Here is a 115,343-nt window from a genome sequence, read left to right on the forward strand (position 1 = left end):
GCCGTAAATCGTGCCTGCCTTAACGTTTAGATTTACTCCATCAACTGCGCGATTGTCACCAAACGTTTTGACAAGCCCACGCGCTTCGACGGCCCAATCTCCAGGGTTGGGCTCAATTATTTTTTTGCGTTCATTTACCATTACAATTCCTCCAACGTTTTAGTTTGTATTGTGATGGTAACTCCCTTTTATAAACTGAATTTAAACAACACAAAAAACCGGGGAGCGCGATCTCACGCCACCCGGTTTATCACTTCTCGTCTGAGTCAGACTCAACATATTCTTTAAGCGCAAACAATTTATTAGCCCAGTAACCTTCAAAAAAGGCAAGCCAATCTTGCAGCTCCAGCAAAGGTTCTGGCTGAAGCTTATACCGGGTCTCCCGTCCGACTTTCTGACTGCTAACAAGCTGCGCATCGGACAATACCTGTAAATGCTTATTAACAGCGGTTCGGCTGATCGGGTAGCAATCCGTAATAGATGCTATAGACATTTCCTTATTAGCGAGCAGCTTTAGCAGACTGCGGCGAGTAGGATCTGCTATCGCTTGAAATACATCATGTCCTGCTTCAGCAACCGACATATTATGCCTCGATATAAGCAGGAAGTTTTTCTTGGACGATTTTTTCCCAGCCGCTATTCATAAAGCCGCGTACGATTGGATGTGGTTGTCCAAATTCAGTAACTTTTTCAGGGTCCCATCCAGAATGAATCAAGGTAAATTCAGTTTTCCCTTCGATTTCTTTCAGTTCAAAAGCAAGATGCCAATCCTTCCCCCAATTAAAACCAACACGATTCGGAGGATCAACTTCGGTTACTTTACAAGGAGAATCTCCGAATTGTCCAGCATGCAGGATGAATTCATACCCAACAACAGGCTCAAATGTACTAGGCATCCACCAGGCTGCCATTCCTTCTGCCGTGGCAACAGCTTTCCAAACCTTTTCTATTGGCGCATTTAGTAAAATCGTTTGACGAATTTCTTGTAAGGGTTCTTGAGTTTGCATAATAAATAGCCTCCAGCATTCATTTAATATAACACCTTTTGGGTTCGCTTTTCATTATAACACCTATAGGTGTTATGTCAATTTACAGATTTCCCTAATTCTCCGTTTGTTATTCAACGTTTCAATCCCTCAATAGTATCCTTTAACTGCTATAAAAAGCCCCTCCCTCGGTCATCCCGAAGAAAGGGCCTTCCTATTACATCAGCTCTATGGTTAGTTTCTTGGCTTGACAGTTACTCTGATTTTCTCGCTAGATGTCTCACCTGATGCATTGACTAATACCGCGTAGTATTCATATACACCTGGTGTCTTATCTTTAAGTTTCGTAACTGTCAGCTGAGCCGCAGGGGTAGCCGTGCTTAGTGTCTGTGTGTCGATTACTTCTCCATTCTCATATAAACGGTACTCAGTACCATTGGTTCCCCACCACATATTCATCACAACGTCGTAAGTTCCATCCCCGCTCCAGTTGTCGTGGGATACTATAGGCTTTCCCGGTGTTGCATCGGTAACAGTAAGGATAAGCGGATCGCAGGTTGTCGAGCCGAAGCTGTTGACTAGTTCGCACGTGTACGTGTAGGTTCCATTTGATTTGCTCAAAATATCCGTACTCACGGCTTGTGCATTCGGTGAGCTGTCCGTCAGCATCTGGGTACTGATCAGTACGTCGTTTTCATAGAGCTTAAACTCGGTACCGTTGTTCCCCCACCAAAGATTCATCGTGACGGCATAGCTGCCATCTCGAAGCCCGGTGTCGTGCCCATTATTGTCAGATAACACTGGCTTTCCAGGGGCTCCACCAGCAAGCGGAGTTGTATTCTGGAGCCATTGTGACCAACGGACTAGAACCTCTGCCTGCTCAGAAGTGAACACCTGATTGCTCTGGAGATTCACTTCACTATTAAAAGCTTCCAGCAAGCTGTGAACTTCTGCGCCAGCATGCTGCTGAGCTTTTTCTTTGGCGATCGCCAGCTGCTGCTTAAGTGAATTGGTTACGTTTTCTAAATCTGGAGCACCCGTCTCAGCTGCAAAATTTTCGGTTAATGCCGACAAGCTGTCAAATGTCGCATATACACTATACGAATGCTCTGCCAGCCCGACATTGCCCGCCGCATCCTCGGCTTTCGCAGTTACACTATGAGTTCCCGCTTCCAGCGTATACGCTTTAACATCTGCGAGCGTTGAATCACATGGCGAATAAGTGATGCCTGATACAGTATCAGCTGCACTACAGGTGATGTTTAATGTCTGCTCTATGGTATAGGAACTCTCTCCTTTAATTACCAACTGTGGTGCGGTCCGATCAATCTTCACCACAGCAGTCTTCTGCGGCTGTTCCACATTACCCTCTCTATCAACGCTCCAATAAACTAACTTATGTGTTCCTTCATTGGACAAAATAACTGAATTCCCGGTTTGCTGCTCGCCACCGTTTACTGTGAAATAGGTTGCCGCAACACCAGAGCCCGCATCTGTAGCTGTGAAGGTTACCAACGTATCCTTGTTGGTCCAACCTTGTGGCGCATCATCCGTTGTCACCGGAGCTGTTGGGTCCGCCCCTTTCACTACGCCATAAAAGCGTAATTCCGCCATGTTTCCAAACCAATTACTACTATTATAGATCCGGATATAACGATAGGCTTCTGCGTTACTAATACTTAAGGTCTGCCAATCCATCGTTTTTCCTGCAGGAGAGGAGATTGTCGTCCAGCTTGTATTATCATTCGAACCCTGAACCACAGTCCCATTGATTCGTGTAAAATAATTATCTTGCCTGGAAAGCACCTCTGCCTTGAACAGCTGAACCCTATTCCCTTCTTTAAAATCAAACGTTATAAATCCTCCATATCCACTGCCATTTACCCGAAAATCCGTAATTGAGCCTGCATTTCCATCGAATAATAATCCCGCAACATTCCTGAGATCAGTTGGTGTTCTCCCACTGGAATCACTTAAATTAGTAATCGCAAGCACATTACTAATCAACTCGGTCTCATCGGGAATGTACAGAGATGAACCATCTGTAGTTGATGTTTTTTCCGGCCCCTCGATTCCCTCCTTTGACTTGTATTTAATACTAAAGTTCACAGGCCCAGGTTGTACGTTATTGCCCATGACCGCTTCAGCCGTCCAATTGATCTTATCGACAGTAGCAATGGTTGCGACTTGACCCTGAATATTGACATTCACTTGGTTAATTGCATCGCTTGCTTTAAAAGACAATTTCACCGTGTTCCCAGACACAATTCGTTTCTGGATACTTTGGTCGGAGCTAATGGATACCGCATCAAGCTTTGAATTGATTGTAACATCACCATACAAACGTAGTTCAGCCATGTTTCCATACCAGTTGTTTCCATTGGTGATGCGGATATAACGATAGGGTTCTGTGCTGTTAATCGTCAACGTCTGCCATTCCGGCGTATTTCCTGCTACATTAGAGATCGTAATCCACGTCACATTGTCGTTGGAGCCTTGCACCACTGTTCCATTAATTCTGCCCGTATAATTGTCTTGCCTTCCGATTACTTCTACCCTAGACAGCAATGCCTCACCGCCTTCTTTAAAGTCAAAGGTTAGATATGCACCATAACCACTGCCATTTAAACGAAAATCAGTGATGGAACCTAAATGATTATCAAATAAAACTTTTGCTGTTGCCAAAAGATCAGCCGGATTTCTTCCACTGGAATCGATTAGGTTTGCTATCTCAAGCACATTAGCGATAAGTCCCGTCTGATCTGCAATGAATAAAGTAGAACCATCTGTTGTAAAAATAGTCTCTACTGCATCCGCTCCAGCTGCCGTTTTATAAATGATCTTAAATTTCACAGTACCTGATGGAACATTTTCATTCACCACAAGCTTAGCTGTCCAGTTGATATTGTCCACAGAACTGACTGCAACAGGTTGACCCTGTATATGGGCCGTGGCATTATGGATCATTTCTGTAGACTTAAAGGATAATTGAATCGTATCCCCTGGTATAATTCGATTTCTTAAGCTTTGATCCGAGTGAATGGACACGGACTCTAATTGATTTACTGTCTCATACCGCTGGCCAAAGATTCTAAATTCAGCAATTTCCAGCATAGTACTCGAAGGCTTTATCATTTCCATTTTCAAAAATCGGAATTTTTCATGCTCCAGGCCTGCTTGAACCTCAAGTCTCTGCATCTCTTCAGTAACTGTTGTCAAACCGGGGGTTAAGCGGGTCCAATTTTCTTTGTCATTCGATCCGAACATTGCAACGCCGCCAATTCTCTCCGGAAAACTAGCTCTTACCTGAAGCTCAAAGCTTTCTGCTGATATTTGAAAATCCGGTCCTAAATCCATGTAATGCGCCCGATCCTGCGCTGTATAATACCCCACAAAACTATCATTTGTGTTGTCCAGCAGGTTCGGGACAGCGTTACCAAAGGTTGAGCTAACAAACATATTCGTAAAATTAACACTTCCATCTTTCATTAATGGCGTCAATTCTTTAAGACTTTGCACTGCGAGATTCAGGTCAAATAACTTCTGATAGAAGACCTCGTCAGTGGCAGTAGTAATTACATCCATTACCTCAGCGTGCACTTGCTTATAGTGAGCTAACGTTGCCGAAATGTAAGGCACATCAACATGATAAGGAGAAATGACGGCGTTGACGGCAGATTGCCGATCATTCGCTACTACAACACTAACATCCTTGGCTGTAACCGAAGTTCCATCTGCGGCACTCACTACAAAGGAGTAGGTTCCCGCATGTGCTCCAGACCAAGAGAAAACACCTGAAGTCTCATTGAACACTGCACCCTCAGGTAACTGATCCGCTTGATAGGTAACAACATCCGTTGCACCTGCGTCTGTCGCAGAGAAATCAAATTGAATTGCAGCTGTAGATCCCTCATAGGTAAATAAAGATACTGGTGCCTTTCCTGATGTAAATACTGGAGGGGTAAGCTGTGCCCCAGCTTTTAAATTAATATGGTCAATATCGACTGTTGTTCCATTTCCTTTTACATTAAAATAGACAAGATCGCTGAAGCCTTGGAACTCATTGAACTCATACTGAATATACCTCCATTGCCCCTTTGTATCGGGCAGCGTAACGGTATCGCCAAACACCTCCATGGTTGCTATGCCATTAGTCCGAATCTTAAAAGCAATGATTCGTTCGCCACTGCTTGCACCCACAAAAGCAATTTTACTGCCCTCATCTGTTGCGGTAATTTCAACGTAAGTAGTGTCTCCTTCTTGTTTTGTGGTGGAGTGACCATCAAGCTTCGTGTACCGGTCTTCTAGTTCTCTCAAATCTGGATTCGTTATCACCTTCGGCAAATTGAGCGTACCCTCGCCCTCTGCTTCTTTAGGAATGTACAGCCAATAATCCCCGCCTCCATCCGGAGACTCCCAATAGAAAGGCAATCGCTTAGCAAACATCTCGCTAAAATAAGGAGCTTCAACCTCCATATTTATTCCAGCTGTATATTTATAATAATAATAAAGGTCATAGACATTACCGCCAATTCTCCCCCTGTAACCGCCAGCCAAGTGTTTATAGATAATCGTTGGATTTCCATTTACATCTGTATGTGCCGCCACTGGAATCCAGGGTGTATCATGGCCAATCATATACTGAGCAAAGTAGTCGGCAGCTTTTAAAATCCGTTGATCTAGAAATTCATACGGACCCACCGCATTTGGCGCACTAGAAACAGTCCCCTCTACCGGATCTACCTTTGTTTCCTGAGCCAATAATAAACGTGATAAAATCTCTACATTCGTTATATCCCCAGCGCCATGCGCCTGATCTCTGCCCATTTCAACATGCTGAACTACGGGTGGATTAACTTTTTCCCCTGTTACAATATTTGTATCAACCCATCTGAATAAAGCTTTTATCGCGCCATTTTGCCCCTGATCGACAGCGGTTTTATTGACGGTAAACCATTCAACTCCCTCATTGTACCTCTCTGTATTTCCTGTAAAAATATAACCTGACATAGCTCCAAGCAGCGGATAAAGATGCTGGTTCATAAAACGATCATTTGTGTGTTGGAACGTTTCAATAACCGGATTAATAAGATTATTCGTAAAATCAGCGACATCTTTTTCCGTCCATTTCAGCTCTTCAGTTTGAGCACTTGTGTACCTTAAGATTTCCGCCGCAGTAACCATTCGATTAAGTGGAATTCCTGTATGAATATGTGCATCATTAAAATACACGTATTTCTCAGGGTCCATCTGTGACCAAATCCGGATAATATGCATGGCATTGGCTCTGTAAACCTCATCACCCGATATTACATACAATAGAGCTTGTGTATAAGCCTTCAAACCATCCGCTATAAATCTTGAATTAAAGCCCTGGCTATTAAAAGCATCGCTCGCTGGTTTCAACGGATCCGCACCACTTTGATTGTTGGAAGTGACCGTCCTTGAAGCTGCCGGAGAGAGAAGCATCTGATTATAATAAGTGATCCAGGGTTCTTTTTGCGCCCGTACCTGTGTCCTAATATTCTCAAGAATATCCTTGGTCAGGCCAACACCCGGATGTTTGAATCCGCTTTCATCTATAATCTCATTAATGGTAGGTTGGTAATCCGTAATTATCGACAGCTCTGTCGATTCTACTGCGGCTCCTTCTGCCGATATAGGCACTAGCGTTACCAACAAACTTAAGGAAACTGTGATCCTAACAATACGTTTAAGCGATTTTCCAAAGAGTAGCTCTTTAAATGAATTCATTGTTCTCCTCCATTCATTTACATCCTCTGATTTAATGCAAATAAATACCGCTGGCAAATTCATTCACTACAAAATGTTTGTTATTCAGGTCGACAATAACCTCTCCATTAATCTGAAGATTATAAAAATAAATATCCTTCACACCTCTTTCCTCGTCATAGCCGAATATCCGGGAAGGATTGATATTCTTCCCATTGTAGGTGATATCGCTAAACTCTATATTTTCGATACATCGTCCTGGCACCGGATTATAGGTTTTATTCCACAACACGCGGACATCAAACAGCTGCCCCAGTTCAAAATCCTCCACCCGGATATTTTTGAAAGTAACCTTACGAACGGTATTGTTGTCCCCTGCACAGATTGCCATAACCCCCCAATAATTTTCCTGCGGCTCGTGATGCTCAAGCACATCGATATTTTCAAACCAAATATTTTCTATAATATCGCCATTATGTTGGTGATCACCATGAATACCGACATGCATGGCATGAGCAACGTCCGCCCAGAGTATGGAATCTTTAACCGTGATATGGCGTGAGTCTCCATAATACTCTCCACGGCTGCCGTATATGGCAATGCAATCATCAGAAGTTCTCAAGAACACATCTTTAATATCCACATTTGAGCTAGCCATCATATCAATTCCATCACACCAGCCGCGTGTACTGAAAGCTTTGAAGTTATGAATGCGGATATGCTTAGACGCTCCGATATATATACTGTAATGCGGAGGATCAAGCGTGATGATCCCTTCGATCTCAATCTGTTCAGAATGCTGGATTTGAACGCCTCTTAAATAAGTGGTTTTCTCCATATCCGCTAAATACAGAACACCTCTGCCGCGAACAACAACATTCTCAGCATGGTCAATAATTATGGATCCGCAAAGGATCGCGCCTCCGGCAATATAAACTGTGGTCCCAGAAGGGATATGCAGCATTAGATTCTCGAATTGATGAAGCCCGGGCATAAAATATATCGTCTGACGCTCCCCATTAGCCCTTTCTGACAAATGCTGAACTTGTTCTGCGATAGCCGCAAATTGATGTATTCCTGGTTGGACAAGCACTACATTATCATCGTCAAGTTTAGGTGGGGCTGTCTCCAAGGGGTTGGCAAAAAGATGCAAGTTACTAAAACGTTCTCCATTGATTTCAATGGAAAGCTTACACGGGTGCTCCAATGTGAACAAAAGGGTATTCTCTTCGATTTGAATGGGGATATGGGTTGCCAAAGGGCGAATAACCGCTTGTTCAATCTGCCGGTTATTACAATGAACAGAGACCTCCACCGTGCCTTCCATATCAAAATAAACCATCGATGTCGATCGAACCTGATGCATATCCACCTTTGCTTCAAAAACAAACAGTGCTTGCCATCCCCCACCAGGCTCTCGTACACTCACTGTAAAATCGTCTTTCCCCAGGGCTTCATTCGGCTGCTCATAAATAATTAATCCGCTCATTTCTACCTCCGTTATCTTAAAATCAACTCTCTTAAGGGTTTAATAAATAGGCTGGAGCAAGCTTTTGCTCCAGCCTATCATCCAGTACTAATCAGCGAACGCTGCTATTTACGATCTGCCAGCACTTTATTTACCTCATCCGTTACTTCCTGACCTCCGGCCTTTAGCCAGCTATCCTTGAAATTATCAAAATCTTTACCCGTGTTCGCTTCTCCTGTAATTGCTTTGATAACAAACGTATCTTGCAACGTCTTCAGATTGCCCCAATACTTGGGTTTGCTTGTTAATACCGCTGGTCCCAGTACATCTAGCAATGGTGTAACACCTGGAGTGATCTTGTCTCTCAAATCTAGCAATTCTTGTTTTACCGTATGTTTTTCCATTGAAGTGTCTGTGGAGCTAAGTGGATTATAGAAATTACCTGCTCCCATCTTCGGAGCACTAACCTCTTCATCCGCTTTTGGAATGGCAAGGTCCCCTTCCATATCATAGCTCACACCCAATTGACCGAAACCTGTCAGCAGAAAACCTTCGGAATCCGTAGACACATATTCGAGAATTTCCATAATCTTATGACGTTTCTTCTCATCCTTTTCGAGTTGAACACCGAACAATACCGGTGCTTGTCTTGCACCATACGCGAAAGAATAAGCAACGCCATCTGGGGCTGTAAACGGCTTGCCAGGCACGAATATTTGACCTTTCTCTAGACCAGGTTTTGCGACAAACCCAGATTCTTTATAAAAATTGCCCCACTTCCCGTTATCAACCATACCCACTTTTTGATCAGCAAATTTAATATTGATTTCGTTATTATCACTAGTTATGAATTCAGGATCAATCAGACCTGCTTTGTACCATTTGCTCAATAACGCCAATGCTGATCGCGTCTCTTCTGTAATGCCTCCATAAACTACGTTCCCGGAAGCATCCTTCTTGAACTGATAAGGGGAAACAGCAAATGCTGAGAATACACTTGTGAACAATTGCTCTGGAAGCTTGCCGCGGCCGATTAAGCCGTAAGTATCCTTCTTCCCATTTTTGTCCGGATCTTCATTAACAAATTTGGTGAGTACATCCTCAAGCTCTTCCAGGGTCTTTGGAGGTTCTGAGTAGCCAATATTTTTCAGCCAGGTTTCATTATAGCCCGGAATAAATCCATCAAGACCACCTGGCCAAATTTTCGGGATCCCCCAGTTTTTTTCGTTGTATAAGCCTACGCCCCATGCCCCGGAATCAACCGAATCCAATGCTGCTGCATATTTCGGCATCAGGGATTCAATTTCAGCCTTATCAATCGTCGCAATAATCCCTTGATCTGCCCATTGCACCATATCCGTTTCGTTTGCATCGACCGGGAAGATATCAGGAATATCTCCAGAAGCTAGAAGCACTGAAAATTGTTCTTTCCAAGTTCCACGTTCCAATTTAATATTTTTGATTTTTACATTAAATTTCTTCTCGAGCTCGGTTTGCACATAGTTACCGTCTTCTTCTGGCGTATTAAAGTTGTTCGCCCAAATAATTTCAATCGGAGCTTCAGCTGCTGATGCCCCCCCTTGACCTTGATTCGTCGCCTTCGCTTCGTTAGTGCTATTATTCGCCGCATTCCCGCCGCAACCACTCATGACAAGTGAAGCCGATAGGGCTATCGCAGCAATTTCCAACCATTTCTTGGATGTATGCCTCATATTCTTTTATTTCCTCCCTTTTTTTGTTCATCTATATATTTAGACAGCCCGCGGATATAGCGGACTGTTTAAACCGTTCTAAGCCTTCTAACCCTTAAGTGATCCAACCATAATTCCTTTGACGAAGAAACGTTGCAGGAATGGATAGATCATTAATATAGGCAGCGCTGTAAACATAATAATAGCCGCTTTGACCATTTCAGGAGCCTGCTCATTGGTAGGAAGTGGTAACATCGGATCTCCTTCGGCTGAAATAACAAGCCGTCTTAAGAAAAGCTGCAGTACAATCTTTGATTGATCCTGCATATACAACATTGCATCAAACCAAGCGTTCCAGTGCCCTACTGCAGTCCATAGGGCTAATGTTGCTAGAACAGGCTTCGACAGCGGAATAACAATCGTAAATAAGATCCGCATATCATTAGCCCCATCTATTTTAGCTGAATCCTCCAGTTCCTCCGGTATACCCATAAAGAAATTTCGCAGGAGCAGAAGATTAAACGTGCTGAGCAGGCCGGGGACAATATAAACCCATAACGAATTTATAAGTCCCAGACTTTTGATTAGCAGATAGGTAGGGATAAGCCCGCCGCCAAAAAACATCGTTACGACAATGAACATTGTATAAAATCCCCGGTGCGGCAAATATTTACGAGATAGCGGATATGCTCCCAGTGACAGAAACACGAGTGTCAGAACTGTTCCTACAACTGTGCGGAAAACCGTATTCCCCATCGTTTGCCAGACCGTATCTGTTGTCAGTACACGCTTCCAAGCAAAGAAGGAAACTTCTTTGGGATAGAAATGAATTCCCGGCCGTAGTGCTTCCGCAGGGGTGCTAAACGATATAGAGAGCACATGCAAGAAGGGATAAATCATCGTAATACAAAGAATGATTACAAATAGGATTAGAAAGACTTGGAATACTTTTTCACCAGTGGATAGCTTCAATTGTAGTTACTCCTTCCTTACATTCATTCATTAATAAAGACCTTCCTGCCCCATTTTTTTCGTTATGAAGTTAGCAAATAACACCAGGATAAGACCCACCACATTTTTAAATAATCCAACAGCCGTCGTTAGACTGAACTGAAAGTTTTGCAGACCTATCCGGTACACATAAGTATCTAACGTATCCGTCACCCCATATACAGCTGGTGAATAAAGTGTTAAGACTTGATCGAAGCCAGCATCCAGCACACTCCCTACCCGAAGAATAAGCAGAATAGCAATCACCGGCAGGATCGAAGGAATGGTGATAAATAACGTTTGTTTCCAGCGATTGGCTCCGTCCAGAACTGCAGCTTCGTACATTTGGGAATCGATGCTTGCTAATGCTGCTAAGTATATAATCGTTCCCCAGCCGATTTCCTTCCATATTCCTGACATAACGAGCGTAAAGCGGAAATATTTCTCGCTGCCTAAAAAGTAAATGGGATCAAAGCCGAGCCACTGAATAATATAATTGACCACACCGGAATTCGGAGATAACAAAGCGATCAATATCCCCCCAATAACGATCCAGGATAAGAAATGGGGTAAATAGGATATCGTCTGTGCAACCTTCTTGAAGAAGGAAAACCTAAGTTCGTTAAATAACAGAGCCAATATGATCGGTGCAGGAAAACCAAAAATGATATGGTAAAAACTGATAATAAGCGTGTTCTTAATGATTTTCAAAAAGTCGGGTGAAGCTGTGAACAAATATTCGAAATGCTTTAAGCCGACCCAAGGACTTCCCCAAATTCCATCACGAATAAAATAATCTTTAAAAGCCAGTTGAATGCCATACATCGGGCCATAAGCAAATACGGTATACCAGATGATCACGGGAGCTAGTAATAAGAATAAATATTTGTTTTTTTTGTATTGGCGCCAAGTATGTGTCCACCTCGAGACTTTCGGCTTAAGATTCTCTCCCTGTTTTTGAATGCCAGCAGTGCTTGCCGGGTTCATAGTTGTTTTCTCCTTCCGAATACGATTTTGCGTTAAGACTGTGTCTGAACACCCCTTACGTTAGGGCATTGTAAGCGCTTTTTCTATTGTAAATTCATTAAAATCAGTAAATTATCTTCGTATTGGGGCTATAATTTTTCGAACAAAAGAAAAGACAATCGCGAGACGATTGCCTTTTCCACATGGATTGGAGAATTATGCACTTGAATGGTTCGAATGGTTTGCATTGCCTGCGTTCCTATACTGGACCGGTGTAACTCCGTAACGTGTTTTGAATTTGTTGTGAAAATATTGCGGGTTACGATAACCCACCTGAGCAGAAATCTCAGCCACCGACAGCTGCTTTTTTTCTCTTAATAAATCAGCCGCCTTCTCCAACCGCACTCGGGTTACATATTCAGTGAACGATTCATTCATAACGGTTCCGAACAAGGTAGAAATATACGATGGCGCCAACGAAGCAACCTCAGATAATTTATTTAGCGATAAATCCTCTTGAATATTATCATCGATAAAGATTTTTAATTTATGAATGATCTCTGTATGTGCGTGATTTCCTGACTCTTGAATATAAGCTGTAATTTGTGCCGATAAATCACGAATGGAATCAAGGGTTTCGGCCAACGTCTCCTTTTTGAACTCATCGAACAGACTGGAAGGCGAAACGATTTGTTGCAGATCAAGCTCAATAATGGTCTGATACAGGACCGTAACCAACTGAAGCAGGCCTAACTCAACCGTCTCCAATTGGACATCACCTTTCTCCATGACCCTTTGGAAATCGTCCATAAACCTGTTCATCGTAACGTCATTGCCCGCCTTTAAGGCATTTTTATAAAGATCAAAAGAGAATAAGTGTGGTGTAACATCGTTAAGCGGGATATTTGAATACCGCGCAATAGCTTCCGAACCATAGATAAACCGATATCGATAGGCATGTAAGGCATTTTGATACGAAAAGGGGATTTCTTCAGGTGCCTGAACCTTCGATCCAAGCGCTGCTCCAAAGTGTAGTTGCTCAGGCAACACATTTTTTATAAGCTCCAGTTCCTTCAATAATAAAAGCTCCAGCTCTTCGTGATCCTTATTCAACTCACTGAAATAGATAAGCGCCGCTTCCTGGGTATTTAAGCTGACGAATTTATAAAAGCTATAAGCAGCATGCTGTTCATAAAAAGCCCTGAATTCCTCGCAATCTCCCTTAGTTATACGAATATAGCTACTCATGTAATGACATTGCAAAGGTAAATAATCGTAGTAATCCGAGCCAACGCCTGCACCTAATACCAGATTTTTTAGTTCATTCACTTTAGCTTTAGATTCTAAGGTTTCGATTTTTTGACCTAGCTTTGAGATTGTACTACCAATAATAGCGAATTCATTTTGCGAATAGTTTACGGTGCCTGGATGATAAAAGCTGCGAACATTGTTAACAAGCTTCTTCATCGGAACATAGACACGTTTGGAAATCAAATAAGCGAATAGAAGCCCAATTAACAATACCAGGATACAGCTGACAAATATTTGGCTCTTCAGCTGCTTTGATGAGGATACAAATGAATTCATAGGCCGTATTAATACGTATTTCCATTGATTATTCGAGGTTTGGTCATTTTTAAAAGACAACACATATTTGTCGCGTTTATTATAATGAATTTCCTTATTATTCCCTGCTGACTCCATCCATTGCTTAGCAGTCTTAAACCCCTCTTCGACGTTCGAGCCCGTATGGATAATAGGGCTGCCCTTTTCATCAAAAGCATATAGCTTTTCCATCGGCGAGCTCATCGTGCTGGAAATCATTTTATTGATGTATTCTAAGCTAACGTCAATGTACATGGTGCCGGTTGATGTTTTTGATAAAGCACCATAGGGAAGGGCGATTGCGTAAGTCAACACCTCTTCTTCATCCGATAACGTTCTATATGTCCAGCGGTTTAAGGCTGGTGTCACTGAAGTTTTCAAGAAGGAAGCATCTGGAGAATTGTCCAGCTTCGAATAAAATTGGCTGTTATCGATGATATAATTTCCTTTCTCGAAGTATGTGGATATTTTGTAAACGCCTTCATTAGTAAGCTTGAAAATTTCGAGATCCTTGCGAAAAGCTAATATTCTGCTCGTATTGCCTTCCCATTCACTATCCAGTAAATAATTCAGCATAGATTGATTTTCTAACGACAAGGTAGACACTGCTCGGTTGCGGATACTGTTTTCGTATTTTTGCAGCAGCGTATTCTCCACAAAATCACTTGAAGTCATCAGTCGTTGCTTACTGTCTCTGGCAATCTCATCCACCATTAAGCGATTAGCCTGAACATACAGATAACTGCCCACAAGTCCGATTAAAACAACGGCTAATAATGTGAATGAAAAAATCAGATGGGTAAACCATGTGCCTCCATTTCTTACTCTGCCGCCGATCTTCATCACAAGCCCCCCTTTAGTTCATAACCCTATCTCTGTAACTTTCTAAATTGAAAGCATTTATAATTAAAGATACTAAAATACACCAACTTTAGCTATTATAAAATCTTCTGTTTAAAGATAACGCATCTTATAAAACCGAAAAAAAACAGGCTTCCCCGAAATTAATCGCTGGAAACCTGTTTATTAACCTATACAAAACATCTATCGCGACAAAGAAAGTAACTTCAATGCCCCCGCTCCCTTTTTGAATATTCCTTCACCCATGCAATCCATTCTAACCTGTGCGTATACACAAGGATCACAAAGCTCCCAAACCATACCCACAGGATAGGAGCAGACCACTTACTGATGCACAAATAGACAAAAAGGAGCAGCATTCCGCTAACCACTTGCACACCATCCGAGACAGGTGAATTCCCTCTGCTTTTGTACCCGCTGCCGAGCACTTTCAACACTGCCAGGATAACTGCTAACGCTAAAGAGGCCTTGAATCCTGTCAACGCGCTCCATACCCCAAAGGTTACGGCAATCGCCTTCCCTCCTTTTCCTTTAAGAAATGGAGAGAAGGCATGACCGGCAATAGGAGCTAAGGCTAGCGGAATAATGAAATAACCCTGACTATAATGACTTTCCATTACCCATAAAAGAGGCAGATATCCTTTTAAAAAATCCAACAACACCCCAAAAATTCCGAATTTATAGCCAGATGACTTCCATAGATTCAAAGCCCCCGGATTACCGTCGCCAATGTCTTTCAAGTTCTTTTTACGCGCAAGACCAAGCCAATAGGAAAACATAAGAGATCCCGACAAAAATAAACCCGCGACCCACAATATGATCATTAGTCCCTAGGGCCTCCCACCTGAATATGCCTTCCTTTCCAGCTTACATGCCTCAGAAAAACAACCTGATAAATCGAATACAGCATGATCAAGATAAAGAAAACAGTTGCCACCACGTGAAATACAGGAATAACGATGCCAAATACACCTACATATTTTATAAAATAAAAGAGCTGGAACATATAAAGGAGATAACCGATCAATAAAGGCATAAACCATGTAGTATTCGCAAAAATAAACACAGTTTCTGAGATGATGAGTCCGATCACCCAAAGCGCGATTGGAATAATTGTCCGCGGGCTTATCGTTGAGGTGCTTAAGACAGCCCCTTTACTGAAGCCTTCAATCTCACTTTTTATCCCCTTCGGATACATACGAAAAGATACTAAGCCATAACCGATAAAATTTCTAATGGGAACACCTGCAGCGATAAACTTCTCTCCTAAAGACAAATCATCCAGCACTTCAGATCTAATGCTTTGATGGCCATTAACTTTTTCATAATCCTGCCTTAAAGCTAGAATACACGAACCGTATAATCCTTTTTTAGCGTTATTCTTTTCAAAAACAGAGGTGAATGTGAAGATCCCCAGCATATTCATGATTAAGGCAAGTTTCTCAAACAGCTTTTCTGTATGATGAAAAGGAACTACCGAAATGACACCTTTCGATAGCTCCCTTGCTTTTAATAATGAGGCCAGAGCGTTAGGCTTTAACCGGATATCTGCATCCAAGAAAGCAAAAATATCGCCCGAGGCTTGTAAATATCCATTCCAGACTGCCCAGCTCTTGCCCGTCCATCCCTCAGGGAGACTGCTGTTGGCAATAACCTTAACTCCATAGCTTTCGGCAATTTCCTTGGTCCGATCCTCCGAGAAATCATCCACAACAATAATTTCATAGGGGGCAATGGTTTGGAGCTGGAGTGAGTCGAGCAGAAAACGCAAATTGTATTCTTCATTTCTTGCGGGGATAATGATGGACAATTTCTCCGGTCCTTGAACATGTTCGTGATCGGCGGCCAATATATTCTTTCTAAACAATATAAAACCGGAGAGACATCCAACACCTATAATAATTAACAACCACATTTACAGCTCCCCCCTCCTATAGCTATATATATGAAGGGTTAGTCCGTAATATATTCAATTCAAATTTAACCGACATTTACTTTTGCTGAGTATTGATTAAGCTTTTCTGTACACAAGAGCATAACGATGGCGAAAAAAACGATCATCGCAGGAAAAATACCCAGCGTGAATTTCGAAGCTAATAAGCCGATAAAAGGCGGCATCAGCGTGGTGCCGGTATAAGCTGTTGCCATCTGAAAGCCCATAATCGACTGAGCATGTTTCTTCCCGAATCGTACAGGGGTTTCATGTAGCATACACGGAAAAATAGGGGCTAACCCTAAACCTATAATCATAAATCCTACAAGTGAAACTATAGTTGGAAGCGGCAATACTAACAGCACCGTACCGATTAAAGCAATGAGCTGGCCATATCGAATTAGCTGTTTATTACTCATTTTAAAAGTAATGAAACCCGTCACCATTCTACCAAAGGTAATCCCTAGATAAAAAAATGATACCCATGTCGCTGCAGTTGATGCAGGAATGTCTTTAATGTTTACAAGAAAGCTGCTCCCCCATAAGCCCATACTCGTTTCGATGGCAGAATAAAATAAAAAGGTTAACATTGCTAGCTTTACCCCTCTTAATTTCCATGGTTTTGTGTTCTCTGCGGCATGCTCTAGCTCCGGATGATTGAACTCAGGATCACTTTCAGCATTCGGGTGGTTATTGCTCCCAGCCACTCTATCCCATAAAGGCAGTGTAACGAATAGAATAATGACTAAGCACAATTGTATGTAAGCAACCGTAAGATAACCTTGCCGCCATAGACCTTCTCCAGAGATAAAAGAGCCCATAATAATAGGACCCAGCGTGGCGCCCACTCCCCAGAAACAGTGTAACCAACTCATATGATGGGCTTTATAATGCGTAGCCACATAACTATTTAATCCGGCATCTACAGATCCCGCACCTAAACCAAGTGGAATTGCAGCAATAATTAACCAGACTAACGAAGGTGACCCTGCAAAACCAAGCAACGCTACAGCAGTCATGATACAGCTAATAAGAGTTACTTTCCCTGTACCAAAACGTTTAAGGATAACACCACTCATTAAACTGGACACAATTGTCCCTACTGCAATAACCATCGAAAGAATTCCAGCAGTACCTAATGAAGCATTTAAGTCCATTCTCATCACTGGCCAAGCGGAGCCAAGCAATGAATCCGGCAAGCCTAAACTAATAAATGCTAAATAAATAATAATAAGAAAAAAAGTTGCCATCGTTATCTCCTTAATTGTTCTCATCTATTTGTTGTGAAACTAATAAGCCTAATCCAAGACTTTGTAATCCATTCAGATAATCACGTTTCAAGTTACTTACCGCTAACGCTGGAAGATGCTCCTTCGGAACGTATGTTGCACTCCGTTCATAGATTTGATTAAGCATGGCTGGAGCTAATTCATCCTCACAAAAAATAATATAATGCGGATTCAAAATAGAAGTCATAGTAGCCACTAATCGACTAATCGCATCCACACTATGATTCGATTGCATATTTGATCCACCAGGATCTCCAGTTAATGCCTCTATGAAATTTTTATGATCATACTGTGGCAAAAATTGAACTTCTCCTGAAAAAAACGTCTTTCCTCGCACGATTTCACCATTGACCGCGATCCCAGCCCCCGGACCATTTTTCCCTAAATACAGATACATTAGAGATATATTCTCTTTCAAATTTCGTTGCGTCATATAGCCGATTACAGCGGCATTCATATCATTTTCCACGATTGTCGGAATAGATAGTTGATCTTCTATGTGTCTTTTCAAATCTAAATTCTGATATTTCTCATAACCCGGAATCAGAAAAATCTGCCCATGATTCACCGCACCTGGAACTCCAATAGCCACAGATTGGATTTTAGGATTGGCCTTTTTTTCATCTTCAATAAGCATGACCAGTTTACTAACATCTTCCTCAAGAATACTGGGCAAACTCCCTTCTTTGATTACCTCGCCAATGCAATTATAGATGGTAAAATTGGTTTCATTTTTTTCCAAAAAAACAGCCATCCCTAACCGATAATTCGGATTATAGGTGTATCTTATTGCCCTTCTTCCCCCACTTGACTCATCCAGACCGCTGACCGTTATTTCCCCTGCCTCTTCCATCTGCATTAGAAATTTACTTATCGTTGGGAAACTGTATTGCAATTTATGGCTTAACTCTGCCTTCGTTGCTTTTCCTAGTTCTAATAATGCTGTTCGAATATTTCGGATAATTTCAGATTTCATTTGCTGTGAAGGAAGTCGTTTCTCACTCGCCATGGCTCTCCCACCCTCCCACCTATAGTCATACCGACAAGTTAATTCTTGAATCAAGTTTCTTCCGTAGGTGCCAGAATGAAATAAGGAGGCGTATAGCCCCCCTAATCCCTAGCATTAATCATTATCAAAATCAAAGCCTTTGCAGGATTCGGTCCCACCTTCCAGGATGACTATCGTCTAAGTACACCGGCTGAAATCCTAATTTCAAATAAATACGGATGGCGGGCAATCTGAAATCATCGGTTTCTAAAGAGGCTGCCGCTCCACCTGATTCTCTTATTTTGTGCAAAACAGCAAGACTTACAGCATAACCGAGGCCTTTGCCAGAATATTCCGGAAGCACTCCAACCATATGCAAGTACCAGCGCTTAGGGTCTCCACTGCTTAATTCCCAGGCCGTAGCTGTCGCTACAGGCTGATCCCCGCGGCAAATGAACAACAAGCGATCCGAATACAAGGGTACATGATCACTGATTTTATCTACGAATTTAACTTCTCTCGTAAAAGAATGACGGATAAGATCCTCCCAATTTCGCTCGTCCTCCGGCTGGAAGGACGTAAGCCGATACCCAGCGGGGCAATGAAAAGCAGGCAAGTCGGACAGCATTTCTTTTTTCATTACAAGTTTGGAAAGCGCCTGTTCCACCGTCAAATTCTCACCATCGATCTAAAATCAGGAAAAGCTATAACTTTCCCACCCATCTCTACAGATTCCATAGATAATGTAAACACAGAGCTCCAAGTAACGGCATCATATACGTCCACCGAAGGGGTGCGATCCTCCTGAATCGCGGAAATGAATTCCTCAAGCACCATAAAATCACCTCCGCCATGTTTCGTCCCAGCAGCGTATTCGCCCCATTTTTTCCATGTTGGATGATCATAAAGTGGCTGATAGCTGCTTAACGGCTCCCACAATTCCTCTCCATTCTCTATATTTTTGGGCGAAAGATTCCTGAACCAGATCAAATCTTCCTCTTGCTGATGGCGGCCCGTAATATACGCCCCTTCAGTTCCTTGCAGCAAATAATGAGTTTTATTATGAGGTCGTACAGAGCTCCAGTCTACACGCAGCTCAATCAGTACACCCTTTTCCGTTTGGATGACCGCAACCGCACTGTCGCCTTGCCGCCAGAAACCTTCACGCGCTGCCGGATGATCTTTTCCATAATGCTCTCCAAAATAATATTGTAAGGATCTTGATTTAGAAACAAAAGTCGAGATGCTTTTTAATCGATCTCCATCAGGCTTTTTGAGATTAATCCATTGGGCAACTGGACCTATAGAATGCGTCGGATAATTGATCCCGTTATAATGCTGATGTAATTGCCCCCGCCAAGTCAGAGATCCATCCGGATGATGAGTCAAGTGACGTAAATCATGGATGTATCCGCCTTCCAGATAAGTAATTTCACCGAACATGCCTTGATCCGCCATATGTTTAATCGTCAGATTGGAGCGCGAGAAGCAGTAATTTTCAGACATCATATATTTAAGTCCAGTTTGTTCAACAGTTTCGATAAGCTCCCAAGCTTCCTCTAAAGATTGGATCGAAATCACTTCGCTTAGGACATGCTTACCCGCTTTTAAAGCATCAATAGATTGTCTGGCATGCAAATGCATGGGGCTTAAGATAAACACCGCATCAATTGCCGAATCTTTTAACATTTCATGATAATCCCGATACGTTCGGATGTCCGGAAATTTCTCTTTCCATTGATTAAGCACCCACTCATTCAAGTCACAAGTGGCGGTCAGATGTATCCGATCCGATAGAGAGTATAGTGCATTCATAAAACTGGCCCCGCGATTCCCGCCTACGATGGCTAATCTTACTGGCTGGCGATTCATTGCTGGTCCACCTGCTTTCTGTCCCTTTGAAGTCGATTGATGATTAGTTCCTGATCTCTCGCCTCCCCTTCAGCCTGCGGATATTTTTCATAATCAAAAATGCTGAGGGTAAATAATGAAGACCATTTACTTAATTGCTCGCTCGCCAGACTCACCATCTCTAACCGGATCTCATCTTCAAGCACAGTGAGAATTCGAGCAGCAGGAATATCCAGAATGGAGGCCGTTTGAATGAAATGCCAGTTTTCTTGTCTAACGATAGAATGCACATGATTATGCCCGTTGAAATAGAAACCCACACCTTGCCATTGCTTCAATATCGGCCAAATATCCAAGCTGGGATCCAGTGACATCATTGGCTCAGTTGATCTAGCCGTCGTATTATACAAGGGATGATGGCCAAAGACGAATAGTGGCTTATCTGTAGTCCGCTTCATTTGTGCTTCGAGCCAGGCTAACTGTTCATCATCAAGCGTTCCGCTCCAATCGTCACGATTTTCCCGTGCGGTATCCAGCAATATAATGATCGCATGGGTCTCTTCAATCACACTGTATCGCTGCTGCCGGGTGACGGAAAGGATTTCTTGCTTAGGATAAGTGTACGTATCATGATTGCCAAGAACATGTAGAAAACGCCTGGAATGCTTGCTGTCCTTAATCTTACCCATGATATAATTAAATTCGCTAAATTCTCCTGCATGCACCATATCTCCCACAGAAATATGATAATCGGCTGGGATGGACAAAAATAGATTCATAAATTGCTCGTAAAAAGCATCTCGTGCCTCTTTAATCAAAACCTTGTTGTTTAACAATTCGTCCGGATAATGTAAGTCTCCGATAATCGCCAGCCTCATAAATGCCTCCTCCTAACCTTTAATGCCAGAGCTCATAAAACTACCTATCACTTGCCGTTGGAACAATAAAAATCCAATCATTAAGGGTGCCGAGACAATCAGCGTAGCCGCGCAGACATCAGACCACTGTGCGCCTGATTCCGTGGCTTTTGCGAACATGGCCAATCCTACAGTTAACAAGCGATTTTCCTCTGAATTGGTTACAATTAACGGCCACAAGAAATCATTCCAATGAAAGCTGACCGACACGATGGCAAAGGACACATAAATCGGGCGTGACAGTGGGACATAGATTCTGGAAAGAATATGCAGCCGTGAGGCGCCTTCCACCCGGGCAGCTTCATCGAGCTCATAGGGTAATTGCTTAAAGGATTGTCTTAAGAGAAACACTCCAAAGGAGGAGGCAAAGTAAGGCAGCATAATCCCCAGCTTGGTATCCAGCAGACCCATTTCGTTCAACACCTGATAGTTGGAAAAGATAAGAACATCCGGCGGCACCATAATTTGCACTAAAAATAACAGGAATAGCAGCTCTTTTCCAAAGAAACGTACTCGTGCGAACGCATAAGCAGCCATTGTCATCGTAACGAGTTGCACAGCTAGCACAACACCGCACACCAGCAATGTATTCATTAAAAATCGTCCAAAAGGCGCTCCATTCCAGACATGAATCAAATTCTCGAACGTAAAGCCCCAAGACCAGCCCGAATCGATAGCGACGTCTTTAGGTAAAAAAGCCGTTCTGACCACCCATAGGAAGGGAATGATCCAGACCGCGGCAAAAGTAAATCCAACCGCATGCCATAGTATCTGCTGGATTCGGCGCTTCGTTCTTTCTGAGTTCAACATACACTCCTCTTCTAAAGCTTTACGTGTATTCTGCCTTAATACTAAGGGCAGCTTTAATGGATTATCCTCCATGGAATCCACCTCCTATTCATAATGGATTTTCCGATCCCAGCCAAAAAACTGCAAAGAGGAAATCAGGAGCAGCAACACGATCATGACCACCGTCATCGATGCGGCCATTCCTTGATCGTAGAAATTAAAAGTGGACTCGTAGATATAATAAAGCAGCAGGTTGCTTGCATTGTTCGGGCCGCCTTTTGTCATAATCCAGAGATGGTCAACCAGCTTAAAGGAATTCGTTATCGCCACAACAGCCACGAACAATGTTGTTGGCATCGTGAGTGGAATTGTGATTCTACGAATGGAAGTGAACGTACTGACTCCGCTTACTGCAGCCGCTTCATATAAATCCTTAGGAATCTGCTGCATTCCTGCTAAATAAAAAATCATAAAATATCCGGCTTCTTTCCAAATCATCATGATGACTAATGCGCCCATCACCGTATCAGGTGTTCCCAGCAAATTCACAGGCTGATCTGCGATCCAAGAAGCCAGTCTGGCGAAAAGCCCAAAATGAGGGGTATACAGAAACAACCAAATGTTCGCCACCGCGATCATTGGGATCATATTCGGATAGAAAAAGGAAAGACGTGCCAGTCCCCGCCCTTTTATCGCTTTGTCGGCAAACAGTGCCATCAAGAAAGCCAAAACTATTGAGGTTGGTACTGTGCCAAGAGCGAACCATATATTGTTACTGAACACCTTCAAAAAAACATGGTCATGCAATAGATTAGCGTAATTCTCAAATCCTACGAACAAAGGCTCAGGAGTTGCTAAGTTTTTCTCATAAAAGCTGAGCCAAAGCGATTTAAACATAGGGTAATAAGTAAACAAGCAAAGAAAAAGCAGCGAAGGTAACACAAGTCCCCAGCCGAATCCGTTTCGTCTAAGCCTCTCACTCCATCCGGCATTCATACCATTCAATCCTTCCCTGTTAAAGGTTTCTACGATTATTGAATAATGGAATGACGCCAGAACATGCTACCAAGGCTGTCCTGGCGTAACCCATACCTTAATAATTACTTATTGAAGGGAGCTAGTGCCTGATCTGCTTCTGCTTGCGCTTTTTTGAGCGCACCTGCGGCATCAATCTCTCCTGCCAATGCCGCTTGAATCTGATTCGTTATTGCCGTCGATACTTTACCATGATTATGAGTGGATAATTCCCGGAAAGCATATTCCAGCTGGTCTCTTGCAACCAATGCTTGCGGGAAATCCGCCGTATATTTCTTCATTGCATCTGTATCATAAGCGGACTTTCTTACGCCAACATAACCGGATGAGCTGCTGAAGAGGGCCGCCTGTTCCGAAGCCGTCATGTATTTGGCGAATTCCCAAGCTGCAGCTTGTTTTTCAGGAGATGTGTCCTTGAAAATATACAGATTGCCGCCACCAGTGGGTGATCCAAATTGCTTTTGTGCAGGTGGGAACGCTACACCGAATTCGAATTTCGCATTATTTTTTACATTGGTCAAGTTGCCGCTTGTATGCATCATCATGGCTGTTTTACCTTGAATGAAATCCGTTGGAACCGTAGCCCAATCAATAACACCTTCCGGCATCGCCTTATATTTATGGGATAAATCCAACCAGAATTGCAATGCCTCCACATTCTCCGGTGTATCAAACATCGCTTTTTTGCCATCGGAAGACATTATGTTTTGCTTCGGATCAGAAGCATTTTGCCGAGCAAGCATTTGAAACATCCAATACGAATCATCATTGCCCGGAATTTCCAGCCCAACGTGACCGTCTTTGTTCAGCTTCTTAGCATAGGTTACAAGCTCATCCCATGTAGTGGGTGGCTTCTCTGGATCAAGTCCTGCGGCTTTGAACATTTCTTTGTTGTAATACATAACAATCGTACTTCGCTGAAAGGGCAGGCTGTACGTTTTACCTTCAGACTGAGTATCCTCCACAAAGGCGGGATAAAAGTCTTCCATTTGAATGTCCTTGTCCTTCGCAATATAATCATCCAGCGGAACAATCGCATTCATATCGAGCATGCTGTATAGCTCTGTTGACATCATGACCGCGACATCCGGTGGCTGTTTGGCTTGTACACCCGCTTGGATTTTTACGGTATTATCACCGTAATTGCCTGTGTACACGGGATTAACCTTAATTTCCGGGTGCTGTTCCATGAATGCATTAGCCATCCCATCGATTACTTTAGTAAGAGGCCCCCCCACATTAACCGGATAATAAAAGGTAATCTCCACCGGCTTAGTAGCTGGAGTCTCTGTGGATTCAGGAGTTGCTGCGATTGCTGTAGGCTGAGCGTTATTAGTTTTCGCTTTGGCTTCAACTGTACTGTTATTGGCTTGACCGCAGCCCGCTACTGCTAGCATGGAAATGGATAATAGCGTTAGAATGGTTTTGGATTGCTTTAGCATTTCTGTTAGCCCCTTTTTTCGCTTGGATTTGAATTAGAATGCATAATGGCGAAAGTTCACACTAATACGATTTGAGCCTACATCAAGAATATGAAGCTGGGCACCATCAGCGGTGGGCAATACAGCAATTCCTTGAGCCTCTGTACCACTAGGCAGATTGCGATCAAAGGCCACAGATACGTTTCCAGTCTCCGGATCAATCTGGTAAACCGTTTGGGTCGCGTTATCCGTAGAGGCATATAGAATACCGTTGTACACTTCGGCACCTTGAATTCGATCAATGCTTTGGGAAAGTGGAACGGTTGTGATTACATGCATATCGTCGAGGCTAAGGACATTCAAGACGCTTGCATTACTCCACTGAGCTGTATAAACCTGACCGCGAGCGGCATCCACCGCTACCCATGGTACACCGCCAATATGCAAATTCAGCGGCAAAGCATAGGATGTGCCTGTATATTTCAAAGTGTTCACATCATAAAGGGCGATGTAAGGATGCTGATAGTTTTTACCGTCTTCAATAGGAGCGTATATTTTACCGTTATAGTAGGAAATATCACCGATATGGTCTCCACCTTGAGAGGCAATCTCCAGTGGAATAGCCAATTCATTCCTTGCTTTTACGGATTTTCCATCAAGTCCAGTCCGTAAGAGCCCATACGAGGAATTAAAGATCCATGAATTCCCGTCTGTAGCCACCCCTTGTCCTCTTTCAAGAGCATCTAGTAACCAAAAGGTTTGCTTGGATACTTCATGCCATCCAGCAGTGATCATTGAATCTGAAGTTGACTCTGCGCTGGACTCTACCACGGTGTTTACTAGGTTATCCGGTCCGACAGGTGTGGCAGATGCTACTAAAGATAAAGAACTGGTCGTAAGTACCCCCGCGCAAATCAGACTGAATAATCTTTTTAATCTCATGTTTTCTCTCCTCCTAATAAGGTTGTAGTTCGGCATTTGTACGCCTTACTTCAACCTTATTATAGGAGCTGGCTGCAGCTCTCTAATTGAACAAAACACTTCATTCCTTGAATAAAACTCTCATTTACAAGAATAAAATTAATAAACCATATGATTAGGCTTGGAGGCGCTTTGATTCGCATACAGCTTTGGGGTTAGGCCGGTTTCTCGTTTGAACAATCTAGTAAAATGTCCTTGATCGGCGAAACCCACCTGAGACGCAATTTCCTTCAACCCAATTTTCCCGGAACGAATAAGAAATTTAGAACGTTCGATTCGCAGCCGGATTAAATAGTTATGGGGGGTATATCCTGTCTGTTGTTTAAAAATCCGAATAAAATGTGATTGGCTCATATTAGCCATGGTTGCGAGATCAGTCAGTTGAATCTCATCTTCCAACCGCTCACGCATAAATTGAATGACCTGAAATATCTCTTGGTTGGCGGGCGTTTTACTGTTTGAGTGCTGGGGGATCACAGAAGAATAGTGTTGTAACAAATGAATAATTAACATATTTGATAAAGAGTCGCTGTATATTTTCCCTTTGGCACCGCCATTCTGCAATTCCTCCAGCATCCAAAGCCCTAATTGCAGCAGCTTGGAATCCTTGACATGAAATTTGCGGTCCAATTGGATATGGCCTTCCTTCAGATAACCTGATTCACGAGCAATCTCTTCGATGACCGCTGGTGTAATTTCAATTTTCAAAAAATAGAGCGAGGTTCTGCCCCAAGGACAAAGAAGGCTCTCATTACAAGGGCTAATATGAATGGTGTAATAGTTTTCGTAGTAGGCTGTGCAGTGAATCCCAATTAAATATTTTGACTCCGAGGATGGGGTGAAAGCTTGCTGCGGGCTATACCATTGTGAAACCTGAAGCTTATCCCAACCATAAGTATCGCTTGCAAGAACAGGCTGGGTAGTGGTAAAGGACGATTCTTCCATTTCTCTCATATTTCATCCCCCTTTTCCCCTCAATATAACAAGCCTATATACGCTCCGCGTCAATGAGCTGTAAAAGCTATATTAATTTCCTCTCAGATTCGAAAGGTGTATACTTCGAAACAGCAAAAAAGAGGGGTAGCCCCCTCTTAGTATTTTTGCATATTCCGTTTCTACTTATTGAAACTATCTACTCTTATTTCTCATCCAACCACAAAATCGCTGTAACGCCACGCGGATAATATTTACTGCCCGTGATCTCACCGGAAATAATCTGATCGCTCCAGCTCCAGATGGAAAGCTCCGGATGGGTGAGCCAAGCTACGTGAGCACGATCCGCTGCCGCTCCCCGTTCCTCCCATTCCAGTCCCAGAATGCTGCGGGCGATGAATTGGGAGAGATAGATTTTACTGAGCCAGCTATTATTGCTGGTTGAAGAGATTTTCCAGCCTCCGTCTTCGAATAAGCATACTCCCGGCTGTAACACCGCATGCAGATGCTTGTCGAGTGCGCCAATATAGGCGGCGAACCGTCCATTACGATCAAGAGCTTCTTTGCAGCCTGTAAAGTAAGGGAACACAAGGCCTTCGATAGCTGGAATGATCTTGGAGTCATTTCCTTCTCCAATGACAGCCGGAATATATCCGTCTGCTGTAACACTTGCCACCATTGTTGCGGCGCATTTTTCAGCCTGATCCCCTGCTGTTTTGGACTGTTCCGCACGCCCATGCTCTGCAAATATTTTCTCCATAGCCAAGTAAGCAGCCCAGCATTTTCCTGCCAGATAAATATTGTTACGAGCCTGACCTAAAGACACATCCAGACTGTCATACGTAGTAATTTCGGCTCCGCCCATCGTACGTGAGCTATCAAGCCCCATGACACCATTTCTTTGTTCAGGATCTGGATGATCGCGATTTACCATGCTATCCAGGCATTTCTCCATAATACTCAGATTACGTTCCATCCAGCCGCGGTCGCCTGTATGCTCTACATAAGTTGCTGCACTCAGCACCCAGTTAACCAATTGTTCATGTGTCATATGTGAGAAACAACCATCAATGCCATAGACCTCATAAGCAGAATATCCCGGACGTGAAACTACGTTGGCTACACCCATATCATGTGTGAAGCTAATTCCACCTGGATACTCTGTATCATCACCCGGGAAACGCACCGTATCTTCGTAGCTGAATCTTTCCACGAACATATCTAGTTCATTACGTACAGTCCAAGGATTCAAACGCAGCTCATAAAATAACTGATCGACGGTAAGATCAAAGGTATTCATCATCCGGTATTCGCCTTCGTTGACGATCCAAAATGGCTTATTCTTGTAGTCCAGCAATTGCGTGGAGCCATAATAACTACGAATCGCATGCGCTAACATAAAGGTTTGATCTGCGGATAGGTCATCATGAGTAAATCTATCGTTAGCTTGCTCCGCTTCTTGCTTAAGGATATCAAATCTAGCTAATGCATATTCAGCCACTGCCTCTATATTGTTGAAATAATGATTGTAGTAATAAGAAGCATCAATTCCTGAGGTGACATAACCTGAACGGTGAAAACAAATAGCAAAACGGTAAGTTTCTTTTACTCCGGCTGGAACATCCATGATCAAAGCGCCGACTCGTCCCAGTCCAAAGGTCCAATTCTCCTGCAGCTCCTCCGTTAGAATATCCTCCATCGTGAAATGCAGTGCGGATTTTGCAGTTCCTTTTTCCGCAGCAATCGCAATAAATCTTCCTTGGCCAACGCCTGTAATCTCCGATGATACATCATCCAGTCTTCTCATTCCGCTATACACATCTGTTCCCTGAAAACCAAAGAATGCACGGCGCGAGGTTGCGGATGAGGAGTTGTCCACTTCGAGTTCAACCAGCACAGCAGGCAGCAGCACATCCTTCATTTCTTCTATAGAGGCAGTTTCTGGATCCGGTACAGAACGAACGGGGGACAGAATCCGGAAGGTCAAATCACCCGCACTCCAGCTGTCTGTGGCTACATGAAAATCTCTGGAAATCTCACGCTCTTGAAAAGGGAACAGAATATTCTCCTTATCAGGATTAGGATCCGGATTCTCAATATCATAACGTTTGCTTTCGTCCTCACCCCCGATTTCATGAAATGGCAGTGTATCATATCCCTTCCCGTCAGCACGTTCTAATCCTATGAATATATTTTGTCTAGGTGGTTTTCCAATCTCCAGATCGAAACCTCCACTAGCTCCTTTGAATCCTAAAGTGAAACTCGCAAATGCACCAATCGGTGAATGATGGGCATTAAAAAATTGATTATGCGCCATAAATAATAACACTCCTTCCAGCATGGTCCCGGATACCTCCGGGCTATATCTCCATGTTATCGATCTTTCCGGAAGTACAACAGGGTTAAAGCCTTCTTTTATTTGGGCAAATCAAACATCGATAAAAACCTATGTTATAATGAAGCCAAACTTTACAGTAAAAGAGGATTGAAATGATCTCGAATGATCCCGCTTTTCATAATTCTATTGATGGCCAGATGTCTCCAGACATCCAAGCGGCTTTCCATATCTTCGCCGCGCATTGGAGAAAAGTAAATCCGGATTGGCAATATCCCGTACACACTCATCCTATGTTTGAGATTAACGTTGTACTGCAGGGTGAGCAACATATGACGGTCGGCAATAAATCTTTTATCCAGCAAAGCGGTGATATTTTGTTCATTCGTCCCGGTGTAGAACATAGCAGCCTCGGTTCGAATGCTAGTCGTGACATGACTTATTACTGCCTACATTTTGATATTGATGATCTGATTTTACGGCGAGCTTTGCTAACAGCAGACGCTGTTAGTCTAAGTGGGAATACCCCGGAGCTGCGAGCCATTCGTTCCGCTCTAGATGTCATCATAAATTCTTCCATCCTGTCAGAGTCAAAGGACACACACAGAAATCGCCTGATTACATTGCATGCTTCGCTGCAACTTCTAACCGCGCTCAGCGGCTGGGTACTTTCGGAGATGCCCCTCCTGGCAGATACAGAAGCTACGGAAAATACCGTCGCCTTAGCTAACGCCATCGAAGGATTGCTGCAAGGATCTGTCTCCTCCGCTGCAAGCACAGGCGAAAGAGGCGGCGGTATTGAGCACATTGCGGCAAAACTCGGATACAGTACAACTCACTGCAATCGTGTTTTCCACCAAATTTATGGCATGTCGCCAAGACAATATTTATCCCGCTTGATCATTCGTCACGCCAAACTGCTGCTAATGGATAATAGTCTATCTGTCGAATCGGTTGCCCACCGGCTAGGATACCGGGATGTGTCCCATTTCAGCAAGCAATTCAAACGCTGGACAGGTCTCCCGCCAATGGGCTACCGCCGTTTAACCGCGAATCCAAATACGCTTTAGTAATTGTTTCGCATACAAAAAAAAGGGATGTACCCCGCAGCCCACTAAGTGGTTACAGGATATATCCCTTTTTATGAATTAACCCTTCGTTGCACCAGACGCAATCCCCTTAACAAAATACTTCTGCAAGGCGATAAACACAATCAGCACAGGCACAACCGACATTGCTGTTCCTGCAAAAATCATATCCCAACGTGAGGAGAATTCTCCGATATAACGGTAAATTTCCACGACCATAGTTTTAGCCTGTCCTGAAGGCAATACCAGCATCGGCATCAGGAAATCATTCCAGATTCCAAGTCCGTTTAAGACCACCATACTGGCTGTGACGGGTCCTAGCAGCGGGAAAACAATTTTCCAAAATATCGCATAACGAGAACATCCGTCGATCTCCGCCGCTTCTTCAATTTCTCTAGGAATGCCTTTGACGAAGCTTGTATACAGCAGGCATCCAAAACCCACCGCACCGGCTACATAAATTAGAATTGGACCGGCAAGGCTGCCGTATAACCCCAGCATTCTAAGCTCTTTAAACAGAGGAATCATATACGCCTGAAAAGGGATCATCATTCCTGCTAAAAAGTAAACGAACATGAACCGAGTCCATCTGGCATTTCTGCGTTCAATTGCGTAGCCCGCCATCGGAATAATTAAGACCTGTGCCGCAATAGAAACTGCTGTCAAAATCAGACTATTCAGAATAGCCCGTGGAAACTCTGTTTCGGTTAACAGATATTTAAAGCTGTCCAGATAAAGAGTTTTCGGAAAAGCAATGGCATCCTTCATAATCTCTGCATTACTCTTGAAGGCTGACATCAAATTAAAGAAAATAGGAAAGAAAAAGATAATAGCCACTAATAATGTAACAATGAAAAGTGCGATTTGCCCAACTCTTTTGCGTGTCTGCATCGTCATCTTAGAGCTGCACCTCCCGCTTCTGGAGAACCTTCACTTGGAAGACTGTAATGATAAGTATGATTAAGAACAAGACCATCGCCAGCGCAGTACCAAAACCTTGTCTTAATTCACCAAACCCAACCTTATAAATAATATAAGTTAATGTCTCCGTCTCAAAGCCCGGACCACCATCAGTCATGACGGCAATCTGATCAAAAATCTTCAAGGCGCTGATCATCGATAATACCATACATACAGTCATTGACCCCGCAAGCAGCGGAAAGGTAATATGCCGGAACTGTTGCCAGCCCCCTGCTCCATCAATACTGGCCGCCTCATTCAATTCCTGCGGAATACCTTGCAATCCAGCGAGATAAATGATCATATAATACCCCGCGCCTTTCCAAACGGTAGACAAAATAATCGACAGCATCGCATACTTAGGATTGCCTAACCAATCCACAATCCAGGTTCCAAGCCCAACAGACTCCAGAATCTGATTAAATACACCAAAGTTGTAATTCAAGATCATCGCCCAGACAAAACCCATTACGATCCCACTAAGCAACGTAGGGAAATAAAATACACTTCTGAATAAATTCCGGAACCAGCGTACCTTATCGACCATCATTGCCATTGCAATTGCTGCAATATTCTCTAGAACAACAAGTGAAATGGTCATGATCATCGTATTTTTCAGTGCGTTATGCACCCTTGGACTATTCCAAATTTCCACAAAGTTAGCGAAGCCGATATACCTTACGTTGTCGCTAATGCCATCCCATGAGGTGAAGCTTAAATAGACACTGCCTACCGTAGGGACGATAACGAACAAGGTGTACAAAATAAATGATGGTAATATGAACAGCAGAGCGTAGGACTGCCATTTTTTCTTTTTCTTTTTGTGCTGCACAGTGCCTATCAATGACTTGTCAGCATTTACTGCGGATGTAGCCATGGCTACTCTCCCTCCCTTAAAAGACCGCGCTTGTTAAAAAGAGAACCTCTGCAGCAGCAGAGGTTGCTCGATCAGGCGCTGCTCTTACATCTGATTAGCTTTCACTTGGTTGTCATACTCTGTATCCGCATCTTTCATGTACTTCGCTACATCTCCATCTTTTACCACGAGATCCTGCAACAGCTTGTAGTACCAGTTACGGAATTGTGGAGGGATTAGATTGTCTCCCCACCAGTTATTGATCGCCAACGATTTCACTACATTCGGGTCAGCAATAAGATCCAAAGCCACCTGCATTTGTTCACTTGTGTCATAGGTTACTTTCTCTTTTGTTGAAGGAATCGCATTTATCGTTGCTAAATAGTTCGAATACTGTTCTGGGGCGAAGAAGAAACGGATAAAGTCTTTGATGGCTTCTGTTTTGTCTGCATCCTTAGCGGCTTCAGCCGATAAAGACCAGCCTGCAGGTGACGGAAGACCTATGACATTGATTTTCCCTTCACGGTCAGGAAGAGCATAGAAGCCAAATTCAAAGTTCGGGTCTGCTTCAGCGATTTGTGTAAACATCCACGTACCGGAGTACAATTGTGCTGCTTTGCCAGAAACAAGAATCGAAGCGGTCTGATTGTCGCCCGTGCTGAGCCAACCTTTATCTACATAATTCTTGAACAATTCTTTGAAGTCCGTTATGCCTTGAACTACATTAGCATCCGTGAAGCTGACCGTTTTAGCGGTACGTTTGGAGTTCCAATCTGCATCTTTCGAGTAGACCTCATCAATCAGGAATTTGTTAACCCAAAAGCCCATATGGAAAATATCTTTTCCGCCTACTACAATCGGAGTAATGCCTGATGTTTTCAATTTTTCTTGGATGGCGATGAATTCGTCATAGGTTTTTGGAAGCTCGGTGATCCCTGCATCCGCATATGCTTTTTTGCTGTAGATAATCCCTTGGGGAGCGTTCACTTGCAGCGGTGCGTTCCACACCTTACCATCCACTTGTGGAGGGGCTTCGAACAAATCTAGCAGATCGGAAGGCAGCTCTACAATCTTACCCGCATCGGCAAAAACTTCTGTATCCCGCATTTCCACCAGGTCCGGGAATTCACCCACAGCATCCTTGGTTTTCAGCCAGTCAAGATAGGCAGCGGATGAAGTTTCGCTCAAATCTTTAATAGTGACATTCGGATTAGCTGCAGTAAACTTTTTGACCGTATCTGAGATAGCTTTTTTGGTGGCCGGATCTCCGGAGGCGTAACCTATCGTAAAGCTAACCTCTTTTTTGGTCTCTTGCGGTGTATTTGAAGGCGTCTCGGATGCTGGCGTATTAGTTGCCTTACTTCCTGCATTATTATTATTTCCACCGCAAGCAGTCAAAACTGTTGTTGTGGCAAGTAACAATACGGATAGTTTCATCATTGTTTTTTTGTACATATCATAATAGCCTCCCCTTTTAGTGAACCGTGGAAACTGAAGCAAGATGTGCGCATCATCTCTCGAAAGCGTTTCCGTTGCTAATAGAATAGCATTCCTTATAAATAGTTAGAATGAACTTTTTTAAGCGGGATATGCGGTGAATTTAAGAATAAGTAAAAAAAGAACGAAAGACCGCAGTCTTCCGTTCATCGTCTATCCTTTACGCATTCTCCGAATCCGAGATTTTATACGGATCCTCTACAATCGGAAGCAACAATAGAATTGATGTCCCAATATGCTCCCGGCTGCTGATAGATACCCCGTATTCTGCACCGTACACTGTACGAATTCGTTCATGTACATTTTTTAGTCCAACATTTTTGCTAGGCGAACTAGGCTCTTCCAAGGTTTCAGCCAACTGCTGTACCTTTTCCTTGCTCATACCGATTCCATCATCATAGATCGTAACCAACAGCATTTCATCTTTCTTTTCGATCGTCAATCCAACTGTCCCTCTGCCTTGACTGCGTAAGCCATGCTGGATAGCATTTTCAACTATCGGCTGAAGTGACAATTTCAGAATGTACCAGTTCAGATCCACTTCGGGTGAGAGATCGACTACAAGCTCAAATTTATTCTCATACCGCACAGAGATAATATAGAAATAATCCCGTAGATGCTCCAGCTCCTGTCGTATGCTTACCCTGTCCTCTCCATAGTCGATTACATATTTCAACTGGTTAGAGAGCGATAAAATCATATCTGCGACCTCATCATTATCTTTATCCACCGCATTCATTCGAATGACTTCCAGGGTGTTGTATAAATAATGCGGACGAATCTGACTCTTCAGAGCATTTAACTCCGTCTGCTTCTGCTTGATCTGGGCAACGTAAGCTTCATCGATATAGGCTTGTAAACGCTCGACCATTCGGTTAAAACCATGGCTAAGTCTACCCATTTCATCATTGCTATTCACGACCATCTGGGTATCCAAATTACCGGATTCTACGATAGCCATTTGCTTAATTAAGTTCCGAATCGGAGCAGCCAGCCGCCTAGAGAACCAGACGCCCATGATGATCATTGCAATCGCACAAATAAACATCGCTATAAACACCGTCGTACGAGCTGAAAAAAGCTGATCGAATAAATTTGCTCGATGAATTCTGGCAGTCACCGTGCCTTTAAGAAAAGGAATCTCTTCACTGAGAACGATCATCTCCTCGTCCTTTTTAGCCCGAAAAGCCTCTCCATTCGCCGACCTTGTCTCATTCGTGAAATATACATTTCCGTCGCCATCCAGCAGGAATAATTCATCCTGTCCCCCCAGATTTAATTCTCTGAAGAACTGATTAAATAACGAAACATCCACATCCATAAACAAGGTCCCTACTATCTTGGGATCTTTGGTGACACGCCCGGAAATATCAATTAAAGTACGGCCGATGGTGAACACACTGCGCTTTGAACCTGTATAATATTCTTCGGAATGGGTAGGGAAAATTGCCACTTGTGAAGGATTTGGAGCCATTTTAGTTAACCACTCTTGATAAGGCAGCAAATCAAAATTGACCCCTCTGTTTTCTTTTTCCTGATAGTAGAGCTTATCGTCTGACTCCCTATGAAAATAAACACTGGTGATGTAGGAATCACTGTAGAGAACTGTTTTTAGAAAGGTTTCAATAGGAATCGTATTGATCTGCTCCAGCTCATTTACATTATAGGTTTGATTCTGCGAATAACTCTCGATAAAACCTTCATATCGTCCCGTATACATCAGCTTAGAGACCTCATTGTACTGATTAAAGGCTGAATTCAGGTTATAGCTCATATATAGCACCATTTGCTGCAAATTGCTTGTTGTGTAACGCTCGACATATCCGGAAAACGTCTGCACAGAAATGTAGCTAAGTGCAAAAAGCGGAATTAGGCCGACTAATAAAAAGGAAGCGGAGAATTTAACAAATATACTTTTGGATCTTCGGCCCCAGATAAACATGAATGAAGGCATCCCCTTTGCTATCCATCTGACTATTGGCTTTTGAAGGATTGCTTATATTCTTGTGGCAGCTTGCCATATTTCTTCTTAAACATATCGCTAAAATGCCGGGCATTGTTGTAGCCTACACTATCGGCAATCTCATAAACCATCATATCGCTTTGCAGCAATAAACGAAGGGCATGATTCATCCTCACCTCAGTGACATAATTCTTAAAGTTCTGTCCGGTATGTTTTTTGAAAAAGCTGCTGAAATAATAGGAATTCATAAACATCATCCCTGCCATAGATTCCAGTGTAATATTTTCTGGATAATGCTCCTCAATATAAGTCTTCACCTGGGAAAGCTGCTTCAGTTCCTTACTGCCCATGCGACTGCCAATTTGCCCGGACATTTTGTTCAAAAGCACACGGAAATCTTCCTCCACCTCTTGGAAGGTAGAATAATTAGCCAATCGTTCAAGAATCGGATTTGTATCCTGAAGTGATGGACCTGCCTCCACACCGAATTGAATAAGCTCCTGTTCAAGCTGCAAGAATGTATTGTATACGGTAGAAACGGCTTGGTTTCTATTCCCGCCTGCCGTCTGCCGGATCGTCTGAAATAATCGCAGGCACTCTTGCTCAATTTGTTCTTTGTGTTGTGATTTCATGGCAATCCCAAGGGCGGACTGGATTTCATGCAGCGGAGCTTGAATCAATGATTCACTCTCATACCTGCTCTCTTTAACAGGAATCACACGATTAGGCCCTGTAAAATATTTATAATTTAGCGCTTTCAAAGCTTGGCGATAAGATTCATCAGCATCATCCATACCGTCAACAGGATTGCCTACCCCAAGGGTCACCTTTAATTTCAGAAAACTTGTAATTTTGTCATGGAGGTCTAAGGCAATTCTCTCTGGTTCCTCAGCATATTCATGCTGGAGCAGGATACAAAAACGTTCCCCTTTACGGAACATATAGCTATTATCGCTTTGCTCCACGGTTTCTTTAATAATGTTAGACAGTGCAAAATCAATTAGCTTACGTTCGCGTTCTTCCCATCTGGAAGGCTGCCCCGACGACTCGTCCGTCTCTACCAAACAAATACTGACGTAGCGACTTAACGCTATAATTCCCATATCAAGCAAGGTGTCTGCTGTTCCCTTATTGCCGTCCGTCAGCTTGTCGAGCAATTCTTCGATCGTTAATCTGCGGTTTCTCTGTTCATAATGGTTCAGCTTCTCTTTGTTGCGCTCGCCTTCTGTTTCTTGACGAATAAGGGAAACGGCTTTGCTCACAACCTGTTCCAGCTGATTTTTGTTCACGGGCTTCACCAAATAATCCAGCGCACCATATTGCAGTGCTTGACGGGCATACGTAAACTCCTGATAAGCGCTTATAAAAATAACCTTCACCGCTCTGCCAGCTTCATGAATTTCGCGGATGATATCAATCCCTGTATATCCTGGCATGCTTATATCACTAATAATCAGATCAGGATCACAATCCTCGATCTGTTGTTTCAGCTCAATTCCATCACTGGCCTCTCCAACAATGGTGAGTCCAAGCTTCTCCCATGAAATCAGTTTTTTTAGGCCTCGCAAAATCACCGGTTCATCATCTGCGAGCAGTACCCGAATACTCTTCATTATGCAGTCCTCCTACCTTAGAGAAATCATCCCACAGCTGTCCAATCATCTTAATCTTATGATAACAGACAAACAATCTTTGGTGCAGCTTCAAGCGGATGAACTTTCTTAAGAAGAAACCGCAGTTTCTTAAGAATATTATATCTACGCTTAAAAAGGTGGCAGGCGTAACTGCGGGGAATGTTTGGACTTCCCCCGTTACTACTCACCTGTTATTTTTATCTAAAGTTCAATGAAACAAACTATCCTCAACTTTAATATTGTTGAAATAGAAACAAAAAATCAATATAATTTGTTAATGTAAGAGCGCTGGGAGGACAGGCCATGAACAAAGAAGATCAGGTCATGATGGGTTTCAGGGATGTATATAACAAGATGGTTTGGCTTAATAAGGATAAGATGGAAGACAGTCTTAAGGGTTATAAACCTTCTGAAGTACATTGCATCGAATACATTGAAAAAAATGCAGATTCCAACGTCACAAAACTTGCAGAGTCCTTTTATATGACTCGCGGTGCCATAAGTAAATTAACTAAGAAGCTCATCCAAAAGGGCCTCATCGAAAGCTACCAAAAATCGGATAACAAAAAAGAAATCTATTTTAGGCTTACTGAGCAAGGGAAAGTAATTTATAAAATCCATGAGGACCTGCACAAAGAGTTCCAAGAGCGGGATAAAGCCGTATTTGAGCAGGTAACTGAGGAGCAATTTGACAGTATGCTTAGCTTCGTAGAAAAGTATAGTAGGCATTTGGATGCAGAAATAAAGAAACAGGGTATAGATTTTAATCCGAATTAATTCGAATAATGAAAATGAAACTCCATGCAGCCGGGCTCTTATGAGAAAGGCTGCATTTTTTTGGTCGTTATTTTGTTGACACGGAAACAAAACCGTGATAAAAATGGTGATGTACCAAATTTGTTTCCAAGGAATCAAAATTTCAACTTTTGAGGAGAGAATTTAATGTTCAAATTCAGATCACATAATGAACAGAACACAGAGCAAACCGTAGATAAACACGCTCTAATCTTCGGTTTGATCTCTGTGTTTCTGTGCGGAATAGGCTTCAGTATCATCATGCCCGTTGTCCCATTTTTAGTGCAGCCTTATATAAGCAATCCGGGAGAACAGGCTATAGTTGTCACGCTGCTGACGTCTGTTTATGCAGTCTGCGTATTTTTTGCAGCCCCTGCACTTGGAGCTTTGAGTGACAAATACGGGCGTCGTCCATTACTTTTGGTATGCCTTTTGGGTTCCGCGATTGGATACTTAGTTTTTGGGATAGGAGGAGCGTTATGGGTACTTTTTGTTGGACGTATAATAGAAGGTATAACTGGCGGAAGCATAGGTACTATCTTCGCCTATTTTGCTGACATCATTCCACCAGAACAGAGAACCAAATACTTTGGCTGGGTGAGTGCGGTTGTTGGTGTCGGCACCGTCATTGGTCCAACGCTAGGCGGTTTACTTGCCAAGTTTGGTTATTCTGTACCTATGTATTTCGGAGCAATAATAACCTTATTAAATGTTGTTTACGGATTCTTTTTTATGCCTGAGAGCCTTGACAAGAACAATAGACTAAAAGAAATTACCTTGGTAAGACTGAATCCATTTACACAGCTTGCAAGCATATTGTCCATAAAAAACTTAAAAAGGCTACTGGTCTCAGCATTCTTACTTTGGATACCCAACGGATCTTTACAGGCTGTTTTTTCACAATTCACAATGGATACTTTCAGCTGGAAGCCTGCACTAATCGGACTGATGTTTTCAATTATGGGCTTCCAAGACATCATTTCACAGGGTTTCATCATGCCTAAGCTTTTGCTGAAATTTAGGGATAAACAGATCGCAATTCTTGGAATGGTTTCAGAGATTATAGGCTACAGTCTTATTGCACTATCTGCTTTGTTCTCATACTATCCGCTTTTTATCGCTGGAATGTTTATATTTGGTTTTGGGGATTCGATCTTTGGGCCTTCATTCAATGGGATGCTTTCCAAGTCTGTCGATTCTAGTGAACAAGGGAGGATTCAAGGCGGTAGCCAATCTATTCAGGCTTTAGCAAGAATGATCGGGCCTGTCATTGGAGGTCAAATATATGTATCACTTGGCCATGCTGCACCCGCTTTTATGGGGATGATCCTGATAGCTGCGGCAATATCCGTTTTGTATAAGGATACGCATGTAAATATGTAATCTTGCAATCTCATGTTACAATACAACCTGAACTTATATTTTTAGAAGGCGGTTGATACTGTTGATTTACATCATCAAATTTGTATACAGCTTTGTGCTTCCTCCCGGCCTGTTTATCGTGCTTCTGCTAGGTTTAGTCATTTGGTTATGGAAAAAAAACTGCCGGCCAGCACTAGTTCTACTCGGGGTTACACTATTAATGTATTTCTCCATGACACCCTTAGTCAGCGATGCGCTGATCGGCAGTCTAGAACGGAAATATCCGCAGCCGGAAACTTTGCAAGGAGATGTCATCGTCGTACTCGGCGGGGGCGCCAGCTCTGGCACACCGGATATAGACGGCGAGGGCAATTTATACGGATCAGCGGCAAATCGCCTGCTTACTGCTGTTCGCCTCCATCGGCAGACAGGTCTGCCAATCTTATTTTCTGGCGGACAAGTATTCTCCGACAGTGGTAATGAAGCGGATATCGCGCAAAGACAACTACTGGGTCTCGGCATACCCGAAGAGGACATCCTGATCGAAAATCAATCCCTCAACACGGAGCAAAACGCTGTAAATACCGCAGCCATCCTGCAACAAACCGGACTTATAAAACCTATACTAGTTACTTCAGGTTTTCATATGTCCCGAGCGATGTTGCACTTTAAGAATGCAAGGCTAACAGCGCAAGCCTATCCTACGGATTATATCGCCAGCGCTGATATTGCACTGCAGCCCGCCAAGTTCAGTCCATCCCCGGGAGCGATCTCCACAACAGGGTTAGCATTGAAGGAATATTTAGGCCAGCTTGCTGCTCGGCTATTTGATTAGTTCTGTAAATTTCGCATGTACAACCTCAGCGAGTAACTGTGGGGCTACATCCATTTGCTGGCCAATCTTCCCAGCGCTGACAGCCATTGTTTCCAGCCCTTCTGCGCTGCTCTCAATGAACGTGGGGTACAGCTTTTTCATTCCAACAGGTGAACAACCACCGCGGATATACCCTGTCCATTTCTGCAGATCCTTCACTGGCAGCATCTCAATTTTTTTCTCTCCGGCGGCTTTGGCCGCCTTTTTGAGATCCAGCTCTTCGGCAACAGGGATAACAAATACATAAAGATTTGCACCGCTATGAGCGACCAACGTTTTAAAAACCGTCTCTGCCGCCTTTCCAATCTTCTCAGCCACAGCCGTGCCATGGATTAGTCCATCTTCATTGTCATAGGCGAACACTTCATAGCCGATTTTTTTGGCATCCAGCATTCGCATCGCGTTGGTTTTGGTTACTTGCATTGTTGACCTCCCTTTCTATATCCTCTATTCCTTACCTTTATGATCAAAGAGGCCCCAAAGCTATGATAGCTTTCAGGACCTCCTGTTGCTGCCGTGCCCATTAATCTCTGGGATAATTAACCTGCATGATATCCATAAAAGGAACTTTTATGATTTCTTCATGGTTACTGAGGTGTACTTTCCCGGTTCGCGAATCCATTTCCACGATCATACCGCGTACCTCTTCTTCTTTTCCCCATACGGTCAATAAAATCTCAGAACCTTCTTGCTTAGCTTCAACTAACTGATTACCTAACTCCTCAAGCACAAATTCATCTCTTGTGGGCCGCTTGGCCACCTTTGCTTTTGCCACACTAATCCTCCAATAAGCTATTACGGATATTAAGTATATTAAATACTAAGTATGAATGCTCTCATTTATTATACCATGTTTCAGATTAAGGCTCGAACCCCTTCTGGCTCAAGAATAGCTCCTCTTCGGAAAAAACTTGCTGAAGTCCTTCATACACTCTGCGATATGCTGCAGGATCATACCAATCTTCCAGTTGCAGCTCTTCATATAGGGAATAAATCCCTAATCTCCGTGTGCGTTTGCCGCCGCTGCCGTCGCCCATAAAATAGTCATCCACACAGACTCTATCCACCAAAGCCCTTAAGGTTGCTGGAAAAGTTGGACTGCTTGGCAGTACTGGCGCTATAGTAGCTTGAATGGGGATGCCAGCTTCACGTAAAAGCTGTAACGTCTTCAGTCTTGCAGCAATGGGAGGAGCGCTTGATGTGAATTTTTGGCGAATATCTTCTCGGTCTGTTTCTACAGTTATACTTACACGAACCTTATCCTCTAAACGTAATAATAAATCTATATCTCTGCGAACCAGCGGACTACGCGTCTGCACGAATAGGAAATCGGGCGGATCTTGAACCATAACCTCCAGTAAAGATCTCGTCACCTCTTCCTTATGCTCTACCGGTTGATAGGGATCTGTGCTTGACGACATAAAAATAGAGACGGGACCTTTCGCCTTCGCTTTGTGCAGTTCTTTTTGTAAAATTGCAGCCGCTTCTTGTTTAACATCTACCCACGTCCCCCACTCCTCTTTGCGGAACAGCGAGACAGGCATCTGACGTACATAACAATAGGAACAGCCATAAGTGCAGCCCGTATATGGATTTAAGGAATGACTGTAGCCTGACAGATAACCTGTTCCTTTATTCAGCAAGGTTTTTGGGGAGGTGTAATTGGACTCTATTTTCATATATCTGCTGTATACTCTCCTCTCTCCAACTGAAGTAGCTTGGTCTTCATATCCAAACCACCCCGGTATCCTGTTAATGTCCCATTCTTACCAATAACCCGGTGGCAGGGCACCGTAATCAGAATCGGATTCGCGCCAATGGCAGTCCCTACCGCGCGCACCGCAGCTGGTCTTTGAATATGTGTGGCAATATCCGAATAGGACCAGGTTTGTCCATATGGAATTTCACATAACGCCTTCCACACTGCAAGCTGAAATGGAGTTCCCTGATAATCAAAAGGAATGCCGAAGCTCTGCCGGTTCCCTTGCAAATATTCACTAAGCTCCCTCACATAAGGCGCCATCTTCTCATCGTTCTGCACCAGTTCACTCCCCGGAAAACGACGTCTAACCCATTCGCTTAATTCCTCAAAGGGTTGCTGCTGCGAACCCACATAACTTAACCCCTTCTCAGTGGCTGCAATATAAAAACTCCAATCCTTATCGGTTAATAATGTCCAGTATAGAATAGCATTTTTTTTATTCTCCATGATTCGGTCCCTCCAAAATAAAATCAGAAGCCAACGTTACTTTCTGTTTGTTAAGCTGACGAAACTGTGTGGGTGTATACCCCGTTTTTTTCTTATATAAAGTAATAAAATATGATGTATTGGGCAGACCCACACGTAATGCAATCTCAGCAACTGCCTGCTCTGTAGTAAGCAAATACTCAGATGCCTTAGCGATTCTCTTTTGCTGTATATAATCCACGGGAGTGATTCCTGTTACTTTCTTAAAGGTTCGATGTAAATGATAAGGACTGCCATGACATACCTCAGCTAACGTTTCAAGGGTGAGGGGGGCCATATAATTATGATCAATGTACTCCGTCATCACAGCTACCCATTCCTTATCAGGAAGACGCTCACCTGTCGGTTTACATCTTTTGCAAGGACGAAATCCGGCTGCCAGCGCTTGTTCAGCATTCTGAAAAACACACGCATTCTCCCGATTGGGTGCTTTGGATTTGCAGGAGGGTCGACAAAAAATTCCTGTAGTCTTCACCGCATAAAAAAATATGTCGTTATAAGCAACATTGTTTTGCAAAATAGCCTGCCATTGCTCCTCAGTCATTTGTTCCTCATCTTCAATCCTGTTCATCGCCTTCACCTCTAATGCAATTATACCCCTGAGCAGGCTCATCTGTACTCAATTTGGAATGGAAAAGCAAGATAGTGAAATCCAAAAGGGTGAGATTGCTCGTAATTACACTTTGTTTAGCGAATACGCACTACCTTTGTCAACCGTGCAGGGAGCCGCTGCTGGACAACGAATATTACTCATAACATGACTACGTGAACTGGAGGAATCGAAATGGATATTCTAAAAACAAAAGATGCCGCAGAGCTGCTGTCAGTTAGTCTAACCACAATTAAACGTTGGGCTGCCATGTTCCCTGATTTTTTTCCAAAAGACCGATTTGGCCATTATGTTTTCTCGGAGCAGCAAATCGACCTGCTCAATCATATTAAAGACCGTATTAATCACGGAGAGGCCTTGGAATGTATACAACTCACACTCACGAATGAGCAGCAAATTTCCACATCACAACAGGAAAATCCACTACAGCACACAGATGCTGAGCCTATGAAGGATATCTTGTCTCGCATCAACAATGTTGAACGTGCACTCGATCAAAAAGCCGATGAAGTAGTATTGATCCAACTGCTCCAGCAGCGTGAGGAGCTTGAGGACCTACGAATAATGATCAAGCAAATCGCGGCATCCATAGAACCGTTGCAAGTGTCTAACGGCAAACCGCTCACCTCTTATGAAAATTCCCAGTCCACTGCCACTACCAGACTAACGGCTCCGCCAAGAAAACGCGGCCTGTTACGTTCTTTATTTTTCTTTTAAGCCTGAAATGTAAAAAAAGAACCTACTTCAGACAATCGCGAAGTAGATTCATATAAGTAAAACATATTTAGGATCTCCCCCTGTCACCCTAAACGGTGGCGGGGGTTTGCTTTTTCCAAACAAAAAGCTCGATCCTCCGGAACATTCTACTCTTTATGCAATAAAGCTGCTCCTGCAATTCCCGGGTGTGTCATTTCGTATGGGTCCAGAATCAGATTAAGCTCTTCTTCGGTCAGCACATTATATTTAATGCACAATTCCCGTACAGATTCCCCAGTCAAAATCGCCTCTCTAGCGATCCGCGATACCACTTCATACCCCAGATGCGGGTTCACAGCCGTAATGATTCCGACACTCCGCTCCACGTCCCGCTCAAGCTTTTCCTTATTGGCTTCAATCCCAGCCAGACAGAAGTCTGTGAAGACTTGGAAGGAATTGTTCATGATGCTGATGGACTGAATGAGATTGAACACAAGCACTGGCTCCATAACATTCAGCTCCAGTTGACCCGCTTGGGAAGCCAGACAGATCGTATGATCGTTCCCTATGACTTGAAAAGCCACCTGATTAATGACCTCTGCCATAACCGGATTAACTTTGCCCGGCATAATTGAAGATCCAGGCTGGCGTGCAGGCAATGAAATCTCATTAAACCCAGTCCGCGGACCGGAGGCCATCAACCGCAGATCATTAGCGATCTTGGACATGTTCATCATGCACACTTTTAGAGCAGCAGACACTTCTGTATAGGCATCCGTATTTTGGGTGGCATCGACGAGATGATCTGCCGTTACGAGCGGCAATTCACTGATCTCAGCTAAGTGCTCTACCACCAATTCAATATAACGAGGATCAGCATTTAATCCTGTACCCACTGCTGTTGCTCCCATATTGACTTCATACAAATGATGGCGTGTATGCTCAATACGTTTGATATCTCTTTCAAGCACTCTGCGATAAGCCTCGAATTCTTGACCCAGACGAATCGGCACTGCATCTTGAAGATGTGTCCGACCCATTTTTATCACAGGATCGAATTCATCCGCTTTTACCGCAAACACATCATGCATTCTGTGCATCGTTACAAGTAGCTGCTCCAGCAGTGAAAGTGTGGCAATATGAATTGCCGTCGGAAACGCATCATTTGTAGACTGCGCCATATTTACATGTGAATTGGGACTTAAGTGACGATAGTCTCCTTTTTCATGGCCAAGCAGTTCTAAGGCACGGTTAGCAATAACCTCATTCGCATTCATATTTAACGAGGTACCTGCACCACCCTGAATAGGATCTACAATAAATTGCTCATGCCACTGACCCTCGATGATTTCTTCTGCTGCTTTCACTACAACTTCTCCAAGCCCTCGATAGAGACGGCCAACTTCCATATTTGCAAGCGCAGCGGCTTTTTTTACAATCCCCATCGCTTTGATTAACTCTTTGTGAACCCGATAGCCCGTAATAGGAAAGTTCTCGACTGCGCGTAGTGTCTGAATCCCATAATAAGCGTTCTTATCTACCTGTTTACTGCCTAGAAAGTCATTTTCTACACGAAATTCAGTTTCAATCACTGTTATATCCCTCGCATTCATTATGATTAGGTTTATTAGAAAATAAGTAAGCGCAATCATTTCTATCTCACTTAGATATTAACCTTTATTGTGACAAATGTCTCTCAGAAAAATAGGGTTTAATGTAATTAATTACTATTTAGTAACCTGACACCGCTATTCTAAAGGGAAATGTGCTTAGGGAGGATTGAATTACCAAATCGTTAGGTCTAGTTTATCCAGATAAATCGTCGCTCACCCCAATTATAAGTATTTTGGACAAAATCACGTTTACGGATACTTAGGTATCTATTGCGGGCTGTGCAATGGGGCATCACATCCTTTCATGTAGCTCCTTATTAAAGAAGCCGGCCAAAAAGGCCGACTCGGATTACTATTTATCACAGTAATTGTGTTTTTTTATACTGAATAATGATCTAATGAGATCTGAATTCCATTAAGCTGAGCTTGCGGTAATTCTGACTCCCTACTAATACTCAAAACTAAGCTTTCACCATCCATGTTGGTATAATTCGCTGCTAATACCTCTCCCACTTCGAAATTCCTTTCTTTATGAGCCATAGCTGCGGCAAAAGCCTCTAAACCAATAATACCACATTCGGCAGCTTTCTTAATGCCCAATGCTTCAACGATCACACCGCCCGGCATCCCTGCGACGGATACCTCTATGAATCTGGACCGTTCCTGCAGCTGATAAGGGTGAGATAAATAAATAACAAAATACGTCTCACCAACTTGCCCGTACAATGTATACGGCTCTTGTTTCCATTCCCCTTGGGGAAGTACACCTATGATCGTATTCTTCTCACCCTGAGGGATTGGGAATAAAGAAATGATGACATTCTTGTGATAGAGAACCTCCATATAACGGCTTTGATGGCGGGGATCTCCCTCATTGTAGCCTTGTCCCGGGTGGAAGAAATACAGCTGATTTGCGCTTCCCTCTCCACTCACAGGTAACGAAAAAGCCCAGCGAAGCTGCTCATTATCGAATTCCTCAACCCGCTCCCACATCCCGCCTGCTGCAAACTCCTCTGTAATATAAGCATAGGAATGAAGCAAAGGCTGCGGCTGTGGATCCGTTGGGACAACCTTCTGAGTAATCTTCCCTACTTCCACTGGTGTCTGGCGATTCATGGCTGCGGCTAATATTTCATCGGATACTTGATAGAATAATAAACCGGCATACTCAGTGCGCGGCATCCTCTCAGGCAGCTGGAAGTCTCCAAACTGAACATAATCATGAAGTACATTAGCATCGCCGGGAACATCATGCGGCCAGCCTCTAGAATGCGCACCAACCCAAGCACCACGCAGATAGAATTCAGCTCGTACATTCCATAGATGGTCAAGCATTTCTTTAAGGCTTGTAGTAAGCTCCGTATCCTCAGGCGGGACAAGTTCCAACGCGCAGGTGAATGCCTGTACCCAATGCCAAAACCACGGAAGACTGCCGTATTCCGGCATCCCTTTAGTACGAATATAAGCCAGCGTATCCTTCAGACTCTGCCGGCCATCCTCAAGCAATATTTCATCCGCAAACAGGGTGCCAAAAATCAGCTTAGCAGCTGTATATTTAGCTTCATGATGCCCAAAAGTAACCACCGGCTTACGGTAGAAATCACTGCGATAAATATGTCCAAACGCTGTATTCAGAACTATGCGAAGTTGAGCATTTAATGCTCCTCCGTATCTTTTGCAAAAATACGCCATCAGGTTGCCCATAAGCTCCACTGGTAACTCATGCGGTGACGCATCTCGCGGAACCGGATTCAAACCGAGCGGCCAATGACCGTATAACTCTGTGCCGGGCTGCCGGTTCTGAAGCATTAAGATCTCCAGCAGTACATCCTGTGCTTTCTGTTTCGCTTGCTCACGATCAAAAGGCAGCTCAAAAGAATCATCAACAGCCGCTGCAAAAAGATACGAAGCATAATAAAAGTTATTTCGCACATCATCATGGAACCAGAGTCCACTTTCCAATAAAGGGCGTTGCTCTGCTTCCAGTGCTATATTAAAAATAATTTCTTGCTGACGTTCCTTAAAAGTACTCTGGATATTTTTCAACCCCGGCATTACTTTTCAACCTCCATCATTTCAGTTTTATATCATCTTCCGTCATTCATGAAAATCGAGCATAATAGCTCTATTGTGCACACTTTCCGTTCATTTTGCAATTGGAAAAACCAATAAATAAACATAAATAAACGAAATAAAAAAGATTAGTACTTGTAAAATGAACATAAATGGACTAAAGTGTACCTATACGAACGATAATATGTACACAAAGGAGATTGAACATTCAATGGAAAGACGTTTCGCATCCCATCCTAATGAAGTAAAACAATTTGACACTGAGCGCCTCCGTAAGGAATTCCACATTCCCGTTATTTTTGCTCCTGATGAGCTAAAGCTTGTCCTAACCCATGAAGATCGTATGATCGTTGGTGGAGCTAATCCTGTAAAAGAAGAGGTTGCGCTAACTACTGACCTTAAAGAACTTGGGGTTACTTATTTCTTGGAACGCCGAGAACTGGGCATCATCAATGTCGGTGGTAAAGGCTCCGTGGTTGTAGATGGCACAGAATATGAAGTGGATTTCAAAGAATGTCTTTATGTAGGTCAAGGTTCTAAAGATGTAGTCTTCAAAAGTGCAGACGCTTCCAAGCCTGCTAAATTCTATTTGAATTCTGCTCCTGCCCATCAGTCCTACCCTACTACCAAAACCACACTGGCCGATTCTGAATCCGGTGCGATGGGTGGTCTGGAGAACTCTAACGAGCGGACAATCCACCGCTTCATTCACACAAATGGTGTGCAAAGTGCCCAACTGGTTATGGGTATGACCCAACTGAAACCAGGCAGCATGTGGAACACCATGCCAGCACATACCCATCCACGCCGGATGGAAGCCTATTTCTATTTTGATCTTCCGGACGATTCCGTTGTGTTCCACCTGATGGGAGAACCTGACGAAACCCGCCATATCGTAATGCATAACGAACAAGCCGTTATTTCTCCAAGCTGGTCCATCCACAGTGGTGTCGGCACTCATAACTATACTTTTATCTGGAGTATGGCTGGCGATAATAAAAGATATGATGATATGGACCCCGTATCCATGAAAGAATTACAATAGAGATAAATCAACTACGGAAAGATGAGGCAGGCGGATGAACCCGATACGACGACACGAGATGATTATGGAAGTTATGCTGAACCAAAAAGATGTAACGGTGAATGAACTGAGCGATAAGCTTCAGGTTACTGGAAAAACAATACGCGAGGATTTAAGCAGGCTGGAGGAACAAGGGCTGATCGTACGTGTACATGGCGGAGCTGTGCTGGCACAAAGCGACCAGTTTGGTATTTTGCCCTCCAAGGATCCGCTGGATAAATACTCTGACGAGAAGACGGAGATTGCCTTGCGTGCGCTTGCTCATATTGAACCGGACGATATTATCGCTCTTGATGGCGGTAGCACTACGCTTGAAATTGCTCGGCGTCTGGACAATATGCCACTAACGGTAGTCACCAATGATGTATACATCATCAGCGAACTGGTTCCCAAAGATAACATCCGTCTGGTCGTTCCCGGTGGTTATCGTGTCCGTAATATGTTGGCTGGTCCTGAAGCCGTCTCCTATGTACAAAAGCTTAATATTCAAAAAGCATTCCTTTCATCGACTGCTATTCATATAGAGCATGGGCTCTCCATTTATACCGGAGATTTAATTGAGTTCAAGCAAGCCCTTGTATCTACAGCCCGTAAGGTATTCGCGGTTGTAGATCATCATAAATTCGGCCATACTGCACTGCGTACCTTTGCTTCCCTACAAGAAGTTGACGTGATTCTGACGGACAAAGGGCTCTCCCCCGAAACGGCAGATCAGTTCCGCAGTGCAGGCGTTACCATTGAATGCGGGTAAACCCGGAATAACAATCCATTTACAATAAAGGGGCGTAATTTATATGTCATCATTATTCAGCTTGGCAGGTAAAACAGCTATTGTAACAGGCGCAGCTCAAGGTCTTGGACAAGGAATCGCGCTTGCATTTGCAGAAGCCGGTGCAGACGTTGCGTCTGTCTCCCTTAATTCGAGTGAAGAAACTGTAAATGCAGCAAAAGCTTTTGGAGTAAAAGCAGTTAGTATCGAATCTGACTTAAGTGATCACAGCAAGCTGCAAAGCACTTTTGACCAAGCGCTAGAGCTGACCGGACATGTTGACATTCTCGTAAACTGCGCAGGAATGATCCGCCGTGCACCGGCAAAAGATCATAGTGAAAAAGACTGGTTTGATGTCATCAATTTGAACCTGAACACAGTTTTCCTTCTGTCGCAAATCGCAGGCCGCCACTTCCTGGAAAGAGGATCCGGCAAAATCATTAACATCGCCTCCATGCTCTCCTATCAAGGCGGAATCAATGTCCCTGGTTACACTGCGAGTAAACACGGGGTTGCGGGTCTTACTAAAGCTTTTGCCAATGAATGGGCAGGCTCCGGTCTGAACATCAATGCAATTGCACCAGGCTATATGGCTACTGAAAATACCGCTCCAATCCGTGCCGACCAAAGTCGTTCGGACTCTATCTTAGACCGTATCCCTGCAGCACGTTGGGGAACGCCTGATGACGTTAAAGGCCCTGCTGTATTCTTGGCTTCCGCAGCATCTGACTACTTGAACGGTCACGTTCTTAATGTGGATGGCGGATGGATGGCTAGATAATCCATAAAAATGGGTGTCCCATAGGGGCACCCATTTTTTGTGTGGATATGAAGCACTATCGGACTCAGCTGAACAATCTGCACACGCAGCAGCTAAAGGACTCAGCTGACCTTATACACCGTTTTATCCGCTATTTGGATAGCTATCGGACCTCATAGCCGCTATTGGTGCAAAAAACACCAATTATAAGCTCTTTCATGAGCAATAGCGACGTTGGAGTCCGAAAACCTGCTCAAAAGACGATAAATTCGCAAATAGGGGCATCTGGGTCCGAAAATCTCAGTATCAGTGGTTGTGGATCGTTCTGCATCATTTAAATAAGCTTGCAATGGAATTCACATCAAAATCACTAGTCATTCTAAAGTTTCCCGAATTGTATTTATCCTTCTTATCAAGATCCGTCACATACAGGAAGTTAGTATCCGTAAGATTCATGCCAAACCTCAAGCTGTTATTTACAATAATACTTATCCAGTAGGTCTCCGTAGATTTGTCCAAAGCACTACTTCTTCTCAATTTTACATCTGAAAAAGCATAAATGATCTTTTCAATTTCCTTCGGATCTTCAATCACTACCTTTTCATCCACTAAAGATTTCTCAATCTCGATTGAGGTGATTTCAGTTTCATCGATTTGATCCAACACTAAATTCTCAAATGAATTATAACTATGGTAGAGATTAATGATTACAGGGATTTCGATTAATAAAAAAATGAGTACGAGAAATACATAACGTTTCTTCATATTCATAATTATGAACACCCTATTTCTACAAACTCCTCTGGATGAGTGCGAATATAATTGCCGATAATTCTATGCGTATTTGGTGTCAGGTTCTTATATCGTTCGAATAACTCACTAATTACTTCTAACAGCTGAGGGTCTCGATCCAAATCCGTGATGGCCGCATCCGCCCACTCTTTACCCAGTCGATGATTTCTTTCCTCGAGAAATGTCTTTGTTTCCTGAAGCAAAAGAATCATGGGTGAATCGTCAAAAAATCGTATGCCTCCTATCACCCCTGTCCAATACCCTGGCAGGTCTTGCATGTAGGAAATCCAAGCATAATATTCCCCTTCGGAATTACAGCTGTGACCATATAGCACTCTGAACATGCATAAGGCTTGTTGCCCCTCTGTGAGCTTCGAGATCACTTCTGATTTGGTCGATGGCGATTTTCCGCGAATCAGCTGAAAGGTAGGCTCCATACAGGCCCATCCTAACCTTTCATCACTTAAAGTGTCCAAGTCTTCCCGCTTCATGGCTACTAAATTCATTTAACTCCTCCTTTGATTAACATCCAAAAATATACATATATTTCTTAACGATGTCAATAAAAATCACTTGGGGACATTAAGTAATTCGATCGTTTTTATGATAGGCTTTAAGCAGTAGATATTTTCACAAAGGAGCTTTTCTATGCATAATGAGATACTTACTATATTTGATGAAGCGGGTCACCGAATCGGTACAGCTCCACGGGCAGAAGTACATCGGTTAGGACATTGGCACGAGACCTTCCACTGCTGGTTTATAAGCAAAACCCAAGAAATCCCCTATATTTATTTACAGCTTCGTAGTGAGCAGAAACAAGATTATGCAGGATTGCTGGACATCACGGCCGCTGGACATTTGCTGACACACGAAACGGTAGAGGACGGGATTCGCGAGGTTCAAGAAGAACTCGGTTTGGAGCTAGCTTTTGATGAGCTGATTCCCTTAGCTACAATTCCTTACAGTATGATCAAAGAAAATCTTATCGATAAAGAACGAGCGCATGTTTTTGTTTATAACAATCCTTATCCTCTGGACGATTTTAAGCTGCAAGAAGAAGAGGTTGCAGGAATAGTTATCACAAAGTTTGCGGACTTCCGAAGCTTTTGGCAGGGAGAAATACATAGTCTACAAATCAATGGTTTCAAAGTAGATTCAAACGGACAAAAAATCAACATTCAACAAAGTGTGGATCGGACTCATTTTGTGCCTCATGAAGCAGCTTATTTCACTCGGATCATTGAGGGCATCGAAGCAATAATTCTAACATCACCCATCGTCACGGAGGACATATGATCATTAATCCTCAAACATTTACAGTCAATGGAATCCAATACAGCATTAGATCTGCTGCCTCTAAAGACGCTAAAGTGTTATCTGAATTAAGAGTGCGGATCGATGGAGAAACCGAGAATTTAGATCGGGAACCAGGCGAAGCCTTTATTGACGAAAAAGGGTTTGAACAGCTTATTCAAGCCGATTCTGAGAAAAATAATAACCTTTTTCTAGTCGCAGTAGTTGATAATCAAATCGTTGCGTTCTCCAGATGCGAAGGTTATCCCTTAAAAAGATTTGCTCATAAAGTAGAATTTGGAGTATGTGTGCTGCAGGATTATTGGGGATATGGTATTGGAAAAAATCTTCTCGCCGAATCGATTGCCTGGGCTGACACTAATGGTATTCAAAAGATCACCCTAAATGTGCTGGAAACGAACACCAACGCTATTAAGCTATATCAAAAGCTTGGCTTTGAAATTGAAGGGATTTTAAAGAAAGATAAACTTCTATCGGACGGCAAATTGTATAACACCATTATGATGGGAAGAGTTAAGAACTGATTCTATTCAAAAAAAAGGCAGAACCTGAAACTCAGGTCCTGCCTTTTTATTATACTAATGCTTTACGCTTCAACATCGCAAGTCCATTCACCGCTAGATTCAATAGGGCCGGAGCTGAAAGACCTGTTTCCAAGTCTGTGTATTCCGCTCCATCCAGCTCTACCGTTTGCGGACTGCCGCTGAAATTTTGCACAAAAACATAATCACTTTCGCCATCTGTGCGAAGTTGTGCAGTCACACCTGCTGGAAGCTCACTATCCATCGCACGGGTAATTCCTGCCTTAGATGTGATCGCTGCGTATAGCTCAACATAGAACGAAGTGTCTTTCACACGGGTAGCAAGATGGTACGCATTTCCTTCACCAAAACGATTGACTGTAAGCGCTGGACGGCCCGCATAGAAATCGTTGCGATAATGCCCCAAAGCCTCTGCACCTTCCAAATGAATCAGCTCGGCTATCTCATGCGCATCGTAGTCACCGCTTAGCTTAAGTTTATTACCGGCCTCCATCACTAACCCGTTCAGATCACGGCTGTGCAGCCCTTCTGTCTCCTCTGCCCAAATCCCCAGTGTTCTGCGCAGTGGACCAGGGAATCCTCCCAGATGACATAAATCCGTTTCGTTAACTACTCCTGACCAATAGGTTGCGAGGAATGTGCCGCCTTGCTCCACATATTTCTCAATGCGCTTTCCATTCTCTTCACTAATCAGGTATAACATAGGGGCAACAACCAGCTTGTAAGCAGACAGATCATCTCCAGAGCCTATAATATCAACTGGAATGCCCAGCTCCCAAAGTGCACGATAATGCTGTAGCACCGTCTCCTCATAACGTAATCCGGAATTACGGATGCCTTGCGCATCCTTTATCGCCCAGCGGTTGTCCCAATCGAAAATAATCGCCGTCTGCGCCGGAGTGGACGTACCCACTACTTCCGTCATTCCCGCCAGCGTCTTTCCTACTTCCGCTACATCTTGGAATACTCGAGTCTCGGAGTGGCCACTGTGGTCTACAACTGCGCCGTGGAACTTCTCACTTGATCCGCGGCTTTTGCGCCATTGAAAATACTGCACAGAATCCGAACCATGCGCTACCGCTTGCAAGGAAGACAGCTTGTGCATTCCGGGACGTTTCAGCTTACTGACCGATTGCCAGTTCGTAAGGGATGGCGTGCTTTCCATCAGCAGGAACGGTTTCTTTTTAAAAGAGCGCATTAAGTCGTAGTGCATCGCCGTCCATGCTGCCAATCTAGTATCGTCACCGTCTTCGGTATAATGCCAGTCTGGATAAGCGTCCCATGAGACCACATCCAGGATTTTGGCCAGCTCGCGGTAATCAATGCCATCGATCATATGCATATTCGTCGTGATAGGCAGCTCTGGATTGTAAGGACGAACCGTATTGATCTCGTGCTGGCAGAAATCAATTGTCCGTTCACTAACAAAACGCCGCCAGTCAAGATTCAAGCCGTGTACTTGTGTCTCACCATGTGGAGCTGGGGATTCAATCTGTGACCATGAAGTGTAGGTATGGCTCCAAAAAGTAGCCCACCAAGCATGATTCACCTCATCCAAACTGTTATTATATTTCACCTTCAACCATTCTCTAAAAGCATCCTGGCAGAGCTCGCAGTGACACTCCCCACCGAACTCATTCGAAATATGCCAACCGATAATGGCTGGATGCTGGCTGTACCGTTCCGCTAGCTTTGCATTCAGAATTGCAGTTTTCTCCCGGTACACTGGTGAGGTAAAGCAATGGTTATGACGGAAGCCATGCAAATTGTGAACACGGTTACGCTCCACTCTTAAGACTTCTGGATATTTTTGCGACATCCATGCTGGGCGGGCACCACTTGGCGTTGCCAAGATAGCGTAAATCCCATTCTCTGCAAAAGAATCAAGTACACCATCCAACCATTCGAAAGTGAACACACCCTCTTCAGGTTCAAGAGATACCCACGAAAAAATGCCTACGGACATGACATTGCAGCCCGCCAGCTTCATTAATCGGATATCCTCACGCAATACTTCCGGATATTTCAGCCATTGTTCAGGATTATAATCAGCACCGTGCAGCATGACACCAGCTTTTCTGCTTATCGGGGAATGTTTTTTATTCATTGTGTACGATCATCCTCTCAATTCTGCCCATTTATAGAATGGGACTATTCTCTGATGATAGGCTAGAAGCGTAAGCTATCTTATTCAGGAATCATCATTTATACTATTTATAATATAAGAAAATTCATTTCAATCAGTAGGAATATAGTCTCGAAGTGATAGCACAAAATGAAGATGAGGTGATAAACCTGCTACCTTTTTCTCTGATTGAATTACCGCGCGACTCTGGAACGTTGCCCCTATCCCCCTACTCTGTAGGTCGCCATATCCAATTCCATCATGTGCGCCCAGCAGGATTTCCTGTGTATCAAATCTTTTTAATCCGGACCGGAACCGGGTTATTTCGTGATCTGGAAAGTGGCACAGAAATCATACTGGAACCGGGGATGGCTTTTGCCTTCCCGCCCGATCGTGGTCATGAATATTATCCTACCTCTCATGAACCGTGGCATGTTGGCTTTATCGGCTTTCAAGGCAGTCAAGCTCATGGATTGCTGGAAGCGCTTGAACTGCTCCCTTCTGTTCCTTATCGAACGGATCGTTTTGAACAATGCTGGGAAGAAATCGGCCAAATCTGGCATACGGTGAATTCTCCTGCCCCCAATCGGCAGGACGAGATGTGGATGCAAGAGTTGTCTATCACACTCTATAGACTGCTCTTGATGCTGCGCCCTGCCAAGAGTTCAGAAGTCTCCGGTAATCGTCTAGCCTTCGAGTCGGTCCGAAATGAAGCCCTAACTACAGCCGTCGGGCTGATCAACGAACATTACACAGAACCGCTTCTGATCTCCAATCTTGCAGCAGCAGTCGGGTACTCTGTGCAGCATTTCCAGCGTTTATTTGTGCAGGAATATGGGGTCACTCCGCATAAGTATTTGCAGAATCTGCGGCTGGAGCGGGCGCTGCAATTAATGACGGAGGATGTGGAGATCCCCGTTCAAGATATTGCGCTTCAGCTGGGCATGGAGACTAATTATTTTATACGTGTCTTCCGAAAAAACTACGGCTGTACACCCGGAGTAATGAAAATACGTTTGCTACAAGACGAGCAAATGAAGTAACGCTTCCAAGCCTAAAGAAGATATTGTGAAATTAAGCAAATGATAGCTTGTAAATTGGGGGCACCTTAATGAAAACATTATCTGATATTAACTTTAGAGATCCCTATATCCTATCTGTTCCTGAACTTGGTCAATACTATTTATTTGGCACAGATGGCTTAACAGCTTGGAGTGGCGCACCTCACGGCTTCGATGTATATATCAGCTCAGATCTTCAGGAATGGTCCGGACCCATTGCTGCCTTTCGTCCAGATCCTGATTTTTGGGCTGATCATCATTTCTGGGCACCAGAGGTTCATCGCTACAACGGAAAATATTATATGTTCGCTTCTTTTAAAAGACATGGCGTTCCACGGGGGACACAAATATTAAGCGCGGAAACACCTGAGGGTCCTTATCTTCCTATCAGCAATCATCCGATTACCCCTGCTTCTTGGGAGTGCCTTGACGGAACGTTATATGTAGATAAAGAAGACAAACCTTGGATGATCTTTTGCCGTGAATGGATTGAAGTGACGGATGGAGAAATGTATGCCGTTCGGCTGAAGGAGGATTTAAGTGCTACTATTGGCGAATCTATGCTGCTTTTCCAGGCTTCACAAGCTCCTTGGACGGTAGGTGGCAAAGAAGGGCAATACGTAACTGACGGTCCTTTTATGCATCAGACTAGCAGTGGTGAGCTGCTTATGTTGTGGTCTAGCAGTGGAGCTAGTGGTTATGCCATGGGTTTAGCCCGATCCGTCAGCGGTGACATTAGTGGACCTTGGCAACATGATCCTGAGCCTCTTTATGCCAAAGATGGCGGACATGGAATGTTGTTTCGTGATTTGACGGGCAGACTTATGCTGGCCATTCATGCCCCAAATCTCAACCCACAAGAACGGCCGCTGCTTATTGAGGTCCAGGAAAGCTCCAGAACGATTTCGATAAAATCATTGTAATGTAGAACGGAGTAGAACCCTTGGAACAAAAGATTAAGTCTTTATTTAATGACCAGATTGTAAGTGCTGCCTGCACGAAATACGGTATCCCCATAGATGAGCTAAGCTTCATTGGCGGATTTCAAAATTTTGTTTATGAATATCAACTTAGCAATCATCAATATATTCTAAGATTTACTCATAGCTCGCTGCGCAGTATGGAATTGTTAACGGCTGAACTTGAATGGATTCTATACCTGGCTGATCATGGCGTTTCCGTATCAAGACCCGTAGGTTCTCTTCTGGGTAATCTAGTTGAGCAAATAGAGATTGGTGATTCATGCTTTATGGTATCTTCCTTTGAAAAAGCACAAGGGAAACGAATAGGTTACCCAGACTGCCTGAAGGATCTAGACCTCTATGAGCAGTGTGGCATGATCACTGGACAAATGCACAGATTAGCAAAATCTTATAAACCACAGTCCAAAAGACATGCGTGGCATCAGAACTACTACCTGCAGAATGTAACCAGGTTTATTCCTCCATCCCAAAGTGGCGTTTTGGAAAGCTGTAAGGCGCTTATGGATCAGCTAAAGCATCTCGACGCTGATATAAATACCTATGGTCTCATCCATGGGGATATCAATGTAGGCAACTTTTTGGTCGACAATGGCAAGCTGACCTTGTTTGATTTTGATGAAGCTCAGTACAGCTGGTTTGTAGAAGATATCGCCATTCAACTGTATTATCTAGTCTACGTTTACGGGGATGATAGTATGGAGGACAGGCAGCTTCAATGTCAGCGTTTTATGGAGCATTTTCTGAAAGGCTACGTTAAAGAGAACAGGATTTCAGAAAATGAGCTGAAGTTAATTCCTCTTTTTCTTCGATTAAGAGAGATTATTGTTTATACGGGGATGTACCGGAGTTTTGATATGTCTAACCTAGATGATTGGACCAAGGATTATTTAACGCAGAGTAAGGCGAGAATCGAGAATGGCGTATCCATCATTGAATCTTGTTTCTGAACAAACATCCAAAGTGTTTCATATGATGTGTCTCTCTTACAAAACCCACAGCTATCACTGTGGGTTTTGTGTTTTTTAAACAAGTCCATTTTTGCTTTTAAGAGGTTGATATGCCGTTACTCTATCCTAACTTGGACATATCGTATTATGAGACTTTTCCCAAAAATGCATATGAGGGGTTGGTTAAATGAGTGCTGTACCTCACAACAAGGCGAACCAACAAGGTATTTCTATTATTACCTGTACCAATCGCCATAATTATTTAAACAACCTATTTCAAAATTACAGCAGACAAAAATATGCCAATAAAGAACTTATCATTATTATCAATAATAATAAAATTCCACTATCCCCCTACCAAACCTTAGCTAAAAAACACAAAAATATTAAGATATATCGTAAACCTGAACAGCAATCTCTCGGTTCATGCTTAAACTATGCCGTAACAAAATGCAAATATCATACCATTGCCAAATTTGATGACGACGATTATTATGCCCCTTATTATTTGACGGAAAGTATTCTGACCTTAAAAAGAACTAAAGCTGATATCCTTGGAAAACGGGCTCACTATATGTATTTACTAGGTTCAAAGACTTTGATTCTTCGTTTCGCAAATGATGAACACCGAATGGTTACCCATCTCCCTGGCGCTACGCTCGTCTTCAAACGAAAAGTATTCGATCATGTGAAATTTCCTAATAAAAACGTAGGTGAGGATGATCTCTTTTGCAGCAGAAGCAAAAAGAAAGGTTATAAGGTTTATTCTGCAAGTAAAAATAACTTCGTTGCCATACGTAGAAAAAACTCTTCAAAACATACATGGATCATCAGTGATAGTACACTAATAGCTAACCATAAGATCATCCGGAATATTAAAAACTATAGGAATTTTGTTGGACGCCGTCCAAAGATTTCGTTATGAAATTAACTGCTGAATCTACTTCATCTGCTGTGTCTATTCTAACTTGTACAAAACGAATGGATTGTATTAAAACAATATTTGATAACTATCAACGACAGAATTTCAAATCTAAAGAGCTTATCGTGATCATTAATAATGATAGCTTGAAAATAGAAGACTATATACATGCTGCAAAAAAACATAAAAATGTACGGATCTATAAACTACCTGAATATCGTTCACTGGGGTTTTGTCTGAATTTTGGTGTGCACTTAGCGAATTATAGCTGTATCGCTAAATTTGATGACGACGATTATTACTCTGCCAACTATTTAACGGATAGTATGAACACCCTCCATAAAACTAAAGCTGATATCGTTGGAAAACGAGCTCACTATATGTATTTAACTGATAAGAAGCTCCTTTTGCTTCGTTATCTTCATATGGAAAATAAACAGGTAACCAATGTTCAGGGTGCTACCCTACTCGTAAAACGAAATGTCTTCCAGCAGATTTCCTTTCCAGATTGGAATAAAGGTGAATGCGTTAAGTTTTGTGCGGATTGTGCTGCACAGGGCTTTAAGATCTATGCAGGAAATAAGTATAACTTCGCTGCGATTCGTAGAAAAAACTCCAAAGATCACACTTGGGTCGTTAGCGACAAGAAACTTCTAGCTCAAAATGTTAAAGTTCTAAACGTGAAAAACTTCAAAAAATACGTAACGCGAGGCTGATTTAATCAATCTAATCCTACCAGCTATGCCTTAGTAACCCAATAAAAAGACTGGACAGCAATATAGCTAAGCGGCTATTCGCATCCAGTCTTTCATATTTTTAAAAAGTATAATCGTAAAATTTCTCTGCATTCCTTAAGCTGGACCATACATCAGAGCTTTCTCCGCCTATATACCAATAAGCTACTCCAGCAAGTTTTTTAGTAACCGCTAAGTTGTATTTTGTTATTAATGAACGCCCATCCTCAATCCAGATCGTATGTTTTATAGCTTGTTTCGAGTAGCCCGCGACATATTGTCCCAGCGAAGGATTCCACACGGGTCTCGATGCATAGCTGCTGATAATCTGATTTTGCTCCGGAAGCGTAATATATTGAGAGGATAAAACCGTCCCCTTCTGGTTCAATGTCCAATCCCGATTATATAAGGGCAATGCCAATATAACTTTTTGACTAGGTACAACTTTTAGGATTGTATTCACAGCCTTTTGATCATAAGAAAGCGAGGCATTGGACCCCGGAACTTGACTCCCGTCATAATGCTCATCATAACCCATCATCACCATATAATTCACTTGCTTGCCTAGGGCAGCATAGTCAAAAGCTTCTGTCCAATCCGTTCCAAGATCAGGAGATACATCCATCGACAGGATAACATCGAGCGAATGCATTTTCTCGGCTAATAAAGTAATAAACGAAGTCAAATACACACGATCTTCGGCCGCTACATTTTCAAAATCTATATTTAGTCCATCTAATCCATATTTACTCACTAAAGCAGCTAACTGATTAACTGCCGTATTCCTTGCGGTTGTACTCAACAGCATCTGATGCGTCGCTTCTTGATCCGATCGATTGCCAACCATCGCCCAGACTTGCTTCTTATTATTTTTTGCCCAAGTCACCAGCGAGGCGTCTGTCGAATCCGTTACTGCCCCTGTTTTCCCAACATAATACCAACGTGGTGATAATGTGTTGACGTTCGATTGCAGAACATGATTCTCAAATTGTGCCGTCGTGAGACCATACTGCCAGCCTATAACAATACGTTTGTCCGGATTACTTTCCAGCTCTGCCGCCCAGCTTGTATGTTGCAGCACCCGATCCATCAGCACTGCCGTCTCTTGCCTTGTTATCGGGTCCGTGGGCCGAAAATTTCCGCTATTATCGCCTTTCATTAATCCGCGATCATTAACCTTAGCTACAGCAGCACTTGCCCAGCTAGCAATTTGTTGCCGATCCTTAAAATTAGTTTGTGCGGCAGTTGCAGTGTTTGTTTGCTTTAGAGCTTTGGCTATCCACACAGCCGCTTCCTGCCGAGTGACTGCTTTTGCGGGTGCAAAAGTAGTTGCCGAAGTGCCGTTCGCCAGTTCAAGCTGAACCGCAGCCTGAATCCAGCCGTAATACCAAGCGCTTTTGGCTACGTCGGTATAAGGAGATACCGGACTCAACGCTGGATCAAGCTTCAACAGTCGATCAAGTACTGTTATAAATTCAGCTCTAGTAATCGATTGAGTAGGTGAAAATTTAGTATTCGAGGTGCCAGTTAATATATTCCGGTTATATAAATCTATGATTTCTTTTTTTGCATAACTAGTGTTTATATCCTCAAAAGGAACCCCATTATCGGCCGATATATGCTGAATAAATACTCCGGCGGCTAGCACGACAGCGAGGGTTATTATAGTAAATCTAGCAAATATATTTTTCACGGGTTAAGAGATTCCCCCTTGGTTATCAATCTTTGAATTATACCAAGGATACAATCAATAAACATCGCTAAAATATTGGTAGAGTACGATAGGATCAGCTCTTCGGATTACGCAAAAAGAGACTAAGAACCACACCACACAGCGCCAAGACCAATGAAACTAGGAACGTATCGTGGAATCCTGCAACCATAGCCGCTGAGGGTAGTTTCTGATTCCCTAGACTCATATGTGTAGCTATATTGGAAGTCAATAAGCCCGACATTATAGCGACAGCAAAGGAACCCACAATTTGTTGCGCAGAGGCAGTAAGTGGGGTAACACGGCTGATCAGATCCTTCGGAGCGGCCTTAAGCACATGTGTACCGAGCTGCATAGTAGTTAATCCTTGGCCAAGTCCCATAATGGCAAAATAACTGATCATAACGTATACACTTGTATCATTTTGTAAACGTGACAAGAGAAAGAGTCCGGTGGACAGCAGCACAAGTCCAGAGAACACAACGGGCCGAGCTCCAAACTTATCAAATAACTTTCCTCCAATAATCATGCCAGCAAAGGATATTAATGCTTGGGGAATAACTAAAAGCCCCGATTCAAAGGAAGAAAAACCTCTGACCTGCTGCAAAAAAATTGGAATTAACAGAATCGAACCAAATAAGGCGAACTGATTAATCCAGGTCAAAATCATACCTTTACTAAATTCTAGAGATCGAAAAGAGCGAAGTTCCAATAACGGTTCTTTTTGGCGCAATTCCACGAAAATAAACAAGGCTAAAGCAATGAAGCTGAACGCAAGAGATATAATCGTTATACGATCCCCCCAGCCATCTACTCCCCCTCTATGCACCCCAAATACCAAGCTGGAGAAGGCGAGCGGTGATAAAATCACACCCCAAATATCCAATTTAGCTTTATTCCCCTTCTCTATTACCGGAAGAAATTTCACTCCAACAATCATTGCAATAATGCCAATGGGAACATTAATCAGAAAAATCCAGTGCCAGCTGGCATATTCCAACAGCCATCCTGACAGTACAGGACCAAGAACAGGCGCAATTAACATCGGTAGTCCAAGCAATCCCATGATTGAACCTCTTTTATCGGGAGGTGCGATTTTGAATGACATAGCCATACCAATTGGAGCAATCATCCCTCCGCCTAATCCCTGCAAAATACGAAAGATTATCAGCTCTGTTGTGGATTGTGCCATAGAGCATAATAAAGACCCTATGGTAAACAATACGATCGAAGCTAAAAAAACACGTTTGGCAGTGAACTTATCCGAGAACCAACCGGCCAATGGGATAATTACGGATAAAGCCAGCGTATAACCCGTAATGGCCCACTGTATTGTTTTTAGGCTGGCATCAAAGGTTTTTTCAAGCTGCGGGATCGCTACATTCATAATTGTACTGTCGAGCATAACCAGCAGCATTCCTGTTATAAGTGCCAGTATTACGGGAAGTATTGCTTTTATAGAAAATTCTTTGGTGACTGGTTGGGATTGTTCCACTTGAAGATTACTCATGGGTCTATACACATCCTTTTTAATTTTTACTAATTAAATTGCTAACTGCTGCCTCCTTTTTTTAAAAAATCGCACCTTTAAACTAACAGTGTAAGATTAATATAGCACCCGTTTATTTGCTTGTAAATAAAAATATCTAACAGTGTAAGATAAAGCAGTAATCTAACGATGGTAGACCAGCCATTCATCTTCGCTTATGATAAAGAAAGACAGTAACAGGAGGTCGTTTCGATGAGAATCAAAAATCTGCAAATCACTGAACAAGATATAATAAAAGCTTCTTGGGTGCTGTTGGATGATATCGGCATAGAGGCATTTAGTATGCGTAAATTAGCAGAACTACTAAAAATACAAGCCGCCTCTCTGTATTGGCATTTTAAGAGTAAACAGAGCATTTTCCAGACGCTTGCTAATGAGGTCGCCAAAGAAGCCCTCGAAACTGCGAATCTCGAAGGTACTTGGCAAGAACAGTTATTTAATTTTGTGGACCGAATTCGTGGGGTTTTACATAAGTATCCTTGCTCGGCTCAGCTGATGATGAGAACCTTGCCTTCTGAACCTAATTATCTATCTTTACTGAATACTTTGCTTCAGATCGTGGATCATCTTCCTTTAAGCGATAGTGATAAATTCTCCTTGATTGCATGCGTGTTAAACTATGTAATCTCATTCGAATTGGACAAATATGAGCAGGATCGAATAGACTTAGCCATGAAAAATGAACCTAATGGAGATGCTAGAGTGGTTTTTAAACAATCGCTTGAGCACTTATCCGGGGATGGACCTAATGTTATAAAACGAATGTACGAAAACAATATTTTTAATGAAATTGGCTCCGATAAGATGTTCTATACAGGTCTAAAAATAATGGTGGGCGGAATTGAACAGTTAGCTAATGAGCGACAAGAACAACAAGAACAACAAGAGCGACGGTAGAACTTAGGAATTTTTCACGAAAATAAATCTTGCACAAAAAAAGGGCATCCCAGCAGCCAATTTCGGCTTTTGGAATGCCCTTTTTTTAAAGAGCCCGAAATAAAAATTCTCCTGTGGACTGGATGTATCTATACATCACTCCACACGCCACTAATATCACCACACCAATACCTAACATAACGAGATCACCATTTAGATCAGATAAAAGAAAACTCAAACCAAATGGAATCAGCAAGCTGATAAATCCTATAATCATCGCTACAAGGACCGAAGCACTTTGTTTAATTACAGAGACTTCATTGGTCCACTCCAGTTTAGGAAGCTTCAAGTTTACGATCACACCTACCATTGCGGTAAGACAAGCGTATAGGACGGGGATTATTAGCAATAACAAGCTCTCCATCCAGCCAGTGCCCAGAGAAATCATAAGAAGCACACTACTAACAATCACAATCGGCACAGTAATGGTGAGATTCACTGCGATTTTACTTAATAATATAGTTTTTGTCGGAACGGGAGCGCTTTTTAAAATCCAAATATGGTTACCTTCAAGCGAAATCGAACTCGAGGTCGTACAGCTTAATGCTACAAAGAAGGAAACAAATAGTGGCGCCAATCTGCTTAGATAATTAGAGAGTTCTGGTATCTCAATAATCTTTCCTAATTGCTCTGAGCTAACAAACAGTAAGGTGATCGCCATGACAAGTAGCATTACCATACCAATACTTGTATTTAGCACATATATAGAAGAACTGAAATAGCGGCGCAGCTCTTTTTTATACAATGTGTAAAGCGGTGAAGAGACTGCAAGTGACCTCATTTGATACTTATTCTTTGAGTAAGAAGTCGTAAGGCCTGTGTGTATTGCTTTATATTTGCTGCCAAGAATAAGGGTAAACAGCATAAAAGAAAGTAATGAAATTCCTATAAATAATAGTAAAGGAGCTACCTGATACGAGCAGACAGCATCTACATACATGACCGTCAAAGGATATAAGTTAAAGATTTGATCGCCAATTTGTGTGCTCATATCTGCAATTAACTGCGGGTCATTCCCATTCATTTGGCTTGAACCCAAAATAATAACAATGATTACGGCAAAAGTCAGAATGAGACTTATTAAACGACTTCCTTTAAACCGTGAGGAGATCCAACTAATCAATGCCCCAATAATCGTTGCAGCAATGATCGGCACTAATGGGATAAATAGCAGCGTTATCATGAAAAATAAATAATACACTACTGCCGGATTTACCTTTATAGCATAAACTACACCTGCTGGCACCATCACCATCAATGAGAACAGTATATTCAGCACGTAGAGCTGAACTACACGGCTTGCTACGATATGGCTCGTTTTGATAGGCAGCGACATTACGAGATCGTAATCTTTGGAGCCAAATAATACCCCACTCGCCTTATAGATCGTTGTAAAAAATCCAATCAAGCAAGTAACAGCCATCATAATCGCAAGCAGCAGCTCTGGCCGGCCTATCTGTTCAAGGGTCTCTGCTATCATGAAGCTATATCCAAACGAAACCACTGCCATCATGACAATCCCTATTAAGATACCGATGCTCAGCAAAAGCATTTTTCGTCTTTCTTTCATATCTCGTGTATGCAAAGCTTTATTTAACCCAAAGGATGAGATTAGCTGAATTTTCGTCAATCTCCAGATATTAATCATGTTTTATCAACTCCAAAAACACATCTTCAAGGCTGCTGTCACCCTTCACCTCTTCTGTTTTCCCATGAGTGATCAATTCACCCGCTTTGATAATGGCAATCTTATTGCAGAGCTTCTCGGCCACATCCAGTACATGCGTCGAAAAAAAGATCGCACTGCCCTGACTGCAAATCTCCGTCATGATTCTCTTGAGCGTGTGTGCCGCTTTTGGATCAAGTCCCACAAAGGGTTCATCCAGAACCAGCAGCTTCGGTTTATGAATAAGCGCGGAGATAATCGCGAGTTTCTGTTTCATACCATGAGAATACGAGGAGATCAAATCCCCCAGATTAGAAGTAATCTCAAATTCATCGCTATATTTCTTTATCAATAACTCCCGATCCGCTTTCGATACGCTAAAAAGATCACCAATAAAATTCAAGTACTGAATGCCCGTCAGATGATCGTATAAATCCGGATTATCTGGAATATACGCAGTAATCGCTTTGCAGGCTAAAGGATCTTTTTTAATGGAGTACCCACCAATCTCGATATCTCCCTCCTCAAAATCTAAAACTCCGACCACTGCTCGGATAGTCGTTGTTTTCCCTGCACCGTTATGACCGATAAAGCCATAGATGTCACCTTTTTCGACCACTAAATTTAGATCATTTACCGCCTTCTTGCCACCCTTATAGCTTTTGGTAAAATGTTTGATTGTCAACATCTTGCCACTCCCCTTCCAATCTCATAACACTCTCAATATGCCATATTTACTGTAGCTTCGTCGTCTTCAATATACGTTTCTTATAATACGTTTAGCCCGTCCAGATAGTTCATTCGTTTGCAAATATTTTATTTTGAGATTTTCACCTCTAACGGGTGGGATAAAATTACGATTAAGTGCAACACGGTCCGTAAGGGCAAACAAACTACTTTGGGGACGTTGAGATAACTACTTGGGTGACGATGAGATAGCTAACTTTAGAACGCTAAGCGAACTACTTTCTAATCATTCTACTCCGGATCAGAAGCAATCTACCTTTGGTAGTGGCAGCCATTGCTACGTATCGGACCGAGGCGCCCTTATTTCGCAAATTCACGCTCTTTTCCACCCCGTTCGGACTCAGATGCAGCTATTGTGCCACATCCGCTCCTTTTTGCTGCAAAATCAGGCGAATAAGTGCTATGCAGTCCGTTACTTTGAAAAAAGGCACCAAAAACATCATTTAGCTGCAATACGGTCCGCAAGGCTAAACAAACTACTTTGGAACGGTAAACAAATTACTTTAGTGACGATGAGCTAACTACTTTGGAACGCTAAACAAATTACTTTAGTGACGATGAGCTAACTACTTTGGAACGCTAAGCAAACGACTTTCTAAGCATTCTACTCCAGAACAGAAGCAATCTACCTTTGGTGGTGGCTGCCATTGCAACGTATCGGACCGAGGCGCCCTTATTTCGCAAATTCACGCTCTTTTCCACTCCGTTCGGACTCAGATGCAGCTATTTTGCCATATCCACTCCTTTTTCCTGCAATTTCAGCTAGATAAGCGCTATGCAGTCCGTTACTTTGAAAAAAGGCGTCAAAAACACCATTTAGCTGCAATACGGTCCGTAACGGTAAACAAATACTTTGGAATGATAAGCAAATTACTTTGGTGACGATGTGATAGCTACTTTGGAACGTTAAGCAAACTACTTTGGGGACGGTGAGCTAACTACATTGGAACACTGAACAAACTACTTTCTAAGCATTCTACTCCGGAACAGAAGCAATCTACCTTTGGTGGTGGCTGCCATTGCAACGTATCGGACCGAGGCGCCCTTATTTCGCAAAATCACGCACTTTTCCACTCCGTTCGGACTCAGATGCAGCTATTGTGCCATATCCACTCCTTTTTCCTGCAAATTCAGCCGAATAAGTGCTATGCAGTCCGTTACTTTGGGAAAAGTCGCCAAAAACACCATTTAGCTGCAATACGGTCCGTAACGGTAAACAAATTACTTGGGTGACGATGAGATAGTTAACTTTGGAACGCTAAGCGAACTACTTTGGGGACGGTTGGCTGACAGCTTTGGAACGCTAAGCAGACTGACGATGAGCCAACTACATTGGAACACTGAGCAGACTGACGATGAGCCAACTACTTTGGAACACTGAGCAAACGACTTTCTAAGCAATCTACTCCGGATCAGAAGCAATCTACCTTTGGTGGTGGCAGCCATTGCTACGTATCGGACCGAGGCGCCCTTATTTCGCAAATTCACGCTCTTTTCCACTCCGTTCGGACTCAGATGCAGCTATTGTGCCATATCCACTCCTTTTTCCTGCAAATTCAGCCGAATAAGTGCTATGCAGTCCGTTACCTCGAAAAAAGGCGCCAAAAACACAATTTAGCTGCAATACGGTCCGTAAGGGTAAACAATTACTTTGGAACGGTAAACAAATTACTTTAGTGACGTTGAGATAGCTACTTTGGAACATTAAGCAGACTGACTTTGGTGACGAGGAGCTAACTACTTTCGAACGCTAAGCAAATCTTTGGTGACGGCGGGCTACACCCAAACCAAACAAAACTAACTCAACCAAAAAAAGCATTCACCCCCAAATTAGGATTGAATGCTCTTTTTCTAAATGTAAAGTCTACGCTGATGCGAACTGACTGTTATATAATCTGGCGTAATATCCACCGCTGGCTAGGAGTTGGTCATGCGTGCCACTTTCGACAATGTCTCCGTCCTTCATGAAAAGAATGAGATCCGATTCTCGAATCGTTGACAAACGGTGAGCAATTACAAAGCTGGTCCGACCTGCGATCATTTTTAGAAAAGCCTTCTGAATCCGTACCTCAGTCAGCGTATCAATACTGCTGGTTGCTTCATCCAAAATGAGCATAGGCGGATCTACGAGCATCACTCGTGCTATGGTAAGCAGTTGCTTTTGTCCTTGCGACAAATTATCTCCTGAGCCACTGATCTTTGTATCATATCCCTCAGGCAGGCGTTTAATGAAGCTATGAGCATTTGCAGCCTTAGCAGCAGCGATGACCTCTTCTTCGGTAGCCTCAGGTTTGCCGTAGGCAATGTTTTCTCTAATTGTGCCGCCAAAAAGCCAGGTGTCCTGCAACACCATCCCGAAATTACGCCGCAGACTGTCACGGGTAATCGTCTTGATATCCACACCGTCAATCTTGATGGAACCCTTATCCACATCATAAAAACGCATAAGCAGATTAACCAGTGTGGTCTTCCCCGCTCCCGTCTGCCCTACAATTGCAACCCGGGTACCTGGTTTCACTTCCAGACTGAAATCATTAATCAGAGGACGTTCAGGATTATAAGCAAAGGATACTTTTTCAAAGGTAATCGTCCCTTGGCTTGTATTCATAATTTTGGCGTCTGTTGCATCCGCTGGTTCAGGCGAGAGGTCTAGAATGGCGAAGATCCGCTGCGCTGATGCCGTTGCCGATTGAAGCTGCGTAATCACACCTGTAATTTCATTAAACGGCTTAGCGAACAAGTTAGAGAAGATCAAAAAGCTGGACAAATCCCCTACCGTCACAAGCCCGCGAATCACCATAACACTACCGATCATCGCGATAACAGAGAAGGTAATATTATTTACTAACCGGGTTGTCGGATTGGACAAGGAACCGTAAAATTGTGATTTCACACCAGTCTGGTACAAAGTCTCGTTTCGTTCTTCAAACTGGGTCAGTGCACGGTCTTCATAATGATAAGCAGTGACCACTTTTTGTCCGCCAATCATTTCCTCCACGTATCCGTTGAGACCGCCCAGAATTTTAGCCTGCTCCTTAAACATCTTCTGGGAGCGCATCGTAATGAATCTTGCCACAAAAAATGTAACGGGTGCTGACAGAAGAACAACTAGGGTCATTAAAGGACTAATGTACAACATAAGTACAATTGCCCCCACGATAGTGATGATCCCCGTGAGCAGTGTTGAGAAGCCTTGCAGCAGTCCATCAGAGACCGCATCCATGTCATTAACAAACCGGCTGATGCTGTCCCCTTGCGGGTGGTTATCATGAAATTTTAGCGGCAAAACATTTAATTTATCAAAAAGCTCCCGCCGTAAGTCATATACAGTCCGGTAGGCAATTCGATTAGTCAGGTAGGTAAGAAGCCATCCGAAAAAGCTGCCGACAATATACACCCCTGCCAGAATCAAAAGCAGTCTAAGTACGGCGTCAAAATCAACCTCTCCCGGCCCGATCATAAAATCGATGGCGCTGCCGATGAGCAGCGGGCCAATTAGACTGGCAATCACACTGAGTATTGCGCAGATTACTGCACCTATAGCTATTTTTTTATAATGCCCTGTGTATACAATTAGTCTTTTCCAAATGTTGTTTTTGTTCATTGGCCCGACTCCTCACTTGATAGCTGGGACAGGCAGATTTCTTTATACTCCTCACAACCACGCATCAGTTCCTCATGGGTTCCGACACCGGCGATCCGCCCTTCCTCAAATACCATTATTTTATCCGCTTGTCTTACAGTGCTTACCCTCTGCGAGACAAGGAGTACGGTCATTTCCTGGCTGCTCTCTTTGAGAGCCTTTCGAAGTGCCGCATCTGTGGAGAAATCCAGCGCACTGGAGGAGTCATCCAAAATAAGAATCGATGGCTTTCCTACTACTGCACGAGCTATGGTTAAGCGCTGCTTTTGTCCACCGGATAAATTTAATCCCCCACGAGATACTTGCGTATTCAACCCTTCGGGTAATTTACGTATAAACTCCTCCGCTTGAGCAATAGAGGCTGCCTGCATGATTTCTTCCTCAGTTGCATCTTCCTTGCCCCAACGTATATTCTCAGCGATCGTTCCTGTAAACAGCACAGCTTTCTGCGGTACAATCCCGATCTTCTCACGAAGCTGATGCAGCTTATAATCTCGGACATTCACACCATCCACTTTCACTTCACCTTGAACCGCATCATAAAAACGAGGGATCAAATTCACAAAAGTAGACTTACCTGAACCCGTACTGCCAATCAGGCCCACGGTCTCTCCGCGATTAATTACTAGAGATATATCCTCTAATGCCGATTCACCTGTCGTATTATACCCAAAGGATACGTGATCGAATTGTATAGCAGGGGCAGCAGGGGCAGCAGGGGCAGGGGCAGCAATCACTGCATTTCCTTCCTCAGACACGGAGACCTTAACACCCAGCACTTCATTTACACGATTAGCTGAGGATGAGGCTTTTGTAAAAATAATAACCAAGTTGGAGACCACTATCAGCGCCAGCAAGATTTGAGTGATGTAATTGATGAAGGCAATGATCTCCCCTTGAGACAATCGGCCCCCATCGATATGAATTCCGCCTACCCACAAAATAGCAATGATTGCCGCATTTACTACAAGTGTAGTCATCGGTCCAAGCAAAGCAGATATCCGCGAAACCCGGATCGCTGTAGTAGTCAAATCATCGGACGAAGCATCAAAACGTTCTTTTTCTGTACGTCTTTTGGCAAAAGCACGAATTACTCGAATCCCCGACAAATTCTCACTCAGTACGAGCGCAAGGGCATCCAGCTTCTGCTGGTATTTTCGGTACAAAGGAGCACTGCGGGTGATAATAAAATATAAAATAATGCCAAAAACCGGTGTTGCCGCTATTAGAATCAGCGATAATCTAAAATCCAAAATCATGGACATTAGGATAGCTCCGATGCAGATAAACGGCGCACGAATAACTAGACGAATTAGCATAGCCACAGCAATTTGCAGCTGGTTTACATCATTGGTAATCCGATTAATCAGTGTAGGCGTACCTAAGGTATCCAGCTCAGCATACGACAAAGATGTGATATGTCTAAACATCTTATTGCGTAGTGTCGTACCGAATCCCTGTGAAGCCCGGGCTGCATAGTATTGGCATACCATGGAGCAGCCGAAGCCAAGCAGTGACATCAGCACCATTAGGCCACCCATGCGGTAAACATAGGCGCTGTCATGATTACCAACCCCGTTGTTGATGATCAATGCGACAATGGTAGGCAAAATCAGCTCCAGAATCGCTTCCATCAGTTTGAAGATCGGTCCAATGATCGCTTCTTTTTTGTACGGCTTTAAATATACTGCAATTTTGAACAAATTCATCCACACCCAACATAAGAAGTATTTAACCACTTGAAATATGTATAAGAACAGTTATGATTATGGCATATCTACTCACATATTAATAATATTGGATTCGTATCGCTCCCATACGATTAGCATATCTAAAGTTCGGAGGATTTTTATATGGATATTAGACAACTTAAATATTTTATGGCGATAGCTGAGGAAGGGCAGATTACATCTGCAGCCAAAAAACTGCAAATGGCCCAGCCTCCGCTGAGCCAGCAGCTAAAGCTCCTAGAGGAAGAACTCGGTGTAAAGCTAGTGGAACGAGGTCCACGCAGCGTGCAGCTCACTGAAGCTGGAGCCATATTGCGGGACCGTGCCCAACAAATCCTGGAGCTGGCAGATTCCACTGCCCGTGAGCTCACTGATTTTGTCAAAGGTTTAAAAGGAACCCTAGCCATTGGTACTGTTTCTTCCTCTGGAGCTACGTTGCTTCAAGATCGGCTATGTGAGTTTCACAAAACGTATAGAGGTGTGAAGTTTGAGATTCATGAAGGAAATACCTTTAGAATCATTGACCTCCTGAATAAAGGTATTGTCGAAGTCGGGATTGTTAGGACACCCTTTAATGGTACAAATTTAGAATGTCTTTACACACAAGCTGAACCTATGATTGCCGTAATGACACCTGAGTATGACTGGAAAACGGATGAAAACTTTATTGAGATCGGTGAGTTAAAGGATAAGCCGCTTATTATCTACCGCCGTTTTGAGCAGCTTATCCGGGAAACATGTCTTGAGAACGGCTTTGATCCGCTGATTTTCTGTATGAATGATGATGCTAGAACAACACTGCTCTGGGCAAACGCTGGTCTTGGCATTGGAATCATCCCCAAATCCGCTTTCGAATTAACGAGTAACCGTAATTTGATCTATAAAGAAATCAGTAGTGAATCACTACGCACACGGGTCGCCGCCGTCTGGATTAAGGATAAATACTTATCATCATTGGCTTCCAAGTTTATTGAAAGCTTTAGGAATGGATAAATACCAGCTCTATTTATTCACTTGCTGTTGATCTAGCCTATCCTCTTCTTCTTTAATACGGCTAATATCAATTCGTTCAAACAATAATTGTAAATCAGTAACCTGTTGGTAAGGGGGCACCAAGCAAGGCTGCCAATTCGGTAGTTCTAACGACAGGAACCCCCTGATCTTGTCACAAGAGAACGGTAGAAACGGATGCAACAAATTCGCTAAGTTCGCAATAATCTGCACACATGTGTATATTGCAGAATCACAAGTAACCTGATCCTCTTTTATCTGTATCCATGGTTTTTGCAGATCGAAATACTGGTTTGCCTTGCGCACATAAGAAAAAATAAACTCCAGCGCATCTTTTAGATTCCCAGCCTCAATAAGTCGTCCTGATTCCAGATACAAGAGGTCGATATTGTCTTTCCACCCCTTATCTAATTGCCCATTTGGCACTTTCCCTTCATAAAACTTTTCTACAAAAGCCAATGAACGGTTCACTAAGTTACCAAATGCTCCAAGCAGCTCTCCATTATGGCTATAAATAAACTCTCTCCAGGAAAAATCCGTGTCCCGCTTCTCAGGTCCATTGGCAATTAAGAAATAACGAATAGAATCTGGCTGATACCGCTCTAAAATATCAGGTACCCAGACCGCCCAATTTCGGCTAGTGGAGAATTTCTGCCCTTCAAGGGTTAAATATTCGCTAGATATAATCCTGTCCGGTAAATGCAGACCTCCTGCTCCTAATAACACAGCCGGCCATATTAAAGTGTGAAAAGGAATATTGTCTTTACCATGCACATAATAAGCGGTAATCGCCCCTTTTTCCTCTAACCAAAAATCCTCCCAGCTTCCTCCGGACTGTGCAGCCCACTGCTTACTGGCTGATAAATAACCACTTACCGCCTCAATCCAAACATAAATTTTTTTATCTTCAAATCCAGCCACAGGAACATCTACACCCCAAGACAAGTCTCTTGTTACCGCGCGGTCCTGCAGCTCTTCTTGTAAATAACGTTTGGTCAGTTTTATAGCGTTTTCTCTCCAAAATTGTGCTTCCTCTACATATTCCGTTAATTCAGACTGAAAATTAGATAAGCTAAGATAATAATGTTCTGTCGGCCTTTCTGTTGGTGTATTCCCACATAATTTGCAGACTCTGTCTAACAAATCGGCAGGATCTAGAATCGTAGAACAATAATCACATTGATCCCCTCGCGCCCGCTCACCACATACCGGACAAGTCCCTTCCACATATCTGTCTGGCAAAAAGCGCTGATCCACCTCGCAGTAACATTGCGCAATGGTTTTTTTATATAAATGACCATTCTCTAGCAGCTTTGTAAACAACGCTTGCACAACCTTATGATGCTGCTGTTGATCCGTTCGAGTATATAGATCATAACTAAATCCCAGCTGTTCAAAACACTTCAGAAACTCTTCATGATATCTGCTTGCAAAAGCTCCCGGCGTAATCCCTTCATTCGCAGCCTGAACTGCTACGGGTGTGCCATGGCAATCACTGCCTGATACATATAATACGTTATCCCCTTTGGAGCGAAAATATCGTGCCAGCACATCCCCAGGCAACACACTTGATAATCTCCCCAGATGTAAAGATCCATTCGCATACGGCCAAGCGCCACCTATAAACACATTACTCATTAACCTTCTCCTCCTTTTTTTAGACAACAAAAAAACTCCCATCCACAAAGGACGAGAGTTCTACTCACGTGTTACCACCTAATTTTATAAATGCCTCATGACATTTACCTCTTCAGGTACGACGTTAATTAACGTTTATACCCTAGCACTGTAACGGATGCAGGTTCCGGCGCAGCCTACAACCCATAAGGTTTCGATGCGCAGCTCTGAGACCATATTCCCAAGGGTTTTCTTTACTCCTTTTCAGCGACCGGAGCTCTCTGTTGAAAGAATTGCCGTGGTACTCTTTCTCTTCTTTGCTTTTACATATTCAAGTTAGAGAAAATAATACTCAATTTGTTGTTTATTGTCAATGTGAAACATCAAGCTCACTGTAACTTTTCCAGTTAATCTCCGTCTTTTATATAAATACGTTACAAGGAGGTCCCTCAGTGAAAAAAGTAAATTTGCTTACACTCTCTGTTCTTTTACTAGCAGGAGTATGGGGTTGTTCCGATCTTAAAGTTAATTCTGTTCCCAAAAGTGAACCCTATACTTCCAAAGAAGCCATCAGTAGAGGGGATATTGTTTCTTTTGAAAAAGTGTACAACCTAGATAAATTCGAGAAATTTATAACTAATCTCTCCAGCAAAAAAGCAGACAATATACGCGTTACAAGTTACACAGATGAAGGCGATCCCATATTTAAGGATTTAAAATTTGACGGTAACGTGATTAATTACAGCTATGATACTTCTAATGATGCATTCGGTGGAAGCAACACAGGAGTCAGAACCGATACCTGCTCCGAAGTGACGAGTAAAAAAAGCACACAAGGTGAAATTATCTATTCGATCAGCGGTTGCACAAATAATGACTCTGAAATTGATTACTACCTTTTTCGCACAACAAAATGAAATACTGAAATAAAAAAGACCACCCAATCATAATACAATTGGATGGTCTCTGTACTTCATATTATTTCATGATTTTGCAAATATCATTGGTGAATTGAACAGGATCACTAACCTGTAGACCTTCGATCAACAGGGCTTGGTTGTACAGCAGGTTCGTGTATAAACCGAGCTTTTCTTTGTCGTTCTCTGCTGCCGCCTTCAAGGACTGGAACACTTCGTGATGGATGTTGATTTCGAGTACCTTATCCGCTTGCACCTCTTGGCCATTCGGCATCGATTTCAGGATTTTTTCCATCTCGATTGTCAGTTCACCTTCAGCAGAGAGACATACCGGATGAGTCTTTAAACGTTTGGAAGCTTTGACATTTTTCACTTTGCCGGACAGGATGTCCTTCATCGCTTCAAAAAGCTCCTTGTTTTCGTTCTCTTCCGCTTCCGTTGGCTTGTCCGCTTCGTCGGCTTCGATCCCCAGATCTCCGCTGGATACGGATTTAAATTCTTTTTCCTTATAAGACTGAATCATCTTGATCGCAAATTCATCAATATCATCAGTGAAGTAGAGAATTTCATACCCTTTATCCGATACAAGCTCGGTTTGCGGGAGCTTCTCGATTCTGTCGATCGACTCTCCGGAAGCATAGTAGATATATTTCTGATCTTCTGGCATTCTTGAGACGTATTCGTCCAGCGTAACCAGCTTCTTCTCCTTAGAGGAGTAGAACATCAACAAATCTTGAAGGGTGTCTTTGTGCATCCCATAATCGTTATAGACACCAAACTTAAGCTGTCTGCCAAAAGCATTATAGAACTGCTCATATTTCTCTCTTTCATCCTTCAGCAGGCTTTGCAGTTGGCTTTTCACTTTATTCTTAATGTTCTTAGCGATCAGAGTCAGCTGACGGTCATGCTGGAGCATCTCTCTGGAAATGTTCAAGGAAAGATCCTCTGAGTCCACCATACCTTTTACAAAGCTGAAGTAATCAGGCAGCAGATCCGCACATTTGTTCATGATCAGCACACCGTTGGAATAGAGCTCAAGACCTTTTTCATATTCCTTTGTGTAATAGTCAAACGGCGTATTTTCTGGAATGAACAGGATTGCATTGTACACTACAGCACCATCAGCACTGATATGAATATGTTTAAGCGGCTTATCGAAGCCGTAACGTTTCTCTGCATAGAAGTTATCATAGTCTTCTGTAGTCAGCTCGCTTTTGTTCTTGCGCCAGATAGGCACCATGCTGTTTACGGTTTGTTCTTGAATAACTTCTTCGAACTCGTTCTCCGTGCCTTCTTTTGGCTTTTGCTCCTTCACGTCCATTTTAATTGGGAAACGGATGAAGTCGGAGTATTTTTTAATGATGGATTTCAGGCGGTACTCTTCCAGATATTCATCATATTGATCTTCTTCCGTATTCTCTTTAATCTTCAAAATCACATCAGTGCCGACAGAATCCTTCTCGACAGTCTCGATGGTATAGCCGTCAGCGCCCTTAGACTCCCATTTAAAGGCCTCGTCACTGCCTAATGCCTTACTGATCACTATAACGTCATCAGCCACCATAAACGCAGCATAGAAGCCCACCCCGAACTGCCCGATGATGTTGTGGCCATCTTTAGCTTCGTTCTCTTTCTTAAAAGCAAGAGATCCACTCTTCGCGATTGTACCTAAGTTATTCTCCAGCTCCTCTTGTGTCATCCCGATACCTGTATCGGAAATCGTCAAGGTTCTGTTCGCCTTATCGGCGGTCACTTTAATATAATAATCCTCTTTATTGAAGACCAGGCCTTCATCAGCTAATGCTTTGTAATAGATCTTATCAATCGCATCACTTGCATTGGAAATCAGCTCACGCAGGAATATTTCCCGTTGTGTATAAATGGAGTTAATCATCATTTCCAGCAATCTTTTCGATTCGGCTTTAAACTCTTTTTTGGCCATGAATAAATAAATCTCCTTTCAAAATAACCTTCTTATCCAGCACATCGTGATTAGCACTCTTCTTAGATGAGTGCTAATTCTTCTTTTTATATAACATAAACTCATTTTCAATGTCAATATTTACAGCGACTTTCATTAAATAAAGCTGTATTTTGCATACAAATTTAGGATTTGATCGATAAATAACATTCAACTTGCACATAGGATGATTCTATGTTTTAAATAGATTAGATACATAAATTACAAATAAAGGTCTAGCATCTTCTCTGGAGGGATTCAAATGCATGAACAAGCACAGTCCATTGTAAATTCTTCAGCAACAAGTCCCATTAAGAATTTGATTGGCAGTGTATTTATCCCCGTACACGATATTGAAAAAGCCCGTAACTGGTATTGCCAAGTCCTAGGACTCCAAGAAGCAGATCATTCGATTATAAACGGTCATTTATGTCCGTTAACTATGCAAGGAAGCACTGGGATCATTCTGGACACCATGCCCATGTGGGGAGGTTTAGAGCCTGAAGGGGCTCCTCCAATTACAACACCTGCTCTTATGCTTATAACCGATGATCTGCAAGCCTCTTTCAACTATATAAAGGAGCTCGGTGTAAATATAGTAACCGAAATTCAAGATCAAAAATGGTTTGTAGTAAAAGACCCTGATGGGAATAAACTAATGATTTGCAAACAGCATTTGGATTAAAAATTGCAGTGGTTGTGATTTCCACTTCTTAGGGTGCATGAGAAGCTGCAGATCAAAATGAATTTCGGGATGAACAAAGGACAGCTCAGCCAAGCTTCCCCGTTCAATTTCTTCCTCTGCCACGATTTTGGGTAACAAAGCAATTCCAAGACCATTCATTACACAACGTTTAATGGCCTCCAGATTCGAAAGCTCAAAACCTATGCGGAATATGATCCCGTGCTCTTTTAACAAATTCTCGAACAAACTCCGGTAAATACAGCTTTCTTCCGAGACTATTAGCTCACAGTTATTCAGATCCTGTAGGGTTACCGTATCCATCTGGGCAAGCGGATGATGAATGGGAGCTATCAAAACAAGCGGCTCATCTCTGACGATCGTACGCTCAAGGATGGAATCCGCAGTGGTGCGATCCAACATTAAGCCTAGATCTACTTCGCCATCTTTTATTTTGGCAAGAAGATTAGCTTCCTGCATCGTTTGCAGATGAATATCCAGCTTCGGAAATTTAGTCCTTAGCTGCTGCAGGTAAGGAGGTAAATAAAAGGCCGCTAAAGAATCTATCGTCCCAATAGTTATCGTTCCTCCGATTTGCTGGGCGATGGTTTCTTTTGAACGATCATACAAATCCAAAATCTCCACGAACAGCTTCAATAACTCTTCTCCTGGCGGGGTAAGCCGCAGCTGACGGCCATGCCTCTCTATTAAAGGTACTCCATATTCCTTCTCTATCTTCTGTATCTGCATCGTCACACTTGATTGTGCATATCCCAATTCTTCAGCAGCTCGCGTAAAGCTCTGACGTTTAGCCACCTCGCGGAAGGTTCGTAAATAGGTTAAATCCATTACCTCACCCTAACATCAATATTTTTGATGATCCATATCATTTATTATAGCTAACGACGATGCTACTTTCCATGGTAAAGTGTATGTAGAGGAATTAAAATATTTTGGAGGCCGATAATTTATGCTTACAGAACAACAGATTTATGGAGTTTATGTCCCCGTGGTCACCCCGTTCAATGCTGCTGGTGAAGTTGATTTGGATTCGTATCAGCGTTATGTAAAGAACATTATTAACAACAGCATACAAGGTCTGGTCGTTAATGGAACCACCGGAGAATCGCCCACTGTAACCGTAAATGAAATGCAGCTTCTAGTAAACACTTCCCGTGAGCTTCTACAATCCACATCAATCCCCTTAGTAGTTGGTACAGGTACCAATGATACAGCCTCTACGGTTGCACGCACGGAAATTGCTGCAAACCTTGGTGCTGATTGTGCACTAGTAGTCGTACCTTATTATAGTCGTCCCTCACAAGAGGGTATCATTGCCCATTTCCGCAAAGCAGCAGAAGTAGGCATACCAATCATGGCTTATGATATTCCAAGTCGTACAGGTACGGCCATGACGGTAGATACTGCACGTACCATCCTAGAAATGAATAATGTTGTCGGTTTAAAAGACTGCTCAGGCAGTACAAAAATGGTTACAGAATTAGTCCGTACAGGTGCTAAACCTGTGCTTGGCGGCGATGATTCCCTCTTTTATGAAATGCTTAGCTGCGGAGCAGCTGGGGGTATGCTTGCTACTGCCAACGTTTTCCCGGCAGAATGCCTTCGTATCTTTGAAGCCTTTACATCTGGTCAAGTGGACTTTGCTAAAGAAAGCTTTGAACAACTACTGCCGATCATCCGCCTATTGTTCAAGGAATCGAATCCCGCTCCAATTAAATGGATGCTTAGCCAAAACGGCCTACTGTCCTCGGATACGCTTCGCCTCCCTATGACTTCCATCAGCGCAGGACTTCAGCAAGAACTGAGCCCCTATGTTCAGGACAATACAATTGAAGCAACCGCATAAATGAAATAACAACAGCCGTTGTACAGTGAGGAACTGTTTAGCGGCTGTTTTTTGTTGTAAATTATCAGGACATAAAACATAAAAAACCATCAGATTTACTCTGACGGTTTTTTTATTTTTACTATAGAAACGATACGCATTCAAACTAACTTATCTGCTGCTCGTTTTTTGTCTTCCTTTTGTGAACCACTCGGACTTTGGCTTCAATGGAGGGTTAGACTTAGGTTTTGCTTTAGCTGGTTTAGATGCCGCTGGTTTTGTTGCCGCAGGTTTAGCAGTTGCTGGTTTGGAATTCGACGGTCTGGAAGACGATGGTCTCGAAGCTGCTGCTTTCGAACCTGACGGTTTCGCCGAACGATCTGTCTTCATTTGCGTTTTACGAGACATCGGATAAGGATGGTCCTTAACTTCCGGAATCGATTTTCCAATCAATTTTTCAATATCTTTAAGGAAAGGAAGCTCTTCAGCTTCGCAAAAAGAAATTGCCGTTCCGCTCAATCCCGCTCTGCCTGTACGACCGATCCGGTGCACATAGGTTTCCGGAATGTTCGGTAAGTTGAAGTTGATTACGTGAGACAGCTCATCAATATCAATTCCCCGGGCAGCTATATCCGTAGCTACGAGAACACGAGTCGCACCGCTTTTAAAATTCCGCAAGGCGTTCTGGCGATCATTTTGAGATTTATTGCCGTGTATGGCTTGAGCAGCAATGTTCACTTTAGCCAGATCGCGGGTAACACGGTCTGCACCACGTTTGGTACGAGTAAACACCAAAGCTGAGACGATGGATTTATCCTGTAACAGCAGGTTCAATTGGTTTTGCTTATTTCCGTTCTCTAATAAATAGATCGATTGATTGATTCTATCCGCAGTAGATGACACGGGTGTGATTTCTACCTTCACTGGATTCACAAGCAATGTTTTGATCAATTTAGAAATCTCAGTTGGCATCGTTGCCGAGAAAAACAGAGTCTGCTTCTTCGTAGGCATTTTGGCGATGATTCGTTTCACATCATGAATAAAGCCCATATCCAGCATCCGGTCAGCTTCATCCAGAACTAAAATTTGTACATATTGCAGATCTACACGTTTCTGATTGATCAGGTCGATAAGTCTACCAGGGGTAGCAATAAGAATATCGGCACCTTGATTCAGTGCGCGCTCTTGCACTTTCTGTGACACACCGCCAACAATGGCAGCAGAGCGGATATCTGTATATTGGCTATACGCTTTTATGTTATCAGCAATTTGAATCGCTAGTTCTCTTGTCGGTGTTAAAATCAACGAGCGAATGCGTCGCACATTATTGGATTTGTTAGGGCTCGATTGTTCGCTTAGCAATTGAATAATAGGCACGGAAAATGCTGCTGTTTTTCCTGTTCCCGTTTGCGCGCATCCAAGTAAATCTCTACCCGCTAATACAGCTGGAATCGACTGCTCCTGTATTGGTGTAGGTGATGTATAGTTTTCTTTGCTTAAAGCCTTCAAAATTGCAGGCACAATATTCAGTTCATTAAATGTCATTGGGTCTCCTTAATTTCTAATACATATATTCTTAACAATAAATCCTTTTGTCACGTCATAAACCATAATCATAACACAATAAGTTACATAATAATAGATTTTCTTTATCATCACACCAATTTTCATTAATAATCCATTTCAGGATACCATCCGTTCTACTCTTACAGAAATTTTTTTACTAACCGTAAAATACTCCTCCTCAATTTATCCTGCGGCGTATCTTTTGAAGATCCTGTTGATCCTGTTGAGCCTGTTGATCCTGTTGATCCTGTTGAGCCTGTTGATCCTGTTGAGCCTGTTGAGACTGCTGAACCTGCTGAACCTGCTGAACCATCGGACTCAGACGCCCTTATTTTGAAAATTCGTGGATTTTGGAAATGCTATCGGACTCAGATGCAGTTATTCACACCTTCGAAGCCCAATTCAGTACAAATATAAGGCAATAAGAGCTATGCAGTCCTAAACCTTGGCAAAATAGATTAAAATGCTGAAATAGCTGCAATACAGTCCGATAAGTACAAGCCGTCGGGTAAACCACGCAATCCTTACAGCACGCAGATCAGACACGCAAACCTTAGAGCACACAGATCAGACACGCAATCCTTACAGCACACAGATCAGACACACAATCTTTACAGCATGCAGATCAGCCACACAATCCTTACAGCACGCCGATCAGACACACAATCCTTACAGCACGCAGATCAGACACACAATCCTTACAGCACGCAGATCAGACACGCAAAAAAAGCGGAGGATTTCTCCCCCGCTTCTTATCTTTGCTATAACTATGATGACTATTCTACGATTTCAGCAGTATCGCCGTTGTTGGCACCTGCAGCGTTAGCTTCGTCAGTGTCAATATGCATATCCAGTTTAAAGCTGTCTGATACGCGTGCAATTACGTTCTCCAATACGAGACCACGGTCGCCTCCGAGGCGAACTTTAAGCAATTGCTTATCAGCAATGCCCCAAGCTTCAGCTTCAGAAGTATGGAAATGAATGTGACGAGCGGCGATGATAACGCCTTGTTCCAATTCTACTTCGCCAGCAGGTCCTTTAAGCGTAATGCCAGGTGTTCCATCAATATTTCCAGATTCGCGAACTGGAGCTTTCACGCCAAGTGCGAAGGAGTCAGTACGGGAAATTTCTAATTGGGAAGCCGGACGAGCAGGTCCCAAAATTCTTACTTTGTCAAATTTACCTTTGCTGCCGATAACTGCTACTTGCTCATTTGCTGCAAACTGTCCTGGTTGAGAGAGGGGTTTGAACTCCGTTAGTTGATATCCTGGGCCAAACAAAGCCTCCACATGCTCTTGCGTAAGGTGAATATGTCTAGCCGACACACCTACGGGTACAGTCTTACTCATAGTAAAGTCACTCCTTGTATTTTCTCTAGTATCTGTACAAGCCATTAACCATTATACATCTTCTTAACCAAAAATAAAAAGCCCCACATCATAACGAGGGCCTTTTTTTCGACAATTCATACTTTTAGAGCAGGATTGTCATGATTTAGACACCTGAGAAGGTAAGTTTGTGCGCAGGTAGGAGACCGCATTCTCATATAACCAACCTTTTACGGAAGCTTCTGGATAGTAACGAAGCAGGTGCTCCGCGAGCTCAGGGTATTTTCCCGGATGCTCCATGTTCTCTACCCAAGTGTCAATACCGTCAAAATCCGAACCAAACATCATATGTTTCTCGCCACCTAGACTACATACATGATCAATATGCTTTAATAAATCATCCATACGAGCTTTTCCATCATCACATACAAACCACGGATAAAAGGTCAGGCCCATTCTTCCGTCCATTGCAATCAAAGCTTTAATCTGTTCATCATTTAAATTTCTAACATGCCCACAGATTGCTGCGGCGTTCGAATGGGAAGCTATAAACGGACGTGTGCTTAAGTCGGCTAGCTCCCAAAAACCTGCCTGAGACAAATGCGACACATCAAGCAGCATTCCACTGTCGTTGCACCATTCGATCAGCATTCGCCCTTTTTCCGTAAATCCGCCGTTGCGCTGCTCCAGAACACCGTCCGCTGCCCAATTGGCATAATTCCAAGTGATTCCCAAAAACCGCACGCCAAGCTCAAAGCAGAGCTGTGCATAAAACAAGTTCCCTTCTAGACCGTCTACACCCTCCAGAGAGAGCATTCCCCATGGGGATGCTCCAGCTGTTCGTTTTCCTACCTCCTCCTTCCAACGCAGCCACTGAAGGCTCTCTGCGCCTATTATTTTTTGCCGGAACAAATCAATTTGTCCTAAAACATTCTCAAAGCTAGGTCTTCCTCTACTTGCCGAAAGGTATATTGCAAAAATCTGCAATTCCACACCGCCCGCTACCAGCCGCTCTCCGGTAACATCCAGCCGAGGATCATTCTTAAAATCCATATCTGGTGATGCTTGCATTTTACTCAGCACATCACAATGAAAATCCGCAACCTGTAGCTTATCGGTTCTCATCCCAAGCCCTCGCTTTCATGCAGCCCTATTCCAGATTCTATGCTTAAAAACGCCAGACTATATACGAAAAGCAAAAAACCTGTTTACATAAGTAAACAGGTTCATCCGTTCTATGCTTCTATTATCTGGGTTCTACAATCAATTTAATCGCGGTTCGATCCTCTCCATCAATCACAATGTCTGTAAATGCCGGAATGCAGATCAAATCTACTCCGCTTGGTGCAACAAATCCCCGGGCAATGGCAACTGCTTTGACTGCTTGATTCAGTGCTCCAGCTCCAATAGCTTGTAATTCGGCCGATCCACGTTCACGAAGAACACCTGCTAAAGCGCCGGCGACGGAATTTGGATTGGATTTAGCTGATACTTTTAATACATCCATAGTAAGTACCTCCCCTGGGAAAATAATGGTGTTCTTCCACTACTTTAGATGTTATTCGCGAGAGAAGAAATAATTCCTTCTTTTTGCGGACTACTCTGGAGAAAATGGTACAATAGATACTCTTTTTCGATATAATAAATATCACACTTTACCCTTATTCGGCGAAATTACCCGGAAAATCACTTATCTTATCCTACTACTAGCTCATTACCCATTCATCTTCACGTAGCCGTATTTTCTCCAGACGGGTAGCCGCGCCAGTATTCTCATCTAACTCTGCAAATAAACCGTGAAGCTGCCATTTGCCTTCATCAACAACAAATCGTGCTGGAAGCTGTGTAGTGAACTTATAAAGTACTGCATCTCTTTCCATACCCAGAATCCCTTCGCTTGAACCAACCATGCCCGCATCGGTCAAGTAAGCCGTTCCACCCGGCAAAATCACATCATCATTCGTCTGAACGTGAGTATGGGTCCCTACTACAATTGATGCGCGACCATCCATGAAATAGCCCATGGCGATTTTCTCAGAGGTAACCTCTGCATGGAAATCAACGAGAATGCATTTATGATCTCTACGTAGCTCTTCCACAATTTCTTCACCCACACGGAAAGGACAATCAATCGCAGGCAAAAATGTACGACCTTGCAGGTTAACTATAGCTAGCTCTTTGCCGTTACCTTTAACAACTGTATATCCTCTTCCCGGTGTTCCTGGAGGAAAATTAGCAGGACGGATAATCCGGGCCTCATCGTCGATAAACTCGAAGATGTCCTTGTTGTCCCATGTGTGATTACCCATGGTGATTCCGTGAACGCCCCAGTTAAAAAATTCATTTGCGATCGCTTTAGTAATACCTCTACCGGCAGCAGAATTTTCACCGTTAACTATGATTATATGTGGTTGATATTTGCTTTTTAATGAGGGCAACATCTCCCGAAGTGCCTTCCTGCCTACACTACCTACGATATCTCCAATGAATAGTACTTTAATGTTTCTCTCCTCCTAATCTTAACCTCTGCATCTAGCGGAAAAGTCTTCATATTTAAAAGAAAAAAGGCCCCGCTTAGGGGCCAATTTTCATCAAATATAAGAAAGTATAAGTTATATCTTATCCTTTAACCTTATATTCCTAGCAGAAACATATACCAGGAAACGATCATAAATATCGTTATTTCCGAAGCGTATGTTATCTACTTATTGCCTATTTAGCGTATTCGACAGCCCGTGTCTCACGAATAACGGTAACCTTGATATGTCCTGGATAATCCAGTTCACTTTCAATCATCTTCGTAATATCGCGAGCAAGACGGAATGCCTCTGCATCGTCAATCTTCTCTGGCTGTACCATCACGCGCACCTCACGGCCCGCTTGAATAGCAAATGATTTCTCAACGCCTTCGAATGACTCTGAGATTTCTTCCAGTTTCTCTAGACGTTTAATATACGTTTCCAGTGTTTCACGGCGAGCACCAGGTCTAGCAGCCGACAATGCGTCAGCGGCACCAACCAACATAGCAATAACCGAGGTAGCTTCGCAGTCTCCATGATGAGATGCGATACTGTTGATAACAACCGGATGTTCTTTATATTTCTTCGCTAGTTCAACGCCGATCTCAACATGCGAACCTTCCACTTCATGATCCAGCGCTTTGCCGATATCATGGAGTAATCCTGCACGTTTTGCAAGCACGATGTCTTCCCCAAGCTCACCGGCCATCAGTCCTGTTAAATAAGCAACCTCCATGGAGTGCTTCAATACATTTTGACCATAGCTTGTACGGAATTTCAGACGCCCCAGAATCTTGATCAAATCTGGATGCAAACCGTGAACGCCCACTTCGAAAGTAGCTTGTTCACCATATTCCCGAATCCGTTCGTCCACTTCTTTGCGGGATTTCTCCACCATCTCTTCAATACGAGCGGGGTGAATACGTCCATCAGCCACCAATTTCTCAAGTGCCGTACGGGCCACTTCACGGCGGATTGGATCAAATCCTGACAAAATAACTGCTTCCGGCGTATCATCAATAATGAGGTCGATACCTGTAAGAGTTTCCAAAGCACGAATATTACGGCCTTCACGACCGATAATCCGACCTTTCATCTCTTCATTCGGCAACGTAACAACTGAAACCGTTGTTTCCGCTACGTGATCAGCTGCACAGCGTTGGATAGCGAGTGTGATGATTTCACGGGATTTCTTATCCGCTTCTTCTTTCGCCTGCTGTTCAATTTCTTTGATCATTTGTGCCGTTTCATGGCGAACTTCTTGCTCAACATTGCTAAGAATGATACTTCTTGCATCTTCGATGCTTAAATTGGAGATACGTTCCAATTCAGTGACTTGGTTTTTGTAAATAACATCAATTTGCTGTTGGGTTTCATCAATTCGTTTCTCTTTGTTAGCTACTTGTTCTTCTTTTCTTTCAAGCGATTCCATTTTTTTATCCAGAGATTCTTCCTTTTGCAGCAAACGTCTCTCTTGCCGTTGGATTTCATTCCGACGTTCACGAGTTTCTTTCTCAGCTTCAGTACGGATTCTATGGACTTCGTCCTTAGCTTCCAATACTGTTTCTTTCTTCAGCGCCTCAGCGTCCTTCTTCGCATTCTCAACGATGACAACGGCTTCTCTTTCTGCGCTTTGGATTTTAGCTTCTGCAAGGGATTTACGAATAAAATAACCGAACCCAAAGAATATTGCAGCTACAACGAGAACGATAATGACCCAGATCCATGATTCCAGCATCTGTTCACCTCCTCGTTGGTTCCTCTCCAAGGTATATCCCTGGGAATTGTGCAGTTGTTTAACTATCCGTTCATCACCATACAAAAAACCGGTAAACAACCGATTGCCATACTGCACATGCTGCACATGCACACTGCCCGCCTTATCCGGCGATTACATTTCATATGAGTTGTACGTGAACCGTTTAAAACAGTCTCCTTTTTGGGAAGGAAAAAGGATTCTAATTTTATGCCGATTCATGTTATATTTTATTATTTATAAAAAGACATTGTCAAGAGAGTCGATATACGCATTAATGTCAAGAGAATCAGTGATTCTAGTAAAACTCCTCATCTTCACCTTCATAATTGTCTTCCGCAAGTAAAGTATTGATCACTTGGCGAACCATATCGCCCGAAAATCCACGGCGCATAAGGAAGGCTCCAGTCTTTCTTCGCTTATCTGAAGCTTCTCCACGGATGAGATTCCATTTCTTGCGCCCAGTTTCGAGTGCACTCTCCAGCTCTTGTTCAGGAGTAATATTCTCCAAAGCTTCCGATATAAGGGTTTTGTCTATCCCTTTCTCACGTAGCTCTTGTCGAATCCACATCTTCCCTTTCCGCTGGTTCGCTATTCGTTGCTCTGCCCATTGCTTAGCATATAAAGGGTCATCAAGAAGTCTTTCCTCCTGCAGCCGCTGCACCACTTCCGCAATAATAGTCTCTCCTATTTCCTTCTGGCGTAAACGGCGAGTCATTTCCATAGCGGTGCGTGGTTTACGTTCTAGATAACGGAGGCCTTCTACATAAGCTCGTTGACGCTCATCAGCTACAACAATTTCCACCAAATCAGCCTTCATAAAAGAATTACCAGTAATCATTCGATATTTAATCATGACGTCCTCGTGCACAGTCATGTTATATGCTCCGAAATGTATGATATAACGGTGGTCAGATTTCTTTTGACGTTCTACTTTAGTGATCTCTAAGAGTTCTCCTTCAGGAAAATCAGATAACACCTGCTCATCTTGTTCTTCTGCTTCAAAATCCAGTTGTATTACCATAGTTGTTTGTCACCTCGTAGCAATAGATCGGTTATCGTCTTACTTTCGTTACTTGTTAAGAAAAGACACCCTGCAACAATCAATCACAGGGCGTCCTATTGCTTAATATACTATTCGATTTCGAGAAGCAATTTCTCTTCTTCTTCTTGCTCTGCAATAATATCTTCATTCTTCGGCGCAGCAACAATAGTGGATAAATTACTTGCTTCACGGATCTTATTCTCAATAATAAGGGCAATATCCTGATGTTCCTTCAAAAACTGTTTAGCATTCTCACGGCCTTGACCGAGACGCTCGCCTTCGTAGGAATACCATGCACCACTCTTATTCACGATATCCATTTCAGTACCGATATCTACAAGACTTCCCTCTTTGGAAATCCCTTCACCGTACATAATATCAACATCAGCCTGTTTAAAAGGAGGGGCTACTTTATTCTTCACAATCTTGATCTTAGTACGGTTACCAACCACATCGTTCCCCATCTTGATGCTCTCTACGCGACGTACATCTAAACGTACAGAAGAGTAGAATTTCAATGCACGACCACCCGGAGTTGTCTCAGGGTTACCGAACATAACACCGATCTTCTCACGAAGCTGGTTGATAAAGATAGCGATCGTATTGGATTTGCTAATGGCACCAGAAAGCTTACGAAGTGCTTGAGACATCAAGCGAGCCTGCAATCCGACGTGGGAATCACCCATATCGCCTTCAATTTCAGCCTTAGGTACCAAAGCAGCAACGGAGTCAACGACAATAATATCAACGGCTCCACTACGAACGAGTGCTTCGGCGATTTCCAGCGCTTGTTCACCCGTGTCTGGCTGAGAAAGCAGCAACTCATCGATATTTACGCCCAAGTTACGTGCATATTTCGGATCAAGCGCATGCTCGGCATCGATAAATGCAGCTTGTCCGCCTTGTCTTTGCACTTCTGCAATAGCATGAAGAGCAACTGTTGTTTTACCTGAAGATTCCGGTCCATATACTTCAATAATACGTCCCTTTGGAAGTCCGCCTATACCTAACGCAATATCAAGTGCCAAAGATCCGCTAGGTACAACTTCCACTTGCATATGCGTGGATTCTCCCAGTTTCATTACCGAACCTTTACCAAATTGTTTTTCTATTTGACGAAGCGCCATATCAAGCGCTGCACGACGATCTGACAATCAGACCACTTCCTTCACTGTTTATAGTAATATAATAACGTGTTTTTAAGGTCTTGCCAAGCTTTTTTTCGAACATACATTCGTTTTTTTTGTCTTGGGCGTTATTTATCCCTTTTATTGTAAGCCTCCCTCCGGAGATAGAAGTTAATTAAATTCCCCACTTCACCGGACATCAACGACTTATGATCATGAGTAGTCATCGTGATCAAAATCTCTGCAAATATACAAAAAACCGCAGCAAAGAAATCTCAGTGCCACGGTTCTTCCGTATGTGTTTATTATAACTGGGCTAATCTCCCATTACAAGTCTGAACCCTCAAGAGGTGTCTCCACCTTGCGTTCCTCAAGTCTCCGCCACAGACGATACAGCAGAGCCTTTACAGTACGCAACCGGATATTTTCCCGTGTACCTTTAAGATTAAGCTCATAGACCTCTGTCTTACGTCCCCGTTCAGCCAAGCCGATAAATACAAGTCCAACAGGCTTGCGCTCAGAATAACCCGGTCCAGCCACACCCGTAACAGATAAGCCGAAATCGCTGTCTGCAATCATTCTCACTTGGTCAGCCAACACCTCGGCAACTTCTCGACTTACGGCTCCAGGAGCATTGGGTCCCTCCAAATAAGCACTTGGCACATTCAGTAGCTTTTTCTTTAGGTCATTCGAATAGCAGACGATTCCGCCGGCAAACATCGATGCACTGCCTGGAATATTTGTTATGCTCTCCATCAGCAAACCTCCGGTGCAGCTCTCTGCCGCACTTAAGGTCAGGCCGGCATCCGCCATCCAATCCACAATCAATTGCTCCAGCGGCACATCAATGTTCGCATACAAATGTTCCGGCAAAATCTCCTTGATTTGTTGTTCCAGTATCTCCAGCTTTTTTGTAGCTTCATGCTCAGAAGGGGCCTTTGTCGAAATACGAACAGTTACCTCTCCCTCTTTGGCATACGGAGCAATCGTTGGATCAGTCTGACTGCGAATCAGTTCGATGAGCTTGTCCTCCAGCAGTGATTCTCCGATGCCGGCAAATTTGAGCATTTTTGAATAAAGCGGTGTTTCGTTCGTCAAGGCGTGCTGCTGTAGCCACGGTACTGCTTTATCAACGAACATCGGTTTCATCTCACGAGGTGGACCTGGAAGCACAATATAATATTTCTTCTCATGCTCAAAAGCAATCCCAACCGCAAGACCGATTTCATTCGGCAACGGTGTAGTTCCTTCAATTATAAGTGCCTGTTTGCGGTTATTTTCGGTCATAACGATCTTACGATCATCAAAGAAACGTTGTACATGATCCATCGCCAAACGATCAATATGGAGCGTTCTACCTAGCGATGCAGCCAGTGCGTCTTTAGTCAGATCATCCTCAGTGGGGCCAATTCCGCCCGTAAAGATAATAACGTCAGCCCGACTCTGAGCGATCTCGATGGCTTGCTGTAGGCGGCTGCTGTTATCACCGACAACGGTTTGAAAGTATACATCGATCCCGATGGCAGCTAGCTCGATAGACAAAAACTGGGCATTACTATTCACGATTTGACCGAGCAAAAGCTCTGTCCCTACTGCAATAATCTCCGCTTTCATACCTGGCTTTCGCCTCCTCGTTATAATGTAGGTACACTGCTTTTGGATTTCAAAAAAGGTAATAGGTGCTTCACCTATTACCTTTCCTTGTATATCCAGCTTACATGCTTACGCATTATGCAGCTGTAGCAGATCCTTATTCTTCACAAAATAATCAATTCCAGAATAAATAGTGATCAGCGCTGCGGCCCAAATAGCAATATCGTCTACAGGAATACTGACAAATTGAAATGGGAAATTATTCAACAACAGCAGTGAGATCGCAACAATTTGTACAACCGTCTTTATCTTGCCCCATTTGCTGGCGGCAACCACTTTTCCCTCTAGCAATGCAATCTGGCGAAGTCCGGTGACTGCAAACTCACGACTGATGATTACAATAGCAATCCATGAATCGCATCTGCCCAGCTCCACAAGTGAAATCAGAACTGCAGATACCAGCAGTTTGTCCGCAAGTGGATCAAGGAGTTTACCGAGATTGGTGACCATATTATATTTCCTAGCAATGTAGCCGTCTATTCCATCCGTGCTGGCCGCAAGCAAAAAGATTACAGCTGCTACCAAATGATTAACAGATAGCTGAAACGAGCCCCAATGTATCGGTTCTGGATAAAAACTGAAATCCACCAGTAAAAAAAACATCATAATCGGGATCAGGCAAATACGAGCTAGCGTGATGCGGTTGGGCAAATTCACTGAAGTTTTCCTCCCCTAAATCGTTCATACAAATTGCCTAAATCAGGCTAATCCATTTCTACTTAAGCAAGTATATTATAGCAATAAATAGGTGTCAAAAAAACAGAAAGCACCCCGCGTTGTTAGTGCTAATAAGCACTGCGGGGCACAAAATTCTATTTCATGTTCATGAATTGTAGATCCAGCGGCAAATCAGCTTTACGCAAGATCTGAATAATCTGCTGCAAATCGTCGCGGCTCTTACCGGTCACACGAATTTGATCCCCTTGGATCTGGCTCTTCACCTTTAATTTTGAATCACGGATCAGAATATTAATCTTTTTCGCATTCTCCTGATCAATGCCTTGCTTAAGCCCTAAACGTTGACGTACAGATCCCAGGGAGGCCGGTTCTACTTTACCGAAATCCAGATTTTTTAGGGTAATGCCTCTTTTCACCATCTTTGATTGTAAAATATCAATAACAGCGTTGAGCTTATATTCGTCTTCAGAGGCGATTATAAGTGCGTCTTTCTCCAGCTTCAGACTGCTTTTGCTGTTCTTAAAATCAAAGCGGTTGTCGATCTCTTTCTCTGTTTGGTGAATAGCATTCGTTAACTCCTGCATATCCATTTTGGATACAATATCAAATGAACATTCTGAACTCATTAAACTCCACGTCCTTTATACAATTAGTCTGCTACTATTATAAGAGAATGGTACTATTAAGTCTAATTTTGGATAAATCATTATGTAGCTCACCCGACATAGAAAACAGCCCCACTAAGTGGAGCTTTTCCTTCGAGTGAGTTTGGTTCAAAGGGTAGAAACACGTCTCCACCGGAAGTACGCCGTTGGAGACGTTCATTTCTACAGCTTCTATCTGCTTCGGACCGGATTACGAAACATATCCAGAATTCCTAGCACAATATGTGCAATACCGAATCCGAGAATTCCGTATCCCCAAGCACCTGGTGTCAAATAGTATCCGATGAGACTGACAACAACCCCAAGGCCAGCTACAATCCAGCTAACTGTCATAAGATGTACACCTCACTTTGGCTAAAACTGAAAACATTCTTATGTTCTCCCTAAAGCCAAAGTCTATACATCCTATTTGTTATTCGCCTGTCCCTTCACTTTGGGTACCTTCACTTCCAGAACCGTCGTCAAGATTAAGCAGGAGACGTGAGGACGTCTTCTCATCCGTGATTACTTGACCATTTACGGTAATCTCAGTTGCTGGGGAATACCCAGACTTAATATACATGCCTTCACTGCCCAGAACGAAGTTCATAGTTTCTCCTGCTGCTGTATTTCCGAAGGAGAGTTTTTCACCTTTAGAGTTCTCGCCTTTGTAAACTTCAAGCCAGCTTACTCCGGATGCAACAATCTCAACCTTAACTTCGCTTCCGGCAGGAGCTGTAACCTTAAATTTCGTTGTTTTGCCTGACTTCCCATCTGGTGTAACCGTGATAGATTGAGGAGACGGCGTTGGTGTCGGTGTTGGCGTAGGCTCCGTAGTTGGCTCAGTAGTTGCTTCTGCACCTGCCGAGGAAGTAGGCGCTACTACACCGCCTCCTGATGCGGGTGGAGATGTTTGTGCTGTATTAGGATCCTGCACATTATTGGTGATATTTGTTTGATCAACTTGATCAGGGTCTGCTTTGTTTAAACTAGAAGCATAAATGTAAATCACTACAATAATCAATATAGGGAATGTCCACATCAGCACCGTTGGCAGCCATTTTGCATTCCGTTCGGTTTCGGGTCTACGGCTGCGCTTTTGAATCACCGTCTCCATGGTCGTGTCTGCGGGTGGTGCAGGTACGTTCCCATGCTCCTCGAGCAGTTCGTCAGGACTCATGCCTACTGCTTCTGCATACGTTTTGATAAACGCCCTCACATAAAAACTTCCTGGAAGCACCTTGTAGTCTCCAGACTCGATGGCTTCCAAATACTTTTTGCGAATTTTTGTTACTTCCTGGACATCGTCAAGACTCATCCCTTTTTGCAGACGTGCCTCTTTCAATTGCCGGCCCAGTTCCGACATACCATCACCTCCTGTAAGTTCTATGAATGTAAACTTCCTTAACCAGCTTTATAAAAAAACATGCTCGGAAGTGTATTCTTCATCGTTTGTGTTCTATAAATCATCACTGTAGCTCGTCGTAAATGACTCGTACAAGATTTCTTCCGTTGGATTATTCCGCAGCTCAATAATAATATCAAAGTCATCATAACTATACTCAGATTCGCGTACGAAAATATCTGGATGCTCAATAACCTTTGTGCTTGGCATGCTCATAACATTTTGCAATAAATTATAATGTTTCTCATTAGAGCGGATCGTACTAACTATACCATCAATTATAAATACATTATGTGGGTTCATCTCATCTTCAGCCAATTGACTGCGCACCGTCTGCCGCAATAATGTGGAGGAGACAAATGTCCAGCGTTTCATAGCACAGACACTGCCAGCTATAATGGATTCCGTCTTTCCTACACGGGGCATACCACGAAGTCCTATAACCTGATTCCCATCTTTTTTAAACAGCTCACCGAGAAAATCAACCAATAGACCTAGCTCATCGCGGGTGAAACGAAACGTCTTCCGATCATCTGAATCCCGTTCAATATATCGCCCATGGCGCACAGCCAGCTTGTCCACGAGCCTTGGAGACCGCAGAGCTGAAACTGTAATATTATCAACTTTTTTGAGCATTTCGCCCATCAGCATAATTTTCTCATCATCATTGGTCTCCAGCAACATTCCGCGAGTTTTTCCTTCAACTCCATTAATCGTCAGAATGTTAACTTCCAGCATCCCTAACATTGAAGCGATATCACCAAGCAGACCGGGTCTGTTCTTGTGAATCTTGTATTCCATATACCACTGTTTATATTCCACTTGTACACCTCATAGATTCCTTTTCCCTACCCTTTGCCAATACAGCAAAAAAAGCTGCCCCGGCAAAGCGGTCTTTTACACGGGTCATGTTAATGATATATAAAATAAAAATGAAAGGCAAGGTCAGTCCTGTAATAATTGCAGAAAAGCTCCCACAGGGGGAGCTTTTCCGCAAGCTTAGGCGTTGTCTTTCGCCAACTTGACCATGAGTTTAGCAATCGTTTGCTTTTCTTCATCGTTGCCGACATCCCATAGCTCTTTGATCGCACGGTTTTGAGTGTTTGCTGGATCCACTTTTTCATCAAGGAATTCCCCGATTTCAAAAGCCAGCTTTGAGATTGTATCTTGACTCATCCCAAGTTTCTCCGCCTGTACAACCCGTTTACCTAGGAATTTCTTCCAGGTGTCAAAATTTTTGATTACGCTATCGTCTTGTGTCATCTTAAATCCTCCTTCATGTTTACGGTCAAACACCTGCATACAGGCTGTAAGCCGCCTTACGAGAGATTAAAAAACAACACTTATAATATGTCTCAGACGATAGATTCTTATGCTGGAGCTTTTCTCCAAGTTAAGCATTAAGTAATCCAGCCACCGTTAGGGCTAATGATCTGCCCAGTAATATACCCGGATTCAGGCAATGCTAAAAAGTAAATCAGTGAGGAGATCTCGTTCGGTGTAGCCAAACGTCCCGCCGGAATCTCATCCTCCAGCATCCGGACCTCATCCTCCTGTAGGTTAGACAACATATTCGTATTAACCGCTCCTGGAGCTACCGCGTTCACAGTTACGCCAGAAGGTGCTAGTTCCTTGGCTAACGCCTTAGTAAACGCATTTACTCCGCCTTTACTGGCTGAATAAGCGACCTCGCAAGAGGCTCCCGATATTCCCCACACGGAAGAAACGTTGATGATTCGACCATAACGCTGGGATACCATGTACGGCATAAAAATCTGGCTGCACATAAAGGTACCTTTCAAGTTAATGGCCATAATATCGTCCCATTCCTCTTCACTCACATCAGCCAGCATCCCATAATGAGATTTACCGGCATTATTGACAAGAATATCCGGCTGCATTCCATTACTTTCAAGCTTCTCCGCCATTCGTACAATCTGACTGCGATCCTTCATATCCGCATTTACAGTCATTACCTTTGCTCCAAGGGCCATACAACGCCGAGCGACATCATTAGCAGCTTCATGTGAGTGCTTGTAGTGAATAACAATATTCATGCCTACAGAGGCAAACCGTTCTGCAATGGCGCCACCGATTCCCCCGCTGCCCCCTGTCACCAGAACTGTCATTTCTCCTAATGGTTTGTTGCTCTCTCCCAAAAGCGCCATTTAAGGACTCACCACTAGTGAAACAGCGAGCTGCTCCCAATTTACATGGGCATGTAAACGCTCATTCACTTCAGCTAAAGTAATCGATTCGTAAATAGGCAGAACTTCAAACAGGTCACCACCACGGAATTGGTAACGTGTAAATTCATGTGCGATACTTTCAGGGGAGTTCAGCATGCGCAAATATCCGCCTATTTTCTTTTTCCGTGCCCGCTCGAAGTCCTTCTCAGCAAAGCCAGACTTTAAGATCTGATCCACTTCTTCTTTAATTCGTTTTAGCAGCAAATCCGGGTCCTTGGTATCTCCACCCATAGCTGAAAAAGCATATTGTTCTGAACTATTAAATTCATGGCCAAAGCTGTCTGAGATCAGTTCTTCATCATAGAGTTTTTGGTACAACGCTGTGCTGCTGCCAACCAGCAAATCAAGCATAAGCTTTGTGGCGAGATCACGCTTAAGCGCAGCTTCGCCTGTAAGACCATCAACTTTTTCCTTAAATCCAAACATAATCTTAGGCATCGAAACAGCGAGTTTGCTTTCTAAGCGCTTCGTAGCGACTTGTTCCGGCTCCTCTTCAAAAATACGCTTAATCTCACCTTGTTTACCATAAGATTTCCCCTGCTGATTGCTGCGAATCAAGGAGAATACCTTCTCCGGATCCACACCACCCACTACGAACAACAGCATATTGCTGGGATGATAAAAAGAGTTGTAACAAGTGTACAGTGTTTCTTTCGTAATCGTACTAATCGACTCTATAGTTCCGGCAATATCAATCCGAACCGGATGTTTCGAATACATCGCCTCAATAAGGCCAAAGTACACGCGCCAGTCTGGATTATCTGCATACATATTGATTTCTTGACCAATGATCCCTTTTTCCTTTTCTACATTTTCATCCGTAAAATAAGGTCGTTGTACAAAATCAACGAGTGTACTAAGGTTGGTCTCTATGTTCTCTGTTGCCGAGAAAAGATAAACCGTCTGATCAAAACTTGTAAAGGCGTTAGCTGAAGCTCCATTTGAGGCAAAAGTGGCAAAAATATCGCCTTCTGGCTCTTCAAACATTTTGTGCTCCAAAAAGTGAGCTATACCATCAGGAACAGTGGTCTCTTCTCCACCTGCGACATGAAAATGGTTATCTACAGAACCATATTTAGTTGCAAATGTGGCGTAAGTTTTTTTGAATGTTGGTTTTGGCAATACATAAACCTGAAGCCCATTCTCCATCACCTCATGATAAAGGGTCTCTTGAAGTCTGTCGTATTGAATCTGTTCCATCTCTATTCCTCCTTCCCTGTCAAGAAATAAATCGTATCCAGCTGAAAGGTCTCCGCTGCAGCTTTTACTTCCCCTGCACCGATTTGTTCCACCTCTTCTAGCAGCTGATCCGCTGTCCGTTCTTTTCCTGACAACTGGCGGTTGAAGTCGTAAGAGATCATCTCAAAAGCAGAATCCGGAATCTCGGAAAGCTGATTGCGGATCATGGCTTTGGTCTGGCTTAACTCCAGATCACTGATATTGCCAGCTTTCATCTCTTCCAGTTGTTTCTCTATAATTTCAACAGCTTTGTTGTAATTTTGCGTTTCAATACCTGATTGTATCGTTCCAATCCCCTTGTGACCGTCATAGCGTGAAGAAGCATAGTATGCAAGACTGGCCTTCTCCCGTACATTGACGAAGAGTTTGGAGTGTGGATACCCTCCTAATATTCCGTTGTACATAAGTGCGGACGCATATGTATCGTCCTTATACGTAATCGATGTGCGCAGACCCATGTTCAACTTGCCCTGACTGACATCCAGCTTCTCCTCTACCGTCCGCACCTCGCTGACGGATACTGGGACAAACTTGGAGCTATATAAGCCCACCTCCGACTGAATGCGTCCGAAGTGCTGCTGCACAAGCTTTTCAACTTCCTCAGTAGTCGTATCTCCCACAACATAGAGATCCAAAATAGCTCCATCCAGCCATGAGTTATAAGATTCGTACAAACTTTTTGGGGTAATCCGATCCAAATCTGCTCTTTGACCCAGTGGATGAAGACGATAGGGCTCGTTACGGCACATTTCTTCGATACAGCGTTCCGCAGCATAACGAATCTTATCATTTACGATAGATTCCAGCTTCTTGCGCACTGTTTCACGCTCTGTTGCAACATAGGAAGAACGGAAGCTTCCATCCTCCACCAACGGACGGGTCAGGACTTCTCCTAGGAAAGCAAAGGATTGTTCAAGCAAGCTCTCCTGACTCTGCACGAAGGAGTCATTAATGGTGTCCATGCGAAACTGAACAATCTGATAATCGCCTCTTTTATAAATATCAAAACCAAATCCAGCGCCATACAGCTCCTCCAAACGCTCGCGGAATTGAGTAGTCTCTGGATAAGAAGCGGTACCTCTGCGGAGCACAAATGGGGCAAGTGCTGTAGGGGTTACCGTATCCTCATTAAGTGGGACGCCGGCATAAAGTGAGATGGCGTAGGTCTTGAACGCCTTGGTAGGCATCACGTGAATACGCATACCTGCAACGTTGCCATGCTGAAATACATTATTAGTCAAGTCCAAAACTCCTTTACCGCGTGGATAGTTGCTCATTAACATGTTTATGAATTAATAACCATTCTAAACCATTCCAAAGTAAGGAAGCAACCGGATGCCTCTTCCCGGTTGCTCTCTGGATTTACTTCTTTACTTATCTACATACAGAAAATATGCTGGCCGATAGTCTTGACCTGTGGACGAGTCCAAATCCATTTGGAGGTCGCCGTTTTAGGGTTGAAATAATACAAACACCCACCCGAAGGATCCCAGCCATTCAGCGCTTGCTGCACTGCTTTTCGTGCCTGCTCATTTGGCTCCAAATAAATCTGCCCGTCAGCTACAGCTGTAAAAGCTCCCGGCTGAAAAATAACGCCAGACGGCGTATTTGGAAAGCTCGGAGATTTTACCCTGTTCAAGATTACTGCAGCAACAGCAACTTGTCCTTCGAAAGGTTCACCTCTTGACTCACCATAGACGGCATTAGCCATAATTTTGAGATCATTTTCTGATAATCCCATCGTATTCCCTGAAGACAGAGACGCTGAATCCGAATTATTGGTTGTATTTGTTTTGTTACCGGTGTTGTTGTTTGCTGTATTATTTCCGGTTGCTGAAGCCGACTCTGTCGGCTTCCAGTTCTTAGTTGCGTTATACAATTTCAGCTTAGTCTTAGCGCCTACGATGCCATCAGACTTCATTCCAAACTTCCATTGAAACCACGTTACTGAATTTTTCGTTTTCGGACCAAACTGACTGTCTATTTTCCCTTCATAAAAGCCCAGATGTTTTAAACGTCCTTGCAACTCATAAACATCCTGACCAGAAGAACCGAGTTTAATCGGAGTCGTGCTGAAGGCAGGCAAGGCCTCTTCTTCAGGATGATTTAGTTCATGGACAAATGACGCAGCAGCACTTTGCTTGGTCTGTAGTATGCCATTACCCTGGAGCAGCATTCCTGCAAACGGCGCGGCAGCAAGTGCAAGGGTTAAAGAAGCAAAGATCCACAACTTATGTTTCTTCATAGGGGTTCGCTCTACCTTTCTTTTGTGAGTTCTGCATGGATGGCTAAAGTTATTATGACGACTGTCAGGACATCCTATGCATTACTAAAAAAGAAGTAATAGCGTTTCATTGTAATTGAGAATAATTATCAACTATAATCGAAATAAGAAAACGTTGGAGTTGATATTAATCATGAATTTAAAGGACCACATTTTATTGTGGAACCACGCATTAATAGAAATTATTGATATACGCCATACTTTTCAACGATCAAGTGATCTGAATTCACATTATCAGCTGCCCTCAAGCGCATTCTTGTTGATCATAAACGGCAAAGCCGAAATACTGATTAACGAGATCCCGCATGAGATCGGCAACTTTCATATCCTTCATGGTGGAAAAGGAATGAACATTCAATTTTTACGCACGGAGGAACTACTGGAGTATTACTTAATTTTATATAAAGCAAACCTTTCACTCGCCTCACGCAACAATCTAAAAGCAATTATGGAACACAATAATCCCTTTAATCTTCAATATGGATTTACGCCTACTAGTCCACTGCCCTTATTTGATAAGATGGAGAACATGTTTACTGATTGGGGCAAAACAGGTCTTTTGGATCGGCTGCATGTTAAAACACTGTTTTATCAATGGATTTATGAGCTGCTTAGGCAGCTGCATACGCTGGAAACACAGTTAATACAACCTGATCCGCTAGATCAAGCAATTCGCTATATGCAGACTTATTATAAGGAAACCTTCTCTCTTGAAAAATTAGCTAAAGCGGTAAACAGCAGCCCTAGAACATTATCCAGATTATTCAGAACACGGCTGCAGACTAGCCCTGCTCAGTACTTAATCAGCATCCGCATGGAAAAATCGAAAATACTGCTCCTGAACACTGAGGCGAGCTTGCATGACATCGCAATTGCAGTAGGTTATCCTGATGGCTATTATCTAGGAAAAATGTTCAAAAAATATTACGGAACCTCCCCTGTCCGATACAAAAATAAATTGATCACCCAACCCAGTTGGCGTGATATGCCATCCCAAGGTGCACAAATTGACATTGCCCGAACACAACCTCTCCGTTATATTGATTATGATAATCATTATCAATATAACGGAGAAGGGGAATTACCAATGTTTAGAAATGCCAAACCATCCTTACTGCTCACCCTGTTATTATGCTTTACCATAGTGTTAAGCGCTTGTTCCACGGGAACCACAAATTCAAATGCGTCAAGCAATGGGACACCAACCCCCTCAGCAGAAACAAGTACAGGAGCAAATACAGACAAAGCTGCTGTCGAAGCACAAACCCGGATAATTTCCACAGTTAAAGGAGACATTGCCGTTCCCACTAGTCCACAAAGAGTCGTAGTTCTTTATTTGCTCGGTGATGTACTGGCTCTAGGCATTAAACCTATAGGTGTATCCGATGTATCCGAGGGTGCTGCATTTGAAGATGAGCTAAAAGATGTGCAAAAGCTTGGCACCTGGTTTGAGGCTAGCCCTGAAGCAATCCTTGCTCTAAATCCCGAACTAATCATCGTGCCGTCAGAGGAAACTTATGAAGCCCTCCACCAAATTGCACCAACAGTGTTAGTTCCGTATGAAAAAATGTCAACAGAAGAACGGGTGTCCTTTATTGGACAAGTCGTAGGCAAAGAGGATCAAGCAAAAGAATTATTTACTGATTTCCATAAAAAAGTTGAAGACAGCAAACAAAAGCTGCAAGAAGCTGGTATTCTGGATCACACAATATCCATCATGGAAGGTGGAAAAGACAACAGTATGGCTGTTGTGGCAAGCAAACAATTCGGACGTGGTTCGCAAATCATTTATGAATATTTAGGCATGAAGGCGCCGGAAATCATTCAACAGAAAATAGATACGGCGACTGGTGCGGATGGCGAATCCGTATCCTTTGAAGTCCTTGGCAAATACAGCGGTGACTATATCTTCCGCTCCTCTTATGATGGTATGGCTGATCTGACCCAAAACCCAATTTGGAACAATATCCCTGCCGTGAAAGAAGGCCGTTTGATGGAAATTGATTTTGGATTAGGTTATTACAGTGATATCTATTCTCTAAATGTGCAACTGGATTATATTGTTGAAGCTTTGCTTGCTGCACCAAGAGTCAAATAAGTACTCAGGATACAAAAAAGAGATAGTCCACTTCATAAAGTGGCCATCTCTTTTGCTGTCTATTGAAAGTTTCGACGGGCTTGTCCAGCTTAGGAGCTGATCTTGTTATGCTGATATTGCTCAAGTGACACCAGTACCTCACGCGGCTTGCTGCCCTCGTAAGGACCGATGACCCCACGAGCCTCCATAGAGTCAATCAACCGGGCTGCACGGGTATAACCGACACGCATTCGACGCTGTAGCAGCGACACTGAAGCCTGCTTAGCCTCCAGTACAATTTGTACGGCCTGCTCGTATAATTCATCCTGTGGCTCCTGATCCTCAGTGATTGTATCATCCACTTCAGGAACGATGGACTCATCGTATTCGGCTTCACCTTGACTGCTGACATATTGAACAATAGTCTCTACTTCTTGGTCGCTCATAAAAGCTCCCTGTACACGAATAGGTTTAGATGCGCCCATTGGCAAGAACAACATATCACCTCGGCCTAACAGCTTCTCTGCACCGGGCATATCCAAAATGGTACGTGAATCCACATTGGACGATACGCCAAAAGCGATCCGGGATGGAATATTAGCTTTAATTAAACCTGTGATTACATCTACTGAAGGGCGTTGTGTAGCGATAATTAAATGAATTCCAGCCGCCCGCGCCATTTGTGCAAGTCGGCAAATTGCATCCTCGACATCATTGGCTGCAACCATCATCAAATCCGCAAGCTCGTCCACAATAACAACGATATACGGGAGAATTGCCGCTGGATTCTCAGCCATTAGCTTATTATAACCTTCCATATTCCGTGTTCCCGATTTGGAGAATAGCTCGTAACGCTTCTCCATTTCCACAACAATCTTCTTCAAAGCAAGACTTGCCCGCTTGGGATCTGTGACAACCGGAGCCAGAAGATGGGGAATTCCGTTATACACATTCAGCTCTACCATCTTAGGATCGACCATGAGGAATTTGACTTCATCAGGTTTAGCTTTGTATAAGATGCTTGTTATAATCCCGTTGATGCAGACAGATTTACCGGAGCCTGTTGCACCGGCCACCAATAAATGGGGCATCTTAGCCAGATTGCCAATAATGGTCTGGCCGGAAATATCACGGCCAAAAGCAATCGATAATCTGGATTCAGCCTCCTGAAAAATCTGTGTTTCCATAACTTCGCGCATGGTAACAATAGACACCTCAGAGTTCGGAACTTCTATCCCAATCGCAGATTTACCCGGAATCGGCGCTTCCATCCGAATGTCTTTGGCTGCAAGTGCAAGGGCAATGTCATCCGTCAGATTTACAATACGGCTAACCTTAACCCCAATATCCGGTTGTATCTCATACCTCGTAACCGCTGGGCCTCTTACTACCTCCAGCACCTTAGCCCGTACCCCAAAGCTTTCAAGTGTTGCTTCTAACTTACGGGCTGTCTGCATATAATCATTCTGATCTCCAGCTTTGCCACCATTGTTAGGTTTGGCTAGAAGACGGAACGATGGCAGCTTATATGGCTTCGGTGGCGGTGGTGCTGGAGGAGCGGGAATAATCTCTCCATCTGGAGAAGCACCTAGCAGGCCTTCCAAGTCTATGCTTACATTCTCCTCAGACTCATCCGCAGGCTGCTGCTTAACGGCATTAGGTCCGGCTACAGCAGGTTTAGCTGCTTCACCACGAGCTGCGGGTGAGAATTCACTCCACTCTTCCCGGTCTTCTTCGTTTAACCCTTCTGAACGGATATGTTCAAAGAAGTCACGAATAATAGGCGTCACAGGTTCAATATCCAGATCCGCATCATCAAAATCATGATCGATATCGTCTAATGGAATTACATGACTATCTGGAGTTAATCCCGAAATAATCGGACCGGTTGAAGCACTTGTCACAATTGGACCCTGATCGTCATCCTCAGAATCTGCTTCCACCTGTGAACGCGTGGAGCCTGAGAACCAGCCAGATATTTTTTTCAAAAGGACAGGTTGTTTGCGATTAGGCAAATACCGATCGTCTTCGTCTTCTTCCTCCTCGTCATCATAGACAGGCTGCTTCACCTGCCGAGCTTTAGCTGGAGCAGCGGCTCTAGAAGGTCTGGCCGCTACGGGAACCGCCTTAGGACGGTTTGCAGCATGGAGACGAATCCCCTCCACAAACTTAACCAAGCGCACTCGCAAAAGCGTAAAAATCTCCACATAGGACAAGTTGGTAATTAGCATAAAGCTGATCGCCAGCATGACGATCATAAGCAGCTTAGCGCCCAGACTACCAAAAAGCCATAACAGCGCTGCATACTCCAACCCGCCAATGTACCCTCCGCTTATATCCTTACCCAGCATATAGACATTGCTTTCGTTCGAGCCAGGTGAAAGTGATCCCGAAAGATCATTATGTATTTGTGTCATTACATTGCCAGGATGTAACAAAGACAACGGGCCAAGCTTCTGCTCCATTGCAGATATTGTGCTCATAAGGCACATAGACAATAGAAGCAGAAGCACGCCAGTATGCCTGCTGTTCCACGAGGAAGGCCATCTTCGATGGATCATCACCATAAGTCCATAAAAAATGCCGATAAGCGGCAACACAAAATAGAATCTCCCTAATAAGTAACCCGCCATACTTGAAAGTGAGCGCCCTACGGCTGCTTCACCAGACAGTGCAATGACGGAAATAGTTATTAATAAAATTCCATATATTTCATATTTCAAAACGCTGCCGAGCAGCGCTTTTTTCTTCTTCTTTTTTCGTTTAGCCACGCCAGCCACCCCCGGAACAACATTATACCATATAATGGCGTGGCGTACCTATGTTCTCTTTTGTCAGAAAATGAATCTTTATGTTAATGTAATTATCGAACCTGGAGAGAACGCCGGATCTAGATAACGGTTCAGCGGACAATCCAATAATCTCACAATCCGCGCACGTCCTTCCTCCATCGGTTCAACCTGCATCAGCATGCCCTGCACACTAACTTCTCGGGTTGCGGCATAATTGTTAAATGCCCCCTCCCACACCTGTTCCATTGCAACTACTGTGTACAGTGTCATTGCGTAATCCCTCCTGGAGTCGATGCTGAGAAATCCCCGCCGATCATTCGGTTAAGATGCGCAAGTGCCGCTCCGATCCCGCCGACCTCATCCATCAGACCATATTTAACGGCATCCAAGCCCCCCACAGCCGTCCCGATATCACGATTGAGCTCACCTGTCTTAAACATGAGATCACGGAACTGTTCTTCAGAAATGCGCGAATGGGAAGTCACAAATTTAACGACGCGTTCCTGCATTTTCTCCATATACTCGAAAGTTTGCGGCACTCCGATCACTAAACCATTCATTCGAATCGGATGAATCGTCATCGTTGCACTTTCAGCAATAATCGAATAAGTGGAGGAAACTGCAATCGGCACCCCGATGCTGTGCCCGCCTCCAATGACTACGGTTACCGTTGGCTTGGAGAGGGATGCAATCATTTCCGCAATTGCTAATCCCGCTTCTACATCTCCACCTACCGTATTTAAAATGATAAGCAGGCCTTTGATGTTTTTATTCTGCTCAGCTGCCACCAGCTGCGGAATGATATGCTCATACTTTGTTGTTTTGTTCTGTGGAGGCATAACAATATGTCCTTCAATCTGACCAATAATCGTTAAGCAAAAAATATCAGGCTCTCCACTTGGGACTACTGTTTGTCCAAGCTCCTTAATCGCTCCCATTGTAGTGGGCGGCATATTTTCATTAGGATTCGGATTAGTTTCTCCTGGGACAACTTCCTCATTTTTTGCTCCATTTGATCCTTCGATGTAGTTCATCTTCGCAGCTCTCCCTTGTTATATGCAGCTCTAGTCTGCTGTTGCCTTACTAACAATCCTTAGTATGACGTTTCAGGGTGCTGCATTATGCAATTTTCAGCTTATGAACATACAAAAACCCCTTCTCCCGTGGAAACCGTCCAATATTTCCGGGGAAAAGGGGCTCAGCCCTAGCTATATATTCATTGAAGGAGAAACTCTCCTTACACTTCCATGATAATTGGCAAAATCATCGGTCTGCGGCGCGTTTGTTCATATAAGAAACGGCCCAGCGAATCTTTTACGCTTGTTTTAAGGGAAGCCCACTCATTTACTTTTTCACTCATCAGGCGTTGCAATGTACTGGATACAATTCGGTTAGCCTCGTCGAGCAGCCCTTCGGACTCCCGAACATAAACAAAACCACGTGAAATGATGTCAGGTCCAGAAACAATTGCACCATTCTGCTTGCTAAGTGTAACCACGACAACCAAGATACCATCTTGAGACAGCAACTTACGGTCACGCAATACAATGTTACCAACATCGCCTACACCTAGTCCGTCAATCAATACGTTACCAGCTGTTACTTTGCCAGCCTTACGAGCGGCACCGCCTTGGATTTCAACAATTTCACCGATTTCAGTGATGAAAATGTTCTGTGGCTCTACGCCAACCGATTCTGCCAGCAAAGCATGTTTGCGCTGCATGCGGTATTCACCGTGGATCGGAATGAAGAATTTCGGTTTCATCAGGTTAAGCATAAGCTTAAGTTCTTCTTGACTACCGTGACCGGATACGTGAACGCCGGAGTTGGAGCCGCTGTAAATCACATTAGCACCAAGACGGAACAATTCATCAATAGTACGGCCTACATACTTCTCATTACCTGGTACAGGTGTTGCTGCAATAATAACGGTATCGCCTGGCAGGATATCTACTTTGCGATGACTAGAACGTGCCATACGTGTCAATGCAGACATTGGCTCGCCTTGGCTGCCTGTGCAAAGAACAACTACACGATTTGCTGCCATTCTATTCATTTCTTCCGGTTCGATCAGCATTCCGTCAGGTACGTTCAAATATCCAAGCTCTGAAGCGATGGATACAACGTTGACCATACTACGGCCAATTACTGTAATCTTACGACCCGTAGATTCTGCTGCATTAACCACTTGTTGAATACGGTGCACATTGGAAGCAAAAGTTGCTACAACGACACGTTGCTCAGCCTTGCGGAAAATATCTTCCAGCACAATACCGACATTCTTTTCAGATGGGGTAAAGCCTGGTTTCTCAGCATTCGTACTATCCGACAAAAGAGCAAGTACGCCCTTTTGGCCAATCTCTGCCATCCGATGCAGATTTGCAAATTGACCGTTGACTGGGGTGTGGTCAAATTTGAAATCGCCCGTATGAACAACATTTCCTTCCGGAGTCTCAATGCATACACCCACGGAATCAGGAATACTGTGGTTGGTTCTAAAGAAAGTTACCTTAAGTGAGTTCCCCAATTGAATTTCTGAATCTTCGTTGATCAGAATCCGTTTGGTGTCACCCAGCAGGTTCGCTTCCTTCAATTTGTTCTCTACAAGACCTAAAGTCAATCTTGTTCCATAGACTGGAACATTCAAATTCTTCAGGACATAAGGTAGACCACCGATGTGATCCTCGTGTCCGTGAGTAAGCACAATACCTCTTACCTTGTCACGGTTCTCTGTCAAATACGAGATATCAGGAATTACGATGTCAATACCGAGCATATCCTCTTCCGGAAACTTGAGTCCCGAATCCACGACTACAATGTCAGCTCCGTATTGAATAACATACATGTTTTTCCCGATTTCTCCGACTCCGCCCAATGCGAAAATCGTCAATTTATCGTTGTTGTTTTTTTTGGACAAATGAATCTAACCCTCCTATGATGTTGGACGTCATACTTTTATTGGTAAATATCGAACTTCGATTATTTCAGCGGCGCTGAACACATTTCTTTCAAACAGCCAATAACTTCCAATCGACGAGGAAATTCCTGAAATCTGTAAAATGCGCAATGCGAAAGCTCCCGATTCCGGGCAGTAAAGTTCATATTGAAGCGGACAAACGCCGTCAAAATTCACCGTCGCGCCCCTCGCGCGAAGACATGTCATTTATTTAAACAGACTCATCTTGGGACCTATCCTGTCTCACAATGTATTACATTGACGGAAGATTACCGCATATTTAATTTTAACCGCACCCAGTCACTTAAGATCATTATACATGATTTTTTTGGCAAAAGACAAGTCATCCGCCTCGTATCCAAATTCTTTCCTTAAATTCGCCTCAATATTTCAGAAAAAAAATATAAATGCAAAAACCGGCTCCCTCAATAGAGTAGCCGGTTTAGAACGTACATCAGCAATGATTAATTCTTAGTGAAAAAGTGCTTCAATAAAAGCCGCTTCCGCTTCCGTTGGCGAAATAAGCGGCAATCTGACTCCGCCCACAGGGATCCCCTTGAGTCCTAAAGCATATTTTACAGCTGAAGGATTGGGCAGCGGTTGTGGGCATTCAAACATTCCTTTAAAAATCGGGAACAGCTGGCGATGAATCTCTCCAGCAAGCTGAACATTGCCGGAGGTATAAGCGTAAATCATTTCTGACATCTGCGCACCAACCACATGGCTAGATACACTTATAATTCCGTATCCACCGACAGCCAGACTGGCAAGACCTGAGGCATCATCACCCGTATATACACGGAAATCATCTGAACAATCAGAGGCAATAAGTGTTACCTGATCTACAGACGCGCATTCTTTCGTAGCAACGATGTTCGGAATCTCAGCAAGCCGCAGGGTAGTGGCCACGCTCATACTTACACCTGTTCGACCTGGAACATTATATAAAATCACTGGTAATGAAGTCTCTGAAGCAATCGTGGAAAAATGCTGATACAGACCTTCTTGATTCGGTTTATTATAATAAGGAACGACCAAAAGCACTCCATCTACGCCTATTTTCTCCGCTTCCTTCGTCAGCTGAATGGAATGTTTCGTGTTATTGCTGCCAGTTCCAGCAATAACTTTACAACGTCCATTCGCCTTTTCCAGCACAAAAGAAAACAGCTGCAGCTTTTCCTCATCGCTTAACGTAGGCGATTCCCCTGTCGTTCCGCAGACAACCAAAGCCTCTGATTTCTGTACCTCAATTAAATAATCGACAAGCTGTGAAGTTACATCCCAGTTGATTTCTCCATCCCCATCAAAAGGGGTTACCATGGCTGTTATTAATCTTCCGAAATCCACTTTGAATTCCTCCTTGTCAGCGGTGCAATTCAAACATAGCATGCAGCGAACGCAGGGACTGCACCATATCTTCTTTTTTCACAAGCACCCATATCGTTGTATTCGAATCCGCGGATTGTAGTATTTGAATGTTTTGCGAGCTAAGCGCCTCAACAATGCGCGCCATAATACCAGGCACACCATTAATTCCGCCCCCGATAACAGAAACTTTGGCACAACCCGACAAACTCTTAGGTCGCAAACCCAGCTGCTGTAGAGCAGAAATAGCCTTCTCTGATTTGTCATCAAAAACCGTATAAAGAGCTTCCGTAGGTGTTACATTAATAAAATCAACGCTTATCCCGTTATCTGCCATACTCTTAAAGATTTGCAGCTGCACTCCGGTTCCGTTACCGTCCGGGCATTCCACAGAAATCTGTGTAACATTGCTGACATAAGCAATCCCTGTAACGAATCGATCCACAATTCCCCCTGCTTGGATATCGTTAAATCCTTCTGGATTCGTAACCAACGTACCTTCAGCTTCTGAAAAGGTTGAACGAACACGAACTGGGATCTGTGCCTGCATAGCAATCTCAACCGCACGTGGATGAATGACTTTTGCTCCCTGATGAGCCATATTGCAAATTTCAGTATAACTAACGTAAGTTAATGGCTTAGCATCTTCAACGATCCGTGGATCTGCTGTAAGAATTCCGTTCACATCCGTATAAATATCCACCATATCAGCATGAAGAGCAGCACCCAGTGCTGTAGCAGAGGTATCACTGCCGCCACGGCCTAAAGTTGTCAAATCACCCGCTTCAGTCTGGCCCTGGAACCCGGTAACAATAACTACCTTATCCTCACGCAGCTCACGGAGAATGCGTTCCGGACGTACATCCAGAATTCTGGCATTACCGTAGTTGCTGTCTGTCAGAAATCCTGCCTGAGCTCCCGTTAATACTGTAGAAGCGATGCCTTCATTCTCCAGCAGCCCACATAGAGTAGTAGCTGAAATAATTTCGCCACAGCACATCAAGAGATCTTTTTCCCGGTCTGGAAGTGCATCTCCGTTCTGCACGGCCCAATCCAGCAAAGTGTCAGTTGCGTAAGGTTCTCCGCGACGGCCCATAGCCGATACAACAATTACAAGACTATAGCCACTTGCCAGCTCCCTTTTGACATTGCGGATTACGTGTTCTCTAGCTTGCGGTGTGGATAGCGATGTTCCTCCGAATTTTTGTACCAGAATACCCATGTATAATTCCCCCATTATTATCAAAGCAAACACACTAATCATTCGTGAAAAGATTACGGTACGTGAGCTTATTCGTTAAGTAAGTTGTTAAATGGCTGTACCGCCCTCGAACCTGAGGACGGTAGCAATACTGCTTATATTTTTTTGATAGCAATGAACTTAGCTGGTTCCACTACGTTATCTTGGCACTTCTCATTGCTCATTTGGTGCATCTCCCCTTTTATTGTCCACAACAAAATCAGCCGAGCTCTGTCAATTTTCTATGCTGAATGAAACCGTTCGATGATCATCGGCTGTAGTTGTTTACCTTGCAAAGCGGCATAGCAAGCTTCCGGGATAAGATCCATGCGTGCCACGAGCGAGTTAGGTTTACCCTCAGGGTTATCTTGACCGAATGGTACAAAATAAATATGTTTAGCCACCAGAAGCTTAGCAATATTTGCGGCATTTAGGCCCAATCCATCATTTGTAGATATCGCTAGAACTAGTGGACGTCCGTTGCGCATCTGTGATTTAGCTGCCATTAGCACGGGACTATCCGTCATGGCATTAGCCAGTTTACTCGTTGTATTTCCTGTGCAAGGTGCTATTGTCAGCACATCCAGCAGCTTGGAAGGACCCAGCGGCTCCGCTTCAACAATTGTAGAAATGATATCATTCCCTGTTATATCTTTCAACTGTTTTAACCAATTTTGCGATGTCCCAAAGCGGGTGTCTGTTCCTAGTACAGAGGCAGAAACTATAGGTACTACGTTTGCTCCCCCGTCTACGAAGCGCTGAATTTGTGGCATTACCTCAGCAAAAGTGCAATGAGATCCAGTGATCGCATACCCTACTGTTTTTCCGTGCCAATCCATTTTATTCGTCCCCCTTGATTAAAGCCTCGTCCGAAATCGACTGTACCAGCGCATTTGCCATAATAATCCCAGCGCTTTTTGGAGCTACAATGCCAGGGAGTCCTGGAGCCAGCATCGCCTTAATCCCACGTTTCTCAGCATAACGAAAGTCACAGCCGCCTGGTGCAGATGCCAGATCAATAATTACGCAATGCGGCGCAAGCCGCGAGAGCACCTGCGCGGTGATGATCATACTTGGTATCGTGTTAAATATAAGATCCACATCCGGTACGTGAAGCAGCAGCTCATTGGTCATAAAAGGCTTCCAGCCCATTTCCTCAGCACGTGCATAATGTTCTTGTTTTCTGACACCAACCTTTACACTGGCCCCCAGTCCCTGTAGACTTCGAGCCATTGTAAATCCAGTTCTACCTAAACCAAGCACCATTGATTTCGAGCTGTGAATCGTAAAATCCGTGTTCTGAATGGCCATTACCAGCGCTCCCTCCGCTGTCGGGATAGAGTTGTAAATAGCCACATCATCACGATTAAGCAGTTCGATTAACTTCAGTGAGTGCTTGGTACACATCCCGCGCAAGTAACTTTTAGCCATACCGGTATACACTAAACAATCGGATGGCAGCGCAGTGAAATGCTCCTCCAGAATCGTTAAACGCTCAGAAGAAAATAGAGCACTAATATTTCCTTCATCATCACAGCCTACCGTAGGCAACACTAATACATCTGCATTACTCAGCAGCTCTACCGTCAATTGTTCCAGGCTCACCCCTGGGCTAGGGGTCTCCCACTTATCGAACCCGGCAGCGCTTACCGTCGCATCCAATTCCACACATTTCCGAATCACTTCAAGCTGTCTCGCGTCCCCGCCCAGGAACACGATCCTGACGCCAGTAAGCATAGGGATGACGCTCCTTTCAACATACACTATCGACTATAAAGCATCTTATGCTGGGCATAGTTAATGGGTGAAGAGCGGAAATGAAATCCCCGGCACGCATGGCTGATGATGAACTAATGGGTTACGGGTTACGGCTGATGAGTTAAGGACCGAGATGCAACTATTTGTGTGTTTTTTGCCTTTTAGGAGGAGTTTCGGACTGGAGAGCTCTTATTCGATGTAAACAGGCTCGATATCAGGTGTTTTTGATCAAATAGTGACACTGGGGTCCGAAAACAGCCGAATTAAGCAGAATTGTTATAAATAAGAGCACTGGGGTCCGATAGGGGCTTCGTCTTTAATTTGATGGTAGGGTTAGAGTAGTGGCAGAGCGCCAATGAAAATGCTGAGTTTATTCGATGGGGAAGTCGGGGTTAGTTGTATAACAATCGAAGAATTAAAACTTTGGATAATTAACTCTGCATATCAAAAAAAGCTCACGAATCATACCTTGGGCATGAATTCGTAAGCTTTTTAAATGAATTGTAACAACAATCTTACTTGCCAGTATGGCCAAAGCCTCCGGCTCCGCGTTGAGTTTCGGACAACTCTTCCACTTCCACCAAATTAACCACTGGAACGGCTTGAAATACCATTTGGGCAATCCGCTCATTGCGAGCGATAGCAAAAGGCTCCTGCCCCAGATTGATCAAGAGCACTTTGATCTCTCCGCGGTAATCGGCGTCTATAGTTCCAGGTGTATTCAAGCAGGTAATCCCGTGCTTCAAGGCCAGTCCACTACGCGGACGGATCTGCGCTTCAAGCCCCTCTGGCATAGCCAGTGAAATCCCTGTTGGAATTAATGCCCGCTCTCCTGGTGCAAGTACAATTTCACCCGCAACGGCAGCATAAAGATCATAACCGGAAGCTTGCTCCGACATTTTACAAGGAAGATTTACATCCTCGTTTCCAGCAAGTTTATTGATTTGTACGTAATAAGACAAGATCATCTCTCCTAACATTTGCAATAGCTTTATCTGATGAGCCTACCATCGCTAAAGAAAGCGGCTCCGCGAACATATGGTCCAGCACACTGTTGATATTGTCCATCGTCACTAGCTGAATTTTGGCGATCATATCGTCCAATGTATTATGTCTTCCGAGCATAAGTTCATTTTTTCCGATACGGTTCATTCGGCTGCTAGTGCTTTCGAGACTAAGAATGAGGCTGCCTTTAAGCTGCTCCTTACCTTTTCTCAGCTCATCTTCACTGAGGCCGTTGGTAGCAAGTTCGTACATCATTTCCTTGATTAACTCCATGACATCCTTTGTTTGCTTGGGCGCTGTTCCAGCATAGACCGTAAACAGACCAGAATCTGCCTGGGAGCTGTGATAGGAATACACCGAATAAGCTAATCCGCGCTTTTCACGAATTTCCTGGAACATGCGGGAGCTCATCCCTCCGCCTACGGCATTATTAATCAGCACCATAGCATACTGCAGGGGATCGCCAGAACGGACACCTGGTAAGGAAAGACAGATGTGATTCTGCTCTGTTTTCTTGCGGTGAAATAAGAGCTCTCCATAGTAATCTGGTGGAGTCAGCGGCGCACTTGTACCATGATTATCAAAAGAACCAAAATGCTGTTCCAGCAGTTCAATCAATCCATCACTAATGTTGCCGGCAACGCTTATAACCGTATTCTCAATCGTGTATTGTTCCTTCATATACGCCCGAAGATCATCCGGCTTCATCTCCATTAGCCGTTCCTTCAAGCCAAGGATGGAATACGCAAGCGGATGGTCCTTGTAGGCAGCAGCACACATCAAATCATGCACAAGATCATCCGGCGTGTCCTCGCACATGGAAATTTCCTCAAGGATGACATTCTTTTCTTTCTCCAGCTCTTCAGCGTCCATCCGTGAACGGAAGAACATATCCGCTAACACATCTACAGCGATAGGCAGATGCTCATCCAATACTTTAGCATAATAACATGTATATTCCTTTGAGGTAAACGCATTTACATTGCCGCCGATGGCGTCAAACTGCTCAGCAATATCCTTGGCGCTGTACCGATCCGTACCTTTAAAAAGCATATGTTCTACAAAATGGGATACCCCGTTGTTTCCAGGATGTTCATTCCGAGAGCCTGTCTTTACCCAGATTCCGAAAGAAACGGACCGGCCGGTCGGGATTTTCTCCATTACCACTCGTAAACCATTGGATAACACTATTTTTTCCACTTCAAGTCCTCCTGGCTAATAGCCATGTTCTATCTAATTTAATTACACGTGCCTATAATCCTACCAGAAATACATCTCTCACTCAACATTAGAGGGGATTAGCCGCTCTGCTGAGAGCGTTTGACTTACTGTGCCTAGCTGTAACCCTTTTGCTTTGATTCCACGTATCATGGCCTTCAGAGCTTTGGAGGATGCGGCTGTGGGATGCATTAGGACTAGAGTGCCGGGTTCCGCTTTGCTTGTGATTTTGGCAACCACAGATTCAGGAGACGGATTTCGCCAATCTACGGTATCTACGGTCCATAGTACGGTTTTGAGCCCTAAGCTGCCTGCAATTTCTACCGTCTCCTGATCGAAATCACCAGAAGGGGGGGCGAACCATTTATTAGTGACTCCAAGCGATTCCTTTAACAGCTTTTGTGTCTTCTCAATTTCTACAGTAGCTCGTGCACGACTTAAAGTACTCATATTAGGGTGGGTATAAGCGTGATTCTCCATCTCATGACCGCGTTTTAGCATTTCTTTAGCCAGTTCCGGGTTTTTACTCAGCCAGCTCCCATCCAGAAAAAACGTAACTTTAACGTTCTCTTCATCCAAAACATCCAACATTGGCACAATGTACTCATTTCCCCACGCCACATTAATCATCAGCGATACCATCGGCTTAGCCGGATTCCCACGATATATAGGTTCAGCTCCCAGTTGATTCAGGGATATCTGTGGTTCGATCTGCCGATACACAAATTTTATAGGTTCTTTTGGTGCCAAAAGAGCATTCCGATATGTACTCTCTACATCAATTTCAAGCCCGTTATAACCCGGAATCGCCTTCCATACCCGATCAACCACAGCATTCACTGGAGGGGCATTAAGCTTGGCTGCGGCGGTCTCAATCCGTGCCCGAAGATCATTGTTCTCCGCCTTAGAAATATCCTTCCACACAGCTAGGTCCTCCTGCAGCTTCAATTGCGCAAGCATGTCCTTTACCGGTCCCTGAGTGCTGCCAATTCCTATCACGATCGCAATACAAGCAACCACTAAAGCCACTTTTTCCGTCTTCATGACGACTTCCTCCCCGGTAGAAACGACTTGTAGTCCGTTCCACACGAATACAAAGACACTTTGTCCCAATCTATGAGACAAGAGAGGAATTTATGTCATAAGAACAGAGGCCAGAGGCGTGATAGTGATGCACATTACTTTATTTCATATAAAAAAAGAGCCAGAACGCAATCGCTTCTGTCTCCTTTTATTATGCTATTAGGTACTTTAGAAAAGGTACCTCTACAATCGAAACTTAAGCTTTAGCTCCAGTTTCCGAAGTCAATACCGCTTTACGCGACAGGTTAACCCGGCCTTGTTGGTCGATTTCGGTAACTTTAACGGTAATTGTATCCCCGACAGCTACAACATCTTCAACCTTAGCTACGCGCTCAGTAGACAATTGGGAAATGTGTACCAATCCGTCTTTACCCGGAATTAGTTCAACAAATGCTCCAAATTTCTCAATACGTCTAACTGTACCCACATAGATTTCTCCGACTTGTACTTCACGCACAAGTCCTTCGATAATCGAACGCGCCTTTTGGATCATTTCTTCATCTGAAGAACCGATAAAGACACGGCCATCTTGTTCGATGTCGATTTTCACGCCGGTTTCTTCAATAATTTTATTGATAATCTTACCACCAGCACCGATAACATCACGGATTTTGTCCGGATTGATGTTGATAATAATGATTTTTGGAGCATATTTGGACAGATTAGGTCTTGGCGCAGAGATCGCTTCATTCATTTTGTCCAAGATGAACAGACGGCCTTCTTTAGCCTGCTGAAGTGCATCCTGAAGAATTTTGCGGTCGATACCGGCAATCTTAATGTCCATTTGAATAGCTGTAACACCTTCTGCTGTACCAGCTACCTTGAAGTCCATATCTCCGAGATGATCTTCCATACCTTGAATATCCGTCAGGATGGAGACATGCTCTCCGTCTTTGATCAGACCCATTGCTACTCCGGCTACAGGTGCTTTGATTGGCACACCAGCGTCCATCATAGCCAGAATGCTGGCACAGATACTTGCCTGGGAAGTAGAACCGTTAGATTCAATCGCTTCTGATACTAAACGAATCGTGTACGGGAATTCAGTTTCACTAGGAATAACCTTGGATAATGCACGTTCTCCAAGTGCTCCATGACCGATTTCACGGCGTCCTGGTGCTCTAAGCGGACGAGCTTCCCCTACGCTGAACGGCGGGAAGTTGTAATGGTGCATGAAACGTTTCGTTTCAGTAGGATCGATTCCGTCAAGAATTTGCACATCACCTAGTGCCCCAAGAGTACAAACGCTAAGGATTTGTGTTTG

98 protein-coding genes and 1 other annotated feature (2 of these 99 only partly in view) are annotated in these 115,343 nt (G+C 43.5%); of the genes, 21 read left to right on the forward strand and 77 right to left on the reverse strand.

Annotated features, from left to right (window positions below; genetic code table 11):
- The 22 genes from MHI32_RS17985 to MHI32_RS18090 form a co-directional block, all read right to left on the reverse strand.
- On the reverse strand, nucleotides 1–141 hold the beginning of the coding sequence (locus tag MHI32_RS17985; RefSeq protein WP_076281648.1) for an ATP-binding cassette domain-containing protein. 891 nt of this gene lie to the left of the window's left edge; 141 of the gene's 1,032 nt are visible here — the first part of the coding sequence; its start codon is at nucleotides 139–141; its stop codon lies beyond the left edge, outside the window.
- A 109-nt stretch (nucleotides 142–250) separates the two neighbouring features.
- On the reverse strand, nucleotides 251–583 hold the full coding sequence (locus MHI32_RS17990) for a metalloregulator ArsR/SmtB family transcription factor (protein WP_340010464.1): 333 nt from the start codon (nucleotides 581–583) through the stop codon (nucleotides 251–253).
- A gap of 1 nt (nucleotide 584) precedes the next feature.
- On the reverse strand, nucleotides 585–1,007 hold the full coding sequence (locus tag MHI32_RS17995) for an SRPBCC domain-containing protein (protein ID WP_248548798.1): 423 nt from the start codon (nucleotides 1,005–1,007) through the stop codon (nucleotides 585–587).
- 213 nt (nucleotides 1,008–1,220) lie between these two features.
- Nucleotides 1,221–6,740, reverse strand: a complete 5,520-nt coding sequence (locus MHI32_RS18000) for a discoidin domain-containing protein (RefSeq protein ID WP_340010466.1) — start codon at nucleotides 6,738–6,740, stop codon at nucleotides 1,221–1,223.
- Nucleotides 6,741–6,771: 31 nt separating this feature from the next.
- A complete protein-coding gene (locus MHI32_RS18005; protein ID WP_340010468.1) occupies nucleotides 6,772–8,208 on the reverse strand; it encodes a glycosyl hydrolase family 28 protein in 1,437 nt (478 codons plus the stop codon).
- 104 nt (nucleotides 8,209–8,312) lie between these two features.
- The gene (locus MHI32_RS18010; protein WP_340010469.1) at nucleotides 8,313–9,899 is read right to left on the reverse strand and encodes an extracellular solute-binding protein; all 1,587 of its coding nucleotides are present in this window, start codon (nucleotides 9,897–9,899) and stop codon (nucleotides 8,313–8,315) included.
- An 87-nt stretch (nucleotides 9,900–9,986) separates the two neighbouring features.
- Nucleotides 9,987–10,850: a carbohydrate ABC transporter permease gene (locus tag MHI32_RS18015; protein ID WP_076129850.1), complete on the reverse strand. Its 864-nt coding sequence runs from the start codon at nucleotides 10,848–10,850 to the stop codon at nucleotides 9,987–9,989.
- A gap of 30 nt (nucleotides 10,851–10,880) precedes the next feature.
- Nucleotides 10,881–11,855, reverse strand: coding sequence for an ABC transporter permease subunit (locus MHI32_RS18020; RefSeq protein ID WP_340010471.1), 975 nt, complete (start codon nucleotides 11,853–11,855; stop codon nucleotides 10,881–10,883).
- Between the two features lie 195 nt (nucleotides 11,856–12,050).
- Complete coding sequence (locus MHI32_RS18025; protein WP_340010472.1) at nucleotides 12,051–14,282, reverse strand: helix-turn-helix domain-containing protein; 2,232 nt, start codon at nucleotides 14,280–14,282, stop codon at nucleotides 12,051–12,053.
- A 224-nt stretch (nucleotides 14,283–14,506) separates the two neighbouring features.
- The gene (locus MHI32_RS18030; RefSeq protein WP_339187482.1) at nucleotides 14,507–15,124 is read right to left on the reverse strand and encodes a glycerol-3-phosphate acyltransferase; all 618 of its coding nucleotides are present in this window, start codon (nucleotides 15,122–15,124) and stop codon (nucleotides 14,507–14,509) included.
- The gene (locus MHI32_RS18035; protein ID WP_339187485.1) at nucleotides 15,124–16,215 is read right to left on the reverse strand and encodes a glycosyltransferase family 2 protein; all 1,092 of its coding nucleotides are present in this window, start codon (nucleotides 16,213–16,215) and stop codon (nucleotides 15,124–15,126) included. The genes MHI32_RS18030 and MHI32_RS18035 overlap by 1 nt, the downstream gene beginning before the upstream one ends.
- A 65-nt stretch (nucleotides 16,216–16,280) precedes the next feature.
- Nucleotides 16,281–17,483, reverse strand: coding sequence for an MFS transporter (locus MHI32_RS18040; RefSeq protein WP_339187487.1), 1,203 nt, complete (start codon nucleotides 17,481–17,483; stop codon nucleotides 16,281–16,283).
- Between the two features lie 10 nt (nucleotides 17,484–17,493).
- A complete protein-coding gene (locus MHI32_RS18045; protein ID WP_339187489.1) occupies nucleotides 17,494–18,531 on the reverse strand; it encodes an ROK family protein in 1,038 nt (345 codons plus the stop codon).
- A gap of 130 nt (nucleotides 18,532–18,661) precedes the next feature.
- Nucleotides 18,662–19,177 carry a GNAT family N-acetyltransferase gene (locus tag MHI32_RS18050; RefSeq protein ID WP_339191229.1) on the reverse strand — a complete coding sequence of 172 codons (516 nt, stop codon included), beginning with the start codon at nucleotides 19,175–19,177 and terminating at the stop codon, nucleotides 18,662–18,664.
- Between the two features lie 2 nt (nucleotides 19,178–19,179).
- Nucleotides 19,180–20,382 carry a Gfo/Idh/MocA family oxidoreductase gene (locus tag MHI32_RS18055; RefSeq protein ID WP_339187491.1) on the reverse strand — a complete coding sequence of 401 codons (1,203 nt, stop codon included), beginning with the start codon at nucleotides 20,380–20,382 and terminating at the stop codon, nucleotides 19,180–19,182.
- Nucleotides 20,379–21,239: a metallophosphoesterase gene (locus MHI32_RS18060; RefSeq protein WP_339187493.1), complete on the reverse strand. Its 861-nt coding sequence runs from the start codon at nucleotides 21,237–21,239 to the stop codon at nucleotides 20,379–20,381. Before MHI32_RS18060 ends, MHI32_RS18055 begins: the two co-directional genes overlap by 4 nt.
- A 12-nt stretch (nucleotides 21,240–21,251) precedes the next feature.
- The gene (locus MHI32_RS18065) at nucleotides 21,252–22,088 is read right to left on the reverse strand and encodes a carbohydrate ABC transporter permease (protein WP_339191232.1); all 837 of its coding nucleotides are present in this window, start codon (nucleotides 22,086–22,088) and stop codon (nucleotides 21,252–21,254) included.
- Nucleotides 22,089–22,172: 84 nt separating this feature from the next.
- Nucleotides 22,173–23,063 carry a sugar ABC transporter permease gene (locus tag MHI32_RS18070; RefSeq protein ID WP_076277788.1) on the reverse strand — a complete coding sequence of 297 codons (891 nt, stop codon included), beginning with the start codon at nucleotides 23,061–23,063 and terminating at the stop codon, nucleotides 22,173–22,175.
- 104 nt (nucleotides 23,064–23,167) lie between these two features.
- Nucleotides 23,168–24,544: an extracellular solute-binding protein gene (locus tag MHI32_RS18075; RefSeq protein WP_339187496.1), complete on the reverse strand. Its 1,377-nt coding sequence runs from the start codon at nucleotides 24,542–24,544 to the stop codon at nucleotides 23,168–23,170.
- Between the two features lie 33 nt (nucleotides 24,545–24,577).
- Nucleotides 24,578–25,465 (reverse strand): hypothetical protein, encoded by an 888-nt coding sequence (locus tag MHI32_RS18080; protein ID WP_076182490.1) that lies wholly within the window; start codon nucleotides 25,463–25,465, stop codon nucleotides 24,578–24,580.
- A 138-nt stretch (nucleotides 25,466–25,603) separates the two neighbouring features.
- Nucleotides 25,604–26,458: an AraC family transcriptional regulator gene (locus MHI32_RS18085; protein WP_076304449.1), complete on the reverse strand. Its 855-nt coding sequence runs from the start codon at nucleotides 26,456–26,458 to the stop codon at nucleotides 25,604–25,606.
- Nucleotides 26,459–26,642: 184 nt separating this feature from the next.
- Nucleotides 26,643–28,754, reverse strand: coding sequence for a glycoside hydrolase family 52 protein (locus MHI32_RS18090; RefSeq protein WP_339191234.1), 2,112 nt, complete (start codon nucleotides 28,752–28,754; stop codon nucleotides 26,643–26,645).
- 173 nt (nucleotides 28,755–28,927) lie between these two features.
- Between MHI32_RS18090 and MHI32_RS18095 the strand changes: the two genes are divergently transcribed.
- Entirely contained in the window at nucleotides 28,928–29,842 is a 915-nt protein-coding gene (locus MHI32_RS18095; RefSeq protein WP_076129835.1) for a helix-turn-helix domain-containing protein, read from the forward strand.
- Between the two features lie 78 nt (nucleotides 29,843–29,920).
- On the opposite strand, the gene MHI32_RS18100 is transcribed toward MHI32_RS18095, so the two are convergent.
- The 5 genes from MHI32_RS18100 to MHI32_RS18120 all read right to left on the reverse strand — a co-directional run bounded on the left by MHI32_RS18100 (nucleotide 29,921) and on the right by MHI32_RS18120 (nucleotide 36,749).
- The gene (locus MHI32_RS18100) at nucleotides 29,921–30,757 is read right to left on the reverse strand and encodes a carbohydrate ABC transporter permease (protein ID WP_170914270.1); all 837 of its coding nucleotides are present in this window, start codon (nucleotides 30,755–30,757) and stop codon (nucleotides 29,921–29,923) included.
- A 1-nt stretch (nucleotide 30,758) separates the two neighbouring features.
- Nucleotides 30,759–31,697, reverse strand: a complete 939-nt coding sequence (locus MHI32_RS18105) for a sugar ABC transporter permease (protein ID WP_076129834.1) — start codon at nucleotides 31,695–31,697, stop codon at nucleotides 30,759–30,761.
- 84 nt (nucleotides 31,698–31,781) lie between these two features.
- The gene (locus MHI32_RS18110) at nucleotides 31,782–33,131 is read right to left on the reverse strand and encodes an extracellular solute-binding protein (RefSeq protein WP_076190970.1); all 1,350 of its coding nucleotides are present in this window, start codon (nucleotides 33,129–33,131) and stop codon (nucleotides 31,782–31,784) included.
- 202 nt (nucleotides 33,132–33,333) lie between these two features.
- On the reverse strand, nucleotides 33,334–35,115 hold the full coding sequence (locus MHI32_RS18115) for a sensor histidine kinase (protein WP_076182507.1): 1,782 nt from the start codon (nucleotides 35,113–35,115) through the stop codon (nucleotides 33,334–33,336).
- Between the two features lie 32 nt (nucleotides 35,116–35,147).
- Complete coding sequence (locus tag MHI32_RS18120) at nucleotides 35,148–36,749, reverse strand: response regulator (protein WP_076217822.1); 1,602 nt, start codon at nucleotides 36,747–36,749, stop codon at nucleotides 35,148–35,150.
- Nucleotides 36,750–37,073: 324 nt separating this feature from the next.
- Between MHI32_RS18120 and MHI32_RS18125 the strand changes: the two genes are divergently transcribed.
- From MHI32_RS18125 to MHI32_RS18135, 3 genes are all read left to right on the forward strand, one after another.
- Nucleotides 37,074–37,547, forward strand: coding sequence for a MarR family transcriptional regulator (locus MHI32_RS18125; protein ID WP_076129830.1), 474 nt, complete (start codon nucleotides 37,074–37,076; stop codon nucleotides 37,545–37,547).
- A 165-nt stretch (nucleotides 37,548–37,712) separates the two neighbouring features.
- Nucleotides 37,713–38,948 carry an MFS transporter gene (locus MHI32_RS18130; protein ID WP_339187500.1) on the forward strand — a complete coding sequence of 412 codons (1,236 nt, stop codon included), beginning with the start codon at nucleotides 37,713–37,715 and terminating at the stop codon, nucleotides 38,946–38,948.
- A 61-nt stretch (nucleotides 38,949–39,009) separates the two neighbouring features.
- Nucleotides 39,010–39,762, forward strand: coding sequence for a YdcF family protein (locus MHI32_RS18135; RefSeq protein WP_339187502.1), 753 nt, complete (start codon nucleotides 39,010–39,012; stop codon nucleotides 39,760–39,762).
- Here the strand turns inward: MHI32_RS18135 and ybaK are convergent.
- The 5 genes from ybaK to MHI32_RS18160 form a co-directional block, all read right to left on the reverse strand.
- Nucleotides 39,751–40,224 (reverse strand): Cys-tRNA(Pro) deacylase, encoded by a 474-nt coding sequence (gene ybaK, locus MHI32_RS18140; protein ID WP_076129827.1) that lies wholly within the window; start codon nucleotides 40,222–40,224, stop codon nucleotides 39,751–39,753. The two genes, MHI32_RS18135 and ybaK, sit on opposite strands and share 12 nt — an antisense overlap.
- Nucleotides 40,225–40,324: 100 nt before the next feature.
- Complete coding sequence (locus MHI32_RS18145; RefSeq protein WP_036688306.1) at nucleotides 40,325–40,576, reverse strand: YolD-like family protein; 252 nt, start codon at nucleotides 40,574–40,576, stop codon at nucleotides 40,325–40,327.
- An 85-nt stretch (nucleotides 40,577–40,661) separates the two neighbouring features.
- Nucleotides 40,662–41,480, reverse strand: a complete 819-nt coding sequence (locus MHI32_RS18150) for a radical SAM protein (RefSeq protein WP_076129826.1) — start codon at nucleotides 41,478–41,480, stop codon at nucleotides 40,662–40,664.
- Nucleotides 41,477–42,010: a methylated-DNA--[protein]-cysteine S-methyltransferase gene (locus tag MHI32_RS18155; RefSeq protein ID WP_076129825.1), complete on the reverse strand. Its 534-nt coding sequence runs from the start codon at nucleotides 42,008–42,010 to the stop codon at nucleotides 41,477–41,479. Before MHI32_RS18155 ends, MHI32_RS18150 begins: the two co-directional genes overlap by 4 nt.
- Nucleotides 42,000–42,620 carry a bifunctional transcriptional activator/DNA repair enzyme AdaA gene (locus tag MHI32_RS18160; RefSeq protein WP_076281633.1) on the reverse strand — a complete coding sequence of 207 codons (621 nt, stop codon included), beginning with the start codon at nucleotides 42,618–42,620 and terminating at the stop codon, nucleotides 42,000–42,002. Before MHI32_RS18160 ends, MHI32_RS18155 begins: the two co-directional genes overlap by 11 nt.
- A 213-nt stretch (nucleotides 42,621–42,833) precedes the next feature.
- Between MHI32_RS18160 and MHI32_RS18165 the strand changes: the two genes are divergently transcribed.
- Nucleotides 42,834–43,376 (forward strand): MerR family transcriptional regulator, encoded by a 543-nt coding sequence (locus tag MHI32_RS18165; RefSeq protein WP_076182537.1) that lies wholly within the window; start codon nucleotides 42,834–42,836, stop codon nucleotides 43,374–43,376.
- 146 nt (nucleotides 43,377–43,522) lie between these two features.
- Here MHI32_RS18165 and aspA read toward each other — a convergent pair whose 3' ends face one another.
- The gene (gene aspA, locus MHI32_RS18170; RefSeq protein ID WP_094903409.1) at nucleotides 43,523–44,953 is read right to left on the reverse strand and encodes an aspartate ammonia-lyase; all 1,431 of its coding nucleotides are present in this window, start codon (nucleotides 44,951–44,953) and stop codon (nucleotides 43,523–43,525) included.
- 393 nt (nucleotides 44,954–45,346) lie between these two features.
- Entirely contained in the window at nucleotides 45,347–47,023 is a 1,677-nt protein-coding gene (locus MHI32_RS18175) for a hypothetical protein (protein ID WP_339187509.1), read from the reverse strand.
- A 229-nt stretch (nucleotides 47,024–47,252) separates the two neighbouring features.
- Here MHI32_RS18175 and kduI point away from each other — a divergent pair, with 229 nt between their 5' ends.
- From kduI to kduD, 3 genes are read left to right on the forward strand one after another with little or no spacing between them, the layout of a single operon-like run.
- Nucleotides 47,253–48,086, forward strand: a complete 834-nt coding sequence (gene kduI / locus MHI32_RS18180; RefSeq protein WP_036688322.1) for a 5-dehydro-4-deoxy-D-glucuronate isomerase — start codon at nucleotides 47,253–47,255, stop codon at nucleotides 48,084–48,086.
- Nucleotides 48,087–48,120: 34 nt separating this feature from the next.
- Entirely contained in the window at nucleotides 48,121–48,876 is a 756-nt protein-coding gene (locus tag MHI32_RS18185) for a DeoR/GlpR family DNA-binding transcription regulator (protein WP_076129821.1), read from the forward strand.
- A 43-nt stretch (nucleotides 48,877–48,919) separates the two neighbouring features.
- On the forward strand, nucleotides 48,920–49,675 hold the full coding sequence (gene kduD / locus MHI32_RS18190; RefSeq protein WP_036688326.1) for a 2-dehydro-3-deoxy-D-gluconate 5-dehydrogenase KduD: 756 nt from the start codon (nucleotides 48,920–48,922) through the stop codon (nucleotides 49,673–49,675).
- 309 nt (nucleotides 49,676–49,984) lie between these two features.
- Here the strand turns inward: kduD and MHI32_RS18195 are convergent, their stop codons facing one another.
- Complete coding sequence (locus MHI32_RS18195; protein WP_076182543.1) at nucleotides 49,985–50,425, reverse strand: hypothetical protein; 441 nt, start codon at nucleotides 50,423–50,425, stop codon at nucleotides 49,985–49,987.
- A 2-nt stretch (nucleotides 50,426–50,427) separates the two neighbouring features.
- Complete coding sequence (locus tag MHI32_RS18200; RefSeq protein ID WP_076217831.1) at nucleotides 50,428–50,952, reverse strand: hypothetical protein; 525 nt, start codon at nucleotides 50,950–50,952, stop codon at nucleotides 50,428–50,430.
- A gap of 142 nt (nucleotides 50,953–51,094) precedes the next feature.
- On the opposite strand from MHI32_RS18200, the gene MHI32_RS18205 reads away from it, so the two are divergent.
- Nucleotides 51,095–51,745: an NUDIX domain-containing protein gene (locus tag MHI32_RS18205; protein ID WP_339187514.1), complete on the forward strand. Its 651-nt coding sequence runs from the start codon at nucleotides 51,095–51,097 to the stop codon at nucleotides 51,743–51,745.
- Nucleotides 51,742–52,287: a GNAT family N-acetyltransferase gene (locus tag MHI32_RS18210; protein WP_076182551.1), complete on the forward strand. Its 546-nt coding sequence runs from the start codon at nucleotides 51,742–51,744 to the stop codon at nucleotides 52,285–52,287. Before MHI32_RS18205 ends, MHI32_RS18210 begins: the two co-directional genes overlap by 4 nt.
- Before the next feature lie 49 nt (nucleotides 52,288–52,336).
- Here MHI32_RS18210 and MHI32_RS18215 read toward each other — a convergent pair whose 3' ends face one another.
- The gene (locus MHI32_RS18215) at nucleotides 52,337–54,412 is read right to left on the reverse strand and encodes a beta-galactosidase (protein WP_339187517.1); all 2,076 of its coding nucleotides are present in this window, start codon (nucleotides 54,410–54,412) and stop codon (nucleotides 52,337–52,339) included.
- A 155-nt stretch (nucleotides 54,413–54,567) separates the two neighbouring features.
- Here MHI32_RS18215 and MHI32_RS18220 point away from each other — a divergent pair, with 155 nt between their 5' ends.
- The 5 genes from MHI32_RS18220 to MHI32_RS18240 all read left to right on the forward strand — a co-directional run bounded on the left by MHI32_RS18220 (nucleotide 54,568) and on the right by MHI32_RS18240 (nucleotide 59,059).
- Nucleotides 54,568–55,473: an AraC family transcriptional regulator gene (locus tag MHI32_RS18220; RefSeq protein ID WP_254847677.1), complete on the forward strand. Its 906-nt coding sequence runs from the start codon at nucleotides 54,568–54,570 to the stop codon at nucleotides 55,471–55,473.
- Nucleotides 55,474–55,541: 68 nt separating this feature from the next.
- Nucleotides 55,542–56,414, forward strand: a complete 873-nt coding sequence (locus tag MHI32_RS18225; protein ID WP_339187520.1) for a glycoside hydrolase family 43 protein — start codon at nucleotides 55,542–55,544, stop codon at nucleotides 56,412–56,414.
- Between the two features lie 20 nt (nucleotides 56,415–56,434).
- On the forward strand, nucleotides 56,435–57,421 hold the full coding sequence (locus MHI32_RS18230) for a phosphotransferase (RefSeq protein ID WP_339187523.1): 987 nt from the start codon (nucleotides 56,435–56,437) through the stop codon (nucleotides 57,419–57,421).
- Nucleotides 57,422–57,608: 187 nt separating this feature from the next.
- The gene (locus MHI32_RS18235; protein ID WP_339168376.1) at nucleotides 57,609–58,346 is read left to right on the forward strand and encodes a glycosyltransferase; all 738 of its coding nucleotides are present in this window, start codon (nucleotides 57,609–57,611) and stop codon (nucleotides 58,344–58,346) included.
- Nucleotides 58,343–59,059 carry a glycosyltransferase family A protein gene (locus MHI32_RS18240; RefSeq protein ID WP_076129813.1) on the forward strand — a complete coding sequence of 239 codons (717 nt, stop codon included), beginning with the start codon at nucleotides 58,343–58,345 and terminating at the stop codon, nucleotides 59,057–59,059. The genes MHI32_RS18235 and MHI32_RS18240 overlap by 4 nt, the downstream gene beginning before the upstream one ends.
- 100 nt (nucleotides 59,060–59,159) lie before the next feature.
- Here the strand turns inward: MHI32_RS18240 and MHI32_RS18245 are convergent, their stop codons facing one another.
- Entirely contained in the window at nucleotides 59,160–60,770 is a 1,611-nt protein-coding gene (locus MHI32_RS18245; RefSeq protein ID WP_081387788.1) for an S-layer homology domain-containing protein, read from the reverse strand.
- 94 nt (nucleotides 60,771–60,864) lie between these two features.
- Entirely contained in the window at nucleotides 60,865–62,298 is a 1,434-nt protein-coding gene (locus MHI32_RS18250) for an MDR family MFS transporter (protein ID WP_339187525.1), read from the reverse strand.
- Between the two features lie 231 nt (nucleotides 62,299–62,529).
- Here MHI32_RS18250 and MHI32_RS18255 point away from each other — a divergent pair, with 231 nt between their 5' ends.
- A complete protein-coding gene (locus MHI32_RS18255; RefSeq protein ID WP_076281624.1) occupies nucleotides 62,530–63,234 on the forward strand; it encodes a TetR/AcrR family transcriptional regulator in 705 nt (234 codons plus the stop codon).
- Between the two features lie 85 nt (nucleotides 63,235–63,319).
- Here the strand turns inward: MHI32_RS18255 and MHI32_RS18260 are convergent, their stop codons facing one another.
- From MHI32_RS18260 to MHI32_RS18275, 4 genes are all read right to left on the reverse strand, one after another.
- Nucleotides 63,320–64,921: a hypothetical protein gene (locus MHI32_RS18260; protein ID WP_076182570.1), complete on the reverse strand. Its 1,602-nt coding sequence runs from the start codon at nucleotides 64,919–64,921 to the stop codon at nucleotides 63,320–63,322.
- Nucleotides 64,914–65,627 (reverse strand): ABC transporter ATP-binding protein, encoded by a 714-nt coding sequence (locus MHI32_RS18265; protein ID WP_340010482.1) that lies wholly within the window; start codon nucleotides 65,625–65,627, stop codon nucleotides 64,914–64,916. The genes MHI32_RS18260 and MHI32_RS18265 overlap by 8 nt, the downstream gene beginning before the upstream one ends.
- Nucleotides 65,628–67,550: 1,923 nt before the next feature.
- Nucleotides 67,551–69,290 (reverse strand): ABC transporter ATP-binding protein, encoded by a 1,740-nt coding sequence (locus tag MHI32_RS18270; RefSeq protein WP_076218623.1) that lies wholly within the window; start codon nucleotides 69,288–69,290, stop codon nucleotides 67,551–67,553.
- A complete protein-coding gene (locus MHI32_RS18275; protein WP_076307760.1) occupies nucleotides 69,287–71,032 on the reverse strand; it encodes an ABC transporter ATP-binding protein in 1,746 nt (581 codons plus the stop codon). The genes MHI32_RS18270 and MHI32_RS18275 overlap by 4 nt, the downstream gene beginning before the upstream one ends.
- Nucleotides 71,033–71,182: 150 nt before the next feature.
- On the opposite strand from MHI32_RS18275, the gene MHI32_RS18280 reads away from it, so the two are divergent.
- Complete coding sequence (locus MHI32_RS18280; protein WP_076182582.1) at nucleotides 71,183–72,052, forward strand: LysR family transcriptional regulator; 870 nt, start codon at nucleotides 71,183–71,185, stop codon at nucleotides 72,050–72,052.
- Nucleotides 72,053–72,061: 9 nt separating this feature from the next.
- On the opposite strand, the gene metG is transcribed toward MHI32_RS18280, so the two are convergent.
- Nucleotides 72,062–73,708 (reverse strand): methionine--tRNA ligase, encoded by a 1,647-nt coding sequence (gene metG / locus MHI32_RS18285; RefSeq protein ID WP_076179896.1) that lies wholly within the window; start codon nucleotides 73,706–73,708, stop codon nucleotides 72,062–72,064.
- A gap of 44 nt (nucleotides 73,709–73,752) precedes the next feature.
- Nucleotides 73,753–74,014: a binding site (T-box leader), on the reverse strand.
- 125 nt (nucleotides 74,015–74,139) lie between these two features.
- Between metG and MHI32_RS18290 the strand changes: the two genes are divergently transcribed.
- The gene (locus MHI32_RS18290) at nucleotides 74,140–74,604 is read left to right on the forward strand and encodes a DUF4362 domain-containing protein (RefSeq protein WP_076307733.1); all 465 of its coding nucleotides are present in this window, start codon (nucleotides 74,140–74,142) and stop codon (nucleotides 74,602–74,604) included.
- Between the two features lie 61 nt (nucleotides 74,605–74,665).
- Here MHI32_RS18290 and htpG read toward each other — a convergent pair whose 3' ends face one another.
- On the reverse strand, nucleotides 74,666–76,546 hold the full coding sequence (gene htpG / locus MHI32_RS18295; protein ID WP_076127889.1) for a molecular chaperone HtpG: 1,881 nt from the start codon (nucleotides 76,544–76,546) through the stop codon (nucleotides 74,666–74,668).
- A gap of 280 nt (nucleotides 76,547–76,826) precedes the next feature.
- On the opposite strand from htpG, the gene MHI32_RS18300 reads away from it, so the two are divergent.
- Nucleotides 76,827–77,249, forward strand: a complete 423-nt coding sequence (locus tag MHI32_RS18300; protein ID WP_076179899.1) for a VOC family protein — start codon at nucleotides 76,827–76,829, stop codon at nucleotides 77,247–77,249.
- On the opposite strand, the gene MHI32_RS18305 is transcribed toward MHI32_RS18300, so the two are convergent.
- Nucleotides 77,220–78,095 (reverse strand): LysR family transcriptional regulator, encoded by an 876-nt coding sequence (locus tag MHI32_RS18305; protein WP_340010484.1) that lies wholly within the window; start codon nucleotides 78,093–78,095, stop codon nucleotides 77,220–77,222. The two genes, MHI32_RS18300 and MHI32_RS18305, sit on opposite strands and share 30 nt — an antisense overlap.
- A 121-nt stretch (nucleotides 78,096–78,216) precedes the next feature.
- Between MHI32_RS18305 and dapA (MHI32_RS18310) the strand changes: the two genes are divergently transcribed.
- The gene (gene dapA, locus MHI32_RS18310; RefSeq protein WP_076179900.1) at nucleotides 78,217–79,113 is read left to right on the forward strand and encodes a 4-hydroxy-tetrahydrodipicolinate synthase; all 897 of its coding nucleotides are present in this window, start codon (nucleotides 78,217–78,219) and stop codon (nucleotides 79,111–79,113) included.
- Nucleotides 79,114–79,263: 150 nt separating this feature from the next.
- On the opposite strand, the gene MHI32_RS18315 is transcribed toward dapA (MHI32_RS18310), so the two are convergent.
- The 19 genes from MHI32_RS18315 to sleB form a co-directional block, all read right to left on the reverse strand.
- Nucleotides 79,264–80,637, reverse strand: a complete 1,374-nt coding sequence (locus MHI32_RS18315) for a DEAD/DEAH box helicase (RefSeq protein WP_340010486.1) — start codon at nucleotides 80,635–80,637, stop codon at nucleotides 79,264–79,266.
- A 797-nt stretch (nucleotides 80,638–81,434) separates the two neighbouring features.
- Nucleotides 81,435–82,007, reverse strand: a complete 573-nt coding sequence (locus tag MHI32_RS18320; RefSeq protein WP_036688383.1) for a phosphate propanoyltransferase — start codon at nucleotides 82,005–82,007, stop codon at nucleotides 81,435–81,437.
- Nucleotides 82,008–82,145: 138 nt separating this feature from the next.
- Nucleotides 82,146–83,111: a membrane dipeptidase gene (locus tag MHI32_RS18325; protein ID WP_076182593.1), complete on the reverse strand. Its 966-nt coding sequence runs from the start codon at nucleotides 83,109–83,111 to the stop codon at nucleotides 82,146–82,148.
- A gap of 121 nt (nucleotides 83,112–83,232) precedes the next feature.
- Nucleotides 83,233–83,493, reverse strand: a complete 261-nt coding sequence (locus MHI32_RS18330) for a stage V sporulation protein S (RefSeq protein ID WP_019910496.1) — start codon at nucleotides 83,491–83,493, stop codon at nucleotides 83,233–83,235.
- Between the two features lie 199 nt (nucleotides 83,494–83,692).
- The gene (locus tag MHI32_RS18335) at nucleotides 83,693–84,487 is read right to left on the reverse strand and encodes a TIGR00282 family metallophosphoesterase (protein ID WP_076100408.1); all 795 of its coding nucleotides are present in this window, start codon (nucleotides 84,485–84,487) and stop codon (nucleotides 83,693–83,695) included.
- A 211-nt stretch (nucleotides 84,488–84,698) separates the two neighbouring features.
- On the reverse strand, nucleotides 84,699–86,240 hold the full coding sequence (gene rny / locus MHI32_RS18340) for a ribonuclease Y (protein ID WP_036689085.1): 1,542 nt from the start codon (nucleotides 86,238–86,240) through the stop codon (nucleotides 84,699–84,701).
- 319 nt (nucleotides 86,241–86,559) lie between these two features.
- Nucleotides 86,560–87,285 (reverse strand): RecX family transcriptional regulator, encoded by a 726-nt coding sequence (locus tag MHI32_RS18345; protein ID WP_076127881.1) that lies wholly within the window; start codon nucleotides 87,283–87,285, stop codon nucleotides 86,560–86,562.
- A 110-nt stretch (nucleotides 87,286–87,395) separates the two neighbouring features.
- Nucleotides 87,396–88,460, reverse strand: a complete 1,065-nt coding sequence (gene recA / locus MHI32_RS18350) for a recombinase RecA (RefSeq protein ID WP_076127879.1) — start codon at nucleotides 88,458–88,460, stop codon at nucleotides 87,396–87,398.
- A 300-nt stretch (nucleotides 88,461–88,760) separates the two neighbouring features.
- Complete coding sequence (locus MHI32_RS18355) at nucleotides 88,761–90,047, reverse strand: competence/damage-inducible protein A (RefSeq protein WP_036688393.1); 1,287 nt, start codon at nucleotides 90,045–90,047, stop codon at nucleotides 88,761–88,763.
- Between the two features lie 108 nt (nucleotides 90,048–90,155).
- On the reverse strand, nucleotides 90,156–90,743 hold the full coding sequence (gene pgsA / locus MHI32_RS18360) for a CDP-diacylglycerol--glycerol-3-phosphate 3-phosphatidyltransferase (RefSeq protein ID WP_036688397.1): 588 nt from the start codon (nucleotides 90,741–90,743) through the stop codon (nucleotides 90,156–90,158).
- 155 nt (nucleotides 90,744–90,898) lie between these two features.
- Complete coding sequence (locus MHI32_RS18365; RefSeq protein WP_076127877.1) at nucleotides 90,899–91,390, reverse strand: YajQ family cyclic di-GMP-binding protein; 492 nt, start codon at nucleotides 91,388–91,390, stop codon at nucleotides 90,899–90,901.
- A 210-nt stretch (nucleotides 91,391–91,600) separates the two neighbouring features.
- A complete protein-coding gene (locus tag MHI32_RS18370; protein ID WP_169744781.1) occupies nucleotides 91,601–91,762 on the reverse strand; it encodes a hypothetical protein in 162 nt (53 codons plus the stop codon).
- 79 nt (nucleotides 91,763–91,841) lie between these two features.
- Nucleotides 91,842–92,774 carry a RodZ domain-containing protein gene (locus tag MHI32_RS18375; protein ID WP_339187533.1) on the reverse strand — a complete coding sequence of 311 codons (933 nt, stop codon included), beginning with the start codon at nucleotides 92,772–92,774 and terminating at the stop codon, nucleotides 91,842–91,844.
- 93 nt (nucleotides 92,775–92,867) lie between these two features.
- Entirely contained in the window at nucleotides 92,868–93,635 is a 768-nt protein-coding gene (locus MHI32_RS18380; protein ID WP_036688406.1) for a DUF3388 domain-containing protein, read from the reverse strand.
- A 177-nt stretch (nucleotides 93,636–93,812) separates the two neighbouring features.
- A complete protein-coding gene (locus MHI32_RS18385; protein ID WP_036688409.1) occupies nucleotides 93,813–94,076 on the reverse strand; it encodes a DUF3243 domain-containing protein in 264 nt (87 codons plus the stop codon).
- A gap of 137 nt (nucleotides 94,077–94,213) precedes the next feature.
- Complete coding sequence (gene fabG, locus MHI32_RS18390) at nucleotides 94,214–94,981, reverse strand: 3-oxoacyl-ACP reductase FabG (RefSeq protein WP_036688412.1); 768 nt, start codon at nucleotides 94,979–94,981, stop codon at nucleotides 94,214–94,216.
- On the reverse strand, nucleotides 94,982–96,262 hold the full coding sequence (locus MHI32_RS18395; RefSeq protein WP_076179904.1) for a pitrilysin family protein: 1,281 nt from the start codon (nucleotides 96,260–96,262) through the stop codon (nucleotides 94,982–94,984).
- Nucleotides 96,263–96,264: 2 nt separating this feature from the next.
- A complete protein-coding gene (locus MHI32_RS18400; RefSeq protein WP_340012748.1) occupies nucleotides 96,265–97,503 on the reverse strand; it encodes a pitrilysin family protein in 1,239 nt (412 codons plus the stop codon).
- A 176-nt stretch (nucleotides 97,504–97,679) separates the two neighbouring features.
- The gene (gene sleB / locus MHI32_RS18405; protein WP_076127869.1) at nucleotides 97,680–98,546 is read right to left on the reverse strand and encodes a spore cortex-lytic enzyme; all 867 of its coding nucleotides are present in this window, start codon (nucleotides 98,544–98,546) and stop codon (nucleotides 97,680–97,682) included.
- Nucleotides 98,547–98,718: 172 nt separating this feature from the next.
- Between sleB and MHI32_RS18410 the strand changes: the two genes are divergently transcribed.
- Complete coding sequence (locus MHI32_RS18410; RefSeq protein ID WP_340010491.1) at nucleotides 98,719–100,683, forward strand: AraC family transcriptional regulator; 1,965 nt, start codon at nucleotides 98,719–98,721, stop codon at nucleotides 100,681–100,683.
- Between the two features lie 89 nt (nucleotides 100,684–100,772).
- Here the strand turns inward: MHI32_RS18410 and MHI32_RS18415 are convergent, their stop codons facing one another.
- The 12 genes from MHI32_RS18415 to pnp form a co-directional block, all read right to left on the reverse strand.
- Nucleotides 100,773–103,433 carry a DNA translocase FtsK gene (locus MHI32_RS18415; protein WP_076127865.1) on the reverse strand — a complete coding sequence of 887 codons (2,661 nt, stop codon included), beginning with the start codon at nucleotides 103,431–103,433 and terminating at the stop codon, nucleotides 100,773–100,775.
- A 78-nt stretch (nucleotides 103,434–103,511) separates the two neighbouring features.
- On the reverse strand, nucleotides 103,512–103,724 hold the full coding sequence (locus tag MHI32_RS18420) for a YlzJ-like family protein (RefSeq protein ID WP_076127863.1): 213 nt from the start codon (nucleotides 103,722–103,724) through the stop codon (nucleotides 103,512–103,514).
- On the reverse strand, nucleotides 103,721–104,488 hold the full coding sequence (locus MHI32_RS18425; RefSeq protein WP_076136428.1) for an ATP-dependent Clp protease proteolytic subunit: 768 nt from the start codon (nucleotides 104,486–104,488) through the stop codon (nucleotides 103,721–103,723). Before MHI32_RS18425 ends, MHI32_RS18420 begins: the two co-directional genes overlap by 4 nt.
- A gap of 203 nt (nucleotides 104,489–104,691) precedes the next feature.
- Nucleotides 104,692–106,371, reverse strand: coding sequence for a ribonuclease J (locus tag MHI32_RS18430; protein ID WP_076127859.1), 1,680 nt, complete (start codon nucleotides 106,369–106,371; stop codon nucleotides 104,692–104,694).
- A 510-nt stretch (nucleotides 106,372–106,881) separates the two neighbouring features.
- The gene (gene dapA / locus MHI32_RS18435) at nucleotides 106,882–107,757 is read right to left on the reverse strand and encodes a 4-hydroxy-tetrahydrodipicolinate synthase (RefSeq protein ID WP_340010494.1); all 876 of its coding nucleotides are present in this window, start codon (nucleotides 107,755–107,757) and stop codon (nucleotides 106,882–106,884) included.
- Between the two features lie 16 nt (nucleotides 107,758–107,773).
- Nucleotides 107,774–108,997 carry an aspartate kinase gene (dapG, locus tag MHI32_RS18440; protein ID WP_036688442.1) on the reverse strand — a complete coding sequence of 408 codons (1,224 nt, stop codon included), beginning with the start codon at nucleotides 108,995–108,997 and terminating at the stop codon, nucleotides 107,774–107,776.
- A gap of 260 nt (nucleotides 108,998–109,257) precedes the next feature.
- Entirely contained in the window at nucleotides 109,258–109,854 is a 597-nt protein-coding gene (locus MHI32_RS18445) for a dipicolinate synthase subunit B (RefSeq protein ID WP_036688443.1), read from the reverse strand.
- Nucleotide 109,855: 1 nt separating this feature from the next.
- Nucleotides 109,856–110,752, reverse strand: a complete 897-nt coding sequence (dpsA, locus tag MHI32_RS18450; RefSeq protein WP_076127855.1) for a dipicolinate synthase subunit DpsA — start codon at nucleotides 110,750–110,752, stop codon at nucleotides 109,856–109,858.
- 536 nt (nucleotides 110,753–111,288) lie between these two features.
- On the reverse strand, nucleotides 111,289–111,735 hold the full coding sequence (dut, locus tag MHI32_RS18455) for a dUTP diphosphatase (RefSeq protein ID WP_172628834.1): 447 nt from the start codon (nucleotides 111,733–111,735) through the stop codon (nucleotides 111,289–111,291).
- Nucleotides 111,710–112,978, reverse strand: a complete 1,269-nt coding sequence (locus MHI32_RS18460) for a pitrilysin family protein (RefSeq protein ID WP_340010497.1) — start codon at nucleotides 112,976–112,978, stop codon at nucleotides 111,710–111,712. The genes dut and MHI32_RS18460 overlap by 26 nt, the downstream gene beginning before the upstream one ends.
- Before the next feature lie 78 nt (nucleotides 112,979–113,056).
- Entirely contained in the window at nucleotides 113,057–114,040 is a 984-nt protein-coding gene (locus MHI32_RS18465) for a polysaccharide deacetylase family protein (RefSeq protein ID WP_340010499.1), read from the reverse strand.
- Nucleotides 114,041–114,275: 235 nt separating this feature from the next.
- Nucleotides 114,276–115,343: the 3' portion of a polyribonucleotide nucleotidyltransferase gene (pnp, locus tag MHI32_RS18470; protein ID WP_076127850.1), read on the reverse strand. It continues 1,035 nt past the right edge of the window; 1,068 of the gene's 2,103 nt are visible here — the last part of the coding sequence; its start codon lies off the right edge, out of view; it ends in the stop codon at nucleotides 114,276–114,278.

This window comes from Paenibacillus sp. FSL H7-0690, assembly GCF_037980415.1.
Classification (GTDB): Bacteria; Bacillota; Bacilli; order Paenibacillales; family Paenibacillaceae; genus Paenibacillus_AQ; species Paenibacillus_AQ odorifer.

Bases quoted from the DNA above. Each gene is read 5' to 3' on its own strand.
- MHI32_RS18240 (WP_076129813.1), top strand. From the start codon at position 58,343: ATGAAATTAACTGCTGAATCTACTTCATCTGCTGTGTCTATTCTAACT.
- dapA (WP_076179900.1), top strand. From the start codon at position 78,217: ATGCTTACAGAACAACAGATTTATGGAGTTTATGTCCCCGTGGTCACC.
- MHI32_RS18055 (WP_339187491.1), bottom strand. From the start codon at position 20,382: ATGAATCGCCAGCCAGTAAGATTAGCCATCGTAGGCGGGAATCGCGGG.
- MHI32_RS18085 (WP_076304449.1), bottom strand. From the start codon at position 26,458: ATGAGAGAAATGGAAGAATCGTCCTTTACCACTACCCAGCCTGTTCTT.
- MHI32_RS18020 (WP_340010471.1), bottom strand. From the start codon at position 11,855: ATGAACCCGGCAAGCACTGCTGGCATTCAAAAACAGGGAGAGAATCTT.
- MHI32_RS18200 (WP_076217831.1), bottom strand. From the start codon at position 50,952: ATGAATTTAGTAGCCATGAAGCGGGAAGACTTGGACACTTTAAGTGAT.
- MHI32_RS18355 (WP_036688393.1), bottom strand. From the start codon at position 90,047: ATGAAAGCGGAGATTATTGCAGTAGGGACAGAGCTTTTGCTCGGTCAA.
- dpsA (WP_076127855.1), bottom strand. From the start codon at position 110,752: ATGCTTACTGGCGTCAGGATCGTGTTCCTGGGCGGGGACGCGAGACAG.
- MHI32_RS18090 (WP_339191234.1), bottom strand. From the start codon at position 28,754: ATGGCGCATAATCAATTTTTTAATGCCCATCATTCACCGATTGGTGCA.
- MHI32_RS17995 (WP_248548798.1), bottom strand. From the start codon at position 1,007: ATGCAAACTCAAGAACCCTTACAAGAAATTCGTCAAACGATTTTACTA.
- MHI32_RS18375 (WP_339187533.1), bottom strand. From the start codon at position 92,774: ATGTCGGAACTGGGCCGGCAATTGAAAGAGGCACGTCTGCAAAAAGGG.
- MHI32_RS18365 (WP_076127877.1), bottom strand. From the start codon at position 91,390: ATGAGTTCAGAATGTTCATTTGATATTGTATCCAAAATGGATATGCAG.
- MHI32_RS18045 (WP_339187489.1), bottom strand. From the start codon at position 18,531: ATGGCGAGTGAGAAACGACTTCCTTCACAGCAAATGAAATCTGAAATT.
- MHI32_RS18345 (WP_076127881.1), bottom strand. From the start codon at position 87,285: ATGGTAATACAACTGGATTTTGAAGCAGAAGAACAAGATGAGCAGGTG.
- htpG (WP_076127889.1), bottom strand. From the start codon at position 76,546: ATGGCCAAAAAAGAGTTTAAAGCCGAATCGAAAAGATTGCTGGAAATG.
- MHI32_RS18160 (WP_076281633.1), bottom strand. From the start codon at position 42,620: ATGAACAGGATTGAAGATGAGGAACAAATGACTGAGGAGCAATGGCAG.
- MHI32_RS18065 (WP_339191232.1), bottom strand. From the start codon at position 22,088: ATGTTGAACTCAGAAAGAACGAAGCGCCGAATCCAGCAGATACTATGG.
- MHI32_RS18150 (WP_076129826.1), bottom strand. From the start codon at position 41,480: ATGAAAATAGAGTCCAATTACACCTCCCCAAAAACCTTGCTGAATAAA.
- MHI32_RS18305 (WP_340010484.1), bottom strand. From the start codon at position 78,095: ATGGATTTAACCTATTTACGAACCTTCCGCGAGGTGGCTAAACGTCAG.
- MHI32_RS18330 (WP_019910496.1), bottom strand. From the start codon at position 83,493: ATGGATGTATTAAAAGTATCAGCTAAATCCAATCCAAATTCCGTCGCC.
- MHI32_RS18195 (WP_076182543.1), bottom strand. From the start codon at position 50,425: ATGAATATGAAGAAACGTTATGTATTTCTCGTACTCATTTTTTTATTA.
- MHI32_RS18010 (WP_340010469.1), bottom strand. From the start codon at position 9,899: ATGAGGCATACATCCAAGAAATGGTTGGAAATTGCTGCGATAGCCCTA.
- MHI32_RS18270 (WP_076218623.1), bottom strand. From the start codon at position 69,290: ATGAACAAAAACAACATTTGGAAAAGACTAATTGTATACACAGGGCAT.
- MHI32_RS18215 (WP_339187517.1), bottom strand. From the start codon at position 54,412: ATGAATAAAAAACATTCCCCGATAAGCAGAAAAGCTGGTGTCATGCTG.
- MHI32_RS18465 (WP_340010499.1), bottom strand. From the start codon at position 114,040: ATGAAGACGGAAAAAGTGGCTTTAGTGGTTGCTTGTATTGCGATCGTG.
- MHI32_RS18445 (WP_036688443.1), bottom strand. From the start codon at position 109,854: ATGGATTGGCACGGAAAAACAGTAGGGTATGCGATCACTGGATCTCAT.
- MHI32_RS18100 (WP_170914270.1), bottom strand. From the start codon at position 30,757: ATGACGATGCAGACACGCAAAAGAGTTGGGCAAATCGCACTTTTCATT.
- sleB (WP_076127869.1), bottom strand. From the start codon at position 98,546: ATGAAGAAACATAAGTTGTGGATCTTTGCTTCTTTAACCCTTGCACTT.
- MHI32_RS18255 (WP_076281624.1), top strand. From the start codon at position 62,530: ATGAGAATCAAAAATCTGCAAATCACTGAACAAGATATAATAAAAGCT.
- MHI32_RS18080 (WP_076182490.1), bottom strand. From the start codon at position 25,465: ATGAGATTAAAAAGATTATTCAGTCTGATTTGCGCGGGGGTACTTACG.
- MHI32_RS18105 (WP_076129834.1), bottom strand. From the start codon at position 31,697: ATGGCTACATCCGCAGTAAATGCTGACAAGTCATTGATAGGCACTGTG.
- MHI32_RS18185 (WP_076129821.1), top strand. From the start codon at position 48,121: ATGAACCCGATACGACGACACGAGATGATTATGGAAGTTATGCTGAAC.
- MHI32_RS18115 (WP_076182507.1), bottom strand. From the start codon at position 35,115: ATGTTTATCTGGGGCCGAAGATCCAAAAGTATATTTGTTAAATTCTCC.
- MHI32_RS18205 (WP_339187514.1), top strand. From the start codon at position 51,095: ATGCATAATGAGATACTTACTATATTTGATGAAGCGGGTCACCGAATC.
- dapG (WP_036688442.1), bottom strand. From the start codon at position 108,997: ATGGGTATTCTGGTACAAAAATTCGGAGGAACATCGCTATCCACACCG.
- MHI32_RS18005 (WP_340010468.1), bottom strand. From the start codon at position 8,208: ATGAGCGGATTAATTATTTATGAGCAGCCGAATGAAGCCCTGGGGAAA.
- kduI (WP_036688322.1), top strand. From the start codon at position 47,253: ATGGAAAGACGTTTCGCATCCCATCCTAATGAAGTAAAACAATTTGAC.
- MHI32_RS18095 (WP_076129835.1), top strand. From the start codon at position 28,928: ATGATCTCGAATGATCCCGCTTTTCATAATTCTATTGATGGCCAGATG.
- MHI32_RS18225 (WP_339187520.1), top strand. From the start codon at position 55,542: ATGAAAACATTATCTGATATTAACTTTAGAGATCCCTATATCCTATCT.
- MHI32_RS18370 (WP_169744781.1), bottom strand. From the start codon at position 91,762: ATGACAGTTAGCTGGATTGTAGCTGGCCTTGGGGTTGTTGTCAGTCTC.
- MHI32_RS18300 (WP_076179899.1), top strand. From the start codon at position 76,827: ATGCATGAACAAGCACAGTCCATTGTAAATTCTTCAGCAACAAGTCCC.
- MHI32_RS18025 (WP_340010472.1), bottom strand. From the start codon at position 14,282: ATGAAGATCGGCGGCAGAGTAAGAAATGGAGGCACATGGTTTACCCAT.
- MHI32_RS18260 (WP_076182570.1), bottom strand. From the start codon at position 64,921: ATGATTAATATCTGGAGATTGACGAAAATTCAGCTAATCTCATCCTTT.
- MHI32_RS18400 (WP_340012748.1), bottom strand. From the start codon at position 97,503: ATGCGTATTCACGTGATGCCTACCAAGGCGTTCAAGACCTACGCCATC.
- MHI32_RS18040 (WP_339187487.1), bottom strand. From the start codon at position 17,483: ATGGCAACTTTTTTTCTTATTATTATTTATTTAGCATTTATTAGTTTA.
- MHI32_RS18165 (WP_076182537.1), top strand. From the start codon at position 42,834: ATGGATATTCTAAAAACAAAAGATGCCGCAGAGCTGCTGTCAGTTAGT.
- MHI32_RS18425 (WP_076136428.1), bottom strand. From the start codon at position 104,488: ATGAACTACATCGAAGGATCAAATGGAGCAAAAAATGAGGAAGTTGTC.
- MHI32_RS18250 (WP_339187525.1), bottom strand. From the start codon at position 62,298: ATGAGTAATCTTCAAGTGGAACAATCCCAACCAGTCACCAAAGAATTT.
- MHI32_RS18235 (WP_339168376.1), top strand. From the start codon at position 57,609: ATGAGTGCTGTACCTCACAACAAGGCGAACCAACAAGGTATTTCTATT.
- MHI32_RS18175 (WP_339187509.1), bottom strand. From the start codon at position 47,023: ATGCCGGGGTTGAAAAATATCCAGAGTACTTTTAAGGAACGTCAGCAA.
- MHI32_RS18385 (WP_036688409.1), bottom strand. From the start codon at position 94,076: ATGACACAAGACGATAGCGTAATCAAAAATTTTGACACCTGGAAGAAA.
- fabG (WP_036688412.1), bottom strand. From the start codon at position 94,981: ATGGCGCTTTTGGGAGAGAGCAACAAACCATTAGGAGAAATGACAGTT.
- MHI32_RS18325 (WP_076182593.1), bottom strand. From the start codon at position 83,111: ATGAGAACCGATAAGCTACAGGTTGCGGATTTTCATTGTGATGTGCTG.
- MHI32_RS18210 (WP_076182551.1), top strand. From the start codon at position 51,742: ATGATCATTAATCCTCAAACATTTACAGTCAATGGAATCCAATACAGC.
- MHI32_RS18125 (WP_076129830.1), top strand. From the start codon at position 37,074: ATGAACAAAGAAGATCAGGTCATGATGGGTTTCAGGGATGTATATAAC.
- MHI32_RS18000 (WP_340010466.1), bottom strand. From the start codon at position 6,740: ATGAATTCATTTAAAGAGCTACTCTTTGGAAAATCGCTTAAACGTATT.
- MHI32_RS18320 (WP_036688383.1), bottom strand. From the start codon at position 82,007: ATGAGTAAGACTGTACCCGTAGGTGTGTCGGCTAGACATATTCACCTT.
- MHI32_RS18420 (WP_076127863.1), bottom strand. From the start codon at position 103,724: ATGACACTGTACACAGTAGTTGCAATGGAACAGGTGTGGGAGGGGGCA.
- MHI32_RS18110 (WP_076190970.1), bottom strand. From the start codon at position 33,131: ATGTACAAAAAAACAATGATGAAACTATCCGTATTGTTACTTGCCACA.
- MHI32_RS18130 (WP_339187500.1), top strand. From the start codon at position 37,713: ATGTTCAAATTCAGATCACATAATGAACAGAACACAGAGCAAACCGTA.
- MHI32_RS18155 (WP_076129825.1), bottom strand. From the start codon at position 42,010: ATGGAGAATAAAAAAAATGCTATTCTATACTGGACATTATTAACCGAT.
- MHI32_RS18120 (WP_076217822.1), bottom strand. From the start codon at position 36,749: ATGAAGAGTATTCGGGTACTGCTCGCAGATGATGAACCGGTGATTTTG.
- MHI32_RS18280 (WP_076182582.1), top strand. From the start codon at position 71,183: ATGGATATTAGACAACTTAAATATTTTATGGCGATAGCTGAGGAAGGG.
- MHI32_RS18070 (WP_076277788.1), bottom strand. From the start codon at position 23,063: ATGAATGCCGGATGGAGTGAGAGGCTTAGACGAAACGGATTCGGCTGG.
- MHI32_RS18030 (WP_339187482.1), bottom strand. From the start codon at position 15,124: ATGATCATATTGTGGGTCGCGGGTTTATTTTTGTCGGGATCTCTTATG.
- MHI32_RS18035 (WP_339187485.1), bottom strand. From the start codon at position 16,215: ATGTGGTTGTTAATTATTATAGGTGTTGGATGTCTCTCCGGTTTTATA.
- MHI32_RS18060 (WP_339187493.1), bottom strand. From the start codon at position 21,239: ATGAGGCTGGCGATTATCGGAGACTTACATTATCCGGACGAATTGTTA.
- kduD (WP_036688326.1), top strand. From the start codon at position 48,920: ATGTCATCATTATTCAGCTTGGCAGGTAAAACAGCTATTGTAACAGGC.
- MHI32_RS17990 (WP_340010464.1), bottom strand. From the start codon at position 583: ATGTCGGTTGCTGAAGCAGGACATGATGTATTTCAAGCGATAGCAGAT.
- MHI32_RS18075 (WP_339187496.1), bottom strand. From the start codon at position 24,544: ATGCTAAAGCAATCCAAAACCATTCTAACGCTATTATCCATTTCCATG.
- MHI32_RS18315 (WP_340010486.1), bottom strand. From the start codon at position 80,637: ATGACATTTAATGAACTGAATATTGTGCCTGCAATTTTGAAGGCTTTA.
- metG (WP_076179896.1), bottom strand. From the start codon at position 73,708: ATGAGTAATGTGTTTATAGGTGGCGCTTGGCCGTATGCGAATGGATCT.
- MHI32_RS18410 (WP_340010491.1), top strand. From the start codon at position 98,719: ATGAATTTAAAGGACCACATTTTATTGTGGAACCACGCATTAATAGAA.
- ybaK (WP_076129827.1), bottom strand. From the start codon at position 40,224: ATGCAAGTAACCAAAACCAACGCGATGCGAATGCTGGATGCCAAAAAA.
- MHI32_RS18265 (WP_340010482.1), bottom strand. From the start codon at position 65,627: ATGTTGACAATCAAACATTTTACCAAAAGCTATAAGGGTGGCAAGAAG.
- MHI32_RS18395 (WP_076179904.1), bottom strand. From the start codon at position 96,262: ATGGAACAGATTCAATACGACAGACTTCAAGAGACCCTTTATCATGAG.